Here is an 83,617-nt window from a genome sequence, read left to right as displayed (position 1 = left end):
GTTTTGCAATGAGAAAAGAAAATATCAATTTAATAATGCTCCTCTGCCTGCTGCTCTCGTTTTGCAGCGGGTTTGCGTCCTGTGGGGACGACGATGAGGAAGAATATGATCCTTGCGCCCCGTTCGAGGTGGCGTTGGAAAAGGCGGATCCGTTTTATACGGAATCCAATACGCTTTATGACGTAACTAATATGTATGGAGATCTGTTGATACGAAAGGTAGACGGTAAGAAACAATATAGGATTTGTTATCGGCTTCAGGATGGTTCTGAATTGTATGTTTGTCCTGTCAATTTACCGGAGGCTTCGTTTCCGGAGTCTCTGTTACCGGATAATGTTTATGAAGATCCATATGGCATGATAGCACATATTAGGTTCTCCGGCGAAGTGAAGCCTTGCTTAGAGGGAATGGAGTATAATCCGATCGTATTGACCTATGCGGAAATAATTCTTACTTGTATTACTTAATTCGGTCTAACCTGTAAAATTGTTTTGCAATGAGAAAAGAAAATGTCAATTTAATAATGCTCTTCTGCCTGCTGCTCTCGTTTTGCAGCGGGTTTGCGTCCTGTGGGGATGATGAGGAGGAAGATAAATATGATTCTTGGTTCGAGGTGTCATTGGAAAAGGCGGATTCGGTTTATTTGGAATCCAATACGCTTTATGGTATAACCAATATGGAGGGAGATCTGCAGATACGAAAGGTAGACGGTAAGATACAATATCAGATTTATTATCGGCCTCAGGATGGTTCTGAATTGTATTTTAATCCTGTCAATTTGCCGGAGTCTCTGTTTTCGGATTACTCTTTTAGCGATTCATTTGGCACGGTAGGTAATATTAGGTTCTCCGGCGAAGTGAAGCCTCGCTTAGAGGGAATGGAGTGTACTCCGATTGTGTTGACCTATGCGAAAATAAGTCTGAGTTGGTTTCTTGATTCGGTCTAACCTGTAAAATTGTTTTGCAATGAGAAAAGAAAATGTCAATTTAATAATGCTCCTCTGCCTGCTGCTCTCGTTTTGCAGCGGGTTTGCGTCCTGTGGGGACGACGAGGAGGAAGAATATGATCCTTGCGCCCCATTCGAGGTAGCGTTGGAAAAGGCAGATGCGGTTTATACGGAATCCAATACGCTTTATGATGTAACTAATATGTTTGGAGAACTGTTGATACGAAAGGTAGACGGTAAGATACAATATCAGATTTATTATCGGCTTCAGGATGGTTCTGAATTGTATGTTTGTCCTGTCAATTTACCGGAGTCTCTGTTTCCGGATAGCTATTATGGAGATTCATTTAGTGTGATAGCAGGTATTTGGTTTTCCGGCGAAGTGAAGCTCCAGTTAGAAGGAATGGAGTATAATCCGATCGTGTTGACCTATGCGGAAATAATTCTTATTTGTAATCTTGCTACGATCTAACCTCTAAAATAGTTTTGCAATGAGAAAAGAAAATGTCAATTTAATAATGCTTCTCTGCCTGCTGCTCTCGTTTTGCAGCGGGTTTGCGTCCTGTGGGGACGACGAGGAGGAAGAATATGATCCTTGCGCCCCATTCGAGGTAGCGTTGGAAAAGGCAGATGCGGTTTATACGGAATCCAATACGCTTTATGATGTAACTAATATGTTTGGAGAACTGTTGATACGAAAGGTAGACGGTAAGATACAATATCAGATTTATTATCGGCTTCAGGATGGTTCTGAATTGTATGTTTGTCCTGTCAATTTACCGGAGTCTCTGTTTCCGGATAGCTATTATGGAGATTCATTTAGTGTGATAGCAGGTATTTGGTTTTCCGGCGAAGTGAAGCTCCAGTTAGAAGGAATGGAGTATAATCCGATCGTGTTGACCTATGCGGAAATAATTCTTATTTGTAATCTTGCTACGATCTAACCTCTAAAATAGTTTTGCAATGAGAAAAGAAAATGTCAATTTAATAATGCTTCTCTGCCTGCTGCTCTCGTTTTGCAGCGGGTTTGCGTCCTGTGGGGACGACGAGGAGGAAGAATATGATCCTTGCGCCCCATTCGAGGTAGCGTTGGAAAAGGCAGATGCGGTTTATACGGAATCCAATACGCTTTATGACGTAACTAATATGTATGGAGATCTGTTGATACGAAAGGTAGACGGTAAGAAACAATATAGGATTTGTTATCGGCTTCAGGATGGTTCTGAATTGTATGTTTGTCCTGTCAATTTACCGGAGTCTCTGTTTTCGGATAGCCATTATGGAGATTCATTTGGCGTGATAGCAAATATTAGTTTCTCTGGCGAAGTGAAGCCTTGTTTAGATGGAATGGAGTATAATCCGATCGTGTTGACCTATGCGGAAGTAGAACTGATTTGCTATGACTTGTGCGGTCTAACTTGTAAAATAGTTTTGCCCTAACTCCTCTGCCTGTAATTATCTTGAATAACCGAGAGGGGGCTTCCGACAGCCCCCTTTTTTCTTTATTTCTGCCAGATCTCCCAGCCTGCGAATGCTTGCAAGAGCAGCATCTCGAGTCCGTTCTTCACGACGGCGCCTTTTTCTTTTCCTTTCTTCATGAAAAGGGTTTCATCCGGATTGTACAGAAGGTCGTACAGCAGATGTTTCGGAGTCAGCAGGTCGTAGGGGATATCCGGGCAGGTGTTGATGTTGGGGAACATGCCGAGTGGTGTCGTGTTGACGATGACGGTGTATTGTTCCATTGTCTTGGGCGTGATTTCCTCGTAGGTGATGCAGAATTCTTTCGGTTTGCGGGAAACTAACGTTGCGCCTACACCTAACTGTTTCAGTCCTTGGAAGACGGCTTTCGAGGCGCCTCCGGTTCCGAGGATCAGCGCTTTGCGGTGGCTTTCGTCTAACAGTGGCTCGATGGAACGTTTGAAACCGATGATATCGGAATTGTAGCCTTTCAGCTTTAGCTTGCCGAAAAGACCTTTGGTGAATTTGATCACATTGACGGCTCCGATCAAGCGGGCATCTTCGTCCAGGTCATCCAGGTAGGGGATGACTTGTTCCTTGTAGGGGATGGTGACGTTCAGGCCGCAGAGTTCGGGATTGTCTTTCAATACAGTCTTCAGATCTTTGATGTTCGGGATCTCGAAGTTCAGATAAGTTGCATCAATTTTCTCGGATTCGAACTTCTGGTTGAAGTAGTTCTTTGAAAAAGAATGTCCGAGGGGGTATCCTATTAAACCATATTTTTGCATGACCGGTAAATTAAGATGATTAAATATTATTTGCAGGCAGTATATAACGAACATATCCCGAAAGTAAAAGTCCTGGATCGCGCCTGGTTGAAACCGACGTGGCTGAGCAGGTCGGTCATTACTTTCCCTTGCGGAACGACTTTGATGGAGGCCGGCAGATAGCTGTAGGCTGTGTGCTCTTTTGAGAGTAACCGGCCGATGTTCGGGATAACGAATTTAGAATAAACGGTGTAGAGTTGTTTCATCGGGAAATGTTCCGGCGATGACAGTTCGAGGATCATCAGGTGGCCGCCCGGTTTCAGTACGCGGTACATTTCGGATATTCCCTGTTCTATGTCTTCGAAGTTACGGACTCCGAAGGCGGCGGTGACGGCGTCGAACGAGTTGTCGGGATAGGTCAGCGCCGTGCAGTCCTGGTATTCGAACGAGATATGTTCCGACAGTCCGGCTTCGGCCACTTTGCGGCGCCCGACTTCCATCATGCCTTCCGAGATGTCGGCCCCGACAATGCGGTCCGCTTTCAGCCGGCGGTACATGGAGATGGCTAAGTCGCCCGTTCCGGTGGCAATGTCGAGTATCGAAGCGGGTGAGAAAGGGCGCAGAAAAGCAATCCCTTTCCTGCGCCATATTTTGTCGATACCGAGCGAAAGCGTATGGTTCAGCCGATCGTACGTGCCGGCGATGGAGTCAAACATACGCTTGACCTGCGTCGCCTTGTGCTCCTCGTTGTTGTAGGGTAGAATCTGTTCTGAACCGTACTTTGCCATATCCGTGTCTTTCTTATTTGTTGAGATATTCGGTCACGTTCTTTTCGATGCGTGACAACAGGTTGTCTGTGTCTCCTTTTACGAACTTCTCACCGGTGATGTGTTCGAACAGCTCGATGTAACGTTCGCTGATGCCTTCGACGATAGCCGGAGTCATTTCAGGCACTTTCTGTCCAGCCTTACCCTGGAAGCCGTTTTCCATCAACCATTCGCGAACGAATTCCTTGGAGAGCTGTTTCTGGGGTTCGCCTTTGGCAAAGCGTTCTTCGTAGCCTTCGCTGTAGAAATAACGGGAAGAGTCCGGTGTGTGGATTTCGTCCATCAGGTAGATCTTGCCGTCGTGTTTGCCGAATTCATACTTCGTGTCGACAAGGATCAGGCCGCGTTCGGCAGCGATCTCCGTGCCGCGTTTGAAGAGGGCGAGTGTATATTTCTCCAGCAGTTCGTATTCTTCGGGAGTAGCCAGGCCTTGTGCCAGGATTTCTTCTTTGGAGATGTCGGCATCGTGTTCGCCGATCTCGGCTTTCGTTGTCGGGGTTACGATTGGTTCGGGGAAACGTTCGTTTTCACGCATACCTTCCGGCAGTTTTATGCCGCAGATTTCGCGTACGCCGCTCTTGTAAGCACGCCATGCGCTTCCGCAAAGGTAACCGCGTACGATCATTTCAACAGGGAATCCCTGGCACATTACACCGACGGTTACCATCGGGTCCGGAGTCGCCATTTTCCAGTTCGGGCAAATGTCTGTAGTCGCATCTAAGAATTTGGCTGCGATCTGGTTCAGCATCTGGCCTTTGTAGGGGATGCCTTCCGGCAGTACGACGTCGAATGCGGAGATACGGTCTGTTGCAACCATTACCAACACTTCGTCGTTGATGTTGTACACGTCGCGGACTTTACCGTGATAGACACTCTTCTGTCCGGGGAAATTGAAGTCTGTTTTTGTCAATGCCTTCTTCATAACCATTGTTTTTATGGGGGCGCTTATTTGGCGTCCTGACTGTTATTAATATTGTTGTTTTTTATACGTTTGCTGTCGAATTTATCGTAGGCTTCCACGATGCGCTGGACGAGTTTATGGCGGACGATGTCTTTCTTTTCGAATTCGATTTTACCGATTCCTTTGACGCCTTTCAGTATCTGCATGGCTTGCACCAGCCCGGAGGTTGCCGTGGGGGGCAGGTCGATCTGCGTCACGTCGCCGGTGATGATCATTTTGGCGTTCATGCCGAGGCGCGTCAGGAACATCTTGATCTGGTGCGTTGTCGTGTTCTGGGCTTCGTCGAGGATGATAACGGCTTCGTTCAGCGTACGTCCACGCATAAAGGCGAGCGGGGCGATCTGGATCACATTGTTCTCCATATATTCTTTCAGCTTGGCTGCCGGAATCATATCCTGCAGGGCGTCGTACAACGGTTGGAGATACGGATCGAGCTTGTCTTTCATCTCGCCGGGGAGGAATCCCAACTTTTCGCCGGCTTCGACTGCCGGGCGGCTCAGGATGATTTTGCGGATTTCCTTATTCTTTAATGCTTTTACGGCAAGGGCGATAGCGACAAACGTTTTGCCTGTTCCGGCAGGTCCTGTTGCGAAGACGAGGTCGTTTTCCTCGAATGCCTTGACAAGGCGTTGCTGATTCTCCGTGCGGGCAACAATCGGTTTTCCGTTCATCCCGTGGATAATGAGGTTTTCCTGTTTGGTAACCACCGGGGTTTTCCCTTTGATGATGTCCAGGATGACATCTTCGCTCAGCGAGTTGAATTCTTCGCAATATTTCTCTACTTCGCGAATTTTCTTGAGAAAGAGTTCCGATTCGTCTTCATCACCGATCACTTTCATTACATTTCCTCTCGCTACGATACGCAGTTTGGGAAACAATGTCTTTATTAACTGCATATTGACATTGTTTACGCCGTAGAATATCACCGGGTCTACGCTCTCAAGAATATAAATTCGTTCAATCATTCAATCTATTTTAGTTCTGCCTTTTCCGTGAATTCTTTTCACATTCATTCAGGCAGACAAAATTAGTAATATTCTTTATGCTAAGAATAAATTGCCGGATATTTTGTTTCGTATCTATGAAGATTATTTGAACATTTCTTTCAGACGCCATCCTTCCTGCCGGCAATCCCATACGGCATGGATTTCGACCAGTTCTTCTTTAACGGTATAAATCAGCTTGTAGTGTTTTTCTGCGACAATGGAGCGAAAACCATCTTCATACTCTTCCAGAAGGGGTTCGACAGGACCTGCATTAGGGAAAGTTCGTAAAGGTTCGGCTGAATCCAATATGTTATTGTACAAACGGATAGCTGCGGTCGGGCTCTTTTTATAATAATAGTTGTAAATTCCATTAAGTAAGGCAATGGCATTATCTGACCAGGCAATTTCTATTCGCATAATGGATGTCGTTTACGTAGTTCTTCTGTAGTCATATATCTTCCGTTTTTGAAGTCTTCTTTCGATTTCTTCAGCACTTCTTTCAGCTCGTCCAGCGTCATTTGTGCCGGTAAGCGTTCTTCCTGCTTTCTTTCGGTTGAAATGCAGATAAGGTTTTTGATCTGTGTCAAAAGCTTTTTGTCGTCAATCGTTTTCAATTGTTCGATAAGCGATAGTTTTAATTCTAATGTGTCCATACAATACTCTATTAGTTTCATATTAAGATTCACAAATGTACGTATTTTTTCCATCACGGAAGATTATTCGTGAAAGATTATGTACTTTTGTTCACCCTAAAAGAATAATGATGAAGAAAACAACACTTAGTATTTGGTTTATAATGGCTGCCTTTGCGGCGGCAGCAATCTGCTCGTCCTGTGGTAAAAAGGAACAGCGCGGTGAGTTGAAACGTATTTGGTATAATGGAAGCTACAACCGCGATTTCAAGGATTTGAACGATGTGCACTTGGCGGAAGCCGAACGTATTGGCATCAAACCGGCATCGAACCGTGAGGAAGCGGAAAAAGTGAAAAAGGAGATGAAGGAAATCAGCACCAATGAATACTATGAGGTGGAGGAACTGAAGCATTCCATTCCGTATCTGATTCCTTCCGCTGCTAAATTGTTGGAAGATATCGGGCGTAATTTTCAAGATTCCCTCCGTAATCTGAATGCTTCTATTTACAAGGTAAAAGTGACCAGTGTCACCCGTACGATCGATGATGTTAAGAACCTGAAGAAAAGAAATACCAACTCATCCCAGAACTCTGCCCATCGTTATGGAACAACCTTCGACGTGTCGTGGGTACGTTACACGAAAGTGGATGAAAGCGATACTTTGAACATCGATAATGACCGGCTGAAAATGGTGTTGGCAATGGTTTTGCGCGACTTGAAGCGGGAAGAACGTTGTTATGTCAAGCACGAACGCAAGCAAGGGTGCTTCCATATCACAGCCCGGGAGAAAAAATAAAAACAACAGCTAACGGATCGAATGGACAAAAAACTACTGAAATATTGGAAAAACTGCCTGTTGGATGCGGAGCGCAAAAACAGATCGCTGAAGAAAGAGGCGCGGATCACATTGCGGATTGGCGACAAGATCCCGGAGTTTATTCTTCGCAAAGATATTCCCCTGCTTTTTTCAAAGGAGAAACAAAAAGAGAAAGATGAAAAACGGAAAGTGCAGATTGCTCCTTGCGTCCTTCTGCCGGAGTATGAAAACGGGTGGGCTTCCAAACAGAATACACCGGATTATCCTTTTTTGATTACGGTTACGTTATTGCCGGACGGAACGTTTCAGGTGTGTGATAACAAGGCCGAGCGGGTTCCGGTTTTTGTCCGTATGTTTCTGGAACCGAATGCACGCAATGACCGAACCATTGCATCCCTTTCGAATGTGGACCGGCTGTTAAGCGAGTTTGATACTGAAGAGACGGATTGGAAAAAGTATTGGGCGGCTTGTGAAACCCTGTTCCGGAATGCAACCGGTTTGACTTTCCGGGAAATGAATTATGCCGATAAACCTGAAATTGTCGTTGTAAAAGCACCCGGGCGGGGAATGGCGCAAAAAATTATTAATCTATATGACAAGTTGCTGGAGAGTAAAGCCTCCCATCCTTTGCTGGAACTCCTGATCCGTAAAAAGCAGGAAACGCTGTTGCCTGTACCCAACAAACAGCATGTTTATTGCAATAAGGAGCATTGGGCACAAATGAGTGGTGAGTTCCCTCTGTCCGTCTCCCAACGCGAGACGCTTGCCATGTACACGGAACCGGATAGCTCTGATATATTTGCCGTCAACGGACCTCCGGGAACCGGTAAAACGACTTTTCTACAGACTGTGATTGCGAATCGGATCGTCCATACCGTACTCAACCATCCTGAGGATCCGGATATCATCGTTGCCAGTTCCGCCAATAATCAGGCGATTACCAATATCCTGAAAGATTTTAAGATTGAGCAGCCTACTGAAGATAAGCCTGTAGATCCGTTATCCCTCCGTTGGTTGCCTGGATTGGATACGTTGGGATTATATCTGTCCGGAAAAGACGAACAGAAAGACCTGTATAAAATGATGTTCAATACGAAAGGTGACGGTTTTCCGAATGAATATGACGATCCTGCCCGATTGGAAGAATATCGCCGGTTTTATCTGGAACATTTCAACCGGTTCTTTAAGACGTCCTGCCATAATGAAATTGCATGCCAGCGTTTTCTGCGTAGGCGAATGAAAGAGATACGGAAAGAAATTGAAGTCTGTTTGAATGTCGCCAGTCTCAAACAGTATGGAAATGAGATGGAGGATAAGGGGTTCGTGGGCAAGCTGATCCGTAAACTGCAAAAGCTTCCAAGTTATGAAGATGTGATAAAGGGTTGGGAACAGACGAAAGACTTTAAAGATCGCTATGACAAGTTGACCGCCAATCCGGAATATAGCTCCCTTCCTTATACGGAAGATATGGCGGTACGACTGGATATCAGTTACCGTTATCTTTTGTTTTGGTATGCCATCCATGATCGGGAAGCCGAGTTTATCCGCCGGCTGGCAGAATGTGACAAGGAAGAGGAAACCCGGGGGCGTGAAGATTATACCGAGCGTTTGAAGAGGTTAGCTTGTGTGATGCCGGTCTTTATTTCGACTTTCCATTCTTTGCCGAAATATATGGTTTGTGTCGATAGCGGGGAGTGGGATGCACCGCTTTATGATTCGATTGATTTGTTGATCGTAGATGAGTCGGGACAGGTCTCTCCCGAATTGGCAATCCCTTCTTTCAGCCTGGCCAAACAAGCGATTCTGGTTGGAGATGTGGAGCAGATCGAACCGATATGGTCTATCTCGGAAGAATATTCCTGTATCAATCTGAAGCGTTTCGGCCTGATCTCTTCCGAGTCGGATAAAATGTATGCGTTTTTGAGAGAGAACGGTTTCCTGTCTTCATCCGGAAGTATCATGAAGATGGCAAGGAAGAGTTGTAGCTTTGAAGTTGCCGGGGAAAGAGGTGCTTTCCTGACAGAACACCGGCGTTGTGTAGATCCGATTATTGCTTATTGTAATGACTATATCTATCATGGCCGTTTGTTGCCGAAGAAGGGAAACAAGGTGAAATATAAAGCCTTGCCTTCTAAAGGCTATGTCCATGTTAACGGAGTAAGCGAAAAAGGTGGAACGGGCAGTGTATTGAATAAAGCGGAAGCGGCCTCAATCGTATCCTGGCTGGAAAAAGAAAAGGATAATCTGGAAAGAGCTTACAAAGATCCGATCAATAAAATAGTGGCGATTGTCACTCCCTTTAAAGCACAGGAAGAAACCATATGCAACTTGGCGAAAGCATCTCCGGAAGCGGAGGCATTTACCGGCATGACGATCGGTACCGTCCATTCTTTGCAGGGAGCACAGTGTCCGGTCGTAATCTTTTCGTCGGTTAATTCTCCCGGCGATGCTTCTTATTTTATGGAGCAGGGAGGAAAGTACAATATGCTTAATGTCGCTGTTTCGCGGGCACAGTCTCATTTTTTAGTGTTTGGAAATATGAATATTTTCCATCCCGAACGGAATACACCGGTAGGGAATTTGGCGAAATGGTTGTTTGATGATCCAGCGAACGAGATATCCGGTAATTTCATTTATCAGCAGAAAGAACCGCTTTGCCGTTATCAGCCTGCCGAACGTTTATCGACATTGGAGGCGCACATCGGTTTATTGCAGCAGGCATTAAAAGAGGCAACAAAAAGATTGCTGATCGTTTCTCCTTTTATCTCGATCCGGGCAATCGAGCATGATGACCTTATTCCCCGAATCCGGGAAACCGTGCGGCGTGGAGTAGAAGTCGTGGTCTATTCCGATTCCCGTTTGGATTATAATGGACGGACCGGGCTGTTGAAGGAAGAGGCAAATGCCGGACGACAGGCTTTAATAGAGAACGGCGTCAAACTGGTTCTATTGAAAGGTATTCATAATAAATCGCTTGCAATCGATAACGACGTACTGGTGGAAGGTTCGTTTAACTGGCTTTCTGCGAGTAGGGATGAGGTCTATTCCCGGCATGAATGTTCAATTAAACTTCTTCATCCCGAAGCAACGAAACATATCTCAAATCTGGTGAAGGAATTAGACCGGATAGAGCCGGAAGCAGTTCTTTTCGAGCCTCTTCCTGTCTTTGCGGGTTTCTTTGATGCAGATCCGATAGACGCTTGCACCGATGCAGATTTAGCAGATTTCAAGCGACGAATCCTGCAGTTGGAAATTCAGAAAAAGAATGTTTCCGAGTCAATCCGGAAAACCCGCGAGCGATATCCCCGCCACTATGAACCGTGGTCGGAAGAGGAATGCCGGATATTACAGGAACTGATGCAAAAGACAAATGATATAGAAATCTTTTGTGCTTGTTTGCAGCGGACTCCCAATTCGATCCGTATAAAAGTAGAAGGAAAGAATCAGATGTAGCGGTCTGCTTCCCTGATTCTTCCCATCTAACTTCAACTCTCTAAAGTTTATAAGAGACCTTCGATCACCTTACGAAGTTCCGGTTTACCCATCGTCCCAAGCATCGTTTCCTTGTTACCATCCATACGGCAAAGGAGCAAAGTCGGAATTGTCCGGATTTTGAAAGCTGTTTCCAGTTCTTCTTCTTCGTCTACGTTTACTTTGTAGATATAAAGTTGGCCGTCATATTCTTCTGCAAACTCATCCAGGATAGGTGCCAGGCGTTTACAATAACCGCACCAGGGTGCATGAAAATCCACGATGCAAGGTTTGTCTCCTACATATTTCCAATCCTTCGGATTCTCTTCAAAGTTTCCTACTCGTTGTATAAATTCCGCTTTTGTCAATTCAATGGGTGTCATATTGCTTTCTTTTTATTGATGATACAAAGATACATATAATGCAACTGCATTGTAAATGGCAATATTGCTTATAGAGTTATCAATATTGCCTTTCTGGCGGCTATTAATAAAAAATATCTGTATTTTTGTTATTCATAAAGAAGGAGACTCATGCTATCAGAAAAATACGTTCAAGATTTTGCGGTTTTGGAAGCTTTGTTTAAACGCTTTTATAAGCCGTTGCGTGCGTATGCTTTCCGTTTTGTTAGCGACAAGGACTTAGCCGAAGATATTGTGCAGGATGTTTTTTATGAGCTATGGAGACGGCGTGAAAGTATTCGTTTTGAAGATGAAGCTGTAAAATCCTATCTTTTCAGGGCTGTTTATACGCATGCCCTGAATGCTCTGAATAAAAAACAGCAGGGTGTATATCCGCTGGAACCGGAAAGGGAACCGGATATATTGGAGCTGTATGTCTCCTCTTATATGCAGAACTCTGAGCAAAGTCTGTTATTGAAAGAACTGGAAGAAGAAATCATGTCTTATATAAATACTCTTCCTCCCCAATGCCATAAGATATTTATGTTGAGTCGGAGCTATGGTCTGAAAAATCGTGAGATAGCCGAGCAACAGGGTATTAGCGTCAAAGCGGTTGAAAAGCAAATAAGCAAAGCTCTTTACGGCTTGAAGCAACATCTTATCCAAAAAGGCTTATACCCTTTATTGGTACTGGCAGTAACCTGTCTTTCTCATTAGGCCGTCAGGGGAACATTTTTTTTTCAGGGGAATTTTTTGTCGAAGAAGGTAGGGTATAATTGCTTTTTCTTGTATTACTAATAAATGTATCTGTAATGAAAGAAGAAACAAACGATATCAACGAAATCATAATCCGCTATCTGGATGGTTCGGCAGAACTGGGTGAGAAGATGTTTTTGCTTCAGTGGCTGAAACAATCGAACGAAAACCGGGATGATTTTACTGCAATCCGCGACTTGTGGCTATCCTGCAATGTAGCTGCCGGAAATGAGTTGGAGGTTGATATTGCTTTGGGGAAACTGAAAGACCGCATCTTGCAGGAGCAGGGCCGAATGGAAAAAGAATCACTTGCGAAGAAAAAAGCATTATGGGTCGTTTGGCATTGGACACGGATCGCAGCTGTATTGCTGCTCTTGTTGGGAATCGGTTATGGTCTCGGCAGTTGGAGGGAACATTCTGTTCAGGATGTCATAATACAAAATCAACTGATAACGGCAAAAGGAAGCAAAGGCCGGTTTACGCTACCGGACGGATCGGTTGTTTGGCTGAATTCTGAAACAAAACTGACTTATCCGAGTCAATTTGCCGGTGACAAGCGGTTGGTGACTTTGGAAGGCGAAGCCTATTTCGAAATAGAGAAAGATATGAAAAAGCCTTTTATTGTGCAGGCAGGAGAGATAGATGTCGAAGTCTTGGGTACTTGTTTTAATGTCGACAGCTATTCTTACACTGAGTTTGTGCAGACAGCCTTATTAAACGGTAGTGTAAAAATATCGGGAAAAGGAGTGAAAGAACCGGTTTATTTGAAACCTAATGAATTATTCAAATACCAAAAGTCTGATCAAGTCTTTTCCGTCCGGGAAGCAAAAGTGGGCTTGTACACCGATTGGATTAAAGACCGTTTGGTGTTCGATAATGACTATCTGTCTGATATTTTGATTAGTATGGGAGGACGCTATAATATGGATATTGAATGTCCGGAACAGTTCGCCTCTTCTACTCGTCTTTCTTTTACGATCCGGCAAGAGAGTATCGAGGAAGTTTTGGAAGCAATAAGTCTTATTGCTCCTATTAAATATAAGATAAAGAATGGAAAAGCATATATTATCCCTAAATAATATAGATGCGGAATATTAACCTTAAAAATAATAAGAATATGGGAAAGGAGGAATGATGCAAATATTACAAAAGTAATAGGTGAATGCGGTAACATCCACCTATTTAAGAATTTTATTAACCTATCGCTCTCTTGGCGGAGTTCAGCGATAAAGTCTAACAAAAAAATCCATGTAAAAATATGAATAATTTTTATGGAAGGGATGTGTTATGTCCTTTCTTAACACAAAAAAATGTTCGGATTATGAAATTAGTCCTGATAATGTTAACCATTATGCTATTTAGACTTTCGGCAGAGGAGTCTTATGCGCAAAATACGCGGATAAACCTCAGCATGGAAAATTCTACTGTCAAAGAAGTCCTAAAAGGAATAGAGAGTAGGAGTGAGTTTACATTTTATTATAATGACAAGGTTATTAATGCGCATAAGCGAGTCACAGTGAATGCAGAGAATAAGAAAATATCGGAGATATTGGCTTTGATTCTGCCGGATTGTGACTTCAAGATTTATAATAAGAATATTATAATAACGGAGAAAAAGGCTGAGGAAACAAAAGTCACTCAAGAGGGAAAGGAGATCACAGGCGTTGTCTTGGATGCATTCGGCCCGGTGGTCGGAGCGAACATTGTGGAAAAAGGAACAATGAACGGCGTTATTTCCGATTCGGAAGGACGCTTCGTCCTTAACGTTGCACCAGGTGCAACGTTAATAGTATCTTATATCGGATATGTCTCTCAAGAAATAAAAATTACGGACCAAGCCTCTTATACGATCACTCTTAGGGAAGATACGGAGACATTGGAAGAAGTGGTTGTAGTTGGTTATGGAACTATGAAAAAGAAAGATTTGACAGGAGCAGTTAAAAGGGTGAATTTGGAAGAATCTCCTGCTGTTGCTAATACAAGTTTATCTCAGGCACTTGTTGGATCTACAGCAGGTGTCAATACGGCTCAAAGCGGATATGCCGGAGAAGATGTGAGTTTGAGCATTCGCGGAACAACTTCATTTTCAGCTTCTCAAAATCCTTTGATTGTCTTGGATGGCATTATTTACAATGGGGCAATGTCCGATATCAATGTAAATGACATAAGCAGTATTGATATTTTGAAAGATGCAAGTGCAGCGGCTGTCTATGGTGCTCGTTCGGCCAATGGCGTAATCTTGATTACAACTAAAAAAGGAAAAACAGAGAAACCGAAGGTTTCATTTAATATGTCTATAGGGACACAGTCTGCATCTAATCATAGTGCAAGTTATATGAATGCGGAAGAATATACAAGGCGTTTGGCTGATTATGCCTATCAACAGGATTTACGTGCGTGGTATAAAACAAATCCGACAAGCGATGCAGGTCGTCCCGCTTATCCGGATTTGTCGAGTAGAGAAGCTAAAGCTTATTATCTGAGATCTCAAGAAGAAAAAGATAGCTATCTTTCGGGAACAGCATATGATATTGATTGGATAGACAAGGTCATGCAGACAGGTTTGACGCAAGATTATAATATTGGTGTTTCCGGCAGCTCTGATTATGTGAATTATTATTTATCGGGAGCCTACCATGATGAAGAAGGTCTGTTGCTAAATGATCAATTTAAGCGTTATACATTCAATGCGAAAGTCGATACAAAGGTGACAGATTGGTTGAAAATCGGTGCAAACATTAACTTCTCCCATCGTGATTATTCGGGAGTGTCTGCTAATTTTGATTATGCAACAAAAGCATCACCTTTGGCTGCGTATGATTTTGATACACCTGGATATTATCGTCTGGAGTTGGCAACAGAATCATCTATGAAAGATCCATTACAATATTTGGCTATTGATAATTCAGATTTGCGAAATACACTCTTTTTGACCTTGAATGGGCGTATTGACGTCCCTTTTATTAAAGGCTTGTCTTATGATTTTAATTATTCAACTACCCGGTATCATCGAGATAATAATTCGTTTTATCCGTCAGATGTGGATGGAGGATTTATTAATAATGGTAAAGCTATAAAAGAGCCGGAGAATGAAAATGCTTATTTATTTAATCATATTTTTGCTTATCAAAGAACATTTGGTGATCATTCATTGAATGCAACATTTGTTTATACAAAAGAAAAAAGATGGGGCGATAAGACTACTGCTATTGCAGAATCGTTCGATACGGACAATTTAGGTTATAATAATTTGGGTATCGGTACATTGTTTACTGAAAAAAGTACAGCTTGGCAGGAATCTAATGTGGGTTTGATGGGACGTATCAGTTACAATTATAAAAATCGTTATTTGTTTACGGGTACAGTACGTCGTGATGGCTTTTCCGGATTTGGAAGTAATAATAAGTTTGTAACATTGCCTTCAGCCTCTATTGGTTGGGTGATTTCAGAGGAAGACTTTAATCCGTTTGAGGATGTATATTTGAAATTGCGTCTTTCTTATGGGCAGAATGGTAATCAGGGAATTGGACGTTATGCCTCACTCGCTAAATTAGGAATGGGAGCTTATAATTATGATGATGATAGGGTTATTTCTTTATATCCTTCTGAAATGGCTAACAAAGATTTGAAATGGGAACGTACTTCGTCTTGGAACTTTGGTATTGATTTCGGATTCTTTAATCAACGTTTAAATGGTTCGTTTGAAGTCTATAAATCGCATACAACAGATGTTTTGGTAAAACGGACATTGCCGAATGTCACAGGATATAGTTGGGTTTGGGCAAACTTAGGTGGTGTTGATAATAAGGGCGTGGAAGTCGAACTGAATTCTGTCAATATCCAGAATAAGAATTTCTCTTGGACATCCGGTTTTACATTTTCATTGAATCGGGATAAGATTACAGATTTGTATGGGGATGGAACTACACAAGATTTAACGAATGGATGGTTTGTCGGTGAATCAATCGGTGCTATTTATTCTTATGAAATGCAAGGTGTTTGGCAAGAGGAAGATCTGTATTCCGGTAAAATTTATGAAGGTTGGTATCCGGGGCAACAGAAATTTGCTGATTTGAATGGTGATGGTAAGATTGATGCTGAACATGATCGTAAGATTATCGGTAATAAGAATCCTAATTGCCGTTTCAGCTTTAGCAATACATTGACATGGAAAAATTGGTCTTTGTACTTTATGCTGAACTCAATGTTGGGCGGAGGTGGCTATTATATGGGAGGCAATGGTCTTTTGGTTCCGGATAATAGTTCAGATTATGTAGTTCGTTTGAACCAACCGGCTATCAGAGAGTATTGGACACCGGAAAACCATTCCAATGAGGGACTTGCTTTGTTTAGAAATCAGCCGATAGCTACAAGTATTTATCAAAATAGAGGATTTGTCCGTCTTCAGGATGTTTCTTTGATGTATTCATTCGATAAGAAATTGTTACAAAAGACAGGAGTCATCAGTCAGTTACAGCTGTTTTTGACAGGAAAAAATTTATATACGTTTACAGGTTGGGATGGATGGGATCCTGAATATACAGCATTTCCGTTGACTCGCAGTTTGCAATTTGGAATTAAGTTATCACTTTAAATAGATGGAATTATGAAATACAATTTTATATCAAATACGATCTTTTCTAAATTAATAGCAGTAGCGTTCTTTTTGGGAGGCTTGTTCGGGTGTAATGATGACTTTTTGGAAGAGAAACCGTTAGACTTCTTATCTTCGGAAAATGCCTATTCGGAAGCATCGGGTATTAAATTAGGAATTAATGGACTTCATAGTTATTTGCGTGACGTGTTGTATTATGGAGATGATGCTATTGTCTATTTTTACAGTTCAATGGCTGATGTCAGTTACAATGGGGAAAATCCAGGAGGAGTAACGTATGAAGTATTGACCCCTTCCAATAATTTGTTTTATAAATTGTGGCAGAATATGTACATTCTGATCAGTCGTTCTAATGAGTTGTTACTTTATATTGATGGGGAAGAAACGACAGGTTGGGATAGTCCTGAACAGCGAGCATTATATAAAGGAGAAGTTTTGTTTTTCCGTGCGTATGCTTATCGTTTACTTACTTCTTTTTATGGAGATGTCCCTCTGTTGGTTGATGCGGTGACTGTTCCTAAAACTGAATTTGTTCGTACACCATTAAAAGATGTGTACGCTCAAGTGGAGAGTGATTTACTTTTTGCTACTCAACATTTACCGGATCCTGGTAAGGAAGAAGAAAAAGGACGTGTTACAAAGGGTGCTGCCTACCATTTGTTGTCAGAGGTCTATTTACAAGAGAGTAAATATAAAGAAGCAGTTGAAGCAGCTACACATGTGATTGATGATTTTGGTTATCGATTGATGACTGAGCGTTTCGGGGCGACAACTGATGTCTTTAAAACTGGTGATGTATTCTTGGATTTGTTTGCGTATGGTAATCAAAATCTGAGTGAGAATAAAGAGGCGATATGGGTAGCTCAGTTTGCTGCTAACCTGTCGGGTGGAGGAGGAACAGGCAATGGTCCTCAGGGGTCAAATGTATCGGGTGGTGGAGGACAAAATAACGGTCCTCGTCGTCATGGCCCTCGTTATTATTCTTTGGGGAATGACCCAGCCGGATACGCTTGTATATTGGGTGAATTTATTGATGGTAAATATACAGGGTATAGTGATACGTTGAGCCGTCCGGTTTCTTGGTCACGTCCGACATATCATGTGACTCATGAAGTTTGGGCTTCAGATTGGGATAATGATATTCGAAATGCACCTCATAATATTAAACGTACTTATTATTTCCAAAATCCCGAATCACCTTATAATGGACAAGTCATAGATTTCTCTTTGTGGGGTAGCTATGAAACAAATGGTCGTAATCCGATGAAGGATACTTGTAATTTTATATATCCTTATTGGATCGGAAAGGTTGGCGATCCTTGTCATATCCAAGCAGAACCTCTCCGTAGTGGTGGAGGATATACATGGAAAGATTGTTACTTTATGCGGTTGGCAGAAACCTATTTGAACCGGGCTGAAGCTTATATCCAGCTGGGTGAAATGCAAAAAGCGGCTGACGATATCAACGTCGTTCGTTCACGTGCGCACGCAAAACCGGTTGCTACAAGTGATGTCTCGATTGACTATTTGTTGGATGAACGAATCCGTGAACTTTATACGGAAGAGATGCGTGACGTGGTTTTGCGCCGTACGGGTAAATTCCTTGAATGTCTACGCAAATACAATGATAATCCGCAAGCTCCCGGAATGAATGTGAAAGATCATAATATTTTGTGGCCGATTCCCCAAACGGAAATAGACGCTACCGGTGGTACGCTTACACAAAATCCGGGTTATAATTGATAAATGTTGAGAGCCGACAGTTGGATATTTTTTACCAACTGTCCGTACACACAAAAAAAGAGCATCCGGAACTCTCCGGATGCTCTTTTTTTGATTCGCTATAAATGTTTTTAGTTCTGCTCCTTCAATATCACATCATGCGCGCCACCTTCCACAATACTGGTTGATGAAACCAATGTGATCTTGGCGTTCTTCTGCAATTCGGGAACCGTGATCGCACCGCAACTGCACATCGTTGCAATCATTTTGCCTAATGTGAGGTTGAGGTTGTCCTTCATTTTACCGGCATACGGAACATAGCTGTCGACGCCCTCTTCGAACTTAAGCGCCTCGCTGCCGCCCATGTCGTAACGCTGCCAGTTCTTGGCACGGTTGGAACCTTCGCCCCAGTATTCTTTTACGAAGTTGTTTCCGATTTTCATCTTCTTCGTCGGCGATTCGTCGAAACGGGCAAAATAGCGTCCCATCATCAGGAAATCCGCTCCCATTGCCAAGGCAAGTACCATGTGATAATCATGCACCAAACCACCGTCACTACAGATGGGCACATAAATACCTGTTTTCTCCATATATTCGTCGCGAGCCTGTGCAACGTCGATCAGAGCGGTAGCCTGTCCGCGTCCGATACCTTTCTGTTCACGGGTGATACAGATTGAACCGCCACCGATACCTACTTTGATGAAATCGGCACCGGCTTCCACCAGATAGTCGAAACCTTCCTTGTCGACAACATTTCCGGCTCCGACCAGAACCTTGTCGCCATATGTTTTCTTGATCCATTGTAATGTCTCTTGTTGCCATTCGGAATAACCGTCGGAAGAATCGATACAAAGTACATCGACGCCCGCTTCAACCAGAGCAGGAACACGTTCCATATAATCGCGTGAATTGATACCGGCACCAACCAATAGCTTTTTATCGCTGCCGGACAATTCTTTCGGATTGTCACGATGGTTGTCATAGTCCTTGCGGAAAACGAAATATTGTAGTTTCTGGTCCTTGTCGATGATCGGTAACGTATTCAGTTTGTGATCCCAGATAATCTGATTGGCTTCACTTAACGTGATACCCAGATCGCCGACGATCAGCTTGGAGAACGGAGTCATAAAATCTTTTACCTTTCTGTCAAGAGGATCTTTTTCTGCGCGATAGTCACGGCTGGTCACCAATCCCAGCAATTTACCGTTAGGAGTACCGTCGTCCGTCACACCGATAGTTGAATGTTCGGTACGTTGTACCAGAGCGATAACATCTGCCAACGTGTTTTCCGGAGTCAGATTGGAATCGCTGATGACGAATCCTGCCTTGAACTTCTTAACTTTCCGAACCATATCTGCCTGACTGGCGATAGGCTGCGAACCGAAGATAAAAGATAACCCTCCGTTACGAGCCAGCTCGATGGCCAGCTTGGGACCGGAAACAGATTGCATGATCGCTGAAACGAAAGGAATGTTTAATTCGATCGCTGGCTTTTCACCTACTTTATGTTTCACAAGCGGGGTTTTCAGTGAAACATTGGTCGGCACGCATTGTTTGGTGGTTAAACCGGGAATAAGTAAGTATTCACCAAAGGTTCTCGATACATCGTTTAAGTAAACTGCCATAGTGTTTATATTTACTGGATGAATTTTATTAGGGTACAAAAGTACTCAATTCTCTTGTATCCTGTATTGTCTGAATAAAAGAAAATTCTGTTTTTTCCTATTTTCCGTGCTTTATGTGCGATAAGCTAAGAAATTCCGTCTATCGGGGGCTGTCTGTTTTAGAAACTTTTCGGCAGACAGGATTGTTATATAAACGTAATTAACATAGGAGGATTTTTTATGAAAACAATAGTGGATAAAGCCAATACTCGCGGGTACGCAAATCATGGCTGGTTAAAGACTCATCATTCTTTCAGTTTTGCCAATTACTATAATCCGAAAAGGGTTCATTTTGGTATGCTTCGTGTTTTAAATGACGATTCGGTTGCTCCGGGAGAAGGATTCGATACGCATCCGCATAAGAATATGGAAGTAATCTCCATCCCGTTGAAAGGCTATCTGCGTCATGGCGACAGTATTCAGAACAGCGAAGTGATTACTCCGGGCGATATACAGGTCATGAGTGCCGGTACGGGGATTCTCCACAGCGAGTTTAACGACAGTGGAGAAGAACAACTGGAGTTTCTTCAGATATGGGTGTTCCCGCGTGAAGAAAATACGAAACCCCATTATAAAAGTTATGATGTCCGCTCTGTTCTGAAAAAGAACGAGTTGGGTTTGATGATTGCCCCGGACGGTTCTGCTCCGGCTTCCATTAACCAGGATGCCTGGTTCTCGATGGGAACATTGGATGCCGGAATAGTGAAGGAATACAAACTGCACAATAAGAAAAACGGAGTCTATCTGTTTGTGATCGAAGGTGAGGTGGAAGTTGCCAATACAGTCCTTTCCAAGCGTGACGGCGCCGGCTTCTGGGAAACCGACAGTATTGTGATAGAGGTATTGAAACATGCAACGGTCCTTTTAATGGAAGTGCCGATGGAATAATGGTTATGTATTTTACAATAACCCCCTGTTTTTGCTATTTTTCTATTTCATCCGAAAAGTCGATCCATTTTGGATTGACTTTTTTTGCGGTTTTTACCTTTACGGCTGACATCGGACGAAATGAGGTGCCGAGACCATTCTGAAAAGCCTACAATTTGATTGCCGAAAGGCGGAAACACCAACAAAGTGATAAACCTTAACTCCCGGAGAATCGAATATTTGAAAATAAAACGGACGGCGCTCCAAATATCCCAAGGAAATTCAGGTGCTTTTTTGCCCTTACAACGGTCTTCTTTTCAATTACGACCGTCCAAATCGCCATTACGACCGTGCTAATCTTCGCGAGGTGCCGAGTGCACTATACATTAGCACGGTCGTAATGGCGAAGAGGACGGTCGTAATGGCTGGAAACACTCAAAAAAGAGGAAAAAGTCCCTTTTTGAGGTCAAAAAAACGGATTAACATTTGTTTGAATTAGGGGCTCTTTTTGGTCTGAAAAATACGTTTTATACAATAAGTCCTTGAATATTGAAAAAAGTATCCATGCCCATCCATCTAAAATTTCATGGGCATGCAATCCAATTTCCATGGGCATTGATACGGGCTTGGAGTATTGATGCGTTAGTCTAAAAAAATGAAAAGAAATAAAATGTTGGATAAAGTGAGGGTGTGGTATTAGATAAGTTTTGAGCTACCGCAGTCTTTACAGAACTATGGTTATTTTATTGATTTATCGTACACAACTATAAGAAAAATATTAAAAGTACCCCCTCAATATCTTTCCTTGAACCGCTTCTTGGAAGAAGCATTTTCTATCCGCTACAAAATTAAGTAAAATATTTAAATAAAGAAGCCTGTTCTTCTAAAATTAAACAAGGCTGTCCGAGAAAACGTCAAGAGATAGAAGTTAACACGTTACAATGTAACTATTTATGCGGGTACGAATAATTTCTTTACCTAAAAAAGCCTTATTATAAAAATCAGCTTCAATAAATGGGTCTAAAAGAGAGAATAAGCCGACTTAGTTCTGTAAAGACTATGGTAACTTTTGGTTAAGTATATTATATGAAAATGCGTGTAAAATTCTAAAAAACGATAGGCCTATGAGATGAATGTGTAAAAAACTTATCAAGAGGTTGATTCCTCTACAATGAGCTGATGAAGCTTTGGATTTTAAATCTATTTATTATTAACCTTTTTATAATAATACGAAAAATGCAACAAAAACAGAATTGTGACCTTCCCTCAGGATGGAATGGTTCAATATCTCGAGTAACGAAAATCACTTGCGGACTACTCTTTTGCTTGACTACAGGAGTCTTTGCAGCGGGTGAAAATGTTGAATTGTTAACTTCAAATCGAATCGAAAATGTAGCGCCTGATCAGGTAGGAAAAACTGTTACTATTATGGTTCAGGACGAGATGGGGCCTGTTGTGGGTGCCAATGTTGTAGTGAAAGGAACGACAAACGGAAACATCTCAGATGTAGACGGAAAGGTCATCTTGCAAAATGTTCCTAACAACGCGACCTTAGTGATTTCTTATATCGGATATATCACTCAGGAAGTAAAAGTCGGCAGTCTCTCGACAATCAATGTGAAATTGGTTGAAGATGCTAAAACACTTGAAGAAGTAGTCGTAATCGGTTATGGCTCTTTGGATAAAAAACAGGTAACCAGCGCTATCACTTCTTTGAAGGCAGACGATCTGATGGTTGGTGTCAGTGGCGCCGATATTTCGGCTTCCCTGCAAGGTAAGATCGGCGGTTTGGTGATGTATAATTTAGGTAGTGCTAATGCCGGAACAACTTTCCAGTTACGTGGTATGACTTCTATCAACTCTGGAAAATCACCTCTTATCGTGATTGACGGTTTCCCGGGTGGTGATATTCGTTCGCTGACACAGGATGATATCAAGTCTATTGATGTTCTGAAAGACGGCTCTGCCGGTGCTATTTACGGTACTCGTGCGGCTGCCGGTGTGATTTTGATCACTACCAAGAGCGGTTCGGACACAAATGGAAAAGTGAAACTCACATATAGTAATGAGTTTACGAAAAAACAAAACTACAATGCTCCCGAAATGTTGTCCGGGCGTGAATATGCCGAACATAATATCGGTACGGATTACGGTTCGGACACAAACTGGTGGGACGAGATGATCAATAAGGATAATTTCTCGCAAAAACACCATTTGGCATTGGAAATGGGTACGGAAAAAGCACAGGTTTATACCTCTTTCTTTTATGAAAAGAATCAGGGTATCGCTTTGCAGGACGAACGCCAGGATTATGGCGGACGTGTGAATGCATCTTTCAAACTGTTAGACGACTGGTTGGAAGTTCGTCCGGCTGTGGACTATCGCCAGGCTGCCCGTAACAACCACTTCCCGAATTTCCAGCAGGCCATGCGTAACAATCCGACCCGTTCGCCGTACGACCCGGAAAGCGAGACCGGTTATAATGTGTGGAACAACGAATCGTTGGACTATAATGTAGTGGCGGATGTTATGCTGGAAGATTTTTATGGATTGGATAAATGGTTCAAGCCGGAAGTAAACCTGAAATTGAATATCAAACCTATTCCGGGTTTGAACTATCAACAGATTGTCGGCTATGAAAACCGCCAATGGGAAGAACACAAATATTGGCCCAGAACACATCGTAGCGAGATAGACAACTCCCGTAAGGGGCATGGCTATTTGGGTTTCAGCAAGACAGAAAATCTGACTTCGGAAGGATATTTCTCTTATGTAAAAGACTTTAGAGGAGGGCATAACCTGAATGCGACAGCCGGTTATTCTTATTTTGAGAAAAATGGAGAAAGTTTTGGTATGGATAACTATAATTTCTCAGTCGATGGTATCAAGTATTGGGATATGGGCCAGGGTAGCTATCTGTCTGATGGAAAGGCCGGAATGAGTTCCAGCAAATCGGTAACGGAACGTTTGTTCTCTTTATTTGCCCGTGCCAATTATTCTTATCAGGATAAATATATGCTTTCCGCCTCTATCCGACATGAGGGTTCTTCTAAGTTTGCTGCAGACAACCGGTGGGCAAACTTCTGGTCTGCAACGGCAGGTTGGCGTATTTCGAACGAAGAATTTATGAAAGACTTTACTTGGCTGGATGACTTGAAGGTTCGTTTTGGTTATGGTGTGACTGGTAATAACGACTTTAGTGCGACTTATATGGCTAATATGTTAGGCTCGGATACGAACTGGATGATGCCGAACGGCACGTGGGCTTATTCGTATGGAAAGTCGCAAAATGTCAATCCGAATTTAGGATGGGAAGAAAAGAAAGAATGGAACCTGGGTGTCGATTACTCTTTCTTTAACGGTCGTCTGTATGGAAAGTTCGACTACTATCGCCGTAAGGTGGAGAACTTGCTGTTCAGCGTAAAAGTCCCGCAGCCTCCTTATACACAAGGTAGCCAGATGCAGAATATCGGTAGCATGGAAAGTAAAGGTTGGGAATTTGAAGTCGGTGGCAACATTATCCGTACGAAAGATTTCACTTGGTCTTCCAATCTCAACTTGAGCCACAATACCGGAAAAATCCTGACTTTGGAAGGCGATAACTCGTATCATAACGGCAACGGTTTCGTAGCTCCGGGTACTCCGGGCGATGCCGCTCGTATGGAAGCCGGCTCGACAATCGGTTCATTCTATATTTGGAAGTTTGCCGGATTCGACGATGATGGCGGTTTTCTGCTGTATAACAAGGATGGCGAAGTGATCCCGGCTGCCCAGAAAACGGAAAACGATAAACAGTATATTGGCAACTATACTCCGAAATTGGTTATCGGATGGAGCCATACGTTGACGTATAAGAATTTTGATTTAGGTATTAACCTGCGTAGCTGGATTGATTTCGACGTGTATAATACTATTAATATGTATTATGGTATCCAGGGACAAGGCAACCTGAATGTGTTGAAAGACGCTTATGGCAAGTTCAACCATATCAAGGGTGAAAAGCAGGTTTGCGACTACTACTTGGAAGATGGTACATTCCTGAAGATCGATGCCATTACTTTGGGCTATACACTCCCGATGAAGAAATATACGAATAATTTGATCGATCGTATTCGTATCTACGGTACGGTTGGAAACGTATGTACGATTACGGGTTATAGCGGTATGAATCCGGAAGTCAATATTACAGGTTGGGATCAGGGTACGGAAAAATTCTGGGATACAGAACGCTTCTATCCGGTTACCCGTACTTGGACATTAGGTATGCAGTTTAACTTCTAATACAAGATTGTAAGATGAAAAAGAAAAATATATTCCAATTGTTTTTAGCCGGAGTGATCTGTCTGCTGTACACTACTTCTTGTAGCGTTGATCCTGAGTTTTATTCGCAGGTGGTTCCGGAAACATTCTATAGTTCTCAAGATGCCGTATGGCAGCGTTTCAACCGTCCGTTTACACACTGGCGTTGGTATATTGCCCATGATAATCCCCGTTGGGCGTTGCAAGAGTTGGGAACGGATGAATATTGCCTGCCGACACGCGGTAGCGACTGGTATGACGGGGCGAACTATCAGAAGTTCCACCATCATGAATATACGGAAGATATGACACGCATAGAAACAGGCTGGACCAACTTCGCGATGGGTGTCGCTTTGTCTTGGGATGCGTTGGAAGATCTGGAAAATGTCGATTTCGATGCTTTGGGTTTTCCTGAAGGTACACGCGAATCCATGTTGAACCAGCAGCGTACGTTGGCTGCCTCGTTCTATATAGACGGCTTGGATTTCTTCGGTGGAGTGCCTTTGTACACGACGACCCAGAGTGAGGTGAAAGGACGTTCGACGGATGTCGAGACTTTTAACTTCATCGATTCCTTGTTGAAAGTTGCCGTTCCGAATCTCCCGATCAAAGAAGAATTGGGTGGAATGGAAACCGGTTCGATCAACCGTGCAGCCGGGGCGGCTTTGCAAGCCCGTTTGTATTTCAATGCCAAGTCTTATATCGGTAAGGAGATGTTTACGGAAGCGGCCCAGATTTGCCAGGATATCATTGACGGTAAATACGGCCAGTATGCTTTGGAATCGGATTGGACCAATATTTTCGGGTTCGACAATGAGAGATGCCCGGAAATAATCTGGTCTGTACCAAGCCAGAATGCAAAGACCGAGACAGATGCTATGTATTGGGGCTGGCAGGTTCCTTACAATTATAAGAATTATTTAGGTGGTCTGGAAGGTTCCGGTTCAGATAATGGTATCGGTTTGACTCCGAGTTTGGACCCGACCGGCAAGCGTTATCCGTATAAGTTGGGTGGGGCTTATGCCAAATTCAATGATAAAGATATCCGGAAACAACCGTATGTATATGAAGGCAACGGCAAATATCGTGGAATGTTTATCGTTGGCAAATTGGTGAATCCGTTGAATCCTGAATGGGTTTGTACAGGTACGCGTGAGTATGCCGGTGAGGTCATCACGGTGGTCGACCAGGTAGCTTATTTTGCCAAAGTGGGAAAAGATCCGCAGTATCCGGATCTGGCTTCCTTGCCTTCCACGATTGCTACTGCTGAAGAAAACTCTTGTGTACGTGTGACGAAACGCAGCCCGCGTCCTAATCAGGATGAGTTTAAGCGTAAAGGTGATCCGGATTGTCCTGTTATCCGTTTGGCTGAAATCTACTATATGTTGGCAGAATGTAAAATGCGTGCCGGTGACAAGCAGGGAGCAGCCGATCTGATCAATACGGTTCGTAAACGTTATTTTGAAGACGGAGTCGATCCGGATCCGGTGACTGCTGCCAATCTGGATAAATACCGTATGCTGGATGAATGGCAATTGGAGTTTTTAGCTGAAGGACGCCGCCGTACGGACTTGATCCGCTGGGATGCCTATGTGACGGAAGACTGGTGGGATCATAAGGCGACTAACAATCCGAACTTCAACCGTTTCCCGATCCATTACAGTTTGATCGGCGCTAATAACCTGTTGGAACAGAATCCGGGTTATGGTAGCAAATAAGACATAAATAACGATCAGTTCTTTAGATCTCTGAAAGGGAGAGGAATGGCTGCGGATAAGCGGCATCCTCTCTTCTTTTATTTTCAATCTGAAATAATGTTGCTATATGAAATGGAAAACACTTGCTTTCTGGTTGTTTGTCTTTACCGGGATTTACTTTTTCTTCTGCTCTTTTAATCCTTATTTCTATGGGCGGCAGGAAGAAGTGCAATTGTTTTTTCCTGAATGTCAAATCATTTGGGAGATGCTACGTGAGCCAGGTGGTTTTTGTACGGTTTTAGGGCAGGCAATTGTGCAATATTATCCTGATTTGTCAGTGGCTTTGATTATTAATAGCTTCTTACTTTGTACTATCGGTTTTCTTAGTTATTCACTCCTGCAGGAAATAGCACCACGTGTTTATAACTTATTTTTAGCTTTAGTTCCGGTTTTCGGATTGATGAGGGTTCATATTCGTTCCGAATACGTGTTGGACGGGACGATCGGGCTCTGTCTGATGATGCTATTATTGTATGTTTTTGTACGTGTCCGGAAGGTGAGGACGCGATTTTGGTATGGAATAGGCAGCACTGTGGCGCTTTATTTGTTGGCCGGGCAGTTGGCGGCGCTTTATGGAATCCTATTGGTTGTTTTGAGTTATTTATGCGGACGGGAGAAATGGTACCATTTGTTTGTTGCCTTATTGGCCGGGGTAGCTTTGACTTATGCCGGTATTCGCTTGGCTATCTGTATTCCGTTGACAGACGGTATTTATTCGGAGCACTACCAGGAGGTGCAGATGCAGCCGGATTCTTATATCTATTTTGTATGGATACGTTTTACACTTCTTCTTTTTATTCTTCTTTTGATTGGAACGGGTATGAAATATCTGCCTTGGAATAAAATTTTTCAGAAGGTAATTGTGACTGGTTGTACGGTTGTTGTCCTTTTCTTTTTTTCCTCTTTCTGTTTACCGAATCAATATGATGTGCAAAATATGTTGATGGATAAATTGTCCGACCTGCAGCAGAAAGGAAATTGGGATGCGATCATTCAAATGCATCAGGGGAAAAAAGTAAGAAATTATATTAGCCTTAATTATCTGAATATGGCATTGGCGCAAAAAGGTCGTTTAGGGAATGAGCTGTTTCATTATGACCAGAGAGGCCCGCTAAGTCTTTTGGCTTCCTGGAACAGGACTTACTATATGAGCTGCCTGTTAAGCGATATTCATTATATGATCGGCGATATCAGCCTTTCCGAAGGATATGCAATGGAGGGCCTGACGCTTGCTAAACGGGGCGGGAGTCCTCGTATGCTTCAGCGATTGGTGAAAATCAGCCTGATACGGAATGATTTTGATCTGGCAAATAAATATTTGGATATACTCGCCCGGTTACCCCATTATCGCCGGTGGGCGGAAATATATGAGGATTATGTTTACCACCCTGAAAGAATAAAGCAGGATAAAGAACTTTCGGCAAAAACTCTGTCTTCATCCCGGCCGGATAATTTGCTTTGCCTGATTGAACTCGACAGTCTTTGGATGGGACATATTGAGGAATCTGGCACAAACCGGATTGCATGGGAGTATTTAGGTTGTTCTTATTTGTTGGCAAAGGAGATGGAGAAGTTCAAAACGTTTTTGTTACGTACAGGACAACTTCCGGAGGGGCAATCTCTTCCTGTCCATTTTCAGGAGGCTGCTTTAGTTTTGGCTGTAGAAGATGTTTCCATTCTCGATACCGTACCGGTTCGCACTGAAATCTTACAGCGATATAAACAATTCCAGAAAGATATTTTGAAGATCAAAAATAGTAGCGACGGGTTCGCCTGGCTTTATCAGCAATATGGGGATACTTTCTGGTTCTATTATTATTGTAAAAAATTGAATGGATAGCATATGAATTACCTGTATTCTATATTATTGGCTTGTGCGGTTCTTTTTTCTGCTTGTAACGAGGTCTTACCCGATGCGAAAATAGCGGAAGGAGAACTTGAGATATTTCCGGACTATAAGGAGGTCACTATTCCCTGCAATATCTCCCCTCTGAATTTTAAACTGAAAGAGCCTTCCAAAGCAATCCTTCATTTATCGGGGAAAGATCGGCAAATACAGGTGAAATCCGATCAGGGCTCTTTTCTGATACCGGAGAAAAAGTGGCGTAGTCTGTTGGAAGCATCGGCTGGCGGAACAATAATGGCCAAAATCTATATCTATAAGCATAATAATTGGTATCAATATGATGCTTTTCCTATTCATATTGCTAAAGAAAAAATAGATCCGTATCTGGTCTACCGCCGTATCGCTCCAGGTTACCGGATGTGGAACGAAATGGGCATATATCAGCGTAATCTGGAAAATTTTACAGAGACTGCTTTCTTGAGTAATAAGCAAACGAACAATAGCTGTATGAATTGCCATTCCTTCTGTATGCAAAGCCCAGACCGGATGCTTTTTCACCAGCGTATGACACATGCCGGGACCTATATACTAATAAATGGCAAAATCGAAAAACTCGATACGAAACTGGAACAAACAATCTCGGCATTGGTTTATCCCTATTGGCATCCATCCGGACGTTTCGTGGCTTTCTCAACGAACGAAACGAAGCAAGATTTTCACCTTTCGGATGCCAACCGGATAGAAGTGTTCGACAACAGATCGGATATTGTCGTTTATGACGTCGAAAAGCATGAGGTTTTTACTACTCCGCTACTGTTTTCCGGGGAGAACATGGAAACTTTCCCTGCTTTTTCGCCGGATGGGAAGCGATTGTATTTTTGTTCTGCACCGGTTAGGCAGATGCCTGAATCTTATCGGGAAATCAAATATAATCTGTTGAGCATAGCGTTTGACCCGGAAACCCGCGTGTTCGGACATGAAATAGATACGCTTTATAATGCCGTCCAGGAGGGTCGGAGTGCTAAATTTCCACGTATCTCTCCCGATGGTCGTTATTTGATGTACACGCTTTCGGATTACGGTAATTTTTCTATCTGGCACAAAGAGGCCGATTTACGTTTGTTGGATTTGACTTCAAATAAAACAGATACTTTAGCGCAGGTGAATAGCGATGATGTAGAAAGTTACCATTCGTGGAGTAGTAGTGGCCGGTGGTTTGTGTTTAGTAGCCGGCGGGAGGACGGATTATATACGCGTCCTTATATTTGTTATGTCAATAAAAATGGCGAAGCAGGGAAGCCTTTTTTATTGCCTCAAAAGGAACCGGACTATTATGAGTTGTCACTCTTTTCTTTTAATATACCGGAACTTGTTAAGGGGGAAATCAAAACAGATACTTATAAGCTGATCGATATTAGCAAATATGGGGCAACGACCGGAATCTCCTTTGTAAGATAATTAGCTCCTCTGCGAATACACATATAAGCATCTACTTAAATATCTGCCGGGTTATTCATTCCTTTACGGCACTATAACCCCATGAAGTACTGCAATACCATTTCACAGGCGATCTTGACAAGTCAGGACCTTCACGCTTGTTTAAGTTTTAAGAAATAATGAGCCATAATATTGTCATGGAACACAGATGACACAGATTGGGTTTTATCGGTGTTATCCGTGTCCCATGATAATACAAACAGGTTCAGTGAGCCCAAAACAGGCTTTACTTCCTGATTAATGACTAATATTCTTTATCAGTCAGGAAATCGATCATCCGTATGATTGCGCGGCTACATGCCGGGCAGAACGGGGCGTAATCGCGCATCATGCAGTGGTCCATAGGACGGTAGATACCTTTGGAGATGTAGCCGCCGCCTTCGAATACGCCGGCTTTATCCTTGTGTGCTGCGTCGAGTGGGGTCGGAACAGGAGTATTGGCCGGCAACAGGTCTTTCCATTTGCTGTCGAAGTCGACCAATGTCGTGATGTTCGGTTCCCACGGTTCGTATTTCAGGTTATAAAAATCCTGGTAAGCCACTTCCGAGGAGAAATACTCATCAGCTAATCCGGCAAAACTATGTCCGAACTCATGTGTAAAGACATCCGGAGTGCGGGGATTATCGGCCGTTCCGCAAGCATAGAAGTTATACATACCACCACCGCCGTACATATCCGTATTGATCAGCAGGAAGACCGCATCGCAGGGTACGTTCCAAACGGCATCGCGGATTGGTTTCATATCTTGGGTCGTCAGGTAGCGGTCTACTCCGAACGTGTAATAGCCGGAGTTGAGAGCCGTGTTCTTGAAAATGCCTTTGCCGGAAATATCCGTACCTGATTCTTCTGAAACCAGTTCGACAGCCCAGACATTGAAGTCATTGCGACGTGTAGTGAAAGGAGGAGTTGCGAATAATGCTTCCGTGAAGCGCTTGGCATCGGCTACGAATTTTTCCTGTTCGGCAGCCGTGTAACCTTCCGCGATAAAGACGAGGTCTACTTTTTCCGATGAATCCCCGTTATTTTGTATCTGATAGACTTTGTTCTCTTTTAGTTTTCCCCTGTCGATAAAGATACTTTTCGGATCGACTTCCTGTTTCAGCAGCGGGTGGAACTGCATATCGGCTTTGTCCCGTGCCGTGATTTCTACATAAACGGGAGCTTTCGGATAGGGGATGGAAGCGCTGTTCGTCCAGGACTGTGTTTCCGTTTTAGCCTGTTCCGTCGAACGCCATTCTTCAAACAAGGTGTTGAAGCCACGTGAATAGATCAGCTTATTGCTCGCTTTGTCATACACGTTAATATAGTAACCGCCATAATTAAACTTGTCGATCAGATTCTTTACCGGACCACCCCATGTCGGTTCTTCGCGTAGCTGCTGGATGGCCGCTGCCTGGGATTTGAGATTACCGCTTAGGGCAAAATCAACCCGGAGACTTTTCTTTTCAAAATATTTATCGAAGTCATTCTGCGCAAATACAGAAATGCTACAGAGAATGGCGATAAGCAAGAGTGAAATCTTTGTTTTCATATTAGTATGCGTTATATGTGTAATTCATATTCGCAAATATAAGGTTTTTTGTAGAATTGGCAGTGACAGCCGGCTGCTTTTCCCAAAAAGGTTTGGCGACCAAAACAGAATATACCAAATCAACGGCCAACTGTCAACTGCTTTTCTCTATTGTGAATCAGTGTTTGCTCAGATATCCGGAAACACCTTCGTTCGTTGCCTTCATCGCGTCTTTGCCTTTCGACCAGTTTGCCGGACATACTTCGCCGAACTCTTCGAAGTGCTGCAAGGCGTCTACCATACGGATCGCTTCGTCCACGTTACGTCCTAACGGCAGGTCGTTGATTACATAGTGACGGATTTTGCCCTCCTTATCGATTAGGAACAGGCCCCGGTAAGCAACAGGGGCGCCCGTGGCAACCAATTCGCCTTCTTCGTTAGTCAGGTAGTCGGCTGCCAATACGCCGTAGTTTTCTGCAATTGTTTTGGAGAAGTCTGCAACGATCGGATATTTCACCCCATGAATACCACCTTTGTTCTTATCCTGATTCAACCATGCAAAGTGAGAAAATTCGGAGTCGACGGAGCAGCCGACCACTGCAACATCGCGCTTCTCAAATTCACCCAGCTTTTCCTGGAAAGCGTGAAGCTCGGTCGGACAGACAAACGTAAAGTCCATCGGATAGAAGAACAGGACGACATATTTCTTCCCTAAGTATTGTTCCAGGGAAAAGTCTTCAACAATCTGATTACCGTTGATAACGGCGGGAGCATGGAACTCCGGCGCCTTTTTACCTATTAATGCTTTCATATTACTAATGTGTATTGTGTATTTAATATTGTCATAACAAAGTATATGCTTCCTTTGTTCCTTGGGACTTTTTCTTTCGGTAATGTTATTTAAGTCCAATATGTGTCCATTGTATTCAAACTTTGATTTACTTTGCATAAATCCTATACAAAACACAGAATATCATGGATGAGACTTCAGCTAAACAAATACTTTTAACAGACTTCTTTACTTATTATCCGGCAGGGGGAGCCTTGTATGACAGTGAGGGAGCTTTGTTGGAAATAAATAAAATCATGTACGAGAAGTTTGCTATTACGGATAAGCATGATTTCGTGTTGAATAATCTTTTTGAGACGGATTATTTATCAGACTTGCAGAAGAACCATCTGAGGAGTGGAAGTGTGTTGGCGGGTAATCAGCCGCTTGGATATTCCATTATTCCGGGGTTTGACAGCGAGGGGAATACTATCGGTTACACCTTGTTGTTGACTGATACCGAATCTTACAATCCGGATCGGGATATGATGCGGTATGACAGCAAGATGAAGGAACTGAAAGATATCTCGGATAAGGTCGCCCAGTCTGTCCCCGATACGATCCTTTTGATTAATAATCAGTTGGTGGTAGAACGTATCATCACTTATGCTTCTGAAACCTGCATCACGCCGGAGGCCTTGAACCGTCGTATAGATGACCTTCCCGGATTTATCTATCCCGAAGCCATAAAAAGGAAAATCGCTTCTGTTGTTCAAAAGAGCCTGGACACTTCGGAAACGGCCAATATGGAATTTTCAATTCCCGGGCACGATGCACCGGTTGTCTATTTTAAGCTGAGGCTGGTCCCGATTCAGCACAAATATGTGGTGGCCTATATCCGGAATGTCTCGGATATGGTGGAGAAGGAAAAGGAAAACCGGCATTTGTCTCACCAACTATCCGAAAGCCGCAGCATGATGGAACTGGCTCTACGGAACAGCCATATTTCGACTTATTCTTTTAATTTCGACTTGTTCCGCACCTGTGATAAGGAGAGTTGCAACCATTGTTTTCAGTTTTACGGTGCAAATAATGAATTGTTGGAACGAAACCGGTATATCTGCCGTGCCTTGTCTGTGTTGCGCCATCCGGAAGACCGGCAGGATTTCTTTCTTTTGTTCAATGAGATCCGCGATAAGAACCTGGAGGAACATTCGGTTAACTTCCGTTTGAAAAACGATTATGATGACCAATACCGGAGTTATGAAGTTATCGGTAAAGCGTTGGAAAAGGATGCTGAAGGCAAAACGAATCTGATTGTCGGTTGCGTGATCGATAACCAGAAACATGTGGAATATGAAAATTCACTGATTAAAGCCAAAGAGAAAGCTGAAAACGCCGATCTGCTGAAATCGACATTTCTTGCAAATATGACACATGAGATCCGTACTCCTTTGAATGCTATTGTCGGTTTTTCCGATCTGTTGAGCCTGGAAGAAGATCCTGAGCTTCGGGAGACTTATACGGGACTGATCAAGGCAAACAACGAATTGCTTCTAAACCTGATCAATGATGTCTTGGATATATCGAAGATCGAGTCCGATATGCTGACATTTACTTATACAGATGTTCATTTGCCTTCGATGATGCATGAAATACATCAGACGATGCAATTTCGTGTCCCGGAAAACGTCACGCTGATATTGGACCCTTGTCCGGTAATAACTTTAAATGCAGATAAAAACAGGGTTATGCAAGTGCTGATCAATTTACTGACGAATGCAACCAAATACACGGAGAAAGGAAATATCCGCTTCGGTTATGGCATCCGGCGTAACTTTGTCCGCTTCTATGTTACCGATACAGGCCGGGGCATCCCAAAATCCGAATTGGGAAATATCTTCGGCCGTTTTGTCCAGTTGAAAGGAAATAAACAGGGGATCGGTTTGGGCTTGGCCATCTGTAAAGGGCTGGTAAGTAAAATGGGAGGAACGATATCCGCTACTTCTGATGTGGGAAAAGGATCGACGTTTAGTTTTACGTTACCGTTAAATCCGTGATAATCATTAAATGTCATGAAAAGAATTCGAGTAATAGTCAGCTTGTTGTTATGTATAACGTTTTGTAGTTATGCGTTGGGAGAGGAAAAGAAAAATCTGAATATTGTCTTTATCGGGAACAGTATTACACAAGGAGCCTTATTGGAAGATCCGAGGCATGATGCGCCCCCTGTGAAAGCAGCCCTTTATCTGCGTAAACAACCGACGGGCGGGACTGTCCGTTATTCCAACCAGGGTGTGAGCGGAAGCACGACTCTCGATTTTCTGCCCCAAAACGAATCTCTTTTCCCGAAAGTTGTACAGGTAGCCGATCAGTTCAGGGATGAGACTTGGGCAACTTTGATTTTTTCCATTATGCTCGGAACGAACGACAGTGCCATTACCGGACCGAACGGTGCTCCGGTTTCTCCTTCCGATTATTACGGAAATATGAAGTCGATTGTCGACAGGCTGTTAGCTCTGTATCCGGATTGCAAGATCGTATTGCATCGTCCGGTCTGGTACAGCCCGAATACTTACAACGGCGCTAAATATCTTGAAGAGGGATTGAATCGTCTGCAAAGCTATTATCCGCAGCTGCAAGCGTTGGTGCTCGATTATTCCAAACGTTTCCCCGGACAGGTCTTTATGGGTGATACGGAAGGCTTCGATTATTTCAAAACTCATTATGAAACCGAATTGTTCCCCGAAGAAGGAAATGCCGGAACCTTTTACCTGCATCCCAATAAAAAAGGCGCAGCCGCCTTGGGGGAGCTTTGGGGGAAAGCCATACAGAAAGTATTTGAAAATTGACAATGGACAATTGACAATTAAAAATGTGAGCGCGAAGCTAATTGTCTATTGTCAATTATCCATTGTCAATTGGAAAAAGATTTATCTTTTTCCCAGTCTATGGTCAAGGATGCCGACATGGCATTCGCCATAATTCTTCAACTGTTCTACGATTTCTTTGGCTGTGGATTCTTCTTCAACCTGTTCGCGAACGAACCAGAAAAGGAAGTCTCTTGAAGCGTGGTCTTTATCTTTTTCTGCGATATCGACCATTTTGTCGATCAGTTCGGAAACGTAGCATTCGTGTTTGTAGACATGTTCGAATACTTCTGTGACGCTTCCCCATGCAGTCGGAACAACATTGATTTGGCCGATGGTGACGTTGCCGCCCCGGTCGATAGCATAATCGATCATTTTATGGGCATGTTCCAGTTCTTCTTCCGCTTGTTTTTTCATCCAGTGAGCGAAACCGTTCAGTCCCAATTTCTTGAAATGTACGGACATGGAAAGATACAAGTTTGATGACCACATTTCTGCATTAACCTGTGCGTTAAATGCTTCAGATAATTTCTTGCTTAAAACCATAATTCTGTTTCCTTTCTTTCAGTTAGATTTATAATACAATACAATTTTATACAGGCAAAGATATAGATAAAAAAATAATGGTCTGCTTTAACCGGATATTATTTTTCCTATAAAACAAACCATTATAAGCTTTAGTTTATACGGGCGGACGATTATTTGATTTCAATAATCTTTTCAGCCTTCTTAATGTCTTCCTCACTCTTTTTCGGGATGATGATGTTCAACACACCATTCTCTACCTTTGCTTCGATTTTTTCTTTCTCGGCATTGTCAGGAAGAACCATTGTCTGTTGGAACTTGCTATAGGAGAATTCACGTCTCAGATAGCGTCCGTCTTTCTTGTCTTCGTTCTTTTCTTCTTTTTTCTCCATCGATACGACCAGATTGTCGTTTTCGTCGATACGGATGTTGAAATCATCTTTTGTCATGCCCGGAGCAGCAACTTCTACTCGATAGTCCTTTTCCGATTCAATCACATTGATGGCCGGAGCTGTAGAGTTTGCTTTAATCATCCAGTCGTTGTCAAACAAATCATTGAATACATACGGTAACCAATTTTGACTTCTTCTCATCGGTGTCATAATACAGTCCTCCAATTATTTAGTTAAACATTTATTTTATTTCTGCTTCCGTCTCGTTTCCGACCCGGAAGCATTATACTTACTTCAAACAATATGCCAAAGCAAAAGGATGAAAATCTGACAGTTAAAGAATGTTTTAGTATGAGAAAGATTGACAGAAAATGAACCATTTTGGCAGATAGATGGAGGTGGAAAAGTAATAACTCTTATCTTTATCCCCTGATTCTTATATTATCAAGAGCATGAAAAAGAAAATAGAAGCCTTTATCGGGCGTTTGCATATTGCAGTCCGGCATAATCCGGTCGAAGTGATCCTTACAGTTTTGTTTTGCTGTTTTGGCTGTGCATTGTATGAGACGAATAACACAAGACTGATGGCCGTAGTTCCTTATTTTCCGGCTTTCTTCCTGATTACTTACAGTCTAAATTCACTGACGGAAGGAAAACGCTGGCGGTTTGCTTATTATCTGTCTTTGCTATTCTTTATACCGTTTTTCTGGAGGGAGAAAGATGCCTGGTCTGCCTTTTACTTGGTGACACTCGTCGTGGTTCAACTGCTTTATCTGGTTTGTGATTGGAGACGTGATAACGAGAGATTTGTCAGGAAAGGGCTTCGTTATCTCCGGGCCATGTGCTCGGCGGGATTATTAGCGATGATTGCCTGGCTATTGTCTGTGTCCATCTATTATTCGATCCAGTATATTTTTGAGATATGGCAATATGGAGACCGCCGGTTTATGGCATATTCGTCGAGTATTGCATTTGCCGGTATAATGCCGTTACTATTCCTTCTGTTTAACCAGGGGAAAGAAGAAGAAGGAAGTGCAGATAAATTGTTTAATGTATTGCTCAACTATGTCCTCTCGCCGGCATTGTTGATATATGCGGTCATTTTGTATCTCTATTTTATTAAGGTGGCGGTTTTATGGTCTTTGCCTAAAGGGGCGGTTGCGTATATTGTCGTCAGTTTTATATCGGCTACCTTTATTCTGAAGGGTTGTCAACCATTCCTGAAAAGAAGATATTATGACTGGTTCTACCGGCATTCCAGTTGGGTGGTGTTTCCTGCACTGGCCATGTATTGGATAGGGGTTTTCTACCGGATTAATCAGTATGGATATACGGAAGCGCGGGTTTATCTGGTCGCGGTGGGAGCTGTCCTGACAGGGATTGCCTTGTTGTTTTTGACCAGGCGTACGGGGCATTATCTGTATGCAGCCGTGCTTGCCGTCATTTTGCTATCGGCGGTAACGTATATACCGGGCATAACGGCAAAAGATATAGAACGGATTTCACAGGAGAAACGGGACAATTATCCGATCCGGGAAAACTTCGGAAATTATTATGAATACATCTCCATTTCCGATTATTCGCCTTTGGATATTACAGGCTATGAAACGCTTCAAGCCGTAGGCCATTATGACGAAGGCCCTATAAACAGCATGATGCAGGCGGATACCTTTTATTTATGCGACAAAAACTTACAGGTGATTTTTGAAGAGGAAAAGGATTCCCTTCTTGTCCGGCAGATGGAAAAAGCAGGACTGGCTCCGACCGATTCGATTCCGGAAGATTTATATCCGTCTATTCTTCGAGTGGATATGGATTCAGCCCTGTATGTATTTGGGGAGATTTCTGCTTATCGCAGTTCGCCGGATTCAGCTTATACAGTCTCGTATATGGGTGGAGGTTATTATCTGAAAAAAAGCTTACCTTTGCCGACTGATAACAAATAGCAAGCATGAAAAAGAATAATCAGAAAACTTTGTTTTCCGCACCCGACGGGAAGTCTTATCTGGTCCCGTTTCTGTTGATCACCAGCCTGTTCTTATTATGGGGCTTTGCTCACGGGCTGTTGGACGTATTGAATAAACATTTTCAGGGAGTCTTTACCATGACAAAAGCGGAGAGCGGTCTTGTGCAGTTCTCTACTTATATCGCCTATTTCCTGATGGCGCTTCCTGCCGGTATGTTCATGAAGCGGTTCGGCTATAAGAAAGGGATTATTTTAGGATTATGCTTGTTCGCCATAGGGGCGTTCGCCTTTATTCCGGCGGCTTATCTGCATTCGGCTTCCCCGTTTTTAGTCGCTTTGTTTGTGATTGCCTGCGGGCTGTGTATTTTAGAGACGGCGGCGAATCCTTATTCCACGGTTTTAGGGCCGAAGGAGTCGGGTGCGCAACGATTAAATCTTTCCCAGTCGTTTAACGGATTAGGTTGGATTTTAGGTCCGCTGGTTGGCGGTATGCTGATTTTCGGTGGGGCGGAAGATGACCCGTTTACGCTGACAAAACCTTATATCCTGGTTGGTTCGATTGTCCTGCTGGTCGCTATTCTTTTCTTCTTTACCAAATTGCCGGAAGTGCAGGTGGAAGAAGAAACGGATGGGCATGTAAATGAAAATGCATGCCCATCCGCCGGAATTTCCATGTGGAGGCATCCGCAGTTTGTCCGGGCCATCGTTGCGCAGTTCTGCTATTGTGCGGCGCAGACGGGGATTTTTAGTTTCTTCATTAATTATGTGACGGAGGTCGATTCCTCTATGACGAATATCGAGGCTTCGCGTATCTTAGCTTTCGGAGGAATGGCATTGTTTATGATCGGTCGTTTGTCCGGCAGTTTTACGATGAAATGGATGAAGCCGGCCCGTCTTCTGACTTGGTTTGCATTGGCGGATGCGGTTTGTATGGCGCTGGTAGTCGTTTCCATAGGTACTATTTCGTTGTATGCCCTTTATCTGTCTTTCTTTTTTATGTCTATCATGTTTCCGACAATTTTTGCCCTCGGCCTGGAAGGAATGGGTGCTTATACGAAGAAAGCCTCTTCTTATATTGTGATGGGAGTGGCTGGCGGTGCCTTCGCCCCGATGTTGATGGGGTATATCGGTGCGGAAAATATGGCGATCGGATTCGTGATTCCGCTTGTGGCATTTCTATATATCCTGTTCTTTGCACTGAAATGCAAAAAGGGGTAGCAAAAAAGGGGGTTATTGTAAAAAACGTATTTTTCAGGCTCGAAAGACGGTTGAAAGCAAACAAATGTTAACTCGCTTTTCAGACGTCAAAAAGTAGCTTTTTCCCTTTTTTCGGGAGTTTTTTGCCATTGCGACCGTCCTCTTTGCCATTACGACCGTTCTAATCTTCGCGAGCTGCCGAGTACATCACCCATTAGGACGGTCGTCGTGGCGATTACGACCGTCCTCTTTTGAAAAACGACCGTTTTCATGGCAAAAAAACCCCTAAATTTCCTTTGAATATTTGAGACGCCGTCCGTTTTATTTTGCTACAGGCGATTCTCCAGGAGTTAAGCTTTATCACTTTGACGGCATTTTCATCTTCCGATAATCAAATTGCACGCTTTTTAGAATTGTCCTGGCACCTCATTTCTTCTGTTGTCAGCCATAAAGGCGAAAACCGCAAAAAGAGTCAATCCAAAATCGATCAAAATTTCGGACGAAATAGAAAAATGGTCAAAAAGGGGGTTATTGTAATTTGCTTGGTTTTCTTGGAATATAGTGAGGCTATTAGATTCCCTTTTTTTGTTCCATATCTTTGTCGACTCTATACACTTTACTTGATATATGAATATATTGAGCAGAGGTCTTGTTTATCCTGTTTTTGTGGTGGAATGTGAAAAAAAGGATGATGAAATCGCTTGATAATAAATAAAACATTTATCTTTGGGAGAACTTATAAATCATATTATGATGAAACAATTAGGATGTCTTATGGCTGTTTTAGCTTTGTTTGCCTTTTATGCTTGTTCGGATGATGATGATTCTCAGATACCGAAAGAGTTGCGAACATTGAGTTTGAAAGTTTGTCCGAAATTATGGTGGCAATCGGATGCTTCAATTGGTATTTTGCTGCCTGATTCAGAGACAAGTACTGAAAATCAGCTTAACAGCGAGTATGGTGTAGAAAGAAAAAAAGATACTTTGTTCTTAAAGCCGATGGATGTTTCTAATGCAGTCCTGTTACCTTCGGATGGATCTTCATTAAATATTATTTCTTATCAGCCTTATTCAGATCAATTGAATAAAGAAACTCTATCATTATCCATCGATCTTCAAGAACAGGATAAATGGTATGCTGATGGGTTTAGAGCAAGTAAGAGTATTTCGATTTCAGCTCCTGTCGATACTGCTGTTTTTGTAGATTTGGAAGAGCGTCTTGCGACATTGGATATTGCCGTGCGTAAATTTAATGGGGATGACAGTACTCCAATTAAATTGACAAAAGATAATATCTATATATCTAATGTAGCCTTATCCGGTACATATTCGTTCCTGAATGGTGGATTTGAGAATCTGACTGTCTCTGATAAATATCCTTTTTCTATTTTTGATGAATCGGGAACGGCAAAAGGGATTTTTATTCCGACAGATAATGCTTTGACTATAATTTATATAGATGAAAATGGTAAGGAATTTGAATTCCCCATTATCGATATGGCTGGCAATCCCGTGGAACTTCGTTTACAGGCCGGAGCCAGGTGGGTTATTTCTTTGATAATAAATGAAAATACGCTGAAAGCTACTGCGATTGCCAATTGAGAAGGTAGGCTTTTATACGATTAGCTTCATTCAACAAAGACACGATTGCAATTATCGGCACATTGAAAAAAGGAGGCATGTCATAAATATAATGTATTTATAGCATGCCTCTTTTTATGATTCTTACTGATTCAACATCTGATATAGCTTATCTAACTTCGGAGCCATGATGATCTCCGTGCGGCGGTTCTTGGCGCGTCCGTCGGCCGATTCGTTGTCGGCAACAGGCATGAATTCGCCACGGCCGCAAGGTTGTATCTGTAATGGGTTGACACCGTAGTCTTTTGTCAGGATACGAACGACGGAAGTAGCGCGTATCACGCTCAGATCCCAGTTATCTTTGAACTGGACGGTGTTGATCGGCTTGCTGTCGGTATGGCCTTCGATGTAAACGTCGATGTCGGTCTGTTTGTTGAGGACCTCAGCCAGCTTAGCCAAAGCCTCTTTCCCACGTTTGTCTACGCGGGCGCTTCCCGATTCGAACAGGAGTTTGTCCGACATCGCGACGTAGACTTTCCCGTCTTTTTCACGCACAGTCAGTTCGTCGCTGCTGAAACCCAACAGGGCGTCTTTCACGCTGTTCAGGAGGTTTTGCACCCGTTCGTTCTGGGCGTTGATCATGTCCTGCAATTCATTGATGGTACGTTCGCGTTCATCCAGTTCACTCATCTTCTGGCTCAACAGGGAGTTCAGTTTTTCCTGCTCTGTCATGTTGGTGTTGAGCATACTCTGATAGTTACGGATGTTTTTCCCCATGCGGGTGGTGTCTCGCTCGAGAGCGGCAAGGCGCGATGAGAGCTGGTCGCTGTTGTCGCGGCAGTTCACAAGCTGGTTCTGCAGGTCGTCTCCCCGGGCGATAGCTTCCAGGCGTCCGTTCTCGGCCAGCAGATATTTTTTCTTCGTCACACAAGAGGTGCAGACAAGCAGTGCGGAGACTGCAACTAATAGAACCTTTTTCATTGCATTCATAATTTTGGCGAATGTAATATTTATTACACATTACTTGTACCGGGTTTAGGATATTTGCAAATAATTAAACTATAATTAAGGCTGTATGAATATAAGAGAAATAATTGACACGGTACTTCCTACGCGGCAGGCGAGACTATTTGCTGTCGCAGCAGCGGGAGTCGTGTGTGGTCTCGGAGCCTATACTGTCTTTGCTTCCAGGGCGTGGAGCTACCTGTCGGATGATCCGTCGGGCTGCGTGAATTGCCACATCATGGCTCCCTACTATGCCACCTGGAACCACAGCTCGCACAGTCGTAACGCCACCTGTAATGATTGCCACGTACCTCATCAGAGTTTTGCCAGGAAATGGCTTTTCAAAGGCATGGACGGTCTGCGTCATGCTGCAGTATTCACGATGCGAGGCGAACCGCAGGTCATCCAGGCACTCGACGGCAGTGCCGAGGTCATCATGGACAACTGCATCCGTTGCCATACGCAATTGAACACCGAGTTCGTCAGCACGGGCCGTATCGATCATGAAATGGCGCTTGCAGGGGAGGGGAAAGCCTGCTGGGACTGTCACCGCGACGTGCCTCACGGGGGAACGAACAGTCTGTCGTCCACGCCAAACGCCCTCGTGCCCTATCCGAAGACAAACACACCGCAATGGTTGAAGGATATGCTTACAGAATAACCGATAAATTAAAATGCAACAAATATGGAAAAGAAATTAAAATCATGGCAAGGCTGGTTATTGTTCCTCGGGACGATGGCAGTCGTTTTTGTATTAGGCATGTTAGCCTCCTCCGTCACGGAAAGGCGGGCGGAAATAGTCAGTGTTTTCAACAACAAGAAGACGGAGATAAAAGATGTTGAAGGAAGAAACGAACTGTTCGAGCCGAACTATCCGCGTGAATACCAGACCTGGACAGAGACGGCAGACACCAGCTTCAAAAGCCTCTATAACGGAAGCCAGGCGGTGGACGTGCTGGAACAACGTCCCAACATGGTCATTCTCTGGGCCGGCTATGCCTTCTCCAAAGACTATTCGACCCCTCGCGGACACATGCATGCGATCGAGGATATGCGCCACACCCTCCGTGTCGGTTCCCCTATGACCGAAGAAGACGGAGGCCCGCAGCCGGCCACCTGCTGGACCTGTAAAAGCCCCGATGTCCCCCGTATGATGCAAAGTATCGGAGCCGAAAACTTCTATAAGAGCAAATGGTCCGCCATGGGAAAGGAGATCGTGAACTCGATCGGCTGTGCCGACTGCCACGAACCGGAGAACATGAACCTCCGCATCAGCCGTCCCGCCCTGATCGAAGCCTTCCAACGCCAGGGAAGGGACATCACGAAAGCCACTCCCCAGGAAATGCGTTCACTGGTCTGTGCACAATGCCATGTGGAATATTACTTCAAGGGAGACGGCAAATACCTGACCTTCCCCTGGGATAAAGGTTTCACGGTGGAAGATATGGAAGCCTATTACGACGAAACAGGCTTTTTCGACTACAAACATAAGCTCAGCCGTACCCCGATACTGAAAGCCCAGCACCCGGACTACGAACTTTCCATGATGGGAATCCACGGACAGCGCGGCGTCTCCTGTGCCGACTGCCACATGCCTTACAAGAGCGAGGGCGGCGTGAAGTACAGCGACCACCACATTATGAGCCCGCTCGCCATGATCGACCGTACCTGCCAGGTATGCCACCGGGAGAGCGAAGAGACCCTGCGTAACAACGTCTACGAACGTCAGAACAAAGCCCGCGAAATGCGCGACCGCCTGGAAACAGAGCTTGCAAAAGCCCACATCGAAGCCAAGTTTGCCTGGGACAAGGGAGCCACCGAAGAACAAATGGCCCCCGTCCTGAAACTCCTCCGCCAGGCACAATGGCGCTGGGACTTCGGCGTCGCCTCCCACGGAGGAGCCTTCCACGCCCCGCAGGAGATCCAACGTATTTTAGGTAACGGAACCGACCGTGCCCTGCAAGCCCGCTTAGTTATCTCCAAAGTGTTAGCTAAGTTAGGCTACACCGACGACGTGCCGATGCCCGACCTGTCGACAAAGGAAAAAGCCCAGCAATACATCGGCCTCGATATCCCGGCCGAACGCGCCCAGAAAGAGAAATTCCTGAATACAGTCGTTCCGAAATGGCTCGAAGAAGCCAAAGCGAACAACCGCCTGGTAAAAAACAGTTGATATGTGGAACAAGCCTTGGAGATATGCTGAAGGTTGTGCGATAGGCGCCGGTTTATTAGTGACCAGCCTTATCCTGCAACTCACCGCCGGCCCTGTCGATACCGCCTTTTTCCGGTATCCGGTCAACCTGTCGTTCGGCGGAGTCTATCTCATCCTGCTCCTGATCCTACACCTGCTGAGCCGGCGAAGTGCAGCCCTGCGCTGGTTTGCCGGCCTGGAAGCCAGTATAACGTCATTGTGTTTTTGGTTGGTATTAGTCATTCTGATGGGGCTCACTCCGCAAGTGGCCCCATCGGAACATCCTTCCGTCGGGTGGATCGCCAGGTTAGGGTTCGACCGGATGACTACCTCATGGCCTTTCGTGCTGCTTTTCCTCTATGTGCTGACGGTCCTGGGACTGGTGACACTCCGTAAGCTCGCCCGTTTCCGATGGAAAGACATCCCGTTCGCCCTAAACCACGCCGGCCTGTTCATCACGCTCTGGGCGGCCATCCTCGGAAACGGCGACTTGCAACGCCTGCGCATGTCCGTCAGCGAAGGAACGGCCGAATGGCGTGCGACGGACGAAACCGGCGGCATGGTCGAACTCCCGCTCGCCGTCGAACTGAAAGCCTTCACGATCGACCAATACCCGCCCAAACTCATGATAATCGACAACACAACCGGTAAAGCGCAGCCCGAAGGACAGCCCGTCAACCTCCTGGTGGAAGAGCCGCCCCTTTCCGGCTCCTTGTTAGATTGGACGGTCGAGGTTACCGACTTCCTCCCGATGGCCGCCTGTATAGCGGACAAGGACACGGTGAATTTCGTCGGCTTCCAATCCGAAGGCGCGACCTCCGCACTGTATGTGAAAGCACTGAACCGGAAAGACGGCAGTCGCCGCGAAGGCTGGGTGAGCTCCGGTAACTACATGTTTCCCTACGTCACCCTGCCGTTGAACGATTCGGAAGTCCTTGTCATGCCCGAACGTGAGCCGAAACGCTTCGCCTCCGATGTGACAGTCTATACGAAAGAGAAACAGAAGAAAGAGGCCCTGATCGAAGTGAACAAACCCCTCTCCGTCGGCGGCTGGAAGATTTACCAGCTCAGTTACGACGAGACGATGGGGAGATGGAGCAAAATCAGCATCTTCGAACTGGTCTGCGACCCCTGGTTGTCGGTCGTGTACGCCGGAATCTGTATGATGTTGGCGGGAGCCGTCTGCCTGTTCGTTTTTGCACCGAAGAAAAAGGAGAATTGATATGGATTGGAACTATTTTATCTGTTTTGCATTTCCCGCCCTCCTCTGTTGGGGAATGAGTGCCTGGATGGCCTACCGCCCGGAACGCTTCGGACGCGCCGTCGTCCTCAACCTGTCAGGGTTGGCGATCTTCTTCGCCTTTATCGTCGGCATGTGGATCTCGCTCGAACGTCCGCCTCTCCGGACGATGGGGGAGACACGCCTCTGGTACTCCTTCTTCCTTCCGGTAGCCGGGCTGATCACCTACGTCCGCTGGCGGTATAAATGGATCCTTTCGTTCAGTACCCTGCTTGCCGGTGTGTTCATCTGTATCAATCTCCTGAAACCGGAGATACACAACAAGACGCTTATGCCCGCCCTGCAAAGCCCCTGGTTCGCCCCGCACGTCATCGTCTATATGTTCGCCTACGCCATGTTAGGCGCCGCCGCCGTCTTCGCCCTTTACCTGCTGTTCCACAGGAAAGGACAGTCGATCGACACCGACCGGATGGCCCTTTGCGACAACCTGGTCTACGTCGGCACCGCTTTCCTGACCATCGGCATGCTCTTCGGGGCTATCTGGGCGAAAGAAGCCTGGGGGCACTACTGGAGCTGGGACCCGAAAGAAACCTGGGCCGCCGCCACCTGGTTGGCGAACCTCCTGTATATCCACTTCAGGCTCAACCGGCAGGCGCGCCACCGGGCCGCACTCGGTTTGCTGCTCTTCTCCTTCATCCTCCTGCAAGTTTGCTGGTTCGGGGTGAACTACCTGCCGTCCGCGCAGGGGAAAAGCGTGCATACCTATAATATAGAATAACTAAACACTAAAAAATAAATCGTATGAAGAAACTGATGTACATCCTCTCAGGCCTCGTCCTGTGGAGTTCCGGCATGGTGCATGCCGAAGAAAAAGAAAACACGGAAGCGAAGGAGAACACCTTCTCCATGAATATCCAGATACGTCCGCGAGCCGAGTACCGCAACGGCGTCCTTTTCCCCCGCAACAAAGGGGACGAGGCGACGGGCTTCATCAACAACCGCGCACGCCTTTCGATGAACTACGAGCGCGACAACCTCTCCATCGGACTCTCCGCCCAGCACGTCGGCGTATGGGGACAAGACCCGCAAATCGACAAGAACGGCCGCTTCATCCTCAACGAAGCCTGGGCACAGTTGGATTTCGGCCACGGCCTCTTCGCCAAGCTCGGCCGCCAATCCTTGGTGTACGACGACGAACGCATCCTCGGCGCACTGGACTGGAACGTGGCCGGACGCTACCACGACGCCCTCAAATTAGGGTATCAGAACGCCGAAAACCAGCTCCACCTTATCCTCGCCTTCAACCAGAACGACGAGAAGACGATCGGCGGAACCTACTACGCCCCCGGCGCACAGCCCTATAAGACGATGCAAACCCTCTGGTACCAGCATACCTTCAGCCCGGATTTCCGCGCCTCTTTCCTCTTTATGAACCTCGGCATCGAACCGGAAGACCCCGAAACGAAAAAGGCCGATACGAAGTATATGCAGACCCTCGGGACAAACCTCTATTACCTGCCGGGCAACTGGACCTTCGGCGGAACCTTCTACTACCAGTTCGGCAAGACCGTCGCCAACCGCGACATCTCCGCCTTCATGTGGGCCCTCAACGCCGCCTACCAGATCGATCCGCACTGGAAGATCGGCATCGGCAGCGACTACCTGAGCGGAGCCGGTGACGATCCCGACGGCAAGTACAAAGCCCTCGACCCGCTCTACGGAACCCACCATAAGTTCTACGGCGCCATGGACTACTTCTACGCCTCCAAATTTATCGACAACAACACGAACCCCGGCCTGTGGGACAACCAACTCTCCGTCGCCTACAAACCGTCGAAGAAAGTTAACCTCTCGCTCGCCTACCACTACTTCTCGGTTACCGGCGATGTCTACGCCGGCCCCGGCGAAGAGGCAAGCCGCGGTTTGGGATCGGAACTCGACTTCCAGGTGGACTGGCAAATCATGAAAGACGTGAAACTCTCCGCCGGCTATTCGACGATGCTTGCCGGAGAAACGATGGAAATCGTCAAAGGCGGTCATCCGTCGAGCTGGCAGGATTGGGGATGGCTGTCGTTAAACATCAATCCGCGCGTATTTATGACGAAATGGTGAATTGCTTAGTACCGGAAAAGTCCTATCTTTGCCGGAGGGGAACAAATCCGGTACTAAACGATAAACATTATGGATATTCACGACATATTTAAAATTCCGCTCTTCAGGGACTTTACCCTGAAGATGCAGGAGGAATTGCTCGACAAACTTGAATACAGAATCGACCACTATCCGAAGGGGGAGACGATTATCCGGCAGGGAAACACCTGCAACGACCTGCACATCCTATTGGAAGGAAAGCTCAATGTAGACGTGACGGACTTGTCAGGCAGCATTGTCCGCGTCGAAGTCATCCAGGCCCCGCGCACCTTTGCCACCCCACATATATTTGCCCAAAAGAACCAGTTCCCCGCCACCTTTACCGTAGAAGAAGACGTCACCCTTATGCGTGTCGCCAAAGCCGATTTCTTTACATTGATGCACAGTATGCCGCAACTGCTTCACAATTTCCTTTGCGTCAGCACCAGTTGTAACCGCTGTACGATGACCCGCCTTCGCGTCCTCTCGTTCCGCGGAATCCGGAGCCGCTATATCTATTACCTGCTTGACCACTTGAAAGAGGGTTCGAGCATTGTCGAGCTGGAACACAACCAGGTGCAGCTTGCCGAATACTTTGGCGTGACGCGCCCCGCCCTGTCCAAAGAGATCAATAAACTTGTCGACAGCGGCTTTATCGAAATCTCCCGCAACAAAGTCCGCATTTTGAACAGGCAGGCATTGACCTGTATGTTATGAGGCATATCTCTGAAGAAAGTATTATATTTGTCCCGTCGGAAAAGAATGGAAAAGATGGGAAAAGTATTGATTATCGATGATGAAAAGCAGATCCTGAGCCTGTTGTCCCGCATTATCGGGCTGGAAGGTTACGAGGTGCTTCAGGCGGCAAGCTGCAAGGCGGGGATCAGGCAATCGGAACAGCATAGTCCCGAAGTGATCCTGTGCGACGTCTGCCTGCCGGACGGGAGCGGGGTAGAGCTTGTCTCCGAACTGAAACGCCTATGCCCCCTTTCGGAAGTGATCCTGCTCACGGCACACGGGAACATCCCCGACGGCGTGCAAGCCATCAAGAACGGCGCATTCGACTATATCACCAAAGGCGACGACAATAACAAAATCATTCCCCTGATCGCCAAGGCCATGGAAAAGGCTACCGCAGCCTGCAAGCAACAGAAAGCCGCCACCCCGGTAGTCGGCAAACAATACTCCTTCGATACCATCATCGGGCAATCGCCCGCCATACAGGAAGCCATCGTCCTGGCCCGTAAAGTGGCCGCCACCGATGTCCCCGTCCTGCTGACCGGCGAAACCGGCACGGGCAAGGAGGTCTTCGCCCAATCCATCCACCAGCACAGTTCCCGTAGCGATAAAGCCTTTGTCGCCATCAACTGCTCATCCTTCAGCCGCGACCTGTTGGAAAGCGAGATGTTCGGCCACAAGGCGGGAGCCTTCACCGGCGCCCTGAAAGAGACGAAAGGTTTATTTGAAGAAGCCGACAACGGAACGATCTTCCTCGACGAGATCGGCGAGATGGCGTTCGACCTGCAAGCCAAGCTGCTCCGCATCCTCGAAACCGGCGAATTTATCAAGATCGGCGACACGAAGCCCCTTAAAGTAAATGTGCGCGTGATAGCCGCCACCAACCGCGACTTAGAAAAAGAGATCGCCGACGGCCATTTCCGCGAAGACCTGTTCTACCGCCTTTCCGTTTTTCAGATACACCTGCCGCCGCTTCGTGAACGGACGGGCGACATCCCGTTGCATGTCCGGGCATTTGTCTCCGCCCTCTCCTCCAAGATGGGAAAAGACATCCGGACGATCTCGCCCGATTATATCCGCATCCTGAAGCAGTACCCCTGGAAAGGAAACGTACGCGAACTACGCAACGTCGTGGAGCGCAGCCTGATTATCTCCGACGGCGACACCCTGACGCCCGACACCTTGCCCCTGAACATGCAGTCCCCGCAGACCGCTGCCGACGGAAGCTATTCAGGCTTCGACCTCAGCGGCGTCGAAAAGATGCATATCCAGAAAGTCTTGAAATATACCAACGGTAACAAGACGGAGACATCCCACCTGTTAGGAATCGGCCTGACCACGCTCTACCGGAAGATCGATGAATACGGCCTTTGATCTTCCGCAGTATTCCTTATTCTTATTATAAACAGTTCTTTCCCCTATTCATATGACTAATATGTCAGAAGTATCCCGTTCCCGCGCTTGACGCGGGATCGCACGAGAGTAAACCTCATCAATTAGTTATTTATATGGTCAGTTTTAATGCGATCCCGCGTCAAGCGCGGGAACGGGATATCTATGAAATATCTCGGTAAAATTGCCTGAAAACGCAAAAGCCACTTTTTTGCCCTGATTTCACCTTTTTACAGAAGAGTGGTAATTGAAAAGTCCTACCCATCAAAACCCTTTCTACATCAGGGTTCCAACAGATAGGACATCACAAAGTGGGAAAGGGGGGCTTTCCCTAAAATCCACAAAAATAAAACGTTAAAAATGGTGGGATTAGGAGTTTCATGCGTTGAAAAACAACGGATGAAATGTTAATGTTAAATGACTAATGAAAACGTTCGTTTTTTTTAGTCATTTTTTCCGTTGAAAAATCAAATAGACTTATCTCCTGCTCACAGAGAACAAATATACGCAAAAAACAGTCTGTAAGCACATTTTATTTGCTATAATCCTTGATTATTAAAATATTTACTCTACATTTGCAAATGACTAAAAAAAACGAACGTTTTCGTTAGTCATTTTAGTGTTAACAAACATAAAACAAATAACAGACAAAGGCTCGCAAGGGTCCATCTTAAAAACAAAGAATATGGAAGACACAACAGATGACAGCCCACCCAACCATTCGTAACCTTATCGAAGGGTAAACAGGTAGTCGGTAATCCTTCGATAACCCTATCAATCCGCAAAAGACAAGTCAAAAGCATTTCGATAACCTTACCGAAGTACAAACAACCTGCCGAATACGTATTAATAGTCTTATCGATTGATAAACAGCCTATGCTTAGCGTCTAAAAACAGTATCGAAAGATAATATGACCGGTCTGTGGCGCTATTGTAAGCTTATCGGACTATTTTTTTATGATCCGCCTCTCGATAAACCATAGGCACCGGAAATAAAATATGAATGGATAATAAAATAGGGTATATACATGTCAAAAATACAGTCATTCGGAACAAAAACACGATTAAAGGTTAACGAACTGTTGGCCTTCGGCAGAGAGATAGAAGATGCCATATTAGATAAAGAGGCTGATACGCTTAAAATTGCAGAGCAATTTTCCGAATATCAGAGGAAGCTTAAGGATTTGGACGACGGGATCGTGATCGTCGCCAAAAGTGCCTATACGGCAGAGATGAATAGCGCCGGAACTTACCGGAATAATATTCATATCGGTATCATTGAACATATCCGTACCGATATGCGTCATTTTAAAGTGGAAATAAAAGAGGCGGCTACCCGTTTGCAACCTCTTGTCTCTACCTATACAGGAGCGCAGACCAGAGGGTTTGACGATCAGACGGGATTTGAATACAATTTCTTACAGGAATTAAAATCAGATAAATACAAGGCGGACGTGACATTGCTCGGACTCGACGAATGGGTTGCGGAACTGAGGAAGGCTAACGACCAATGCGCCCTTCTAACCTCGAACCGTTCAAAAGAAAAAGCTGAAAAAGCCGTCAAAAGCAGTACGGTGACCAACCGTCCTATTTTTGAGAAGGTATATGATGCATTGGTCGAATATCTGAATGCTCTTGCTTTAGTTAATGGTGACGATCTTTATAAAGATCTGTTTTCTTGGTGGAATGCCCGCATAGACCATTACCGAGTTGTTATTTCTAACAACTTGGGCGCTGGAAAGGGAGGTCAGACAGGCGGCGGTAACAAACCGTCTCTCCTTCCAGACGGGGGAAGCGGTATAGATCGACCAGGAATATTATAAGAATATATGCAGGCCAAAGTTGTTGATATTATGTCCCTAAGCCATCTCCCGATGGCCACCACCAGTTATGATTATGCTTATATCATACAACTGGCCTGCATTTTTATTCTCTTTATCCTTTTGTTTTTCCTTTATCTTGAAAGGAGAAAGTTCATACATAAAGTGAAGGACCTGAAGAGTATCGAGGAAGCGGTAATCACCCGTTTGCTCGACTCTATGTCTGCCAATTTTGCTTTCGTAGACCTCGACGGAACCATCCGGTATGTGAATCAACGTGTTTTCAAATATCTGGATATCAATAGGAAAGGTTTGGTCGGTAAAAAGGTTACGGATGTACTCTCGATCTTTTATGAGCAGTCGGATATCCTTCCGGATATATTGGAGGAATTAAGACAGGGGAAGGATTATATAGAATTTAAAACAGACACCTATCTAAGCGAGAAAGATCAGGATGCGGTCCAGTTAGTCGGGGGAGCGGCCTTTGGCATACGGGACCGGAACGGACGCTTGTTGTATATCCTGTTTTTCTTCCGGAATATAAACAAGGAAAAGAGGCAGCAGTACACGATGGATATGATTTTGAACCGGACGCATATCTTCCCCTGGACAATCGAGATAAATACCGGCATACTGACGATCGATCCGCGTTATTTCGAATATTTGGGAAGGCCGGTCGAGAATAATACGATTACGACCGAAGACTTTCGGGCGATCATCCATCCCGATGATGTCGATGCGGTGTTTGAATCAATGACCGGACAGTTCAACGGGGCGTCGCTGGATGCTTACGTATCCTACAGGCTTTTGCGTGGCGACGGTACGTGGGAATGGTTTGAGGCCCAGTCCACCTATATGCAGAGCGTATCGGGCTCCCCTTTCCAGCTTATCGGCATTTGTATGAGTACGCAAAAATACAAGGAGACGGAAATCAGGCTACAGGAGGCATTAGAAAAGGCGAAACAAAGCGAAGAGTTGAAAACCGCGTTCTTAGCCAATATGAGCCACGAGATCCGGACGCCGTTGAACGCGATAATGGGCTTTTCCAATCTTCTTACCGACGAGGATGTAAAGTTGGGTACTGACGAAGCGAAAGAGTTCTCCAATATCATCAACCAGAACGGGCAGCATCTGCTGACGTTAGTATCCGATATCCTGGATCTTTCGAGGATCGAATCGAACGAGATGGTGTTCAATATGCAGCGATATTCTTTGAATGCGTTGTTGACGGATATCTATAAGGCGCAATCTCTCCGGATGACGCCGGAGGTCGAGCTGGTCTTGCAGATGCCGGAGTATAACACCTATCTGACGACGGATAGCACAAGGTTGACGCAGGTGGTGAACAACCTGATCAATAATTCCCGTAAATTTACAAAAGAAGGCTTCATCCGGTTTGGCTACCATCTGGAAGACGACGGTAAAAGCGTCTACATCTTCGTGCACGATACGGGATGCGGTATGGAACAGGCAGAGCTCTCCCAAATCTTTAATCGCTTTTACAAGGGAAGCCCGCACGTGCAGGGAACGGGCCTGGGACTCTCTATCTGTAAAACGATTATCGAAAAATTAAATGGAAACATAACAGTTATATCAGAAAAGGGAAGAGGAACAGAGACAATTTTACATTTATTATTGAATCGATGAACTATGTGTCTTTACGTTTTTCGATCACTCAGAGAGCCGCGCCTGTGAAGGTGCGGCTTTTTTCATTTTGGAACGCCGACCTTTTCAAAATGGAAGGGTTTGCATCGTCCCGAAATTTCATACTGAAAGCTTAACTCTTTGATATTCTTCTCTTAACCAAAACTCCCTCCTCTTTGGCACGCCGTTGGCATATAGAACGGCGAGACGATGAATAGTATTAACTCTAAAAGTATTTTGATATGTTGGAAAATGAATTTGTGTCTTTTGGATTCTTGTGCGTGGTGGGGGTGGCCTGCTACTGGTTTTTCTTTAAGTGTGTGGATTGGTTCGAGAAGATTTAGGAAAGGAGGAAGATTATGTTTGCAGCACTGTTTGTACTCTGCTTGGTTATCTTCGGGTATCTGATGTATGTGTTGGTCAGGCCCGAAAAGTTTTAAACAATTAGTTTAGGTGAAAAGATGAATACGGAATTATTAGGTAGCATTATCCAGATCATTTTGATGGTCGTTTTAGCTTATCCGTTAGGTAAGTATATTGCAAAGGTATATAAAGGGGAGAAAACCTGTTTTGATTTTCTGGCCCCGGTAGAAAGATGGATCTTTAAAATCTGCGGGATCGACCCGAAGGAGGAGATGAGTTGGAAAAGTTTCCTGAAGGCGCTCCTGACGGTCAACCTTTTCTGGTTCTTTTGGGGTATCATCCTGCTGTGGACGCAACAGTACCTGCCCTTGAACCCGGATGGCAATGCCGGACAGTCGTCCCATTTGTCATTCAATACATGTATCAGCTTCATGGTGAACTGTAACCTACAACATTATAGCGGAGAAAGCGGGTTGACCTATTTCACGCAATTATTCGTCATTATGCTGTTCCAGTTCATTACGGCCGCTACGGGAATGGCCGCCCTTGCCGGTATTTTCAAGGCGATGGCTGCCAAGACGACGAAGACGATCGGCAACTTCTGGGACTTGCTGATGAAGAGTTGCACCCGCATCCTGTTGCCGATGTCGTTGGTTGTCGGGTTTATCCTGATCCTGCAAGGGACGCCGATGGGATTCGACGGAAAGATGCAGCTTACGACATTGGAGGGTAACGAGCAACAAATCTCGCAAGGTCCTGCCGCCGCCATCATCCCGATCAAGCAGTTGGGGACGAACGGGGGAGGCTACTTCGGCGTAAACTCTTCGCATCCGCTTGAAAACCCCACCTATCTGACCAATATGGTGGAATGCTGGGCGATCCTGATCCTCCCGATGGCGATGGTCTTTGCGTTGGGATTCTATCTGAAAAGGAAGAAGTTGTCTTATACGATTTTCGGTGTCATGCTCTTTGCCTACTTGGTTAGTGTGGGTATTAATACCTATTACGAGATGAACGGCAACCCGAAGATCGCTGAAATGGGGATCAACCAGGCAGCCGGAGCCATGGAAGGCAAGGAAACACGGCTCGGTGCAGCCGCCACAGCCCTGTGGAGTTGTACGACGACAGTTACTTCCAACGGCTCGGTCAACGGGATGCACGACAGCACGATGCCGCTAAGCGGGATGATGGAGATGTTGAACATGCAGATCAATACCTGGTTCGGCGGCGTCGGGGTAGGATTTATGAATTACTATGCTTTTCTGATCATCGCCGTCTTTATCAGCGGTCTGATGGTCGGCCGTACGCCTGAGTTCTTAGGGAAGAAGGTGGAGGCGCGTGAGATGAAGATCGCCACGATCGTGGCGTTAGCTCATCCGTTTGTGATCCTGATCGGTACGGCGGTGGCTTGCTATTATTATGTCTATAATCCGGCCTTCGTGGAGGCGGAGGGAGGTTGGTTGAACAATCCCGGGTTTCATGGGTTGAGCGAGATGCTTTACGAATATACTTCTTCTTCTGCCAATAACGGTTCGGGCTTCGAGGGGCTTGGCGATAATACCTGGTTCTGGAACTTTACGACAGGTCTTGCGCTGATCATCTCGCGCTACCTCCCGATTGTCGGGCAGGTTGCCATTGCAGGTCTGCTGGCGCAGAAGAAGTTTATACCGGAAAGTGCGGGGACATTGAAGACGGACACTGCGACATTTGCCGTGATGACCTTCAGCGTGATCTTTATCGTGGCTGCCCTGTCTTTCTTTCCTGCACTGACCTTAGGGCCGATTGCCGAATATTTTAGCATTTATCTTTAAGTTGAATATCGAGTATTGAAAATTGAAAAGTAATACGATGAAAGAGAATCGATCTGCTTCTTTGTTTCCGAAGGAGCTTGTTATAGAAAGCCTGAAACAGTCGTTCGTCAAGTTGGACCCCCGGACGATGTTCCGCAACCCGATTATGTTTATCGTCGAAGTGGTGACCTTCGTGATGTTGATCGTGACGGTTTGGGCGGCGGCTACAGGCAATACCGCACAGGGGTCAGCCGGGTATAATATAGTTGTTTTCATTGTGCTGTTCCTGACGCTGCTCTTTGCCAACTTTGCCGAAGCGATCGCCGAGGCGCGTGGCAAGGCGCAAGCCGACAGCCTGCGTAAGACCCGCGAGGAGACGCCTGCAAAACGGGTGGAAGCTAACGGGACGATCACGACGGTGAGCAGTTCGCAGTTGAAAAAAGGCGATGTCTTTATCTGCGAGGCAGGCGACACGATCCCTTCCGACGGCGAGATCATCGAGGGGTTGGCTTCGATCGACGAGAGTGCCATTACGGGCGAGTCGGCTCCGGTCATCCGCGAGGCCGGGGGCGACAAGAGCTCTGTGACGGGTGGAACGAAAGTGCTGTCCGACCAGATCCGGGTGATGGTGACGACACAGCCGGGCGAGAGCTTCCTCGACAAGATGATCGCTCTTGTGGAAGGCGCTTCACGGAAAAAGACGCCGAATGAGATAGCTTTGACGATCTTGTTGGCCGGTTTCACGTTGGTGTTTGTGGTTGTATGCGGTACGTTGAAGCCGCTTGCCGACTATTCGGGAACTCAAATCACCATTGCGGCCTTCATCTCCCTGTTTGTTTGTCTGATCCCGACTACCATCGGTGGGCTGCTGTCCGCGATCGGTATTGCCGGTATGGACCGTGCCTTGCGGGCCAACGTAATAACCAAATCCGGCAAGGCTGTAGAGACAGCCGGCGACATAGACACCCTGTTGCTCGATAAGACCGGTACGATCACGATCGGCAACCGTAAAGCGACACAGTTCTATCCGGTAGCCGGGGTCGACGAACATTCTTTCGTACAGGCTTGCCTGATGGCTTCCCTGTCGGACGAGACGCCCGAAGGCAAATCGATCGTCGAACTGGGGCGCGAGCGTGGCATCCGCATCCGCGATCTGAGCACTTCGGGTGCCCGGATGATCAGATTCACCGCCGAGACGAAGTGTTCGGGTGTCGATCTGAAAGACGGGACCCGTATCCGCAAAGGCGCTTTCGATGCCATCCGCCGGATGAGCGAGGCTGCCGGAAACAAGTACCCGGAGGAGGTGGCCGGACTGGTCGGGAAGATATCCGGCAACGGCGGGACTCCGTTAGTGGTTTCGCAAGACGATTTCATCATCGGTGTGATCGAGTTGCAGGATATTATCAAACCGGGCATCCAGGAGCGTTTCGAACGGTTGCGCAAGATGGGTGTCAAGACGGTGATGGTGACGGGTGATAACCCTTTGACAGCTAAATATATCGCCGAAAAGGCCGGTGTGGACGATTTTATCGCTGAAGCCAAGCCGGAGGATAAGATGAATTACATCAAGAAAGAACAGGAAGCCGGCAAACTGGTGGCTATGATGGGCGACGGGACGAACGACGCCCCGGCACTGGCGCAGGCAAACGTCGGGGTAGCCATGAACAGCGGCACGCAGGCGGCTAAGGAAGCCGGCAATATGGTGGACCTGGACAACGACCCGACGAAGTTGATCGAGATTGTGGAGATCGGCAAGCAGTTGCTGATGACGCGCGGTACGCTGACGACCTTCAGCATCGCAAACGATGTGGCGAAATATTTCGCAATCGTTCCGGCCCTGTTCATGGTGGCGATCCCGCAATTGGCGGCTCTGAACGTCATGCGTTTGCATAGTCCGGAAAGTGCGATCCTGAGTGCGGTGATTTTTAATGCCGTTATTATCCCGATCCTGATTCCGTTGGCTTTGCGGGGGGTGGCTTATAAGCCTATCGGGGCTTCGGCCTTACTGCGCCGTAACTTATTGATCTATGGGGTGGGCGGCGTGATTGCTCCGTTTATCGGAATCAAGTTGATCGACATGGTGGTCTCTCTTTTTTTCTAAGTATAAATATCTCTTGACACTGCGCGCCGCCTGGCGGATGTTTCTGCGTGATCCGGAAAGGTTGCCGGGTGGTAGCGGGTGTTTCGCAATTAAGAACGTAAAGAAAATCAAATCATATGATATCGAATCTGTTTAAATCATTCAAGCTGACGATTGCATTTTGCATCCTCTTCAGTGTCAGTTATATCTTCATCCTGTGGCTTTTTGCGCAGGTAGCCGGCCCGAATAAGGGCAATGCCGATGTGGTCGAGCTGAACGGCCGTATAGTAGGCGCTGCCAACGTGGGGCAGCAATTCACAAAGGATATTTATTTCTGGGGACGCCCGTCGCATGCGGGTGACGGCTACGACGCTTCCAGCTCGGCGGGCAGCAACAAAGGGCCGTCCAACGAAGAGTATCTGGCGGACATACAGGCACGTATCGACACCTTCCTCGTACATCATCCTTACCTGAAACGCGAACAGGTTCCTGCCGAAATGGTCACCGCCAGCGGTTCCGGTCTCGATCCGGATATTTCCCCGAAAGCGGCCTATGCGCAGGTACAACGGGTGGCCGGTGCACGCGGTATCTCTCCGGAAAAGGTGATGGCCATTGTCAACGCGAATGTCGAAGGCCCGCTGTTGGGACTGTTCGGCCCGGAGAAAGTCAATGTCTTGAAGTTGAACGTGGCTTTGGAGAAGTTGGAAACAAGTAATCAACAAACCAAATAAGAATAAAATATGAACGCAATAATCAAAAAGGCATTAGCCGCAGTAATAACAGTTTCTTTCTGCTCCTTCGGGATGGTAAAAGCGCAGGATGACGAAAGCGGAGCGACATTCAACGTCCAGGGCGACCTGGTCAGCTCCTATATCTGGCGTGGTATGTACCAGACGGGTGCCAGCTTCCAGCCGGCATTTTCCTTCGGCATCGCCGGCTTTTCGCTGACAGCCTGGGGATCGACCGACTTCGACGGGTATCAGGCTTCGGAAGGACTTGCCAACAAGGAAATCGACCTGACGGCCGCCTATACGTTCGGCAATTCCGGCCTGACCTTGTCTGTCGCCGATCTCTGGTGGGCCGGACAGGGGGCCAATAAGTACTTTAACTTTAAGAGCCATGAGACGGCACATCACTTCGAGGCAGGCCTGGCTTACACACTTCCCGTAGAGAAGTTCCCGCTGTCGGTGGCCTGGTACACGATGTTTGCCGGACAGGACAAGGATGCGGAGGGCGGTCAGAACTATTCTTCTTACGTCGAGCTGAACTATCCGTTCTCTGTGAAACGTGTCGATCTGAACGTCACCTGCGGGTTGGTCCCTTACAAGGCACCCCAGTATTATACCAACGGCTTTGCCGTTACGAACGTGGCATTGAAAGGAACGACCGCGATAAAGGTTACGGATTCGTTTTCTTTACCTATTTTTGCACAGGCCATCTGGAATCCCCGGTTGGAAGATGCGCACCTGGTCTTCGGCTTTACATTGAAACCGTAAACAGTAATTCAGGCAAATGAACAGAGAAGAGAGCGTACAACACTTTTTGGATTTGCTGAAAAAGTCCCGTCGCGGTAACTTCAAAATCTACATCGGCATGATTGCCGGTGTAGGTAAGTCGTACAGGATGCTGTCGGAGGCGCACGAGTTGCTTCGCAGCGGGATAGATGTGCAGGTCGGCTATATCGAGACGCATGGCCGGACCGAGACAGAGGCGTTGGTTAAGGGGCTTCCCCTTATCCCGCGCCGAAAGTCGTTTTACAAAGGCAAGGAGGTCGAAGAGATGGATCTGGACGCTATCCTGAACATCCGCCCCGAAGTGGTGATCGTCGACGAGCTGGCCCATACCAACGTGGAGGGCAGCAAGAACGAAAAGCGCTGGCAGGATGTGATGGACATCCTGGAGGCGGGGATCAGCGTGATTACCGCCGTCAACATCCAGCACCTCGAAGGGTTGAACGAAGAAGTACAGGATATCGCCGGCATCGAGGTGAAAGAACGCATCCCCGACAGTGTGCTGGAGCAGGCGGACGAGGTGGTGAACATCGACCTTACCGCCGACGAGTTGGTGGCACGCCTGAAAGCTGGTAAGATTTACAAGCCGGAGAAGGTGCAGACGGCGCTGAACAATTTCTTTAAGTCCGAAAACATCCTGCAACTCCGCGAACTGGCTTTGAAGGAGGTGGCTTTGAGGGTGGAAAAGAAGGTTGAAAACTCTGTCCCTGTCAATACGGGCGTCCGTCATGAAAGATTCCTCGCCTGCATCAGCAGTCACGAGAAGACGCCTCGGAAGGTGATCCGTAAGGCTGCACGCTTGGCTACGCGGTATAATTCGAAGTTTTTTGTCCTGTATGTCCAGACTCCGCGTGAAAGTATAGACAGGATACCATTAGCTAACCAGCGGTACCTTTCGAACCATTTCAGGTTGGCTACCGAGCTGGGCGGTGAAGTGATCCAGATCCAATCGGAGAACATCCCGGAAAGTATCGTGCAGGTGTGCAGGGAGAAACAGATTACGACGGTGTGCGTGGGAAAACCTTCGTTTGGTCTTCGTTCCGTACTGGTGTCGCTCTTCCGGTACAGGACCTTGTTAAATAGTTTGTCGCAGTTGAATATTGACCTGATAATAATAGCATAGTGTATGGATAAGTTCTTTAGTCTGAAAATAAAAACGAAACTGACCTCCGGTATCGGTTTGTTGTTTACGTTGATTGTCCTGCTTGGCGGCGTGGCGGTCAAGAACATTACGGATATGTCTGCCGACACGCAGAACATCCTGGCGGATAATTATAATTCGCTTCTTTATTCCCGCCGGATGCTGGATGCCCTCGAACGGATTAAGACGGACCCGACAGCACGTACGGAGTTCGAAAAGAACCTCGAACTGCAAAAGAAGAATATCACGGAGGTCGACGAGAATGTGGCGACGACGCACCTGGTCACACAGTATGAGGCGATGCACCGTAGCCAGAACGACACGACTATCCGGCGTGTCAGGACAGCCCTCAATGACATCATGACCCTGAATATGGCGACGATCTACAGGAAAAGCCAGGTTGCCGGGCATACGGCGGACCAGGCATTACTCTGGATATGTATCATTGCGATGGCTTGTATCCTGATCGCTTTTGCATTCCTGATCCGCCTGCCCCGTTCTATCACGACGCCGATCCGCAAACTGACCGACGGTATAATGGAGATCGCAAACCATAATTACGAAAAGAGGCTCGACTTAGGCGATAATCAGGAGTTCGCCGGAGTTGCCGCCTCCTTCAACCGGATGGCTGAACGGCTGACGGAATACAGGAAAAGCACGTTAGCTGATATCATCCAGGCAAAAAAGTACATCGAAGCGATTGTCAACAGTATCACCGAACCGATCATAGGGCTCGACCGCGACCGTTCCATCCTCTTCGCGAATGACGAAGCACTCACCATCCTGAATTTGAAACGGGAAAACGTGATGGGAAAGTCCGCAGCCGAGCTGGCGTTAAAAAATGACTTGCTCCGCCGTCTGGTTCGCGAACTGATCCAGCCCGACGAGAAGAAGGAGCCTCTGAAGATCTATGCCGACAATAAAGAAAGCTATTTCCAGGCAAAATACATCCCGATCCATGTGACGGACAGTGACGGACACGAAACCGAGTATGCCGGCGATGTCATCCTCTTGAAGAATATCACCGAGTTTAAAGAGTTGGACTCTGCGAAAACCACCTTTATCTCCACCATCTCCCACGAGCTGAAAACTCCTATCTCGGCCATCTTAATGAGCCTGAAACTACTTGAAGACAAACGGGTAGGAGACATGAACAACGAACAGAAAGCGCTTGCCGAAAGCATTAAGGAAAGCAGCGACCGCCTGCTTGAAATCACCGGCGAACTCCTCAAAATGACGCAGGTGGAAACGGGCAAGCTGCAACTGAATCCGAAGATCACGAAGCCGATCGAACTGATCGATTACGCTATCAAGGCGAACCGGGTACAGGCGGAGCGTTTCAATTGCCATATCGAGGTGGAATATCCGGAAAAGATCTCCAAACTCTTTGTCGATAGCGAGAAGATAGCCTGGGTGTTGACAAACCTCCTTTCCAACGCCATCCATTACACGCCGGAGAATGGCCGTATCATTATCGGTGCACGCCAGGCAGATAAGACGGTGGAAATATTCGTCCGGGACTTCGGCAAAGGCATCGATCCCCGTTACCATCAAAGTATCTTCGACCGTTACTTCCGTGTCCCCGGCACAAAAGTACAAGGGAGCGGCCTCGGCCTTGCCATCAGCAAAGACTTCATCGAAGCACACGGCGGCACGATCCGCGTGGAGAGTGAGGTGGGCAAGGGGAGTACGTTTATCATCACCTTTAATGTATAAGAGGATTATTTAACGATCCAGCTTTCGATATTTCGTATTGCAGCGCTGAAGTTCACGCCGATTTTAAATAATTGGCGTGTATCGTTTGCAAATGGCAATGCGTAGCCCTTTTCCTCAATCTGGAGCAAGGCTTCTTCGGCGGATCCTTGTAGCTTAAATTCCATTACATAAATATACCGGTCCGTTTGCAAGACGAGATCGATACGTCCTTGTGATGTATGATATTCGGCCTTAACATAGAAGCCGACCAGTTTAAAGACGATGAAAAGGACATTCTGGTAATGTAGTTCCAGATCCCGTATCAGTTCGTAAGGCGTATCTGCAAAGAAACTTTGCAGACGACGGAAGAATGCGTCGACTTCTCCGCCGCGGATTTCCTGTACGAAACGTTGTATCTCGAATGCCGAATCGACGGCATTAACAGATGTATAGAATGGCAGCAGGTAATTGATGAAACCTTCCTCTACCTCTTTGTTCGGGAAGCCTAACTTGTATATGCCAAATTCCTTATCATATCCTTTGATTGTCAGGTAGCCGCTTTGATAAATGACCGGTATAGGGCTTAAAGAGTTCGCGTCGATACTGTTCAGTACGGCTGAACTGGTTTGCTCATGCGCCATCTCGTACAAATTATAATGGCTTTTTTTCAACAAGGCGACCAGATAGGAAGGCGTGCCGGTTTCAAACCAGTAGCTGCCTAATTTCATCTTTGCAAAAGTACTCAATAAACTGAACGGGTTGTATATCCCTTCCGAGTCTTCGACGAAGTGATATCCGTCATAGCGCTCTTTCAATTCCTTACAAACCTGTTCTTTGCTGATTTTTAATCTATCTGCGAGTTCATTTAGCTCTTCATCGAAGTTCGTATGGATTTCCTTTTCCGTGATGCCGCAAATATCGATATAGCGATCGTCCATCGAGATATCCATCAAATTATTCAGATCGCTGAATACACTGACTTTACCGAACTTGGTTACGCCTGTGAGCAGGGCAAACTTGATACAGCCGTCTTTCGATTTCATCACGCCATAGAAAGGCTTCAACGCGTTGCGGAACTTCTCCTGCAATTCCTGATCGGTGATTGCCTGAAGCAAGGGTTTGTCATACTCGTCGATCAATATGGCGACGCGTTGTCCGGTCTTCTCATAAGCCCGTTCTATCACACCTGCAAAACGCAAGGCCAGGCTTCTCTCTGCCGGGTCTGCCCCGTATAGTTTCTCCCAGGCTACCAGGCTGCGGTTCAGCATATCTTCCAAATCGCTTTCCTTATCATATTTCGCAATGTTCAAATCGATATGAAACACCGGGCGTTGTATCCATTCTTTCTCGAGATCTGCAATTGCAAGTCCGTCGAATAATTCCTTCTTCCCCTGGAAATATGCTTCCAGGGTGGAGATCAGCAGGCTTTTACCGAACCGGCGGGGACGACTCAGGAAATAATAGCGGCCGGTTGTCGCTAAATTATAAATTAACTTTGTTTTATCGATATAGATATAGTTATCTTGTCGAAGGCTTTCAAAGTTCTGTATGCCGATAGGATAAAGCTTTGCCATATTCTTTTGCTTTAAATTGATTACTACACAAAGTTAGTAAAAATGGTGTAATAACATAATAATCTGAGAATGTAATAACCTGCGAATGTATAATTAGAAACGGAACAATTGTATCATCAGCAACCCCAGTGCCACCGACACCCCGGTGGCAATCAGTCCCGGCATCATGAACGAATGGTTGAGGATGTATTTACCGATGTGGGTTGTTCCGGTACGGTCGAAGTTGATGGCGGCTACGACTGTCGGGTAGTTCGGGATGAAGAAGTAACCGTTTACAGCCGGGAAAAGCGCGATAAGCATATACGGGGAGATGCCGAGGGCGATTCCTAACGGTAGTAACGCACGGATAGTCGCAGCCTGGCTGAACAGCAGGATGGACATCACGAACAGGGCCAGGCCGAACAGCCAGGGCATTTCCGTTACGATATGTTCGATCGAACCTTTCAGTTCGGCCATATTCCCGCCGATGAACGTGTCGCCCATCCAGGCGATACCGAAGATGGCAACTACCGCTTGCATACCGGCGGAGAAGACAGAACCTTGTACGGCCTTTATCCCGTCCGTCCGGGTGATGAGCAGGATCAGGGCGGCGGCCGAAAGCATCAGTATCTCGATGATATGCGCCATCTGCATCTGCCGGGTTGCCCCGTCGGCCAACGCGAACACGGGACGCAATGAATCCATCGAACCGAAGAGGACGATCCCGATGGTCGCCGTAATGAAGATTACCACCGACAGGAGGGCGGCACGATGGTTCTCGACGCCTTTCGCCACATATTTGTCATTCGTAAATTCTCCGTTGGCGACGCGGCGCAGGTATTCCGGGTCGTCTGTCAGTTCCTTTCCGACGCGGAGGGAATAGAATGCGCCTGCCAGAACACCGACCAGTGTACAGGGAACGGAAATCATCAGAATGTTCATCAATGAAATATTATATCCCGCTAACATACTGAGCAGAGCCACCGTTGCCGCCGATATCGGACTGGCGGTAATGGCCTGTTGGGAAGCGATAACGGCAATCCCTAACGGGCGTTCGGGACGAATCTTTGTCTCTGTTGCGACTTCTGCGATCACGGGAAGGACGGAATAGGCCACGTGCCCCGTTCCGGCAATGAAAGTGAAGACATATGTAACTAACGGGCTCAATATCGTGATCTTGGAAGGATTCCTGCGCAACAGCTTTTCCGCCCACTTCACCATCAGGTCCAGACCGCCGGCTGCCTGCATACAACTGGCTGCCGCAATAACCGCAACGATCATCAGCATTACGTCGATGGGTGGGGAAGTCGGTTCCAATCCGAATACGAAAGTAAGGACCGCTAATCCCAGACCGCCCAATACACCTAATCCGATACCTCCGAGGCGGGCTCCTATTATAATTGTAATTAAAACGAATAGTAATTGTAACAACATGGCTGTAAAATGCAGATTTAGTTTGTAAAGGTCGCAAATTTAGTTATTTTTGTCCTGCTAAGTACTACAAAAACACTAAATACAAATGAAAAGAATCTATTTCGCAGCTTTAGTAGGGTTGTTCGGGTGTGTGTCGGCAATGACGGCGCAGGTCCGTAATGAGTTCTTGTTGGAGAAAAACTGGAAGTTCACCCGCGAGGATAACAATGAGTTTATAAAGCCTGCTTTCGACGACAGTAAGTGGCAGTCTGTGACTGTCCCGCACGACTGGGCCATCTACGGCCCTTTCAGTTCCCAGAACGATAAGCAGGAGGTGGCGATCTCGCAAGACGGACAGAAGGAAGCGATGGAGCATGCCGGACGTACCGGCGGTCTTCCCTTCGTCGGTGTGGGCTGGTACCGCACCGAGTTCGAGGTTCCGCAGTTCCAGGCAGGCAAGCGGGCGACGATCCTGTTCGACGGCGCGATGAGCCATGCCAATGTTTACATCAACGGGCAGAAGGTCGGCTACTGGCCGTATGGTTATAACTCGTTCCATTTCGATATCACGAAATATCTGAAAGCCGGACAGAAGAATACGTTAGCCGTCCGTTTAGAGAACCTGCCGGAGTCTTCCCGCTGGTATCCCGGCGCTGGACTCTATCGCAATGTCCATGTGATCGTGACGGACGACGCCTATATTCCGGTTTGGGGAACTTACGTGACGACTCCCTCGGTAAACGAGAAATTTGCCAAAGTAAACATCCGTACCAAAGTAGTGCTTCCCGAAGGGGCCGATCCTGCTAAATACAGCGTGGAGACCAGCGTCTGGAATCCGAATAAGCAGAAGCTGACGGCTGTCCGCACCTCTCTTGAACAGATGAAATACAACAACGACCAGGCGGAGCAGGAATTTATCATCCAGAGCCCGTCTTTATGGTCACCGGATATGCCGGCTTTGTATTCGGCTGAAACCCGCCTCTATGAAGGTGATCAGCTGAAAGATATCTACACCACTCCGTTCGGTATCCGTTCGATCGAGATTATTCCCGACAAAGGTTTCTTCCTGAATGGCGTGAAGACTGTCTTTAAAGGTGTCTGCAACCATCATGACTTAGGTCCGTTAGGCGCAGCTGTCAACGATGCAGCCATCCGCCGCCAGGTGCGTATCCTGAAAGACATGGGCTGCAATGCGATCCGTACCTCCCATAATATGCCCGCTCCGGAACTGATCCGGGCCTGTGATGAAATGGGTATGATGATTATGGCGGAGAGCTTTGACGAATGGAATGTGGCGAAATGTAAGAACGGCTACAACCTGCTGTTCGACGAATGGGTGGAGAAAGACCTGATAAACCTGGTTCATCACTACCGGAATAACCCGAGCGTGGTGATGTGGTGCATCGGCAACGAAGTTCCCAATCAGTGGAACGAAGGAGATTGCAAGATCGCCAAAAGATTACAGGATATCTGCCACCGCGAAGACCCGACTCGTCCGGTAACGCAAGGGATGGATGCCCCGGATGCCGTGGTGAACAATAACTTTGCCGCCGTCATGGATGTGGCAGGCTTCAACTATCGTCCGTTCAGATATAAGGTCAACTACAAGAAGTTGCCGCAGCGGATCATCTTAGGCAGTGAAACAGCTTCGACAGTCAGTTCCCGCGGCGTGTACAAATTCCCGGTGGAACGTAAGGCAATGGCGAAATACGACGATCACCAGAGTTCCGGTTACGACGTGGAACACTGCGGTTGGTCCAATTTGCCGGAAGACGACTTTATCCAGCACGAAGACCTGCCGTATTGCATCGGCGAGTTTGTGTGGACCGGTTTCGACTATCTGGGTGAACCGACCCCGTACTATACGGATTGGCCAAGCCATAGCTCCCTGTTCGGCATCATCGACCTGGCCGGTATTCCAAAGGACCGTTACTACCTCTACCGCAGCCATTGGAACAAGGTGGAACGTACGTTGCACATCCTGCCTCACTGGACATGGCCCGGACGTGAAGGAGAAGTGACGCCCGTCTTCGTCTATACCAATTATCCCACCGCCGAACTCTTTATCAACGGTAAGAGCCAGGGCAAACGCACGAAAGACCTGAGCGTGGAACTGGATAGCAGCTATACGGAAGCCGCCCAGAAGAGTTTTGAACGCCAGAAGCGCTACCGCCTGATGTGGATGGATACCAAATATGAACCGGGAACGCTGAAAGTGGTTGCTTATGACAAGGACGGCAATGCCGTTGCCGAAGAAGAGGTGCATACGGCAGGCAAGCCTCACCATATCGAATTGACAGCCGACCGCAACCGCCTGACGGCCGATGGCAAGGATCTTTCCTTCATCAATGTCCGTGTTGTCGACAAGAACGGCAATCTTTGTCCGGATGCCACCCATAAGGTGAAGTTCAACGTGCGCGGCGCCGGCACCTATCGTGCGGCAGCCAACGGTGATGCTGCTTCCCTTGAATCCTTCCAGGCTCCGCAAATGTCTCTGTTCAAAGGACAGCTGACTGCCATTGTGCAGACAGAAGAGCAGCCGGGCGTCATTATGTTCGAGGCTTCGGCTCCGGGTGTGAAGAGTGCGAAGATAGAACTGATCAGCGAATAATAAATGAAGATTTATCGGTTCAGTTATGATTCACGTTTCATGCCCATGGAAATCGGATTGCATGGGCATGAAATTCCGAATGGATGGGCATGGATACTTTTTCAATATCCAGGGGCTTATTGTATAAAACGCATTTTTTAGGCCCTAAAAGAGCCCCTAATTTAAACAAATGTTAATCCTCTTTTTAACCGCCAAAAAGGGGAAAAAGCCCTTTTCCAGGGAGTCTATTGCCGGGAAGTCAACCTTTATTTCATTTTCCCGGAACTTTATCGCCCTGAAGACGGTCGCCGTACCCTATGAAGACGGTCGCCATTCCAATGAACACGGTCATTATCGCGATGAAGACGGTCGTCATGGCGACAAGGCCCTGAAACTTCCTTTGCATATTTGGAACGCCCTCCGTCTTCGTTTTGCTACAGGCGATTCTCCGGGAGTTAAGCTTTATCACTTTGCCGGTGTTTCCGGTTTCCGGCTATCAAATTGTACCCTTTCCTGAATGGGCTGCGCACCTCATCTCCTCTGTTGTCAGGCGAACAGGTTAAAACCATGAAAAAAGTCACTTCAAAATCGATCAACTTTTCGGACGAAATAGAAAAACATCCCGGGAAGGGGGTTATTGTCAGTTTTAACATATTTGAAATATAAAAAAGCCATCTTATTTATGAAATATAACCCTTTCTGTTTGTAACAATATTCCCGAATACATCAAACTCCACTGTGACCGCCTGTCCGTTGTGGACCACATTGAACTTATAGAAGGCACCGTTGGCGTCTACATACATATAGATGGACTCCACGGTGTCATTCCTATATTCGGAAGTCCTGAATGCGTTCATGATAACGGATGGGACTTCCTGCTTAGAGAGTTTCCAGGTTGTGCTTTCCCATGTGTATATCTGGGTTAGTTTGACAATCTTCAATATGGTCTTGTCCAATACGGCCAGTTGTACACCGAAAGTCGTGTTTTCGATATCTAACAGTTCTGCGCCTTGAAATGTCTGTTCCATCAGGTTGGCGACCTTTTCCGGGATGGTGACCGGCTGGTCGGCATCGTCTTTATCGGCTGTGGCTTTGATCAGGTCGCCGTATGCCGTGTAATACAGCGCTGTGTCCTGTTGTCCTTTTTCCACTTCTACTTTGTAGACGGTTCCCATGCCGGCCCGGCCGATCGTATCGGCTTCCTCTATTTTCCAGCCGGCGTATTTCCCTTGCCGGATATCTGCCGTGATGGGGGCGGGCAACTGGTTGAGCGGTAGCTCCGTCTTGATCATCGCCCATACGCCTAAGTGATTGAACCAGGCGGTGTTGTCAAGGGCATTGTTTTTGAATTCGATCACGTAATAATCGTCGTTGACGGTCCATTCCGTGTCGCGAGCATCCGGATATTTGGCATCGAAAGCTTTCAGAATGGTTTCGGGCGGCTCGATGCCGCCGGGTATGTCATGGTCGTGCCTGTCACAGCCGGTAAAGAGCAGGGTGAGACTTGTGAAGAGTGCAAAGATTGAAATTTTAGCGTTCATAATTTATCATTTTAAGTTGTTAGGGGATAAACAAGGGGAAGTAGGGAAAAGTTCTCTCAAAACCGAACACACTGTCCGATATTGAACACTTATTCAGGGAGGATATTTCCACTAAATCAGTTGCTTAGGTTTTTGGCACGGAGTTTGCCCTGTAGATGCCAACCGGACAGTAATGCCGGTAAACGTGAATTAAAACAATACAAAATATGGACAGAGAGATATCAAAAGAAGTACAGAAGAAAGAACAACGCAAGCAGTTTCTCAAAATAGGAGCAGTCGCCGGTGGTCTTATCGTCCTGGTTGTGGTGGTGATCTCCATGCTTCAGACGAGTCTGAAACGGAAGGATCTGAACATTTCGACAGTCGACAAGGGCGTGATCGAAGTATCGGTCAGCGCTTCCGGTAAAGTGATTCCGGCGTTTGAAGAGATTATCAACTCGCCGATCAACTCGCGTATCGTGGAAGTCTACAAGCGTGGCGGTGACTCGGTGGATGTCGGCACGCCTATCCTGAAACTGGATTTGCAGAGCGCCGAAACAGAGTATAAAAAGCAACTGGATGAGGAACAGATGAAGAGCCTGCAACTGCAACAACAGCGTGTGGTGAACCATAACAAGTTGTCGGAAATGGAAATGAACCTGAAAGTCTCCCGCATGGAACTGGACCGTAAGGCCGTGGAACTCCGGAACGAGCGCTATTTAGACAGCCTCGGAGCCGGCACGACCGACAAGGTCCGCCAAGTGGAACTCGATTATAACGTGAGCCTTCTTAAACTAAAAGAAGATGAACAGAAGTACACGAACGAACAGGCCCTGACTGAAGCAGACTTGAAAGTAAAGGAGTTGGAACTGAATATCTTCCGCAAAAGTCTTGCCGAAACCAAGCGGACCCTGGACGATGCCCAGATCCGTTCGCCCCGCAAAGCGATCCTGACATATGTAAATAACGAGATCGGTTCGCAGATCGGGCAGGGGGCGAAGGTGGCAATCGTTTCCGACTTGTCCCATTTCAAGATCGAAGGCGAGATTGCCGATACCTACGGTGACCGCATTGCCGCCGGCAGTAAAGCGGTCATTAAGATCGGCAGCGACAAGCTGGACGGTACGGTGAGCGACGTCACGCCACTCTCGAAAAACGGGGTGATCTCTTTCACCGTACAGTTGGATGAGGACAACCACAAGCGCTTGCGCTCCGGTTTGAAGACAGATGTCTACGTGATGAACGCTGTGAAAGATGATGTGCTCCGCATTGCCAATTCCTCCTATTATGTAGGGAAAGGGGAATACGAACTCTTTGTCGTCAACGGCGATCAGCTGCTCAAACGCAAGGTACAGTTGGGCGACAGCAACTTTGAATACGTGGAAGTGGTCAGCGGCCTGCAGGAAGGCGACCAGGTCGTAGTTTCCGATATGAATGCTTATAAAGACAAGAACAAACTGAAATTAGAATAACATGATTAAGCAATACGTTAAACAAGCCGTTCAGATGCTGAAAGAGAACCGTCTAATCAGCATCATATCCATAGCCGGTACGGCGATCTCCATTGCCATGATTATGGTGGTAGTGCTGGTGTTCCAGATACAATTCGCAAGCTTTTATCCGGAGAATGACCGCGACAGGATGATGTATGTGGACAGCGGTACGGAAGTTCGGTCGAACGACGGCTGGAACCGCGGTAATATGTCGCCCGAAGCCGTAAAGGAATGCTTCTATTCCCTGAAATTACCTGAAGCTGTCTCCGGATATGCTTCACAGGCGAAACCGCTTTCCATACCGGGCAAACGGATGTATAAGGCCTATGATATCAAATATACAGACCCCGGTTTCTGGAAGATATTCTCTTTCCGCTTCGTGGCAGGCAAACCTTTTACGCAGGCCGATTTTGATTCGGCCATTCCGCAGGCAGTGGTGTCGACAAGTATCGCGAAGCATCTGTATGGGACGACCGATGTCGTCGGGAAACCTGTTATCATCGATTTGGCTACTTATACGATTTGCGGCGTGGTGGAAGACGTCAGCCGGGCGGCCGATACGGCCTATGGAAACGTGTGGGTTCCCTATACATCCGATCATATCCTGATGTCGAATGTCTATTCGGAGAATATGTCCGGATGGTTTTCCGTATGCTTGTTGGCAAAGGATAGCCATGATTTCGACGCTCTCCGCCAGGAATTGCTCGGACAGACGGCCCGCTACAATGCAACAAAGAAAGATGCACAGATCAACTTCTTCGAGAACCCGATCACCCGTTTTGATGTTGCGATCGGTTCTATCGGGCAACGTAAAGTGAAACTGAAAGACTATCTGATGGAGACAGGCGGCTTGCTGTTGTTTTTGTTGCTCGTCCCCGCCTTGAACCTGTTGGGTGTAACGCAGTCTTCCGTACAGAAACGGCGTTCGGAGATGGGGGTGCGCAAGGCGTTCGGAGCGACCTTCGGGGTACTTGTCCGCCAGGTGTTGTATGAGAACTGCGTCATAACCCTTTTGGGAGGTGCTTTAGGGCTGGCTTTGTCGTTGTCGTTCCTGCCGCTTTGTAAAGACTTCCTGTTGAAGGACAGCGGAACGTTGTTGAGCGGTGACATGATCTTCCAGCCTGCTATTTTCTTACTGGCTCTGTTGTTCAGCCTGCTGATCAATTTGCTTTCGGCCGGTATTCCGGCTGTACAGGTCGCCCGGCAACAGATTGTGACCTCTCTGAAAGATGGAGAAGATAATAGATAAACCATTAATACGATAAGACGATGATTAAGCATATACTGAAAATAATATGGAACCAGCGCAGAAGCAATGTCTGGATCTTTATGGAGTTGCTGTTGGTCGTAGCCATTTTTTGGGTTATGATGGATTCCCTGTTTGTGGATGTTAGTACCTACAAAGCTCCGTTAGGTTTCGATATCACAAATGTATATAAGGTAAACCTCGGGAAGATAAGCCCGGATGTTCCCGGTTACGTTCCGGACGAACTCCACCAGACATCCGACGGGGAAGATTTGATACGTCTGGTTGATAACCTGCGTCAGAACCCCAAGGTGGAAGAGGCCAGTCTTGCTTATGCTGCCTGTCCTTATTCCTGGAATACTTCTTGGAGTTCTCTGATCCAGGCGGAGGCTGATACGACGCAAAAGGCCAATACATTCCAGCGTTTAACGGTGCAGCCTTCCTATTATGATGTCTTTCGGTTTACGGACCAGGAGGGACATCCCTTGCGTCCGATTGTAGAGCAGCATACGGGTGAGCTTGTTATTACTGCTGATATGGAGAAAGACTTTTGGAACGGACAGGCAGGTGCCGGCAGGCAAGTGAAAGTGGGCAGTACTTCCAATGAATCGATAACTGTAGCTGCCGTTTCCACTCCGATCCGGCGGACAGAATATGATAAGAGCGAACCTTGCTTCTATCTCCTGTGGCGCAGCGACAAGGATGTCATTGATGCCGCTGACTGGGCACAGGCCCAGAACATGGAATGCTTCATCCGGATGAAAGACGGTTTCCGTGCGGAAGATATGGAGGCTTTTTTGCAACAGATGAGCGACCGCCTGACCGTGAATAACCTCTATGTCTCCAGCGTAAAGTCACTGCAGGAAATGCGGACCTCTTTCCTGAAACCCCGTACGGACAACCTGACGAAGAAGTCCGTTCTCATCGGTTTCATGCTGGTCAACGTCTTCTTCGGCATCGTCGGAACCTTCTGGCTCCGCACGCAATACCGCCGGGGCGAACTTGGTCTGCGTGCCGCTCTTGGAGCTTCCCGGAGCAAACTGAAGCAGTTTATGAATGTGGAAGGTCTCTGTCTGCTGTCCTTCACCGTGCCATTGGTCCTGATCTTTATTTTCAATATGCTCTACTTCGATATGCCGGACACCTATCGTCAGCCTTATTCCTTGTGGCGTTTCCTGGTTACCTTTGGCGGTACCTGCCTGCTGCTGGCCGGCATGATCTGGGTCGGCATCTGGTTCCCGGCACAGAAGATCGCGAAGATGGATCCGGCAGAATCATTACATTACGAATAAAACACGACGAACATGTTCAAACAATATCTCAAACAAGCCCTTCAGATGCTGAAGGAGAACCGCCTCACCAGCGTGATCTCGATTTTAGGAACGGCTCTCTCTATCGCAATGATACTGGTGGTTGTGCTTCAGTTCCAAATCCGGCTGGTAGGCTTCCGGCCGGAGTCGAACCGTGACAGGATGCTTTATATCCTCGGCATACGGGCTGATTCTCAAACCGATCCGAACAACCGTAATTCCACAGCCATGTCGGACGGTGTAGTGAAGGAATGTCTTTATCCCCTTCAGACACCCGAGTCTGTGACTGCTATGGCAAAAGACAGGTCGATCGTTTCCCTGCCGAACCGGCGGTTGTTCGAAGAGTATGTGATCTGCTATACCGATCCCGGATTCTGGAAAGTCTTCGACTTCCACTTCCTCGCCGGCAAGCCCTTTACGGAGGCTGATTTCAGTTCGGGCTTGCCCCGTGCCGTGATCACGAATACGCTGGCCCGCAAACTGTTCGGCTCGGAGGAACCTGTCGGGAAAGAGATCGAGATGGGATATGTTTCTTATACGGTTACAGGCGTGGTGAAAGAGCCTTCGCGGGCGGCTGGTAGTGCTTATTCCGATGTCTGGGTGCCTTATACCAGTAATACCAATTACGTGAATAATCAGTCGTGCGGAGACGTTTGTGGCAACTTCCAGGCTGTGATCCTGGCGCATAGCTCCGGCGACTTCGATGCTATCCGTGCGGAGATCAAGCAGGCGGTCGCCCGCTATAACGCTGCCGGACGTGACTTTGTGCTGGGGATCAACTACGTTTTCTCCCGTGTGGATGTGGCGTTGGGCTCGAACGACATGAATGGAGGCATACAAGTCGGCTGGCTGGAATACTTGACCCAGAAGGTGCCCTTACTGCTCTTCCTCCTGCTGGTACCGACGTTGAACCTGACAGGTGTCATCCAGTCGTCTGTCCAGAAACGCCGTTCCGAGATGGGGCTTCGCAAAGCTTTTGGGGCGACGAAAGAGCGTCTGCTGACGCAGGTGTTGTGTGAAAACCTGATTACGACGATGATAGGAGGGATCATCGGGATCATCCTCTCCGTCGTGCTCCTTCATCTTTGCAAGTCGTTCTTGCTGTCCAGAGAGATGGTGATTACGTTCGAGATGCTGTTCAAACCCGCTCTCTTTGCCGCTGCCCTCTTTTTCTCCCTGTTGCTGAACCTGCTGAGTGCCGGTCTGCCGGCAATCCGCATTGCCAGGGAGCAAATAGTGGATGCCCTAAAAGACAATGATAATTCATAATTCACAATTTATAATTCATGCCCCCATGATCAAACATATACTGAAAATAATGTGGAACCAGCGTCGCACGAACGGCTGGATATTTGCGGAACTGCTGATTGTCGCTGGCGTCCTCTGGATGATGGTGGATACTTTCTGGGTGGACAACCGCACCTATCATGCACCATTAGGTTTCGACATCGAGAACGTCTGGCGTTTCAAGCTGGGCAAACTGAATGCAAAGGCGCCGGGTTACGTCATCGATTCGCTTTACCATTCGTCCGATCCCGAAGATCTTACACAACTGATGAACCAGATCCGCCAGAATCCGGAAGTTGAGGATGTCTGCGTCACCTTCTACTCCTGTCCCTATTCGAACGGTAACTCCTGGCGTCCCGTCAAGCCGGTGGATGGCGATACCCTCTATGCCAAGACGATGGAGTCATTTCAGATGCGCAACGTTACGCCTGAGTATTTCCGCCTTTTCCGTATCCAAACGAACGACGGTGGGCAGGTCTACGACAAAATTAAGGGCCGCCACAACGCTATCGTGATCACGCCGGAGATGGCAGAAGGTTTCTATCACGGAGCCCCCAACATCGTCGGCCGCCGCGTCTACCATAGCGAGAACGAACAGACTTCCGAGATCGCCGCTGTCTCCACTTCCATCCGGTCGAACGAATACGAACGTCCGGAAGCCAGCTTTTACCAATGTCTCGAAGGAGAAATCTTCAACTCGGTTGTAAGTGGTTTCGGAGCCGAACGGGCCGAGTTCTGCGTCCGCATGAAACGGGCTTACACGCAGGACGAGATGAACCGCTTCCTCGACGGCATGGGCGACCGGCTGACGGTGAACAACCTCTACGTCTACGGTGTCACCCCCATCTCTTACTTTCGTGAAGGCCACCTCGAATATTACGAACGGGAGGCAAGCAACAAGATGTCACTGATGGCTTTTATGTTAGTGAATGTCTTCTTCGGCATTATCGGTACCTTCTGGCTCCGGATGCAGAACCGCAAGGGCGAGATCGGCCTCCGCATGGCGCTGGGCGCCCACCGTATCACACTCCAACGCTATATGTACACCGAAGGCCTTTGCCTGTTGGCGATGACCTTGCCGCTGATCATCATCTTCGCCTTCAATATGGTGTATATGGACCGGCTCGATACGTATCGCCAGCCACTCACCGCAATGCGCTTCCTCGTGACCTTTGGCTTGACTTACCTGCTGATGGCCGCCATGATCTGCATCGGCATCTGGTTCCCCGTCCGCAAGGCGGTCCGGCTGGCGCCAGCGGAGGCGTTGCACTATGAATAAACACTGCAAAAAACACTGTAATATGATAAAACAATATCTCAAACAAGCCTTCCGGCTACTCGGGGAAAATAAGCTCCTGAGCGTGATCTCCATTATTGGGACAGCTTTGGCGATCTGTATGGTTATGGTGATCGTGATCTTGTATATAGCAAAGACTGCCGGCTTCCGTCCCGAGGTGAACCGGGACAGGACCTATTATCTTTCCGTTGCCATGTCAGTAGGCAAAGACGACGGACGGCGTCTTTCCTTCGGAAGCATAGGCCTACCGCTTATACGTGAATGTTATTATCCCCTGGAATGTGCAGAAGTGACGACCGCCATTATACGGGACCGCTGGAATAATCAATCTGCACTCAGCATGGACGGTTTGAAGAGCAGCAACGGCAAAGTGATCCAGACCGATCCTGCTTTCTGGAAGCTCTTCTCGTTCGACTTTATCGAAGGCAAGCCATTCACAGAAGCTGATTTCGAGAGTGGCATCCGTACGGTAGTCCTGAGCGAGCATATCGCCCGCGCTCTTTTTGGCAGTGAACAGGCGGTGGGGAAGGAGATGAAACTTAACTTCAATGTTTTCCGCGTCTGCTGAGTGGTGAAAGACGTCTCCCGCTTTGCTAACACGGCATGGGCGGAGATGTGGATTCCCTATACGGCAGGTACGGAGTACAATACGTATTGGTCCGAAGGCATCAACGGACATTTCAACTGCTGTGTCCTGCTGAAAGAAGGTGTTACGGAGGAGGAACTTCGCCGGGAAGTGCAGAGCCGTATTGCAAAATTCAACTCCACCCTTTCCGATTGTAAAGCTGATATCGGATATCAGCCCAATTCGCAGATTGTGGAGTGGTTAAACGGAGGCAACGAAGGGAAGGCGGATATGGCAGGCGCTTTCCTCCGTTACGGCATTATCCTCTTCATCCTGCTTCTGGTACCGGCCTTTAACCTTTCCGGCATCACCCTGTCGAGGATGCGCAAGCGGATAGCCGAGTTGGGTGTGAGGCGTGCCTTCGGTGCGTCGAAAGGCAATATCATCGGGCAAGTCCTGTTCGAGAACCTGGTCTTTACGTTGGTAGGCGGGTTGCTGGGGCTTTGCTTCTCGTACGTTGCCATCTGGCTGCTGCGGGACTGGCTGCTGGTCACATCTCTGGGCGACGCAGGTCTGTCGGGTGGTATGCTTAACGGCTATGTCTTTCTCGCAGCCTTCCTGTTTTGCCTGGTGATGAATCTTATGTCGGCCGGCATTCCGGCCTGGCGGGTGTCGCAGGTGAATATTATAGACTCCATAAACAATTGATGCCTTATGTTAAGAATGATCTTTATACAACTTTGGAATGAGCGTAAGGGCAATGTGCTTATCTTTCTGGAACTGTTAGTCGTCTCCGTCTTCCTCTGGTATATGGTGGATACGTTATACGTCAATTATAAAGAATATGAAAGGCCGTTGGGTTTTGATATCTCGCATGTCTATCACGTACGGCTGGCAACGGTTCCGCAGAGTAGCGCCGACTATGATACGACCGCTATCCATAGCCATTACGGCGGGGGCGATTTCCTGACGCTTTATGATCGTCTGGCCCATAACCCGTCGGTCGAGAGTGTCTGCTACACCAGCAACAACCATTTCCATTACAGGGGAAGTAACTCTTTCGCTACCTTCAAGAACGACTCCTTGGCCCGTCAAGGTTATTTGCGCCATGTGGACCCCGCCTATTTTCGCGTCTTCCGGGTGAAGACGGCACACGGAGAATCGTGGGAAAAGTTGGAACAGGCTTTGCATGACAACCAAATTGTGGTGACGGGAACCGTTGCCGAAACCTTTTTTGGCGATGCCGGGAAGGCGGAACGGAAGGAGATATGGATCACCGACCAGGGCCGTACCGACAGTATGGCCTATCGCATCGGGGCTGTTTCCGAGCCGCAGCGCTACGCTGATTTCAGCAGTTATGATTATGCTTATTATAAGCCGGTGGGAACGGAGGAGGCTTTCCGCAATTCGAGTGCTGGGGTGGCTGACGTACTCAACCTCTTTATCCGTGTGAAGCCTGCGGCGGACAACAGCCGCTTCGTTGACGACTTCACTCGCGAGATGTCCCAACAGATGCGTCTCGGCAATATTTACCTGAAGGAAGTGATTCCGATGACCTATTACCGGAACGAGTTCCTCCGTTCCTGGGTCGATAATATCCGGATGTACGCCTCCTGCATCCTCTTCTTCCTGCTCAACGTCTTCTTAGGGATTATCGGCACCTTCTGGTTCCGCACCCAGCAGCGTAGCGCCGAGATCGGCCTTCGTATGGCGATGGGAGCTTCGCGCCGCAATATCTTCCGGCATCTCTTCACCGAGGGTTTCGTCCTGTTAGGGATCGCGTTTGTCCCAGCGGCTATCATATTCGCCAACCTGGCTTATATGGAGGTGACGACGCAGACGGATATGCAACTCTCCGTTGCCGCTCGTATCCTGTGGGGTATGGGACTGACGCTCATGATGATCGGCTTAATGGTCGTCATCGGCATGGGCTTCCCCGCCTTCCGCGCCATGCGGATGCAGCCGGCAGACACGTTGCACGATGAATAACACAAAAACGGACAATGTGTTCAATATCGGACACTGTCTTGTTTTGAAAATAATTGATTAATAATAACTTACTTCTTTGGCACGCAATTTGCCTATCGGAGGATATACCGGGTGAACGATCCCGGTTAAACACAGAATATAATAACAACGGTCGGCTCATCCCGCCCAACAAACAATAACGATTATGATTACACTTACAAATCTTGAGAAGATCTACCGGACGAAAGAGATCGAGACGGTAGCTTTGGAAAATGTGAACCTGACAGTCAATAAAGGAGAGTTTCTTAGTATCATGGGCCCCTCCGGTTGTGGTAAATCGACACTGCTGAACATCATCGGCCTGCTGGATTCCCCGACTTCCGGGTCTGTCGAGATCGCCGGCACTAACACCGTCAACATGAACGACAAGCAGCTGGCGACATTTCGTAACCAGAAGCTCGGCTTCGTTTTCCAGTCCTTCCACCTGATCAACTCGCTGAACGTACTCGATAACGTCGAGCTTCCGTTGCTCTACCGCAAGGTCAGTGCCAAGGAACGCCGTGCCGCTGCCGAAGCCGTGCTCGAAAAGGTCGGCCTTTCGCACCGTATGCGCCATTTCCCGACGCAGCTCTCCGGTGGTCAGTGTCAGCGTGTCGCCATCGCCCGTGCCATTGTCGGCAACCCCGACATCATCCTCGCCGATGAGCCGACCGGTAACCTGGACTCCAAGATGGGAGCCGAAGTCATGGAACTGCTCCACAAACTGAACAAGGAAGACGGCCGCACCATCGTCATGGTAACCCATAACGACGAGCAGGCCAAGCAAACCTCACGCACAGTGCGCTTCTTCGACGGACGGCAAGTGATGTAACTTATAATTCGTAATATGTATAAACAATATCTCAGACAAGCCTGGCAGTTGATGAAGCAGAATCGCTTCTTCAGCGCCGTATATATCATCGGGACGGGACTGGCGATCTCGATGGTCATGGTGATGGCGGTGGTCTACCATATCCGGACAGCCAATATCGCCCCGGAGGTGAACCGTGACCGGATGTGCTACGTGACGAATGTTTCCTTCAACATGAATGACGACAAAGGGCACCTCAACAGCTGTGTCGGTCCTCGCTTCGCGAAAGAGGTCATGTATAACCTGAAGACACCTGAAGCTGTCGCTGTCGCGACTATGACGCAGATGATGCCTTTCACGGTGGGCGATGTCTTCATGCAGGCGCCGGGGCACGATGAGGCGCCGAAAGTCAGCCTCATGGGATGCAACGACCAGTTTTGGAGAGTTTATGCCTTTACGTTTGAGGAGGGGAGACCCTTTACGGAGGCCGATTTCCAGTCCGGTCTGCCGCGTGCCGTGCTTACGGAGTCGCTGAGCCGGAAGCTGTTCGGGGAAACGGAGGTGACAGGGCAGACTGTGTTGATCAATGACGTGAAATATATCGTGAGCGGAGTCGTGGCGGATGTGTCCGGCGTTGCTTCTGATGTGTGTGCAGATGTGTGGATCCCCTATACTTCGATGGCTGTCATTATGAATAAGATGGCGGATGAGAAGGAAGGGTCGGCTCATATCTTGGTTGCGAATATCCTGTTGCGCGATGCGGACGACATAGGTCTCCTTAAAGACGAATTGGCGCAGGAGGTGAAACGTTATAACACGACCTTGACGGAAGGGCAGGTGACTTGCAACGATCCTGTCTCTTATGTGGACCAGATGGTCGGCAGCTTGCTCCGGATGGATGTGAAACAGACCTATATGACGCTGTCGATCGTCCTGCTGCTTTTCCTGCTCGTTCCGGCGTTGAACCTGTCGGGGCTGAACACGTCGCATATGCAAGACCGCATACCGGAGATCGGTGTCCGCAAGGCGTTCGGCGCACCGCGTGGGACGTTGATGTCGCAGATCTTCGTGGAGAATATGTTACTGATGCTGCCCGGCGGAGTGGCGGGGCTGCTGTTCTCGTACGTGCTGGTGTTCCTGTTTCGGAATCTCCTGCTGTCGTCCGGCGTCTTTGCGATGCAGATGGGGACGGGCGGGTCGATTTTCCTTTCGGCGGGGATGTTGCTCAACTGGGAAGTCTTTCTCTATGCCTTTGTGGTCTGCCTGGTCTTGAACCTGCTTTCTTCGATGGTTCCTGCCTGGCGTGCGGTGAAGGTGAATATAACAGAGGCACTAAATGCTTAAAATCGGACGATTATGATAAAACATATATTGAAATTGATCTGGTCGCAGTTCCGGAGCAACACGTGGGTGTTGGCGGAGCTCTTGGTGGTGTTCGTGGTGCTGTGGTTCATGACGGACTATTTCCTGATGCAGGGTGTATTGATGCACCGTCCGGTGGGGTATAAGCTCGACAATGTGTATCAGGCGGTCGTTTCGCTCCGTTCGTCGGACAATCCTTCGTTCATCGAGTATGAGGAAGGAAGCGAAGAACCGATGCGTAACCTCGAGCGTATCGTGGAACGCATCCGCCAGCATCCCGATGTGGAGGTGGTCGGGTTGTCCTACTATTCGTTGCCTTATACGCACTCCAATATCGGGAACGGGGTCTGGCGCGATTCCACACGGCTTAATATCCGTTATATGCTGGTTTCGCCCGACTATTTCCGGGTGTTCGGCATCGGTTCGATATCGGGCGGTTCGCCGGAAGAGCTGGGCGCAAAGTTGCCGGGCATGAAGAACACGACGGATATCGTGATTTCAGCCGGCATAGCCGAGACGCTGTTCGGCCGTACGGATGTGATCGGGTCGGAGTTGTATTCCGGTGGCGATTCGGTCCCCAGGCATATTGTGGCGGTGACGGAACCTGTGCGCAATGATGAGTATAGCATCGGTCATCGGCATGTTGCCTTCGGCCTTTTCAGTTTGCCCGAGCTGGCGGGTGAGGAGGAGATGGTGGAAGAGGATTTGACGAATGTGCAAATAACCTTCCGCACCCGTCCGGGCGTCGCTTCGGCGGATTATGCCGGGAAGTTCCTCCGGGAGATGAAGCGGCAGCTGATGGCGGGCAACCTCTGGGTGTCGGACATCAGAAGTTATCAGAAGGTTCGTGCCGATTATCTGGCAAACTCGCCGGAGACGGGCAGCCGGAAGTTGTTCTCGGCTCTGGGTGCATTCTTTCTGGTGAATGTTTTCCTGGCGGTGATCGGGACGTTCTGGTTCCGGGTGCGCCGCCGGCGTAGCGAGTTGGGTTTGCGTATGGCTGTCGGTTCTTCCCGTTCGGGCATTCAAGGGCTGATGATCGGGGAAGGGCTGTTACTGCTGACGCTTGCAACGTTGCCGGCGTTGCTGGTCTGCCTGAATCTGGTTTGGATGGACGTGCTTTCGACAACGGTCATGGCGGCTGGCGTGGGACGTTTCCTTACAGTCAGCTTGCTGACATGGAGCGTTCTGGCGTTCGTTATTTTCCTTGCCACCTGGTATCCTTCGCGTAAGGCGTCACGGCTGGAACCGGCGGAGGCGTTGCACTATGAGTAATAAATAATGCAGGTGTGTCAAAAGTAAGTTCTAACGCTTTAGCGTGTCATTGCGTGTCAAGCCCGCCAGGACACAGACGCTATAAATAGGACTTTTGACACACTCTCATATAAATATCTAATATCAAATAATATGCTGAAAATCTATCTCAAACAAGCCTGGAACCTAATCCGGCAAGAACGTCTCTTCAGCCTGATCTATGTTGTCGGGACGGGGCTGTCCGTGTCGATGGTGATGGTGCTGTCGATTGTCTTCTATATGAGGGTAGCGAATATCTATCCGGAGACGAACCGCGACCGGATTCTGGTCGCCAAGAGCGGGACGTTTAATAGTGAAGGCGGCGGGCAGTCCAGCAGCTCCCTTTCCGAGGGGATGATCGACGCCTGCTTCGGGTCGCTGAAAGGCGTGGAGGCAATCGCATTGATGGCAAGAGAAGACGACGAATTCCTGGTACAGCCCGAAGGTGATCCTGTGCAGTTGCCGGTGACGGTGAAGTTTGTGAATACGGACTTCTGGCGGGTGTTCCCTTTCCGCTTCCTCGAAGGGAAAGCTTTCACCGAGGCAGATCAGCAGTCGGCTATCCGGACAGCTGTCATCGCCCGGAGCCTGGCGCACCGGCTCTTCGGTGACGAGGAGGCCACGGGCAAGTATATCTCGGTTAACTTCAGGCAATACCGTGTATGCGGCATTGTGCAGGACGCTTCGTTAGTGACAGAGAAGACCTATGCGCAGATCTGGTTTCCCTACACGGTGGCCGATGATTATAAGCCGAACGATAGCTGGAACAATACCGGAGTATTGGGTAAATTCAACGCCTACATACTGGCTTCACGTGGCACGAACCTGAAAGCTTTGAAGCAGGAGGCTGAAGAGCGGGTGGAACGCTATGGGAAATCGCTGAAAGGCGGTACGTTCACTGCTTTGGGACAGCCGGACTATTATTGGCAGTCTACTTTCCGTTATTGGAGCAACAGCGCTCCGGATTTCGGAAGTCTGCTCCTTCAATACGGGCTGATCGTCTTGATCCTGCTCCTGGTGCTGTCCGTCAGCCTCTCGGGAATGACCGACTCGCGTATGGAGCGGCGGTTGGCCGAGATGGGCGTCAGGCGGGCTTTCGGTGCTCCGACCGGGACGCTGATGGGGCAGATCATCTCGGAAAACTTCCTCTTCACCTTTTTGGGAGGGCTGTTCGGGCTGCTGTTTTCCTATTTGCTGATCTATTTGAGCCGCGACTGGATCTTGCAGCTCGATGCGACCTTTGTCGACGTATTGCCGGAAGGAGCCGATGTGGTCTTTACGCCGGGGATGCTGATGAACTTCCAGGTGTTCGGCATCGCCCTCTTCGTGTGCTTCGTGCTGAACCTGCTTTCTGCGCTGATACCTGCTTGGAGAGCTTCACACCGTCAGATCATTTATTCGTTGAACGCAAAATAGTAGCCTTATGTTGAAACATATATTAAAACAGTTATGGAACCGTAGACGGGCCAACCTCTGGATCGGAGTGGAGTTGTTGCTGGTGTTTTGCCTACTTTGGTACATTGTGGATTATTTCTTTGTCCTGGAATATAACAAGAGCTTGCCTTCCAACCGCGACTTGAACAACACCTGGCAGGTGAACGTGGCGCTTTTCCCGCCGGAACATCCGGAGTATCAACCGGGTGAAAGCGACTCGACCGCCCTTGAAAACAACTATTACCGCCTGCTCGACCGCATTCGTGATTATAAGGATGTCGAGGAAGTTGCCGTCCTGACGACCTGGAGCACGCCGGGCGGTGGAAGTTATTCCGGTAATTGGCTCCGTAGCCGCCGGGATACGACGCGCGAGGGAAGCGGGCAGGTTCTCACGTTTGATCCGCAGACGGACTTCCTGAAGGTCTTCCGCTATACGACACGAGATGGCAAACCGGTTTCTGTGGCCGACTTCGACTGGTCGGACCCGAAAGCGATCGTGCTTGGCGGCTTGTCGGCCGAGACCTTCTTCCCGGATAGTAATGCCGTCGGGGAGATATTGGAAAGCCCGCGTCAGCCGGATTCCTATAATTACATCG

Annotated in this window: 68 protein-coding genes (1 of these 68 running past the window's edge); 52 read left to right on the top strand and 16 right to left on the bottom strand. The window is 47.2% G+C overall.

Going from position 1 to position 83,617, the window contains the following annotated elements; all coding sequences use genetic code 11:
• The 5 genes from DWW90_RS08070 to DWW90_RS08050 all read left to right on the top strand — a co-directional run.
• Nucleotides 1-467, top strand: a 467-nt coding sequence (locus DWW90_RS08070) for a hypothetical protein (RefSeq protein ID WP_233547676.1), incomplete at its 5' end; no start/stop codon positions are given.
• A gap of 29 nt (nucleotides 468-496) precedes the next feature.
• Complete coding sequence (locus DWW90_RS08065) at nucleotides 497-946, top strand: hypothetical protein (protein WP_147382410.1); 450 nt, start codon at nucleotides 497-499, stop codon at nucleotides 944-946.
• A gap of 19 nt (nucleotides 947-965) precedes the next feature.
• Nucleotides 966-1,418, top strand: a complete 453-nt coding sequence (locus DWW90_RS08060) for a hypothetical protein (protein ID WP_147292152.1) — start codon at nucleotides 966-968, stop codon at nucleotides 1,416-1,418.
• Between the two features lie 19 nt (nucleotides 1,419-1,437).
• A complete protein-coding gene (locus DWW90_RS08055; protein WP_147292152.1) occupies nucleotides 1,438-1,890 on the top strand; it encodes a hypothetical protein in 453 nt (150 codons plus the stop codon).
• 19 nt (nucleotides 1,891-1,909) lie between these two features.
• A complete protein-coding gene (locus tag DWW90_RS08050) occupies nucleotides 1,910-2,386 on the top strand; it encodes a hypothetical protein (RefSeq protein WP_122344605.1) in 477 nt (158 codons plus the stop codon).
• Between the two features lie 62 nt (nucleotides 2,387-2,448).
• On the opposite strand, the gene DWW90_RS08045 is transcribed toward DWW90_RS08050, so the two are convergent.
• From DWW90_RS08045 to DWW90_RS08020, 6 genes are all read right to left on the bottom strand, one after another.
• Nucleotides 2,449-3,192, bottom strand: coding sequence for a shikimate dehydrogenase (locus DWW90_RS08045; protein WP_115501274.1), 744 nt, complete (start codon nucleotides 3,190-3,192; stop codon nucleotides 2,449-2,451).
• 26 nt (nucleotides 3,193-3,218) lie between these two features.
• Nucleotides 3,219-3,959, bottom strand: a complete 741-nt coding sequence (gene ubiE / locus DWW90_RS08040) for a bifunctional demethylmenaquinone methyltransferase/2-methoxy-6-polyprenyl-1,4-benzoquinol methylase UbiE (protein WP_115501273.1) — start codon at nucleotides 3,957-3,959, stop codon at nucleotides 3,219-3,221.
• A 13-nt stretch (nucleotides 3,960-3,972) separates the two neighbouring features.
• A complete protein-coding gene (locus DWW90_RS08035; RefSeq protein ID WP_122332711.1) occupies nucleotides 3,973-4,920 on the bottom strand; it encodes a phosphoribosylaminoimidazolesuccinocarboxamide synthase in 948 nt (315 codons plus the stop codon).
• 23 nt (nucleotides 4,921-4,943) lie between these two features.
• Nucleotides 4,944-5,924, bottom strand: coding sequence for a PhoH family protein (locus tag DWW90_RS08030; protein WP_115501272.1), 981 nt, complete (start codon nucleotides 5,922-5,924; stop codon nucleotides 4,944-4,946).
• Between the two features lie 123 nt (nucleotides 5,925-6,047).
• Nucleotides 6,048-6,362, bottom strand: coding sequence for a type II toxin-antitoxin system RelE/ParE family toxin (locus DWW90_RS08025; RefSeq protein WP_122344604.1), 315 nt, complete (start codon nucleotides 6,360-6,362; stop codon nucleotides 6,048-6,050).
• Nucleotides 6,353-6,598, bottom strand: a complete 246-nt coding sequence (locus DWW90_RS08020) for a hypothetical protein (protein WP_122344603.1) — start codon at nucleotides 6,596-6,598, stop codon at nucleotides 6,353-6,355. Before DWW90_RS08020 ends, DWW90_RS08025 begins: the two co-directional genes overlap by 10 nt.
• A gap of 107 nt (nucleotides 6,599-6,705) precedes the next feature.
• Here DWW90_RS08020 and DWW90_RS08015 point away from each other — a divergent pair, with 107 nt between their 5' ends.
• A complete protein-coding gene (locus DWW90_RS08015) occupies nucleotides 6,706-7,374 on the top strand; it encodes a DUF5715 family protein (protein ID WP_115501270.1) in 669 nt (222 codons plus the stop codon).
• Nucleotides 7,375-7,395: 21 nt separating this feature from the next.
• Entirely contained in the window at nucleotides 7,396-10,848 is a 3,453-nt protein-coding gene (locus DWW90_RS08010; protein WP_122344602.1) for an AAA domain-containing protein, read from the top strand.
• A gap of 47 nt (nucleotides 10,849-10,895) precedes the next feature.
• On the opposite strand, the gene DWW90_RS08005 is transcribed toward DWW90_RS08010, so the two are convergent.
• The gene (locus DWW90_RS08005; RefSeq protein WP_122344601.1) at nucleotides 10,896-11,249 is read right to left on the bottom strand and encodes a co-chaperone YbbN; all 354 of its coding nucleotides are present in this window, start codon (nucleotides 11,247-11,249) and stop codon (nucleotides 10,896-10,898) included.
• Nucleotides 11,250-11,399: 150 nt separating this feature from the next.
• On the opposite strand from DWW90_RS08005, the gene DWW90_RS08000 reads away from it, so the two are divergent.
• The 4 genes from DWW90_RS08000 to DWW90_RS07985 all read left to right on the top strand — a co-directional run bounded on the left by DWW90_RS08000 (nucleotide 11,400) and on the right by DWW90_RS07985 (nucleotide 18,381).
• Entirely contained in the window at nucleotides 11,400-11,984 is a 585-nt protein-coding gene (locus tag DWW90_RS08000) for an RNA polymerase sigma-70 factor (RefSeq protein ID WP_122344600.1), read from the top strand.
• A gap of 95 nt (nucleotides 11,985-12,079) precedes the next feature.
• Nucleotides 12,080-13,102 carry a FecR family protein gene (locus tag DWW90_RS07995; protein WP_122344599.1) on the top strand — a complete coding sequence of 341 codons (1,023 nt, stop codon included), beginning with the start codon at nucleotides 12,080-12,082 and terminating at the stop codon, nucleotides 13,100-13,102.
• Between the two features lie 242 nt (nucleotides 13,103-13,344).
• Nucleotides 13,345-16,617 (top strand): TonB-dependent receptor, encoded by a 3,273-nt coding sequence (locus DWW90_RS07990; protein WP_233547675.1) that lies wholly within the window; start codon nucleotides 13,345-13,347, stop codon nucleotides 16,615-16,617.
• Between the two features lie 12 nt (nucleotides 16,618-16,629).
• The gene (locus DWW90_RS07985; RefSeq protein ID WP_122344597.1) at nucleotides 16,630-18,381 is read left to right on the top strand and encodes a RagB/SusD family nutrient uptake outer membrane protein; all 1,752 of its coding nucleotides are present in this window, start codon (nucleotides 16,630-16,632) and stop codon (nucleotides 18,379-18,381) included.
• A gap of 110 nt (nucleotides 18,382-18,491) precedes the next feature.
• On the opposite strand, the gene DWW90_RS07980 is transcribed toward DWW90_RS07985, so the two are convergent.
• On the bottom strand, nucleotides 18,492-19,985 hold the full coding sequence (locus DWW90_RS07980) for an IMP dehydrogenase (protein ID WP_115501265.1): 1,494 nt from the start codon (nucleotides 19,983-19,985) through the stop codon (nucleotides 18,492-18,494).
• Between the two features lie 219 nt (nucleotides 19,986-20,204).
• On the opposite strand from DWW90_RS07980, the gene DWW90_RS07975 reads away from it, so the two are divergent.
• The 5 genes from DWW90_RS07975 to DWW90_RS07955 all read left to right on the top strand — a co-directional run bounded on the left by DWW90_RS07975 (nucleotide 20,205) and on the right by DWW90_RS07955 (nucleotide 30,251).
• A complete protein-coding gene (locus DWW90_RS07975; RefSeq protein ID WP_122344596.1) occupies nucleotides 20,205-20,912 on the top strand; it encodes a pirin family protein in 708 nt (235 codons plus the stop codon).
• Between the two features lie 1,215 nt (nucleotides 20,913-22,127).
• Nucleotides 22,128-25,172: a SusC/RagA family TonB-linked outer membrane protein gene (locus DWW90_RS07970; protein WP_122344595.1), complete on the top strand. Its 3,045-nt coding sequence runs from the start codon at nucleotides 22,128-22,130 to the stop codon at nucleotides 25,170-25,172.
• 14 nt (nucleotides 25,173-25,186) lie between these two features.
• Nucleotides 25,187-26,908: a RagB/SusD family nutrient uptake outer membrane protein gene (locus tag DWW90_RS07965; RefSeq protein ID WP_122344594.1), complete on the top strand. Its 1,722-nt coding sequence runs from the start codon at nucleotides 25,187-25,189 to the stop codon at nucleotides 26,906-26,908.
• A gap of 106 nt (nucleotides 26,909-27,014) precedes the next feature.
• Nucleotides 27,015-28,787, top strand: coding sequence for a DUF6057 family protein (locus DWW90_RS07960; RefSeq protein ID WP_122344593.1), 1,773 nt, complete (start codon nucleotides 27,015-27,017; stop codon nucleotides 28,785-28,787).
• A 3-nt stretch (nucleotides 28,788-28,790) separates the two neighbouring features.
• A complete protein-coding gene (locus DWW90_RS07955) occupies nucleotides 28,791-30,251 on the top strand; it encodes a PD40 domain-containing protein (RefSeq protein WP_122344592.1) in 1,461 nt (486 codons plus the stop codon).
• A gap of 283 nt (nucleotides 30,252-30,534) precedes the next feature.
• Here DWW90_RS07955 and DWW90_RS07950 read toward each other — a convergent pair whose 3' ends face one another.
• Together DWW90_RS07950 and DWW90_RS07945 are read right to left on the bottom strand one after the other, a co-directional pair.
• Nucleotides 30,535-31,821, bottom strand: a complete 1,287-nt coding sequence (locus tag DWW90_RS07950; RefSeq protein WP_122344591.1) for a M64 family metallopeptidase — start codon at nucleotides 31,819-31,821, stop codon at nucleotides 30,535-30,537.
• Between the two features lie 157 nt (nucleotides 31,822-31,978).
• Nucleotides 31,979-32,611: a peroxiredoxin gene (locus tag DWW90_RS07945; protein WP_115498125.1), complete on the bottom strand. Its 633-nt coding sequence runs from the start codon at nucleotides 32,609-32,611 to the stop codon at nucleotides 31,979-31,981.
• A gap of 164 nt (nucleotides 32,612-32,775) precedes the next feature.
• Between DWW90_RS07945 and DWW90_RS07940 the strand changes: the two genes are divergently transcribed.
• Nucleotides 32,776-34,629, top strand: coding sequence for a HAMP domain-containing sensor histidine kinase (locus DWW90_RS07940; protein ID WP_122332978.1), 1,854 nt, complete (start codon nucleotides 32,776-32,778; stop codon nucleotides 34,627-34,629).
• A gap of 15 nt (nucleotides 34,630-34,644) precedes the next feature.
• A complete protein-coding gene (locus tag DWW90_RS07935) occupies nucleotides 34,645-35,421 on the top strand; it encodes a GDSL-type esterase/lipase family protein (RefSeq protein ID WP_122344590.1) in 777 nt (258 codons plus the stop codon).
• Nucleotides 35,422-35,502: 81 nt separating this feature from the next.
• On the opposite strand, the gene DWW90_RS07930 is transcribed toward DWW90_RS07935, so the two are convergent.
• Both DWW90_RS07930 and DWW90_RS07925 read right to left on the bottom strand, forming a co-directional pair.
• Nucleotides 35,503-35,985: a ferritin gene (locus tag DWW90_RS07930; RefSeq protein WP_115498128.1), complete on the bottom strand. Its 483-nt coding sequence runs from the start codon at nucleotides 35,983-35,985 to the stop codon at nucleotides 35,503-35,505.
• A gap of 152 nt (nucleotides 35,986-36,137) precedes the next feature.
• The gene (locus DWW90_RS07925; protein WP_122344589.1) at nucleotides 36,138-36,566 is read right to left on the bottom strand and encodes an Hsp20/alpha crystallin family protein; all 429 of its coding nucleotides are present in this window, start codon (nucleotides 36,564-36,566) and stop codon (nucleotides 36,138-36,140) included.
• 242 nt (nucleotides 36,567-36,808) lie between these two features.
• Between DWW90_RS07925 and DWW90_RS07920 the strand changes: the two genes are divergently transcribed.
• From DWW90_RS07920 to DWW90_RS07910, 3 genes are all read left to right on the top strand, one after another.
• Nucleotides 36,809-38,302 carry a DUF4153 domain-containing protein gene (locus DWW90_RS07920; protein ID WP_122344588.1) on the top strand — a complete coding sequence of 498 codons (1,494 nt, stop codon included), beginning with the start codon at nucleotides 36,809-36,811 and terminating at the stop codon, nucleotides 38,300-38,302.
• Between the two features lie 5 nt (nucleotides 38,303-38,307).
• The gene (fucP, locus tag DWW90_RS07915; protein WP_122332974.1) at nucleotides 38,308-39,540 is read left to right on the top strand and encodes an L-fucose:H+ symporter permease; all 1,233 of its coding nucleotides are present in this window, start codon (nucleotides 38,308-38,310) and stop codon (nucleotides 39,538-39,540) included.
• Between the two features lie 729 nt (nucleotides 39,541-40,269).
• Complete coding sequence (locus DWW90_RS07910) at nucleotides 40,270-41,121, top strand: fimbrillin family protein (RefSeq protein WP_122344587.1); 852 nt, start codon at nucleotides 40,270-40,272, stop codon at nucleotides 41,119-41,121.
• Nucleotides 41,122-41,244: 123 nt separating this feature from the next.
• Here the strand turns inward: DWW90_RS07910 and DWW90_RS07905 are convergent, their stop codons facing one another.
• A complete protein-coding gene (locus DWW90_RS07905) occupies nucleotides 41,245-42,081 on the bottom strand; it encodes an OmpA family protein (protein WP_122344616.1) in 837 nt (278 codons plus the stop codon).
• A gap of 94 nt (nucleotides 42,082-42,175) precedes the next feature.
• Between DWW90_RS07905 and nrfH the strand changes: the two genes are divergently transcribed.
• The 16 genes from nrfH to DWW90_RS07825 all read left to right on the top strand — a co-directional run bounded on the left by nrfH (nucleotide 42,176) and on the right by DWW90_RS07825 (nucleotide 61,861).
• Nucleotides 42,176-42,766, top strand: coding sequence for a cytochrome c nitrite reductase small subunit (gene nrfH, locus DWW90_RS07900; RefSeq protein ID WP_122344586.1), 591 nt, complete (start codon nucleotides 42,176-42,178; stop codon nucleotides 42,764-42,766).
• Between the two features lie 24 nt (nucleotides 42,767-42,790).
• Nucleotides 42,791-44,278 carry an ammonia-forming cytochrome c nitrite reductase gene (gene nrfA, locus DWW90_RS07895; RefSeq protein ID WP_122344585.1) on the top strand — a complete coding sequence of 496 codons (1,488 nt, stop codon included), beginning with the start codon at nucleotides 42,791-42,793 and terminating at the stop codon, nucleotides 44,276-44,278.
• A gap of 1 nt (nucleotide 44,279) precedes the next feature.
• Entirely contained in the window at nucleotides 44,280-45,518 is a 1,239-nt protein-coding gene (locus tag DWW90_RS07890; protein ID WP_122344584.1) for a cytochrome c biogenesis protein ResB, read from the top strand.
• A 1-nt stretch (nucleotide 45,519) separates the two neighbouring features.
• Nucleotides 45,520-46,314 (top strand): cytochrome c biogenesis protein, encoded by a 795-nt coding sequence (locus DWW90_RS07885; RefSeq protein ID WP_122344583.1) that lies wholly within the window; start codon nucleotides 45,520-45,522, stop codon nucleotides 46,312-46,314.
• A gap of 23 nt (nucleotides 46,315-46,337) precedes the next feature.
• Nucleotides 46,338-47,648 carry an alginate export family protein gene (locus DWW90_RS07880; RefSeq protein WP_122344582.1) on the top strand — a complete coding sequence of 437 codons (1,311 nt, stop codon included), beginning with the start codon at nucleotides 46,338-46,340 and terminating at the stop codon, nucleotides 47,646-47,648.
• A 69-nt stretch (nucleotides 47,649-47,717) separates the two neighbouring features.
• Nucleotides 47,718-48,383, top strand: a complete 666-nt coding sequence (locus tag DWW90_RS07875) for a Crp/Fnr family transcriptional regulator (protein WP_122344581.1) — start codon at nucleotides 47,718-47,720, stop codon at nucleotides 48,381-48,383.
• Nucleotides 48,384-48,437: 54 nt separating this feature from the next.
• Nucleotides 48,438-49,778, top strand: coding sequence for a sigma-54 dependent transcriptional regulator (locus DWW90_RS07870; protein ID WP_122344615.1), 1,341 nt, complete (start codon nucleotides 48,438-48,440; stop codon nucleotides 49,776-49,778).
• Between the two features lie 1,046 nt (nucleotides 49,779-50,824).
• Nucleotides 50,825-51,619: a DUF6261 family protein gene (locus DWW90_RS07865; protein ID WP_122344580.1), complete on the top strand. Its 795-nt coding sequence runs from the start codon at nucleotides 50,825-50,827 to the stop codon at nucleotides 51,617-51,619.
• A 30-nt stretch (nucleotides 51,620-51,649) separates the two neighbouring features.
• Nucleotides 51,650-53,263 (top strand): PAS domain-containing sensor histidine kinase, encoded by a 1,614-nt coding sequence (locus DWW90_RS07860; protein WP_158582828.1) that lies wholly within the window; start codon nucleotides 51,650-51,652, stop codon nucleotides 53,261-53,263.
• 356 nt (nucleotides 53,264-53,619) lie between these two features.
• Entirely contained in the window at nucleotides 53,620-53,700 is an 81-nt protein-coding gene (locus DWW90_RS21015; RefSeq protein WP_115498138.1) for a potassium-transporting ATPase subunit F, read from the top strand.
• 21 nt (nucleotides 53,701-53,721) lie between these two features.
• A complete protein-coding gene (gene kdpA, locus DWW90_RS07850; protein WP_122344578.1) occupies nucleotides 53,722-55,434 on the top strand; it encodes a potassium-transporting ATPase subunit KdpA in 1,713 nt (570 codons plus the stop codon).
• 37 nt (nucleotides 55,435-55,471) lie between these two features.
• Nucleotides 55,472-57,514 (top strand): potassium-transporting ATPase subunit KdpB, encoded by a 2,043-nt coding sequence (kdpB, locus tag DWW90_RS07845; protein WP_122344614.1) that lies wholly within the window; start codon nucleotides 55,472-55,474, stop codon nucleotides 57,512-57,514.
• Nucleotides 57,515-57,630: 116 nt separating this feature from the next.
• Nucleotides 57,631-58,224 (top strand): K(+)-transporting ATPase subunit C, encoded by a 594-nt coding sequence (locus DWW90_RS07840; protein WP_122344577.1) that lies wholly within the window; start codon nucleotides 57,631-57,633, stop codon nucleotides 58,222-58,224.
• 72 nt (nucleotides 58,225-58,296) lie between these two features.
• A complete protein-coding gene (locus tag DWW90_RS07835) occupies nucleotides 58,297-58,989 on the top strand; it encodes a TorF family putative porin (RefSeq protein WP_233547679.1) in 693 nt (230 codons plus the stop codon).
• 16 nt (nucleotides 58,990-59,005) lie between these two features.
• Nucleotides 59,006-60,127, top strand: a complete 1,122-nt coding sequence (locus DWW90_RS07830) for a sensor protein KdpD (RefSeq protein WP_122344575.1) — start codon at nucleotides 59,006-59,008, stop codon at nucleotides 60,125-60,127.
• Between the two features lie 3 nt (nucleotides 60,128-60,130).
• Nucleotides 60,131-61,861: an ATP-binding protein gene (locus tag DWW90_RS07825; protein WP_122344574.1), complete on the top strand. Its 1,731-nt coding sequence runs from the start codon at nucleotides 60,131-60,133 to the stop codon at nucleotides 61,859-61,861.
• Nucleotides 61,862-61,866: 5 nt separating this feature from the next.
• On the opposite strand, the gene DWW90_RS07820 is transcribed toward DWW90_RS07825, so the two are convergent.
• Both DWW90_RS07820 and DWW90_RS07815 read right to left on the bottom strand, forming a co-directional pair.
• Nucleotides 61,867-63,414 (bottom strand): ATP-binding protein, encoded by a 1,548-nt coding sequence (locus tag DWW90_RS07820; protein WP_122344573.1) that lies wholly within the window; start codon nucleotides 63,412-63,414, stop codon nucleotides 61,867-61,869.
• Nucleotides 63,415-63,507: 93 nt separating this feature from the next.
• Nucleotides 63,508-64,842, bottom strand: a complete 1,335-nt coding sequence (locus DWW90_RS07815) for an anaerobic C4-dicarboxylate transporter (protein ID WP_353890095.1) — start codon at nucleotides 64,840-64,842, stop codon at nucleotides 63,508-63,510.
• A gap of 70 nt (nucleotides 64,843-64,912) precedes the next feature.
• Here DWW90_RS07815 and galB point away from each other — a divergent pair, with 70 nt between their 5' ends.
• On the top strand, nucleotides 64,913-67,417 hold the full coding sequence (galB, locus tag DWW90_RS07810; protein ID WP_122344571.1) for a beta-galactosidase GalB: 2,505 nt from the start codon (nucleotides 64,913-64,915) through the stop codon (nucleotides 67,415-67,417).
• Between the two features lie 169 nt (nucleotides 67,418-67,586).
• On the top strand, nucleotides 67,587-67,913 hold the full coding sequence (locus DWW90_RS07805) for a hypothetical protein (RefSeq protein ID WP_115498147.1): 327 nt from the start codon (nucleotides 67,587-67,589) through the stop codon (nucleotides 67,911-67,913).
• A 163-nt stretch (nucleotides 67,914-68,076) separates the two neighbouring features.
• Here DWW90_RS07805 and DWW90_RS07800 read toward each other — a convergent pair whose 3' ends face one another.
• Nucleotides 68,077-68,937, bottom strand: coding sequence for a PepSY-like domain-containing protein (locus DWW90_RS07800; protein WP_122344570.1), 861 nt, complete (start codon nucleotides 68,935-68,937; stop codon nucleotides 68,077-68,079).
• Between the two features lie 206 nt (nucleotides 68,938-69,143).
• Here DWW90_RS07800 and DWW90_RS07795 point away from each other — a divergent pair, with 206 nt between their 5' ends.
• The 13 genes from DWW90_RS07795 to DWW90_RS07740 form a co-directional block, all read left to right on the top strand.
• Nucleotides 69,144-70,388, top strand: a complete 1,245-nt coding sequence (locus DWW90_RS07795; protein ID WP_115498149.1) for an efflux RND transporter periplasmic adaptor subunit — start codon at nucleotides 69,144-69,146, stop codon at nucleotides 70,386-70,388.
• Between the two features lies 1 nt (nucleotide 70,389).
• A complete protein-coding gene (locus tag DWW90_RS07790) occupies nucleotides 70,390-71,658 on the top strand; it encodes an ABC transporter permease (protein ID WP_122344569.1) in 1,269 nt (422 codons plus the stop codon).
• Nucleotides 71,659-71,678: 20 nt separating this feature from the next.
• The gene (locus tag DWW90_RS07785) at nucleotides 71,679-72,947 is read left to right on the top strand and encodes an ABC transporter permease (protein ID WP_122344568.1); all 1,269 of its coding nucleotides are present in this window, start codon (nucleotides 71,679-71,681) and stop codon (nucleotides 72,945-72,947) included.
• A gap of 12 nt (nucleotides 72,948-72,959) precedes the next feature.
• The gene (locus DWW90_RS07780; RefSeq protein WP_122344567.1) at nucleotides 72,960-74,234 is read left to right on the top strand and encodes an ABC transporter permease; all 1,275 of its coding nucleotides are present in this window, start codon (nucleotides 72,960-72,962) and stop codon (nucleotides 74,232-74,234) included.
• 25 nt (nucleotides 74,235-74,259) lie between these two features.
• Nucleotides 74,260-75,531 (top strand): FtsX-like permease family protein, encoded by a 1,272-nt coding sequence (locus DWW90_RS07775; protein WP_122344566.1) that lies wholly within the window; start codon nucleotides 74,260-74,262, stop codon nucleotides 75,529-75,531.
• A 22-nt stretch (nucleotides 75,532-75,553) separates the two neighbouring features.
• Entirely contained in the window at nucleotides 75,554-76,117 is a 564-nt protein-coding gene (locus DWW90_RS20745; protein WP_233547674.1) for an ABC transporter permease, read from the top strand.
• Entirely contained in the window at nucleotides 76,118-76,822 is a 705-nt protein-coding gene (locus tag DWW90_RS20740) for an ABC transporter permease (RefSeq protein ID WP_233547673.1), read from the top strand. It begins immediately after the preceding gene.
• A gap of 6 nt (nucleotides 76,823-76,828) precedes the next feature.
• Nucleotides 76,829-78,103 (top strand): ABC transporter permease, encoded by a 1,275-nt coding sequence (locus DWW90_RS07765; protein WP_122344565.1) that lies wholly within the window; start codon nucleotides 76,829-76,831, stop codon nucleotides 78,101-78,103.
• Nucleotides 78,104-78,287: 184 nt separating this feature from the next.
• Nucleotides 78,288-78,953, top strand: a complete 666-nt coding sequence (locus DWW90_RS07760; protein WP_122332956.1) for an ABC transporter ATP-binding protein — start codon at nucleotides 78,288-78,290, stop codon at nucleotides 78,951-78,953.
• Nucleotides 78,954-78,968: 15 nt separating this feature from the next.
• On the top strand, nucleotides 78,969-80,276 hold the full coding sequence (locus tag DWW90_RS07755; RefSeq protein ID WP_122344564.1) for an ABC transporter permease: 1,308 nt from the start codon (nucleotides 78,969-78,971) through the stop codon (nucleotides 80,274-80,276).
• Nucleotides 80,277-80,288: 12 nt separating this feature from the next.
• Nucleotides 80,289-81,569 (top strand): FtsX-like permease family protein, encoded by a 1,281-nt coding sequence (locus DWW90_RS07750; protein WP_122344563.1) that lies wholly within the window; start codon nucleotides 80,289-80,291, stop codon nucleotides 81,567-81,569.
• A gap of 132 nt (nucleotides 81,570-81,701) precedes the next feature.
• Nucleotides 81,702-83,003: an ABC transporter permease gene (locus tag DWW90_RS07745; RefSeq protein ID WP_122344562.1), complete on the top strand. Its 1,302-nt coding sequence runs from the start codon at nucleotides 81,702-81,704 to the stop codon at nucleotides 83,001-83,003.
• 7 nt (nucleotides 83,004-83,010) lie between these two features.
• Nucleotides 83,011-83,617: the beginning of an ABC transporter permease gene (locus DWW90_RS07740; RefSeq protein WP_122344561.1), read on the top strand. Its footprint extends 692 nt past the window's final position; 607 of the gene's 1,299 nt are visible here — the first part of the coding sequence; it begins with the start codon at nucleotides 83,011-83,013; its stop codon lies beyond the right edge, outside the window.

Origin of the sequence: Parabacteroides sp. AF17-28 (assembly GCF_003479205.1) — a bacterium.
Taxonomy (GTDB): domain Bacteria; phylum Bacteroidota; class Bacteroidia; order Bacteroidales; family Tannerellaceae; genus Parabacteroides; species Parabacteroides acidifaciens.
The sequence above is the reverse complement of the archived record's forward strand: the minus strand, read 5'-3'. Positions and strand labels throughout refer to the sequence as shown.

What these genes read in the sequence shown, in the direction of transcription:
- DWW90_RS08065 (WP_147382410.1), top strand. Translation starts at nt 497, where the DNA reads ATGAGAAAAGAAAATGTCAATTTAATAATGCTCTTCTGCCTGCTGCTC.
- DWW90_RS08060 (WP_147292152.1), top strand. Translation starts at nt 966, where the DNA reads ATGAGAAAAGAAAATGTCAATTTAATAATGCTCCTCTGCCTGCTGCTC.
- DWW90_RS08055 (WP_147292152.1), top strand. Translation starts at nt 1,438, where the DNA reads ATGAGAAAAGAAAATGTCAATTTAATAATGCTTCTCTGCCTGCTGCTC.
- DWW90_RS08050 (WP_122344605.1), top strand. Translation starts at nt 1,910, where the DNA reads ATGAGAAAAGAAAATGTCAATTTAATAATGCTTCTCTGCCTGCTGCTC.
- DWW90_RS08045 (WP_115501274.1), bottom strand. Translation starts at nt 3,192, where the DNA reads ATGCAAAAATATGGTTTAATAGGATACCCCCTCGGACATTCTTTTTCA.
- ubiE (WP_115501273.1), bottom strand. Translation starts at nt 3,959, where the DNA reads ATGGCAAAGTACGGTTCAGAACAGATTCTACCCTACAACAACGAGGAG.
- DWW90_RS08035 (WP_122332711.1), bottom strand. Translation starts at nt 4,920, where the DNA reads ATGAAGAAGGCATTGACAAAAACAGACTTCAATTTCCCCGGACAGAAG.
- DWW90_RS08030 (WP_115501272.1), bottom strand. Translation starts at nt 5,924, where the DNA reads ATGATTGAACGAATTTATATTCTTGAGAGCGTAGACCCGGTGATATTC.
- DWW90_RS08025 (WP_122344604.1), bottom strand. Translation starts at nt 6,362, where the DNA reads ATGCGAATAGAAATTGCCTGGTCAGATAATGCCATTGCCTTACTTAAT.
- DWW90_RS08020 (WP_122344603.1), bottom strand. Translation starts at nt 6,598, where the DNA reads ATGGACACATTAGAATTAAAACTATCGCTTATCGAACAATTGAAAACG.
- DWW90_RS08015 (WP_115501270.1), top strand. Translation starts at nt 6,706, where the DNA reads ATGATGAAGAAAACAACACTTAGTATTTGGTTTATAATGGCTGCCTTT.
- DWW90_RS08010 (WP_122344602.1), top strand. Translation starts at nt 7,396, where the DNA reads ATGGACAAAAAACTACTGAAATATTGGAAAAACTGCCTGTTGGATGCG.
- DWW90_RS08005 (WP_122344601.1), bottom strand. Translation starts at nt 11,249, where the DNA reads ATGACACCCATTGAATTGACAAAAGCGGAATTTATACAACGAGTAGGA.
- DWW90_RS08000 (WP_122344600.1), top strand. Translation starts at nt 11,400, where the DNA reads ATGCTATCAGAAAAATACGTTCAAGATTTTGCGGTTTTGGAAGCTTTG.
- DWW90_RS07995 (WP_122344599.1), top strand. Translation starts at nt 12,080, where the DNA reads ATGAAAGAAGAAACAAACGATATCAACGAAATCATAATCCGCTATCTG.
- DWW90_RS07990 (WP_233547675.1), top strand. Translation starts at nt 13,345, where the DNA reads ATGAAATTAGTCCTGATAATGTTAACCATTATGCTATTTAGACTTTCG.
- DWW90_RS07985 (WP_122344597.1), top strand. Translation starts at nt 16,630, where the DNA reads ATGAAATACAATTTTATATCAAATACGATCTTTTCTAAATTAATAGCA.
- DWW90_RS07980 (WP_115501265.1), bottom strand. Translation starts at nt 19,985, where the DNA reads ATGGCAGTTTACTTAAACGATGTATCGAGAACCTTTGGTGAATACTTA.
- DWW90_RS07975 (WP_122344596.1), top strand. Translation starts at nt 20,205, where the DNA reads ATGAAAACAATAGTGGATAAAGCCAATACTCGCGGGTACGCAAATCAT.
- DWW90_RS07970 (WP_122344595.1), top strand. Translation starts at nt 22,128, where the DNA reads ATGCAACAAAAACAGAATTGTGACCTTCCCTCAGGATGGAATGGTTCA.
- DWW90_RS07965 (WP_122344594.1), top strand. Translation starts at nt 25,187, where the DNA reads ATGAAAAAGAAAAATATATTCCAATTGTTTTTAGCCGGAGTGATCTGT.
- DWW90_RS07960 (WP_122344593.1), top strand. Translation starts at nt 27,015, where the DNA reads ATGAAATGGAAAACACTTGCTTTCTGGTTGTTTGTCTTTACCGGGATT.
- DWW90_RS07955 (WP_122344592.1), top strand. Translation starts at nt 28,791, where the DNA reads ATGAATTACCTGTATTCTATATTATTGGCTTGTGCGGTTCTTTTTTCT.
- DWW90_RS07950 (WP_122344591.1), bottom strand. Translation starts at nt 31,821, where the DNA reads ATGAAAACAAAGATTTCACTCTTGCTTATCGCCATTCTCTGTAGCATT.
- DWW90_RS07945 (WP_115498125.1), bottom strand. Translation starts at nt 32,611, where the DNA reads ATGAAAGCATTAATAGGTAAAAAGGCGCCGGAGTTCCATGCTCCCGCC.
- DWW90_RS07940 (WP_122332978.1), top strand. Translation starts at nt 32,776, where the DNA reads ATGGATGAGACTTCAGCTAAACAAATACTTTTAACAGACTTCTTTACT.
- DWW90_RS07935 (WP_122344590.1), top strand. Translation starts at nt 34,645, where the DNA reads ATGAAAAGAATTCGAGTAATAGTCAGCTTGTTGTTATGTATAACGTTT.
- DWW90_RS07930 (WP_115498128.1), bottom strand. Translation starts at nt 35,985, where the DNA reads ATGGTTTTAAGCAAGAAATTATCTGAAGCATTTAACGCACAGGTTAAT.
- DWW90_RS07925 (WP_122344589.1), bottom strand. Translation starts at nt 36,566, where the DNA reads ATGACACCGATGAGAAGAAGTCAAAATTGGTTACCGTATGTATTCAAT.
- DWW90_RS07920 (WP_122344588.1), top strand. Translation starts at nt 36,809, where the DNA reads ATGAAAAAGAAAATAGAAGCCTTTATCGGGCGTTTGCATATTGCAGTC.
- fucP (WP_122332974.1), top strand. Translation starts at nt 38,308, where the DNA reads ATGAAAAAGAATAATCAGAAAACTTTGTTTTCCGCACCCGACGGGAAG.
- DWW90_RS07910 (WP_122344587.1), top strand. Translation starts at nt 40,270, where the DNA reads ATGATGAAACAATTAGGATGTCTTATGGCTGTTTTAGCTTTGTTTGCC.
- DWW90_RS07905 (WP_122344616.1), bottom strand. Translation starts at nt 42,081, where the DNA reads ATGAAAAAGGTTCTATTAGTTGCAGTCTCCGCACTGCTTGTCTGCACC.
- nrfH (WP_122344586.1), top strand. Translation starts at nt 42,176, where the DNA reads ATGAATATAAGAGAAATAATTGACACGGTACTTCCTACGCGGCAGGCG.
- nrfA (WP_122344585.1), top strand. Translation starts at nt 42,791, where the DNA reads ATGGAAAAGAAATTAAAATCATGGCAAGGCTGGTTATTGTTCCTCGGG.
- DWW90_RS07890 (WP_122344584.1), top strand. Translation starts at nt 44,280, where the DNA reads ATGTGGAACAAGCCTTGGAGATATGCTGAAGGTTGTGCGATAGGCGCC.
- DWW90_RS07885 (WP_122344583.1), top strand. Translation starts at nt 45,520, where the DNA reads ATGGATTGGAACTATTTTATCTGTTTTGCATTTCCCGCCCTCCTCTGT.
- DWW90_RS07880 (WP_122344582.1), top strand. Translation starts at nt 46,338, where the DNA reads ATGAAGAAACTGATGTACATCCTCTCAGGCCTCGTCCTGTGGAGTTCC.
- DWW90_RS07875 (WP_122344581.1), top strand. Translation starts at nt 47,718, where the DNA reads ATGGATATTCACGACATATTTAAAATTCCGCTCTTCAGGGACTTTACC.
- DWW90_RS07870 (WP_122344615.1), top strand. Translation starts at nt 48,438, where the DNA reads ATGGGAAAAGTATTGATTATCGATGATGAAAAGCAGATCCTGAGCCTG.
- DWW90_RS07865 (WP_122344580.1), top strand. Translation starts at nt 50,825, where the DNA reads ATGTCAAAAATACAGTCATTCGGAACAAAAACACGATTAAAGGTTAAC.
- DWW90_RS07860 (WP_158582828.1), top strand. Translation starts at nt 51,650, where the DNA reads ATGTCCCTAAGCCATCTCCCGATGGCCACCACCAGTTATGATTATGCT.
- DWW90_RS21015 (WP_115498138.1), top strand. Translation starts at nt 53,620, where the DNA reads ATGTTTGCAGCACTGTTTGTACTCTGCTTGGTTATCTTCGGGTATCTG.
- kdpA (WP_122344578.1), top strand. Translation starts at nt 53,722, where the DNA reads ATGAATACGGAATTATTAGGTAGCATTATCCAGATCATTTTGATGGTC.
- kdpB (WP_122344614.1), top strand. Translation starts at nt 55,472, where the DNA reads ATGAAAGAGAATCGATCTGCTTCTTTGTTTCCGAAGGAGCTTGTTATA.
- DWW90_RS07840 (WP_122344577.1), top strand. Translation starts at nt 57,631, where the DNA reads ATGATATCGAATCTGTTTAAATCATTCAAGCTGACGATTGCATTTTGC.
- DWW90_RS07835 (WP_233547679.1), top strand. Translation starts at nt 58,297, where the DNA reads ATGGTAAAAGCGCAGGATGACGAAAGCGGAGCGACATTCAACGTCCAG.
- DWW90_RS07830 (WP_122344575.1), top strand. Translation starts at nt 59,006, where the DNA reads ATGAACAGAGAAGAGAGCGTACAACACTTTTTGGATTTGCTGAAAAAG.
- DWW90_RS07825 (WP_122344574.1), top strand. Translation starts at nt 60,131, where the DNA reads ATGGATAAGTTCTTTAGTCTGAAAATAAAAACGAAACTGACCTCCGGT.
- DWW90_RS07820 (WP_122344573.1), bottom strand. Translation starts at nt 63,414, where the DNA reads ATGGCAAAGCTTTATCCTATCGGCATACAGAACTTTGAAAGCCTTCGA.
- galB (WP_122344571.1), top strand. Translation starts at nt 64,913, where the DNA reads ATGAAAAGAATCTATTTCGCAGCTTTAGTAGGGTTGTTCGGGTGTGTG.
- DWW90_RS07805 (WP_115498147.1), top strand. Translation starts at nt 67,587, where the DNA reads ATGTTAATCCTCTTTTTAACCGCCAAAAAGGGGAAAAAGCCCTTTTCC.
- DWW90_RS07800 (WP_122344570.1), bottom strand. Translation starts at nt 68,937, where the DNA reads ATGAACGCTAAAATTTCAATCTTTGCACTCTTCACAAGTCTCACCCTG.
- DWW90_RS07795 (WP_115498149.1), top strand. Translation starts at nt 69,144, where the DNA reads ATGGACAGAGAGATATCAAAAGAAGTACAGAAGAAAGAACAACGCAAG.
- DWW90_RS07790 (WP_122344569.1), top strand. Translation starts at nt 70,390, where the DNA reads ATGATTAAGCAATACGTTAAACAAGCCGTTCAGATGCTGAAAGAGAAC.
- DWW90_RS07785 (WP_122344568.1), top strand. Translation starts at nt 71,679, where the DNA reads ATGATTAAGCATATACTGAAAATAATATGGAACCAGCGCAGAAGCAAT.
- DWW90_RS07780 (WP_122344567.1), top strand. Translation starts at nt 72,960, where the DNA reads ATGTTCAAACAATATCTCAAACAAGCCCTTCAGATGCTGAAGGAGAAC.
- DWW90_RS07775 (WP_122344566.1), top strand. Translation starts at nt 74,260, where the DNA reads ATGATCAAACATATACTGAAAATAATGTGGAACCAGCGTCGCACGAAC.
- DWW90_RS20745 (WP_233547674.1), top strand. Translation starts at nt 75,554, where the DNA reads ATGATAAAACAATATCTCAAACAAGCCTTCCGGCTACTCGGGGAAAAT.
- DWW90_RS07765 (WP_122344565.1), top strand. Translation starts at nt 76,829, where the DNA reads ATGTTAAGAATGATCTTTATACAACTTTGGAATGAGCGTAAGGGCAAT.
- DWW90_RS07760 (WP_122332956.1), top strand. Translation starts at nt 78,288, where the DNA reads ATGATTACACTTACAAATCTTGAGAAGATCTACCGGACGAAAGAGATC.
- DWW90_RS07755 (WP_122344564.1), top strand. Translation starts at nt 78,969, where the DNA reads ATGTATAAACAATATCTCAGACAAGCCTGGCAGTTGATGAAGCAGAAT.
- DWW90_RS07750 (WP_122344563.1), top strand. Translation starts at nt 80,289, where the DNA reads ATGATAAAACATATATTGAAATTGATCTGGTCGCAGTTCCGGAGCAAC.
- DWW90_RS07745 (WP_122344562.1), top strand. Translation starts at nt 81,702, where the DNA reads ATGCTGAAAATCTATCTCAAACAAGCCTGGAACCTAATCCGGCAAGAA.